This is a genomic window from Ensifer sp. Root954 (assembly GCF_001429005.1).
GTDB lineage: Bacteria > Pseudomonadota > Alphaproteobacteria > Rhizobiales > Rhizobiaceae > Ensifer > Ensifer adhaerens.
On the sequence record NZ_LMJM01000025.1, the window covers coordinates 111,445 to 225,232 of the forward strand.

Here is a 113,788-nt window from a genome sequence, read left to right on the forward strand (position 1 = left end):
CAACGGTGCGGCGATCACCGCTGAGCGGCTTGCCGGCTACCCCCATGTTTTCGTGCCCTATGCCCGCCCGGGCCTGCCGCTTGCAAGAGCAATCGCTGAGCGGATGCAGGACAACACGTCGGTTCTGATCCTCGGCAATCACGGCCTGGTCGTCGCCGCTGAAACCGTGGTCGACGCGGCGATCCTGCTCACCGACATTACCCGCCGCCTGACCGGCACGCGTCGGCAGGCGCTGGCCGCCGATCTCGCGTCGCTCGGTCGGCTTGCGGTCGACAGCGATTACCGGCTGCCGGAGGACATTGCCCTGCATTCGGTCGCCGCCGATCTCGACAGTTGCCGGCTTGCTGCCGGCGGCAGTCTCTATCCCGATCATGTCATCTTCCTCGGCAAGGGGGTGGCGGTGGCCGCGCCCGGCGAGACCGCGCTTTCGATCGAGACGAAGCGGCGTGCGACCGGCGACAGCCTGCCGCCCTTGCTGCTCTTCCCGGGCAAGGGCGTGCTCGTGCAGAAGGAGATTTCTGCCGGTGCCTTCGCCATGGCGCGGTGCCTTGCCGACGTGACAGCACGCATTCCGGCGGACGCACGGCTTCGCTACCTGACGGAGGCAGAGAATGCCGAGCTTCTCGGCTGGGACGCCGAGAAATACCGCCAGCAGCTCAACCGCGCCGGACAGGTGCTGCAATGAGCGGCGACAATCGCAAGCTGGTCGTCGGCATCGACCTTGGCACCTCTGGCGCCCGTGCGGTCGCGATGGTGGCGGACGGCACGGTCGTTGCATCGGGTGCAGCGAAGCTCTCGGTTTTTTCTGCGGATCACCGCGATCCAATCGGCTGGTGGAAGGCCGTGCAGGCGGCGCTCGAAGAAGCGCTTGGGGGTACCGACAGGCAGAAGGTCGTTGCACTTTCGATCGACGGTACATCGGGCACGATGCTGCCGGTCGATCATGCGGGCGCGCCGTTGGCAACGCCTATGATGTACAACGACCCGGTTGCCGACCGCGCACCGCTCGATGCGGTCTCTGCCCATGCGCCGCGCGAAAGTGCGGCCCATGGCGCCACATCCGGCCTTGCCAAGCTTCTCGCTTTCCAGACTGTGCCGGGCGTGTTCCGGGTGATCCATCAGGCCGATTGGCTGGCCGGGCATTTCACCGGGCTCTACGATGTCTCCGACGAGAACAATGCGCTGAAAACCGGCTACGATCCCGTATCGCGGTCCTGGCCCGATTGGATGGAAAAGACCGGCGCCCGCGTCGAACTGCTGCCGGATGTGCTGCCGGCCGGTGCGCCGGTCGCGACGATCTCGCCGGAAGCGGCCGAAGCCTTCGGGCTTTCAAGCGAGGTGGTGGTCGTTGCCGGCACCACGGACGGATGCGCCTCGTTTCTCGCCACTGGCGCCGATCGACCGGGCGACGGCGTCAGCGCGCTCGGCACGACGCTGACGGTGAAGATGCTGTCCGAGCGTCCGCTGTTTGCGCCGGAATACGGGCTCTACAGTCACCGCATCGGCGAGATGTGGCTCGCCGGCGGGGCGTCCAATACGGGCGGGGTGGTGCTGGCCGAGCATTTCTCGCCGGAGCGGATCGCTGCACTTTCGGCCGGGATCGATCCGGCCGTCGACACCGGGCTCGATTATTATCCGCTGGTGAAGCCCGGCGAGCGCTTCCCAATCGCCGATCCGGATTTCGCCCCGCGCATGAGCCCGCGGCCGGCCGATGACGCGACCTTCCTCAAGGCAATCTTCGAGGGCATCGCCGGCGTCGAGAGCCTCGCCTATCAGCGGCTGGCGTCGCTTGGCGGACCGGGGCTCCGATCGCTTCGCAGTGTCGGCGGCGGCGCCAAGAACGCGGTCTGGAGCGCGATCCGGGCGCGCAAGCTCGGCGTGCCGTTCCTGCCCGTCCTGTCCGAGGAGGCGGCGGCCGGCACGGCACGGCTGGCGCTGGCCGGTGCCAGAAAGGCTGGTGTGCTGTGACGTTTGCTCAAACGACTGCGATCGCGAGACTTGGCGAGATTGCCGATCGCTACGACGCCTTCCTGATCGATCAGTTCGGCGTGCTGCGCGATGGCCGCGGGCCCTATCCGGGTGCGGCCGAAACGCTGGTCAAGCTGAAGGATGCGGGAAAGCGCATCATCATCCTCTCGAATTCCGGCAAGCGCTCGGCGGAAAACGACCGTCGCCTCGTCGATCTCGGTTTCGTCGCGGGGAGCTGGGATTGGTTCCTGACCTCGGGCGAGGTCGCCTGGCAGATTCTCAGGCGGGAAGGCGAGGGTGCCGCCGGTAGGCGGCGCAAGTGCCTGCTGATCAGTCGCGACGGTGACCTCTCGCCGCTGACGGGGTTAGACCTCGAACGCACGACCAGTGGTGCCGATGCCGATTTCGTGCTGCTCGCCGCGAGCGAGGGCGATGTCCATCCGCTTTCCCACTACGAGGCGCTTTTGGCGCCGGCCGCCAGACGCGGCGTGCCCTGCCTCTGCACCAATCCGGACAAGGTGATGCTGACCAAGGAAGGTACCGCCTTCGGCGCCGGGCGTATCGCCGAGCTCTACGAAGAGCTTGGCGGCAGTGTGCGCTGGATCGGCAAGCCCTTTGCCGACATCTATGCAGCCGCGCTGGAATTCCTCGGCCATCCGAATCCGACGCGTGTCTGCGCGATCGGCGACAGCATCGAGCATGACATTGCCGGTGCCGCGAGCGCGGGACTTCACTCGATACTGGTGACGACGGGGATCCTGGAGCGCGCCTCGGACGCGGAGCGCCGCAAGCTCTTTGCCGAACACGGCGCCAACCCCGATTTCATCCTTCCGAAATTTCTCTGGTAGCCGGGAGTAAGGTCGTGGCCTTCACGCTGTCGCTCAACACCAATCCGCTGGTCAACCGCTTCGCCGAGCCTGACGACCTGATCGACACGATCGCCGAGCAGATCCGCATCGGCTACGTCCAGCTCACCCACGAGTTCGTCAATCCCGGCTGGCCGGCGGCAACGATCGCCAAGACCGTCAGGCAGTTTCGTCGGGCGCTCGACCGTACCGGCGTGAAGATCACCTCCGGCATGACCGGCCCCTATGGTCGGCTCAATCATTTCGGCCATCCGGACCCGGATGTCAGGCGCTACTATGTCGACTGGTTCAAGACCTTCGCCGATATCTCCGCCGAACTTGGCGCCTCGGGCATGGGCACGCAGTTCGCGATCTTCACGCTTCGCGATTACGACGACCCGTCGCGGCGCGAGGCGATGATGCGGATCGCCATCGATTGCTGGCGCGAAGTTGCCGAGCACGGCAAGGCGGCGGGGCTCTCCTATGTCTTCTGGGAGCCGATGTCGGTCGGGCGCGAGTTCGGCCACACGATCGAGGAATGCCGTGCGCTCGACCGGCGGCTCGCCGAAGCCCATTTGCCGATCCCGATGAAGATGATGGTCGATATCGACCACGGCGACGTCACCTCCGACAACCCCAACGACATCGATCCCTATGCCTGGGCGGCGGCGTTCCCTGCGCGCTCGCCGATCATCCACATCAAGCAATCCTCGATGAACAAGGGCGGTCATTGGCCGTTCACCGCCGCCTATAACCGCGACGGCCGCATCACGCCGGAGAAGCTGATCGGCGCGGTCAAGGCCGGTGGCGGCACCGACAACGAGATCTGCCTGGAGCTTTCCTTCCGCGAACGCGAGCCGACGGACCACAACGTCGTCGAGATGATCCGGGAGTCGGTCGAATTCTGGGAGCCGCATATCGATACGGGCTTCAATCGCACAGAAAAATCACACTGAAAGATCACAAAATCACGTTAGATAAATTGAAATATCACAAATAGGTGTTATCTTCTCACGGTGAGCGTGGTCGAGGCTGCGCGGGATCGGGACCGAGATGATGAAGCCGGAAGACAGGCGACAGGCGATCATGGATGTGCTGATGGAGGCCGGAACGGCCTCCGTCGAAGACCTCTCCTTGCGCTTCGGCGTCAGCAAGATGACAGTGCATCGCGACCTCGACGACCTCGAGCAAGCGGGCCTCTTGCGCAAGGTCCATGGCGGCGCCTCGATCCAGTCGAGCCCGCAATTCGAGAGCGATTTCCGCTACCGCGAAAAGATCGCCATCTCCGAAAAGCGGCGGATCGCCGAACATGCGGCGAGCCTGATCGAGCCGGGGCAGAGCATCCTCATCGACGACAGTTCGACCACCGGCGCGATCGCCGATTGCATCCGCGACATCCGGCCGCTGACGGTCATCACCAACAATCTCGGCGTGATCACCAGCCTCTCGGGTGCTGCGGGCATCACCGTCATCGCGCTCGGCGGCCAATACAACAAGAAGTTCAACGGCTTCTTCGGCATCGTCACCGACGAGGCGCTGCGGTCGCTGCGCGTCGATATCGCCTTTCTTTCCAGTTCTGCCATCGAAGGCACCACGGCCTTCCACCAGGACCAGGAGGTGGTGCAGGCCAAGCGCCTGATGGTGAAGGCGGCCAAGCGCAAATACCTCTTAGTGGACCACGACAAATTCGGGCGCTCTGCGCTCCATTTCCTGACCGGGCTCGATTCTTTCGACGCGGTGCTGACCGGCGCTGAAGTTTCGGCCGAACATGCTGCACCGCTCGAAGAGGCAGGCATCCGGCTGGTCAGGATCGACAATCTCAAGGAGAAAGCATGAGCAAGTCAGGCCTTTGGGTCGGCACCAGCTGGAAGATGAACAAGACGCTTGCCGAGGCGATGGTCTTTGCCGACGGCCTGGCGGCTGCCGACGCATCACGGGACGAGCGGATCCAGCGCTTTGTCATTCCGCCGTTCACGGCGGTGCGTGAGGTCAAGGCGCGACTTTCCGGCACCAGCGTCAAGGTCGGCGCGCAGAACATGCATTGGGACGATGCCGGCGCCTGGACCGGCGAGGTGTCGCCGCTGATGCTTGCGGATTGCAACCTCGATGTGGTCGAGCTCGGCCACAGCGAGCGGCGCGAGCATTTCGGCGAGACCGACCGCACCGTCGGCCTGAAGACGGCAGCCGCCGTGCGCCATGGTCTGGTGCCGCTGATCTGCATCGGCGAGACGCTTTCCGAGCGCGAAGCGGGCGAGGCGGATCAGGTGCTGAAGCGCCAGGTCGAAGGCGCGCTGGCACTTCTCGAAGGCGCGGCGAAGAAGGCGACGATCCTGCTGGCCTACGAGCCGGTCTGGGCGATCGGCGTCAACGGCATTCCGGCGACGGCTGACTATGCCGACGAGCGCCACAAGCGCATCGCAGAGGTGGCGGAAGCCGCCCTCGGCCGTCGCGTGCCGGTGCTCTACGGCGGCAGCGTCAACCCCGGGAATTGCGAAGAACTGATCACCCAGGCGCATATCGACGGCCTCTTCATCGGCCGCTCCGCCTGGGACGTCACTGGCTATCTCGACATTCTGCAGCGTGTCGCCAAGGCGATCTGAGCCCCCGGCCGTTGCAGCTCAAGAAGAAGGAAAGGAACAATCATGAAGATTGCAATCGGAGCCGACAGCGCCGGCAAGCCCCTGCTGGATGTCATTGCCGCCCATCTCGGTGGCCGCAGCGACGTGGAAGTCGTGGATCTCAGCCAGTCCGGCTTCTATGCGGACCTCGCACAGAACCTGGCGCAGCAGGTTGTCGAGGGCAAGCATGACCGCGGCATCCTGTTCTGCGGTACCGGAATCGGCGTATGCATCTCGGCCAACAAGGTGCCGGGCATCCGCGCGGCGCTGACGCACGACACCTATTCGGCCGAGCGGGCCGCCAAGTCGAACAACGCCCAGATCATCACCATGGGCGCCCGCGTCATCGGTCCGGAGCTTGCAAAGTCGATCGTCGACACCTGGCTCGCGTCCGAGTTCGACCCGAACGGCTCTTCGGCGGGCAATGTCGAGGCGATCAATCGCCTGGATGCCGCAAGAGCCGGTTGAGGAAAGGGGCGGGCGGCTTGCCGTCTGCATCCGGTTCCCGGTTCAAGGCCTACCTTATCTCGCGATGCCGTTGATCCTCCCTCAGGCATCGTGACGACACGCCCGGCAGCGATGCCGGGCGTTTTCATGTCCGGTCTCCCGCTTCGCCTTGACGAAGCTTCTGCAAATATTTGAATATTCTTGCGGATCGTCAATTGAAGGGCGTCGCCGCATGAGTGAAACCACCCCGACCGAGCCGCATCAAAGCGCGCACCACCATGTGGCGCGCATGAGCGGTCGCGACACGCATGAACATCACAGGACGGCGACGACGCTCGAACTCTTGTTCGACCTGACCTTCGTCATCGCCTTTAGCCTGGCGGCTTCGCAGCTTGCTCATTTCCTGGCCGAAGGGCACTTCTTTTCCGGCCTCTTCGGCTTCGCGCTTGCGACCTTCTCCATCTGCTGGGCCTGGATCAATTTCAGCTGGTTTGCCTCCGCCTACGACACGGACGACTGGGTATTCCGCATCGTCACCATGGTGCAGATGGTCGGCGTGCTGATCCTTGCGATCGGCCTGCCGCCAATGTTCGAATCGATCGACAAGGGTGAGCATCTCGACAACGGCATCATGGTGCTCGGCTATGTCGTCATGCGGGTGGCAATGCTCTTCCAATGGCTGCGCGCCAGCCGGCAGGACGCGGCCCGACGGGATGCCTGCATGGCCTATGTCAAAGCAATCAGCCTCGCCCAGCTTGGCTGGGTCGTTCTGATCTTCTTCGATTTCTCGCTGCTGGTGACCTTCGTCATGGTCGTGGGGCTGACGGCGATCGAGATGCTGGGCCCCTATGTCGCCGAGATGCGCTACGGCGGAACGCCCTGGCATGCCCATCACATCGCCGAGCGCTACGGGCTGCTCGCGATCATCGCGCTTGGGGAAGGGGTGGTCGGCACGGTCGCCTCAATCTCCGCCGTGGTCGAAGGGCAGGGCTGGAACCTCGATGTCGCGCTCGTCTGCCTCGCCGGTACGGGGCTCACCTTCGGCATGTGGTGGATCTATTTTCTGCTGCCGAGCGCCGAGATCCTGCACCGGCACCGTCAAAAACGCTCCTTCGTCTGGGGCTACGGCCACATGCCGATCTTCGCCTCGATCGTCGCGACTGGCGCCGGCCTGCATGTGGCGGCCTATTACATCGAGCACAAGGCGCATATCGGCTCGGTCGCAACGGTGCTGACCGTTGCGGTGCCCGTCGCGTGCTACATCGGGCTGCTCTATGCGATGTACGCCTATCTTATGCAGCAGGTGGAGCAGTTGCATCTCTGGCTGCTCGCGGGCACGGCAGTGGTGCTGGCCGCGTCAGTGGTCGCGGCCATGGCCGGGCTCGACATGGCCAAGTGCCTGATCATCCTGATGCTCGCGCCCGTCGTCACCATCGTCGGCTACGAGGTGGCGGGGCACCGGCACCGCGTGGCGGCACTGGATCGCAGCCTGCGCAAGAACGAGGCTGCGCATTGATTTTGCGAGTCGAAACAGCGCGTTGCCGGCTCAAGCTGGTGAGCCGATTCAGGTGGTTCAGAGGTTGATTCAAGCGCAGCGTTCGGCGCTGTTCGCCCCTGCCGCTGCCCCCTCACGCTAGCCTTCTCCCCGCAGGCGGGGAGAGGGAACGAGAACTGCCTCGGAGTTTGTGATGGACCCGGGTGGAAGGCCGTTCTCGGTAGCCCCGGGGAGAGAGTTTGCGCGACAAGGGTGCCGCTTGTGTCCTTCTCCCCGCCCGCGGGGAGAAGGTGGCCGGCAGGCCGGATGAGGGGCATTCCCCTCACCGGGCGGATGAGGGGCAAGCCTTCACCGGGCGGATGAGGGGCGAGCCAACCTCAACCGCATCTCGCCGATCAGGCGTTGACGAGCGCCAGCTTGGCGCGGGCATCGAGGATCTGGGCGCAGGCGTTGGCCGCCTCCGTACCCTTGGTAACGAAGTGCTCGCGGAAGAAGGCGATCAGCGGTTCGCTTTCCTGGAAATTGTGCGGCGTCAGTACGGCGGAAAGCACCGGCACATTGGTGTCGAGTTGCACGCGCATCATGCCGTCGAGCACGGTGCCGGCGACGAAATCGTGGCGGTAGATGCCGCCGTCGACGACGAAGGCGGTGCCGAGGATCGCGGCATAGCGGCCGGTCTTGGCCAGCGTCTGCGCATGCAGCGGGATTTCGAGCGCGCCGGGCACGTCGAAGATCTCGACGTCGGCTGCCGAGCCGCCAAGCTTCGTCCATTGCGTGACGAAGGCATCGACGCAGCGGTCGACGATATCGGCATGCCAGCGGGCACGAACGATCGCGATCTTGGCGGCGGGGTGGGAAAGAATGGTCATGGTCTCAAGCCTTTCAGGGTTTGGCGTTTTCCAATGATCCCGTCGGGCGAACATGCATGCGCGCGAGGTCCCGTCGCGGGGACCCACGTTGCTGCTTGCTCTCTTCCATCCGGACTGTGACCGTCGGCTCCGGAATCTGACCGGATCTGCTGACCCTCAGGGTGAAACCCTGAGGCGCTCGCGGGCTTCGGCCTTTCGGCCGCTACCGCCGGTGGGGAATTTCACCCCGCCCTGAGAACAACGCGACTATATAGCGCGACCGCGCGCGGTCAAACGCACGGTGCGACGAAAATGCCGGAAATCACGACAGATTTTTCCAGTGTTTGGAGCCATCGGAAGAAATCGTTCCGATGGCTTCCAATCCGCTTACTCGCGGATGACCAAGAGGTCCTTGGCGGCAAAGCGCAGTGTGACGTTGTCGCCGGAAACCGGCGGGGCCACACCCGGATTGTTGAACATGTCGAAGGAGATGACGTCGCCGCCGACGCGAAGGCGCGTGCGGATGACCGAGCCGAGGAAGCTCGTCGAGACGACCTCGCCGGCGAGCGACGTGTCGCCCGTGGCGCCCTCGGCGATCGAGCCCGCTTCGGGACGAAGCGCCAGCGATATGCTGTCGCCGCCCTTCATGCCGGCAATCGGATCCTTCAGCGCGATCTGCTGGTTGCCGATCGTGACGGCACCCGCGGCCGGGTCCGCGACCTTGCCTTCGATGATGCTGAGCGTGCCGACGAAGGAGGCGACGAAACGCGTTGACGGCGTGTTGTAGATCTCGAAGGGGGTGCCGATCTGGTCGGCGCGGCCGGCATTCATGACGACGATGCGATCGGAGATCGACAGCGCTTCTTCCTGGTCATGGGTCACGAACACGGTGGTGATGCCGAGCTGTTGCTGGATCTGCCGGATTTCCTCGCGCAGCGACACGCGGATCTTGGCGTCGAGCGCCGACAGCGGCTCGTCGAGCAGCAGCACCTGCGGCTTGACCGCAATGGCGCGGGCAAGCGCAACGCGCTGCTGCTGGCCGCCGGAGAGCTGGTAGGGGAAGCGGTCCGCCAGGTGCTCGAGCTTGATCAGCCCGAGCATCTGCTTCACCCTCGCGTCGATCTCCGACTTGTCTGTACCTGCGACCTTGAGGCCGAAGGCGACGTTGTCATGCACGTTCATGTTGGGAAACAGCGCATAGGCCTGGAACACCATGCCGATGTTGCGCTGGTTGGGCTTCAGCGAGTTCTGGTCGCGGCCGTTGATGACGATCTTGCCGCTGGTCGGGCTTTCGAAGCCGGCGATCATGCGCAGGACCGTGGTCTTGCCGCAGCCCGATGGTCCGAGGAACGAGACGAACTCGCCCTTTTCGATGTCCATGTTGAAATCGTGCACGACGTGAACCGGGCCGAAGGACTTCTTGATGCTGGTGAGTGACAGGAAACTCATGGGTGCGGTCCTCAGGCCTTAGGAGGCGCGCTTTTTTGAAAGCGCGAGACGAGCTGGATGAGGCCGAGGCAGCCCCAGGTGATGCCGAATGCAATGACGGCGAGTGCGGCCGGTTCATAGGCGCGGTTGGCGCCCAGGAGCTGCATGTAGGGGCCGAAAGCCGGGCGGTTGAGCAAGGCCGCCATGGTGAACTCGCCGATGACGATGGCAAAGGTCAGGAAGGCGCCCGAGAGCACGGCGACGAGCACGTTCGGCAGAATGATCTTGGCAAGGATCGTCGTCCATCCGGCGCCGAGGCTTTGGGCGGCCTCGGTCAAGGTGGCGACGTCGATGGTGCGAAGGCCCGTGTCGACTGCGCGGTACATGTAGGGTAGCGCAAGCGTCGCATAGCCGAACATCAGGAGGATGTTGGTGCCGGTGAGCGAGCCCGTCAACGGCAGCCAGCTCGAGGTGTTGTAGAGCCGGATGTACCCGAAGACGATGACGATCGCTGGGATGACCAGCGGCAGCAGCGTGATGAACTCGATGACGGGGCGCAGCCGCGGCAGCTTGAGGCGGACCCAGTAGGCTGTCGGCACGACGAGCAGAACACCGAAGAGGATGGTGAACAAGGCCTGCAGCACCGAGTAGGTGAAGGTCTCCTGGAAACGCGGGTCGGCGAAGACCTTCTGGTAAGCGTCGAAGGAGTATTCGCCGCGGCGCATCTTCAAGGAGAAGTTGGTCATGCCGATGAGCGGCAGGGTGAAATAGAGGAGGCCGAAAACGAGGGCTCCCCAGGCCCAGATCTTCTTCATTTCAGCCACCTTTCGCTGCGGCTGCGCAGCCAGATGTAGATCGCGTTGGCGATACCGGTGACGACGATCATGCCGAAGGCGAGCGCGTAGCCGAGATGCGGGTTGCCGAGCACGTCGCCGCGGATCTGGGCAAAGAGCAGGATCGGCACGATCGAGAGCGACGAGCCGGTGAGTGCGATCGCGGTCGCAACGGCGCCGAAGGCATTGGCGAAAAGCAGCGCCAGCGTGCCGAGCAGCGACGGAAGCAGGATCGGGAAGGCGACCATGCGCCAGTACTGCAGGCCGGTGGCGCCGAGGATCTCGGCGGCCTCGCGCCATTCGCGCTTCAGGCCGTCGAGTGCCGGCGTGATGATCAGGATCATCAGCGGGATCTGGAAGAACAGATAGGTGACCGTCAGCCCCCAGAAGGACAGCAGGTTGAAGCCGAGCATCCGGAGGTCGAGCCCGAAGTTCGAGCGCAGGAAGACGGTGACGATGCCGACAGGTCCAAGCGTCGCGAGAAAGGCAAAGGCGAGCGGTACGCCGGCAAAGTTGGAGGCGACGCCGGAGAAGGTGAGGAGCGGTCCGCGGATCCCCTTCGGCAAGCCGCCGAAGACGATGGCGGACGCCATGGCAAAGCCGATCAGGCAGCCGAGAAGCGCCGAGGCGATGCTGATCTTGATGGAGATCCAGTAGGCAGCCAGAATCGAGGGCGTGAACAGGCCGCGGATGTTGTCGAGCGTGAAGCTGCCATCGGGCGTCTGAAACGCGCCGACCACGATCTTCATCGTCGGCAAAAGCAGGAACAGCGTCACGAAGGCGGCAAAGGGAAGAATGCCCAGCCAGTGAAGCGGTAGGCGACGCGCCGGCGGGCTGGCGTCGGGTTTAGCAGATGACATTCCGTTCGCGCCCCTGAAGCCGCGTTTTCCACGCGGGCGTTATCGATTGTTGCAAGCAAGAAGCGGGAAACCGACGAAGCCGCGCACGGCTCCCAGATCTCGCTCCAAGGACTTGAATTTCTTACGAATAACCTATGCGCCCCGACCGGAAAACCGGTCGGGGCGACATGTCTGTGGAAAGGCTTACTGAACGTTCGCGCCGACGACGGAATCCCAGCCGCCGGTGACGGCAGCCTTGTTGGCGTCGACTTCTTCGAGCGTCGGGAAGTAGGCCTTCTCGTAAGCGGCTGCCGGCGGCAGGGCGTCGATCAGCTCCTGCGGAACCTTGCCGGCCTTGACCATGGCGTTGAAGCGGGTCGGGTGGCAGAAGCCCTTGAGCCAGCCGAGCTGACCTTCGTCGGAGTAGAGGTGCTCCATCCACAGCTTCGCTGCGTTCGGGTGCGGCGCGTAGGCGGAGATGCCCTGAACGTAGACGCCGGCGAGAACGCCGCTGGCCGGAACGACGACTTCGGTCGGCGGGTTGCCGTTGAGGGTCTTCGCCCAGCCGAGAGCGTTGTAGTCCCAGGCAACGACGATCGGGGTCGAGCCCTGGGCGAGCGTGCCCGACTTGCCGATAACCGGAACGAAGTTGCCGGCCTTGTTCAGTTCGGCGAAGTAGCCGAGACCAGCTTCACCGGCTTCCTTGCCGGACTTTGCACCCTTGGCGAGGCCAGCGGCGAGAACGCCGAGGATCGCCTGGTTCGAGGCGCGCGGGTCACCGGCGAGAGCAACCTGGCCGGCATATTCCGGCTTCAGCAGATCAGCCCAGTCCTTCGGTGCGTTCTGGACGAGGTCCTTGTTCACGAGGAAGGACATGACGCCGTAGTAGTCGCCGTACCAGTAGCCTTCGGCGTCCTTGACGCTGTCCGGGATCTCGTCCCAGGTGGAGACCTTGTAGGGCTGCAGCAGGCCTTCGGCCTTCATCTGCGGGCCGAAGGCGAGACCGACGTCGACGACGTCAGGAGCCTGCGGGCCCTTGTTGTCTTTGTTGGCCTTGACGGCTTCGACTTCGTCGGCCGAGCCTGCGTCCGGGTTCAGTTCGTTGACCTGGATTTCCGGATACTTGGCCTTGAAGGAAGCGATGACGTCGCCGTAGCCGCACCAGTCGTGGGGCAGGGCGACGGTCGTCAGCATGCCTTCCTTCTTGGCGGCTTCGATGAGCTCGGCGCTCGGTTCGGCAGCGGCGATTGCCGTCGTCGCCAGGAAAATGGCGGTGGAGAGCGAAAGCAGGCGTTGGGTTTTTGAAATCACTGGAGTTCTCCTTATGGGTTTAGTCAAATTCGTGGGGTTTCAGTCGATTTCGGCGAAGCTGTTAAAGAGATGCGATGAAAGTAATGTGACAGGGGTTTATCCGTTCGCGCCGCGTATGTCGTTGGAAGAACATTTCTTTTTTGGCTTCGGCGGGCCACTGTCGCATAACTGCATGAAATCCTGTGAACGTGTCGGCGAATTCTCCTAGACCGGTTTGCGAAAGATGCGGGTGGAATCGAACAGGCCCTCGAGCGTCTTCATCCGATCCCGGGTTTCGTCCCAGTTCGAACTCTGAACGGCCTCGATCAGGGCCTCGATCAAGAACAGGATGACGACGGAGCTGTCCCAGGCGGACGGCACCTCGATCTGCGAGCGAAACACCCTTGAGGCGGACTTGGCGACCGGCGAACTCCAGCGATCGGTAAAAAGGATGATCTCCACACCCCGCTCGCGGGCGGATTTGGCAAGCGTCACCATCTCCTGCTCGTAGCGGCGGATGTCGAAGAGAATCAGCACGTCGCCCTGGCGCATGTCGAGCACATAGTGCGGCCAGGCGCTGGCATTGGTGGCGATTTCGGTGACCCCCGGCCGAATGACCTGAAGGTGGGTGAAGAGATAATCGGCGAGCGAGCGGGTGATGCGGCCGCCGAGCAGATAGATGCTGCGCTTGCGGTCGGCGATCAGCGCGGCCGCCTCGTCGAATTCCTGCGGCTCGATCTGGGTCAGAGTCTCGCGTAGATTGCTGGTGATCGCGTCGGCAAAGCGGTTGAGCGTGTGGGTGCCGGGTGCATTGGCAGCCCAGCGGTCGTGCTTGGTGATCGGATTGGAAATCGTCGCTTCCAATTCCTGATGCAGCCTTGCCTGGAAATCCGGAAAACCGCGGAAACCGAGCTTCTGCACCATGCGGGCGACCGTCGGTGTCGAAACGCCGGCGTTCTCGGCAACCGTGGTGATCGAACCGAGTCCCGAAACGGGATAATTGTCGAGAAGCGTCTCTGCCAATTGCTTCTCCGCGCGGGTCAGCACGGTGAAGTGGGCGTTGATCACATCCGACACGGTGGTGGACGTCGCCTTGCTGCTCAAATTGTCTCCCCTGAACCGATCTTAAGCCGGTTTGTGACAGATTAAACATCGCTGTCACAATTGGAGTCAATCGCAATTTTGAAGAGATCGTTTCAGATTTTGATTGACATGCGTCATCCTCTGAAGAATTCTTTTCATTAACGAACGTCTAACGGGGCAAGAGGGGATGCCGGTGTTGACGCGACTTTTGACCGAAGCAGATGGCGATCCGGTTGCGATCGAGAACGCCGCAGGCAAGGGCGATATTGTGCTCGTCTGCGAGCATGCCTCGCGCCTCGTTCCCGAACGCCTGGGCACGCTTGGCCTCAGCGAACAGGCGCTCGAAAGTCATATTGCCTGGGACCCGGGTGCGCTTGCGGTTGCCAAGCTGCTCGCAACAAAGCTCGACGGGTCCCTGATCTACCAGCGCTTCTCCCGCCTTGCCTATGACTGCAACCGCCCGCCGGAAGCGGACGCGGCGATGCCTGCTGTCAGCGAGGTCTACGAGATCCCGGGAAACCGGACGATGTCGGCCGACGAGCGCCAGGCGCGGGTCGACGAGATCTATCGGCCGTTCCACGATGCCGTCGCCCGGTTCGTATCCGACCGCAAGGCCGCGGGACGCCCGCCTGTTCTCGTGACGATGCACAGTTTCACGCCCGTCTATTTCGGCAAGCCGCGCGCCGTCGAAGTCGGCGTTCTTCACGATGCCGACAGCCGGCTTGCCGACCATATGCTCGCGACCGCCACCAAGGGGCAGGTTGCCTACGACATCCGGCGCAACGAGCCCTATGGGCCGGCCGACGGCGTTACCCATAGCCTGATCGAATATGGCGTCCACAACGGGCTGCCGAATGTGATGATCGAGATCCGCAACGATCTCATTCGCAATGACATCGGCCAAAGGGTCATGGCCGATTACCTGGAAGGGCTGCTGCGCAAAGGCGCTGCGGCTGTTTCAGCACAATAAAAGACCCTGGGGAGCGGCGTTGCCGCGGTCCTGTTCCGGCCAGCCGGGGCAGGTGGTTGATGGGACCCTGCCGCAATGGGGCGGTGTGGTCTGAAGAAATCAGGGGAAGAAAAATGTCGGACTACAGTGATTCAGACAAAAAGCAGGACATGAGCGTCCTGCACTCGATGGGCTATGCCCAGGAGCTCGAGCGGCGCATGAGCCAGTTCTCGAACTTCGCGGTGTCGTTCTCGATCATCTGCATTCTTTCGGGCGGCATCAACTCGCTCGCCCAGGCGACCGCCGGCGCGGGGGGCGCCGCGATCGGCATCGGTTGGCCGCTTGGCTGCTTCATCTCCTTGGTTTTCGCCGTTGCCATGGCACAGATCAGCTCGGCCTATCCGACTGCGGGTGGCCTCTATCACTGGGGTTCGATCCTCGGCAACCGCTTCACCGGCTGGCTGACAGCATGGTTCAACCTGCTCGGTCTCGTCACCGTTCTCGGTGCGATCAACGTCGGCACCTATTATTTCTTCATGGGTTCCTTCGGCACGCCCTATTTCGGCCTCGCCGATACGACTCTGACGCGCATCGTCTTCCTCGCCATCATCACCGGCGGGCAGGCGCTGGTAAACCACATGGGCATCGGGCTGACAGCCAAGCTCACCGACTTTTCGGGCTACCTGATCTTCGCGACATCGATCCTGCTGGCGCTCGTGTGCCTGGTCGCAGCCGACAGCTACGACATCGCCCGTCTCTTCACCTTCTCCAACTACTCCGGTGAAGCCGGCGGCAACGTGTGGCCTCAGACCTCGGGCACCTGGGTGTTCCTGCTCGGCCTGCTCCTGCCGATCTACACGATCACCGGCTATGACGCTTCGGCGCACACCTCCGAAGAGACGGTCAAAGCCGCCCATTCGGTGCCGCGTGGCATGGTCTCGTCGGTGCTCTGGTCGGCGCTTTTCGGCTACATCATGCTGTGCTCGTTCGTGCTGATGATCCCGAACATGGACGAAGCCGCCAAGCAGGGCTGGAACGTGTTCTTCTGGGCGATGGATGCGCAGGTGCACCCAATCATCAAGGACATCCTCTATCTCGCCATCCTCGTCAGCCAGTGGCTGTGCGGCCTGGCAACGGTGACCTCGGTGTCGCGCATGATCTTCGCGTTTTCGCGTGACGGCGGCCTGCCGGCCTCCAAGGCGCTTGCCAAGGTGAGCCCGACCTACCGCACGCCGGTTGCCGCGATCTGGATCGGCTCGATCCTGTCGGTCCTGTTCGTCTGGGGCTCGTCGCTGGTCTCGATCGGCGAGACGCCGGTCTACACCATCGTCGTTTCGTGCACGGTCATCTTCCTGTTCTTCTCCTTCGCGATCCCGATCACCCTCGGCCTCTTCGCCTGGGGAACCTCGAAGTGGGACAAGATGGGTCCGTGGAACCTCGGTGAGAGCATGTTCAAGCTGTTCGCGGTGCTCTCGATCATCGCCATGGTGCTGATCTTCATCCTCGGCGTGCAGCCGCCGAACGACTGGGCGCTCTACATCACCGTGGGCTTCCTGGTGCTGACCGGCGCTGTCTGGTTCGGCTTCGAGAGCCGCCGCTTCCGCGGCCCGCCGATCGGTGACGAAGTGGCACGCCGTCAGGCAGAGATCGCCGCTGCAGAGAAGGCCGTCGGCCAGATCTGATCAACGACAAAAGGGCGGAAGCGCGACCGCGACTTCCGCCTTTTCTTTGGGGCCGGACGAAATCGAAAACAATGTGCGCGGCTTCCGGCCCGCACTCCGCGCCAGACAATTCGAGCTGATCACGTTCACGCGGCCAAAAAATATCGTGACCTCAAGGGAACGGCCGCGTGACAAAACATGGGATGGAAGTTGATGAGCTATACGTTTGACGAGTTGAAGGAAGACGTCGCCGCCGGCCGCATCGATACGGTGCTCGCCTGCCAGGTCGACATGCAAGGCCGGCTGATGGGCAAGCGGTTCCACGCGCAGTTCTTCGTCGATGGCGCCTGGAAGGAAACGCATAGCTGCAACTACCTGCTGGCGACCGACATGGAGATGGAGACCGTTCCCGGCTACAAGGCGACAAGCTGGGAAAAGGGCTACGGCGACTATACGATGAAGCCGGACCTTTCGACGCTTCGCCGCATCCCCTGGCTCGAAGGCACGGCGCTGGTTCTCTGCGACATGCTCGACCATCACACCCATGAGGAAGTGCCGCATTCGCCGCGGGCGATCCTGAAGAAGCAGGTGGCGCGTCTCGAGAAGATGGGCCTCAAGGCCTATATGGCGAGCGAGCTCGAATTCTTCCTCTTCGACCAGTCCTATGACGACGCCCGCCAATCCGGCTATCGCGATCTGCAGCTCGTCAGCGGCTACAACGAGGACTACCACATCTTCCAGACGACCAAGGAAGAGGACGTGATGCGGGCGATCCGCAACGGTCTCCAGGGTGCAGACATTCCGGTCGAGAATTCCAAGGGTGAGGCGTCGGCCGGCCAGGAAGAGATCAACGTACGCTATGCCGACGCGCTGACGATGGCCGACCGGCATGCGATCATCAAGAACGGTTGCAAGGAAATCGCCTGGTCGCGCGGCAAGGCCATCACCTTCCTCGCCAAGTGGAACTATGCGGCCGCCGGTTCGTCCTCGCATATCCACCAGTCGCTCTGGAGCGCGGACGGCAAGTCGTCGAAGTTCTACGACGAGAGCGGCAAATACGGCATGTCCGAGATGATGCGCCATTACGTGGCCGGGCTTCTCACCCATGCGAGCGAGATCACCTATTTCCTCGCCCCCTACATCAACTCCTACAAGCGCTTCATGGCCGGTACCTTCGCGCCGACCAAGGCGGTCTGGAGCAAGGACAATCGCACGGCCGGCTATCGTCTCTGCGGCGAAGACACCAAGGCGATCCGTATCGAATGCCGCGTCGGCGGCTCCGATCTCAATCCCTATCTCGCTTTCGCCGCTTTGATCGCGGCGGGCATTTCCGGTATCGAAAACAAGATGGAACTGGAAGCGCCCTTCGTTGGCGATGCCTATGGCGGCAAGGACGTGCGCGAGATCCCGCGCACGCTTCGCGATGCGACGGCCGCGCTGACGGAGTCGAAGATGCTGCGCGCCGCCTTCGGCGACGAGGTCATCGAGCACTATGCGCGGGCAGGGCGCTGGGAGCAGGAAGAATATGATCGCCGCGTCACCGACTGGGAGGTCGCACGCGGTTTCGAACGGGCCTGACCCGCGACATAATCATTCACAAGGATGGCCGTTCCTGACCGGAGCGGCCATCGCATCATTCGCAATGAAAGCAGGAAGACGATCATGAGCATGATCAAGTGCATTTCGCCGGTGAACGGCGAGGTCTACGCAGAACGCCCGGCGATGCCGCTGGACATGGCGAACCAGGTGGTTTCCCGCGCCCGCCAGGCGCAGAAGGCCTGGGCGCGCCGTCCGCTCGACGAGCGCGTCAATCTGGTTCTGGCCGGTGTCGCGCGCCTCAACGAGATGGTTGACGAAGTGGTGCCGGAGCTTGCCTGGCAGATGGGCCGGCCGGTGCGCTATGGCGGCGAATTCAAGGGTTTCAACGAGCGCTCGAACTATGTCGCGACCATCGCCGCCGATGCACTGAAGCCGCTGGTGATCGAGGAGAGCGACCGCTTCGAGCGCCGCATCGCCCGCGAGCCGCACGGTGTCGTCTTCGTCGTGGCGCCCTGGAATTACCCGTACATGACCGCGATCAACACGGTCGCGCCGGCGCTGATGGCCGGCAACACGGTCATCATCAAACATGCGAGCCAGACGATCCTCGTCGGCGAGCGCATGGTGCGCGCCTTCGTCGAGGCCGGCGTTCCCGCCGACGTCTTCCAGAACATCTTCCTCGACCATGAAACAACCGCGGCGCTGATTGCGGCCAGGAGCTTCGACTTCGTCAACTTCACCGGTTCGGTCGAAGGCGGGCGTTCGATCGAACGGGCGGCGGCCGGTACCTTTACCGGTCTCGGTCTCGAACTCGGCGGCAAGGATCCGGGCTACGTCATGGAAGACGCGGATCTCGACGCCGCCGTCGACACGCTGATGGACGGCGCCACCTACAATTCCGGCCAGTGCTGCTGCGGCATCGAGCGCATCTACGTGCACGAAAAGCTCTACGACGCCTTCGTCGAGAAGTCGGTCGCCTGGGTTTCCAACTACAAGCTCGGCAATCCGCTCGATCCGGAAACGACGCTGGGGCCGATGGCCAACAAGCGTTTTGCTGCCACCGTGCGCGAGCAGATCGCCGACGCCGTTGCCAAGGGCGCCAAGGCTCTGATCGACCCGAAGCTTTTCCCTGCCGACGACGGCGGCGCCTATCTCGCGCCGCAGATCCTCGTAAATGTCGACCACTCCATGGCCTTCATGCGCGAAGAGACCTTCGGCCCTGCCGTCGGCATCATGAAGGTGAAGAGCGACAGCCAGGCGATCGAGTTGATGAACGATAGCCAGTATGGCCTTACCGCATCGCTCTGGACCAGGGATGCCGAGCGTGCCGCGCGCATCGGCGCCGACATCGAGACTGGCACGGTGTTCATGAACCGCGCCGACTATCTCGACCCGGCGCTCTGCTGGACCGGCGTCAAGGAAACCGGCCGCGGCGGCTCGCTTTCGGTCATCGGCTTCCAGAACCTCACCCGTCCGAAATCCTATCATCTGAAGAAAGTCACCGCATGACCATCACCGCCAACTGGAGCTATCCGACGTCCATCAAGTTCGGTGCCGGCCGGATCAAGGAGCTTGCCGACCATTGCAAGGCGGTCGGCATGAAGAAGCCGCTGCTGATTACCGATCGGGGCCTCGCGCCGATGGCGATTACGCAAAATGCGCTCGATATCCTCGAGGCCGCCGGCCTCGGCCGCGCGATCTTTGCCGACGTCGATCCGAACCCGAACGACATCAATCTCGCCGCGGGCGTGAAGGCGTTCAAGGATGGAGGCCATGACGGCGTCGTCGCGTTCGGCGGCGGCTCTGGCCTCGACCTCGGCAAGTGCGTCGCCTTCATGGCCGGGCAGAGCCGCCCCGTCTGGGACTTCGAGGATATCGGTGACTGGTGGACGCGGGCGAGCGTCGAAGGCATTGCACCGATCATTGCAGTGCCCACCACCGCCGGCACCGGCTCTGAAGTCGGCCGCGCCAGCGTCATCACCAATTCGGCAAGCCATGTGAAAAAGGTGATCTTCCATCCGAAGTTCCTACCGGCAGTCACGATCTGCGACCCGGAACTGACGGTCGGCATGCCCAAGGTGATCACGGCGGGCACCGGCATGGACGCCTTTGCCCATTGCCTGGAAGCCTATTCCTCGCCCTTCTATCATCCGATGTCTGCGGGCATTGCGCTTGAAGGCATGCGGCTGGTGAAGGAATACCTGCCGCGCGCCTACAAGGACGGCACCGACATCGAGGCGCGCGCCAACATGATGAGTGCGGCCGCCATGGGTGCCGTCGCGTTCCAGAAGGGCCTTGGCGCCATCCACTCGCTGTCGCATCCGGTGGGCGCGATCTACAACACCCACCACGGCATGACCAATGCGGTCGTGATGCCGCCGGTGCTGCGTTTCAACCGTCCGGCGATCGAGGACAGAATAGTGCGCGCTGCCGCCTATCTCGGCATTTCCGGTGGCTTCGACGGCTTCTACGACTACGTGCTGAAGTTGCGCGAGGAACTCGGCGTTCCGGACAAGCTCGCAGCCCTCGGCGTTGGCACCGACCGGATCGACGAAATGTCGGAGATGGCGATCGTCGACCCGACGGCCGGCGGCAACCCGGTCGAGTTGACGCTCGACGCCGCGAAGAAGCTCTTCCGCGAGTGCATCTGACCAATTCCCGACGCCTTTGCCCCCAGGCGAAGGCGTCGGCCTATCGGTTTAGTTAGCCCAAAAATACCACTTGCCATTGCGGCGGATCTGTCACCTAATCGTCATCGAACTGTCACGTTTCGGGCTCGCGGAGCGTTTTCTTTACGCTTTGTTTACCGCGGTCTGGAACGCTTGCATTAGGGTGTGCGTATGTATCGGCCCGCGAAAAGCCGGGCCTGCGTTGAGTTAGGGTCGACCGATGGCGATTGTATCCCTCGCGAATGCGAAGGGGGGAGCCGGCAAGACAACGGCAGCCTTGCTGCTTGCCTGCGAATTCGCCCGGCGCGGCGATCGCGTTGCGGTTCTTGATTGCGATCCACTCGCCTGCATGACCGACTGGTTCCGCCACGGCCGCAACGATGGCAATCTCTTCGTTCTCTCAGGTGTCGCGACAACCACGCTCAGCGATCATCTCCGGCGGCTGCGCGGTCAGGTCGAGCATGTGATCATCGATCTCTCCGGGGCGGCCGACGTGCTGGTGGCGCTGGCGATCGGTCTTTCGGACCTGACGCTGATCCCGGTGCAGGGCTGTGTGATGGATGCGCGCGGCGCCATCCAGGTGCTGGACCTGATCCGCCACATCGAGAACAACGCGCGCGCCAACATCAACCACGCGGTTCTGCTGACCCGGGTCAACCCGATCGTGACGACGCGGGCGATGCGCCGGGTCAAGCTGCTGCTTTCGGAGAACCGGATCCGGCTCGTCGATACCCCGCTGGTGGAGCGTACGGCCTTCCGCGAACTCTTTGAGCGGGGCGACACGCTTTCCTCTCTCGACCCCGCGAAGGTCAGCAACCTTGCCAAGGCGCAGGCCAACGCCCAGGCGTTTGCGAATGACGTGCTGACCCTGCTCAGCCCGACAGGCGAGGCGGTGCGGCACGGGCCGTTCTCGTCGATGTGCTATCGATCACAGCACGTGAGCGAACCGGCAGTTTTGCCGGTCTGAGGCCAGAACTCCAGCATTTTCATCACCATAGCAGTGTCGCTGGCACGCAGCCTTAAGGCCGACTGTCAGGTTTGACGTGCCGGCGTTACCGTTTCGTTAACCAAATTCTGTAAGGTTTCGTTAAGAAGCGAACCACCGGCTGTGGCCGTCCGGTTCAGCGCGATACAGGCATAGAATGGGGAATATCATGGCGGTCATCACTTTCGCCAATGCAAAGGGTGGTGCGGGCAAGACGACCGCGGCGCTGATCCTGTCGACGGAACTGGCGCGGCAGGGGCACCGGGTGGTCGTCCTCGACGCTGATCCGCAGCGCTGGATCACCAGCTGGGCGGAGGCTTCCGGCCATATCGCCAACCTCACCGTCATTTCGCACATCACGCCCGGCTCGCTCGAATGTCATATCCGCGAGGCGAAGGACGAAGCGGATTATATCGTCATCGATCTCGCGGGCGCCAAGGACCAGATCGTAGCACTTGCACTTGCCATCTCTGACCAGGTGCTGATCCCGGTGCAGGGCTGCGCCATGGATGCCAAGGGTGCGGCGCAAATTCTTGAGCTGATCCGCCAGATCCAGGACCGTTCGGGTCTGCGCATCAACCATTCTGTGGTGCTCACCCGCGTCAATTCGCTGGTCACCACGCGTGCGCTGCAGACGATCAAGGCGATGCTCGCCGAGCGCGGCGTCTCGGTTCTCGACACGCCGATCGTCGAGCGCGCCGCCTATCGCGAGATCTTCGATTTTGGCGGCACGCTGCAGACGATGGATCCGAACCGCGTCAGCAATCTCGACAAGGCGCGCGAAAACGCAGCAGCCCTCGCAAAGGAAGTGCAGGCGCTGATGCCGGTCAAGACGCGCCGCTCCTGGGCTGCGCGCATGCCGTCCTGGGCTTCGCGAAACGCCGCCTGATCCTTCGCCGTTCCACCGTTTATTGCGTATCAACCGGAATTGATATTCGTCAGTTCCGGTTGAGTTGTATTTCAGGCCTCGCGAAATAGCTGTTTCGCGTAAGGCTTCCTTTACCCTGCGCTTCTATCAGTGGCCTAGGACACAGCTTGCCCCTGCGACCGACTGAACAGGGCAACCAGCCGCCATGATTGCGGCCATGATCTCAGACGCTGCAGCGCCCCAGATCCTGTCTCCATGATCCAGAAATGAGCATGCAGGGAAGTTCGCGCATGAAAACGGAACACGCCGCTGCCGGCACGCAAGACGTTGCCGGTCGTCTGAATTTCATGGCGCTCGATGACGCCGCCAAGACGAGCCTGAAGGCGCTGAAGCCGATCCTCGAGAAGGAACTTAAACCCGCGCTCGACAAGTTCTACGTCAAGGTCAAGACGACGCCCGAGACCAAGCGCTTCTTCTCCTCCGACGCTCATATCGACCGCGCCAAGGGCGCCCAGGTCGGCCACTGGGCCAATATCGTCGATGCCAATTTCAACCAGGATTACAGCGCCAAGGTTCGCACCATCGGCCTGGTGCACGCCCGCATCGGGCTCGAGCCGCGCTGGTACATCGGCGGCTACGCGCTGATCGCCGAGCATCTGATCACCGAAATCGTCAAGGCGCACTGGCCGAAGGCCGGCCTGTTCTCGCGCAAGGGGACTTCGGCCGAGGACATGGGCGCGATGCTGTCGAGCCTGATCAAGGGCGTCTTCCTCGACATGGATCTGTCGATCTCCGTCTACATGGACGCCTCCGACGTCACCAAGCAACGTGCGGTGCAGGAAGAAGTGCTGGCTGCCGAACGCGCGCTGATCAGCAAGACCTTCGGCGCGGCGCTGAAGAAGATCGCCGATGGCGACTTGACGGCACGCATCGGTGCGGACCTGCCGGTTGCCTATCAGGAGCTTGGCGAAAATTTCAACCACGCGATCGGCGAGCTTGCACGCGCCATCGGCGGCATCGAGGCCGGCGCCAGCCAGATCCATACGAGCGCCAAGGAGATTGCGGCGGCTGCCGACGATCTGGCCCGGCGCACGGAACGGCAGGCGGCCAACCTTGAAGAGACGGCCGCTGCCGTCGAGCAGGTGACGCGCACGGTCAAGCAGACGGCCGAAGGCGCCAACCAGGCGAATTCGACCGTGATTGCCGCCCGCGCCAATGCCGAACAGAGCGGCGAGATCGTCAGCCACGCGATCGAGGTGATGCAGGAGATCCAGACGTCTTCCGCCAGCATCGCGCGGATCGTCGACGTCATCGACGAGATCGCCTTCCAGACCAACCTCCTGGCGCTGAACGCCGGCATCGAAGCGGCCCGCGCCGGCGAGGCGGGCAGGGGCTTTGCGGTCGTCGCCTCCGAAGTCCGGGCGCTGGCCCAGCGTTGCGCCGAAGCGGCCAAGGACATCCAGGGCCTGATCGCCAAGTCGCGCGGCCAGGTGGACGACGGCGTCAATTCGGTCAATCAGGTGGCGCAGTCGCTGCAGCAGATCGTCGCCCAGGTCGTCGAAGTCAGCTCCGTCTTCGGCGCCATCCGCGCCAGCACCGCCGAACAGGCAACCGGCCTGCAGGAGGTCAACACCGCCATCACCCAGATGGACCAGATCACGCAGCAGAACGCCGCCATGGTCGAGCAAGCGAACGCCGCAAGCCAGGCATTGACGGGAGAGGCCGAGCACATCGCCACGCGTCTGCGGGCGTTCCGCACGTCGGGTCAGGTGCAGGTCAGCGCCGGCTCGGGTTACCGCGCAGCGGCGTAATCGCGCCTTCCGTTCGAGAGACAACGCCTCGGGTCAGGGATGATCCGAGGCGTTTTTGTTTTGCTGATCGAGGCGCGGTGAAGTTGGGGGCAGCTTCACCGCGCGGCCAGGGACTTTCTACGCCGGAAGCGATCGATGGTGGCTTTCGCTCTTTGTCCCGATGGAATTAAGATGTCCGCGCGCTCTGCCCCGCCCGGACACCTGAAGTCGATCACGCCGCCCGTTGAACTAACGACGAGCCGCCTTCACCTGCGTGCAGCCCGCTCTGAACACGCAGCGTCCGTGTTTACGGAATACACCGGCAACAGCATGGCAGCACGATTTTTGCCGCGCGGCGCTCATCCCGCACAATCCAGCACCGAGGCGGTCATCCATGCGTGGGGAGAAAGCAACTGGGCGGATGGTGACCGCTTCATCTGGAGCATCATCGACCGCAGCGACCAGCGGCCGATTGGCCTCTTCCTCATGTTTGTGGATGGGGACGGCGCGGAAATTCACTATGGCATCGGTCCGGCCTATTGGGGACGGGGCTGGCGACGGAAGCCGGTCTTGCGATTATGCATTGGGTCAAGCAGCAGTCACCCCTATCCGAGGTTCATACCATATGCGCGGCAGCACATGAGAGCAGCTGCCGTGTTCTCGAAAAGATTGGCCTGGTGCGTGGCCAGTTCCTGCCTGACGCCTTGTTGCTGAAGGCCACCGGAGAAAGGATCGACGGTTGGTCATATCGCTGGAGACGCTCCGAGTGAGGGCAAAGGCAGCGCGAACTTGCCGCCGCAGTTCGCGGCGCGCTCACTTGGCTTGAAAGCCAAGGTCGCAGCTGAAAAACGAACCGGGTCGAATGCGGATTTCACGCCGTTAGCGCGAAGCACAGAGCCGCTCGCTGACGGGACCGGCAAGTCCGGCGACTAAGCGGGAACGTAGACAAGCCGCACCACGTCCTCGCCGATCCGATCATGAGCGATCAGGCGGAGCCGCGGGCGGGGGCCGGCGAAATAGGGGTTGCCGTGACCAAGGACGACCGGGTGCAGGTAGATCCGGTACTCGTCGATCAAGCCCAGTTCGGTGAGGCTGTGCGCGAGGACGGGGCCCGCCACTTCGATCTCGCCGTCGTGCTCGGCCTTCAGCATGCGCACGGCGCCCGCAAGATCACCGTCGACGAGCCGGGCATTGGGGCCGACGGACGCCGAGGAGCGCGAGACGACCCATTTCGGCTGCTTCCGCCACGCGGCTGCGAAGGCCTGTCTGTCCGCATCCCATTCCGGATGCTCGTCGTCCCAGTAGCGCATGATCTCATAGATCCGGCGACCGTACAGGCTGCCCGTCTGCTGTTCGGCCTCCTTGATGAAATGGCGGAAGAGCGTGGGACTTGGCGCAAACTCCATGTGGTCGACGTAGCCGTCCAGCGACTGGTTCATTCCGAACACGAGCTTAGCCATGGCCAGTTCCTTGTCTCGAATGGCCCGTTCGCACGGGTCTGCTTGCGACGTGCAATCGGTCAACGCTAAGCCGACTGATTTCAAATCGCAAGCGGTTTTTGGGCTTTGCCATCGACGGTCTCTACCGTGCACGGGCCACCGATGGTCGCTGCTGCGCTATTGCGAATTGGCCGCTGTCGGCCGTCTGCGTTTCGTCACGGCCTTTTCAAGGTGCTGATCGTACCAGTGGTCGGGGAATTTTATGTCCCACATCAGGTGGCGCAAGTCTCCGGCGTCGATATCTCGGTATCCCAGTTCCTCCAGCCGAAGCAGAAGCAACATATGATCGGTGATGACGATCAGCCGGGCGTGGTTGCCGACCTGAAGCAGCGCCGGGCGCAATGCCGCATGGGATTTGAAGCCGAACGACGCGGCGATTGCCTCGTCCAGGTGGGATGACTTGATGTGCGGGTAACGATCCCGGAGGGACTTCTTCAGGGCGGCGATATTGGACGGCGAGAACCTGACCTGCGGGTGCAGCATGAGACGATCCGATGCTCCTGGTCGAAGTCTGCCGATTACGCTTCGACGTTGATGAACATGGTCGTCGAGTAAAGTTCCGCGGCCCTTCAACCCGGCAGCAGGTTTGGAGGGGCACCCGCGGCGGACGCTACACCTCAGGGTTTCAACATTCAAGATAGGTCAGCATGGGCCGGCGCAGTCCGGCTGGCGCGCATTTCACCCCGTGGCGAAACCGCATGGCATGGTCGCGAACCGAAATGAACGGTCCGCACCGTGCGCTACCTCAGAACCGACGGTCGATGAAGTGCTTGGCCTGGGCGCCTGCGTGGTAGAAGGCGGACTTCACGCCGCGCCAGGTGTCCGGGGTCACGGGCGTTTCGGCGAGCGGGATCGCCGAGGTTTCGCCGGTGACGTGGCTGGCGAGTGCGCGGCCGAAGACGGTGCCCGGCGCGATGCCGCGGCCGTTGTAGCCGCTGACGGAAACGACGTTGGGGGCGAGCGTGTGCATGGCCGGCAGGTTGTTGGTGGTCATGCCGATGCGGCCGTCCCACCAGTACTCAAACCGGAAATTGCCGATGAAGGGGAAGAGCTTGCGCAGCGAGCGGGCGGCAAAGGCGCGGTGCGTGCCTTCAGCGATCGCGTCGAGCCGGCCGATCGAGCCGAAGATCAGCCGGTTCTGCTGGTCCATGCGGAAGGAGGTCATGACGAGGCCGGTGTCCCAGGTGCCCTGGCGCTCCGGCAGGATGCGCTTGGCGACGGCGTCCGGCAGCGGATTGGTGGCGAACTGGAAATAGGGCAGGATCGTCAGTTCCTGCGTATGGGCCTGCCAGGGGCTCTCGGCGAAGAGGCCGCCATAGGCATTGGTGGCGAGGATCACCTGTTTCGCGCGGACCGTGTTGTTGCCGGCCTTCAGTACCCAGCTGTCGCCCTGGTGCTCCGCACCGGTCAGCGGCGTGTCGGTGTAGATCTCGGCACCGGCGGCAAGGGCAGCGCGGGCGAGCCCGCGGGCATAGGCGAGCGGCTGGATGGTGCCGGCGCGGCGGTCGAGCAGGGCGCCGGAAAAACCTTCAGCGCCGGTGAGCGCGTGCGCCCGCTCGGCCGAAAGCGCCTCGACCGGCGCGCCGCGCTTCTGCCACTGCGCTTCGCGGTCCTTGATCTCGGTGACGCCCTCGCTGCCGACGGCCATGTGCAGCGTACCGTTGCGCACCGCCTCGCAAGGCATCCCGTGTTTTTCCACGAGCGCATAGACCATCGAAGGGCCGTCGCCGAGTTCGGTCAGCAGCCGGTTGCCGGCCTCGGGGCCGAGCGTCGAGATCAGGTCGTCGGGCTTCACCCACATGCCGGCATTGACGAGGCCGACATTGCGGCCGGAGCCGCCAAAGCCGATCATCTTGGCTTCGATGACCGTTGCCTTCACGCCTTTTTCGGCCAGGTGCAGCGCTGCCGAGAGGCCGGTAAAGCCGCCGCCTATGATCGCCACATCGGTCGTCAGGTCCTGGCTGAGCGGCCTGGTCTCAGGGGCGGCCGGTGCCGTCGCATGCCAGAGGTTGGGCAGGGTGCGCTCCGTCGCCATTCAGGCCATCCTTCAAGTGCGGCCGCAGGTCGGCCATTGTCGTTGAGATATCCGGTGATAGCCGATTGCCGGAAAAATTCTCATGACAATGTTTCATGAAGTCATGATGGACGGGGAGAGCGGCGGAAGGGCTTTTGCACCCGGCGCTCGAAAAAAAACCGCAGCTGGGTCGTCGGCAGCTGCGGTCTTCGTAAATGGATAGGTCTGAAACGATTTAGCCGACGGGTCGGCGCAAAGAAATTTAAAAAAGAGTGCCTCGTCGTGGATGGTCGGCCAGGCAACTCCATCATCTATGCTGCAGGCGCGAAGTCACTCACCCAATTGGGGGAAGCCTCAAGAAAAATGCCAAAAAAACAACGGTTCGGTTAACGGGCGGCCGGCTTCGCTCAGTCGACGAACTCGACCGTGACGCCCGTGCTCACCATCTTGGCAAGCTCAGTCGCGTCCCAGTTGGTCAGGCGCACGCAGCCATGGCTCTGGGTCTTGCCGATCTTCGAGGGTTCCGGCGTGCCGTGAATGCCGTAGGTGGGCTTTGAGAGCGCGATCCAGACCGTGCCAACGGGACCGTTCGGGCCCGGCTGCAGGGTCAAAATCTTGTCGTTGTTGCCCTGCTTGAAGTTGATCTTCGGATTGTATGTGTAGCCCGGATTGAGCGCGATGCGCTCGACATTGACCGTGCCTGACGGAGACGGCGTATCGGACGAGCCGATCGTTGCCGGATAGGCGGCAATCAGCTTGCCGGCGTCGTCATAGGCGAGCACCTGCTTGCGCGCCTTGTCGGCGAGGATGCGGGCGACCTTGCCGGTCTTGTTGGCACCGGGGTTGATCACCTTGATGATCGTGCCTGGAATGGTGAAATCGACGCCCGGGTTCAACTCGCGCAGATAGGCCTCGTCCATGTGGAACTTCTCGCCGAGCATTTCCGTCGTCGAGGTGAAGGACATGTGCGGCAGCATCGCTTTGTGCGCGTAATCCTCGGGGATCGACGCGACATAGGGGCCGGCGGCGTCGGCGGCCGTGATCGTGTAGCTGGTGATCGGCATGCCGCCGTTCATCCGCAGCCGCTCGAGAATGTCGTCGGTGTTGTTGGGATCGAGCGTTTCGCCGGTCGACTGCTGAAAGGCTTCGATCGCCTTGGTGACGTTCGAGCCCATCTTGCCGTCGATCACGCCCGGCGAAAAACCTTCGCGGTCGAGGAAGACCTGAAGTGCTGTGATCTCGGCGCGCGACTTCGACTTGACCGAGATCGCGGGCGGCATCGATTGGCGCATTGGGTTGCCGTCGTTCGGATCGACGGAAGCCTCCTGGGTGCCGTCGATCAGGCCGGGCAGGCTGTTTGGCAGTTCGTTGCCGTCGGTCGACGGCGGAACGACGTCGCGGTAGTCGGGAACGGATCCGGTGACGTCGCCGGGCTCGGAATAGCCGTAGCCGCGCTCGGTTTCCCGGTAGCGTCGGTTGGAATAGATATCCACGTCACCCTGACGGCGATAGCCGCCGTAATCGCCCTGGCGGTTGCCGCCGTAGTCGCGTTGGCGGCCGCGATTATTGGGCACCACGGTTGCGACCACATTGCCCCAGCTGTCGATCAGAAGCGTGCGGCCACGGCTGTCGCGCATGGTCTGCACTTCGTCGGAGCGGGGTACATAATCGAGGATTTCGCCGTCGGGCGTGACCAGCATGACATCGTCGCCATAGCGATTGTAGCCGCGATAGTCCTGCGCGAAGGCGGCCGTCAGATCCACGGCAAGAAAGCCGACTGCGGCGAGGAGCGAGAGGCCTGTGCGGGTCGCTGACGTCACGAGAGAACCTGTTTTCATTGTGGTGAATGTGGCGCGATACATTTCGATTTCGACGTTAATGTGAAAAAAATGAATTCATCATGAACAAGCAGTTAAATTCTATCTAGGCGGCGCAATCCCGGGCTTCAACCGGTGAAATGCGTCTCTCCTCAGCTATCATCTCTTTGTGATTGCAGTGATTCTGCGGCCGATTTGAGGAGGAGAACATGCTGAAGACGCTCGAAGAACCACAGGATTTTCAAGAGAATCATGTGCTGTTCGACCGGCTCTCCGCGCTCGATATCGCCGCCTTCGTCGTCGACGGTATCGACCTGTCGCCGGGTGCTGCGATCCCGTCGGATGGGGACCCGAGGATCGACCGGGCGCTGGCCGGTTTTCTCTTTACCTGCGGTCCAGACCATATCCGCCATCCCGAGGCGATCGAAGGTGGCGCGGAAGGCGCATGCTATCCGCTGCACGGGTCACTGGCCGGAACAGCCGTCAGCCACGCGGAGATGGCGAGCGACGGGGCCGAGTGCACGGCGACGATCGAGGTGGCGCTCGCCGATGGCGGGCGGGCGCGGGTCGAGCGGCGCTGGCGGATCGATGCCGCGCGGCACGAAGTGGTGCTCGAAGATCGCGTCGTCAATTCCGGCGGCACCGCCTTTCCGCCTGTCATGATGTATCACCTCAACATTGGCGGCCGGTTGCTCGGGGACGAGACCCGCATCGTCAGCGCTTCGCTTGCAGGCGGGGAGAGCGCCTGGTGCTTCGGCACCGGCGAGAGCGCACATTTCTGCCTGCCGGCGGCCATCGGTTCCGATGGCTGGTCGGAGGTCACGCTTGCGGATCTCGCGGGGCTCGGCGGCCGAAATCTGAAAGTGCGGTTCCGGGCCGATACTTTGCCCTTCCTGCAGATGTGGCGCTGCCAGCGCGGCGAGGCCAACGTGATCAGCATCGAGCCGGTATCGCACCGGATCGCCAAACGGCCGGAGTTGGCTGCGGCCGGGGAACTGACACCGCTTCAGCCGGGCGAGGCGCGCAGCTACGCCATCGCCTTTTCGGTCGTCTGATCCTGCGCCTTGACGATGCGGCTTTTGAATTGACGGGAGATAAGGCTGCGCCTACATCAGAGGCCGGGAAATTTGCCTCAAGGAAGACGACCATGGACATCCGCCAGATCAACGACGAATACTCGGTTACCGGCCAGATCGCGGTCGAGGACCTCGACCAGATCAAGGCGCTCGGCTTCAAGTCCATCGTCTGCCACCGCCCGGACTTCGAGGCGCCGGACCAGCCGACCTTTGATTCCATCGCCGCCCGTGCCGAAGAACTCGGCATCGAAGCCAAGCACATTCCCGTCGGCCCGATGGGCGTGACCGCCGATGCCGTGAAGAGCATGGTCGACGCGCTCGACGAGTTCCAGCGGCCGATGCTCGGCTATTGCCGTTCCGGCGCGCGCTCGACGGCCGTCTACCAGCAGACCCAGCATATCCGCGGCTGAGCCACGCAAAATCCAAACTCTCGCGCTCGGCCGCATCGTTCCATCTGACAGTGGAGGACCGGCATGGCCGAAGCGCATCTCATTTCGCGGGAGCAATGGGCGGATGAGCCCGACGCCTGGAAGGGCGAATTCGAGGGCGGCGCCTATGGCGCAGGCCTTTCGGTGATCTTCGTTTCCACCGACGAGATCGGGTACGGGCCGAAATTGCACCGCCATCCCTATCCGGAAACCTTCATCGTCCGCGTCGGCCGCGCCCGCTTCACCGTCGGCGACCGCATCATCGATGCCGAGGCCGGTCAGATCGTCGTGGCGCCGGCCAATGTGCCGCACAAGTTCGAGAACCTCGGGCCGGGGCGCCTGGAGACGACCGATCTGCATGAGGCCGGTGCGTTTTCGACGGAATGGCTGGAGTAAGCGGCTGGACGTATCTCGCAGGCAGTTAGCGGGCGTGATCGTTCCCCGCGCCGCCGAGGCGGCGCTGCTGGATTCGGTGGCCGATCGGCGTTCAATTGGCGCACGACGCCCTGGGAAGCGTCGCTTCGCCCGCACGCTGGCAGGCACAGAAGCGCGGGCGCGTGGGAAGAAGGCCCCCGTCGCAAATGCTCCAGCGCCCTCATTCCTGTGCTTGTCACAGGAATCCAGCCACGGCGCGTCTGCGCCGTGATTGAACCCTTTCTTGAACAAAGCCTGCTCAGCCTGCCCTGATCTCGCTCAGTGTGCGCGTCGGGGTGATCGCTTCGGGATCGAGCTTGATCTCGATGATCGACGGCTTGCCGCTGGCGCGCGCCCTGAGGAAGGCGTCGGCAAACTCTTCCGTCTTCTCGACCGTCTCGCCGTGGCCGCCATAGGCGCGGGCAAGGGCTGCAAAATCCGGGTTGGTGAGATCGGTGGCGCTGACGCGACCGGGATAGTCGCGCTCCTGGTGCATGCGGATCGTGCCGTAGATACCGTTGTTGACGACGACGGTGATGATCGGCAGGCGGTAGCGCACGGCGGTTGCGAATTCCTGGCCGTGCATCAGGAAGCAGCCATCGCCGGCAAAGCAGATGACTTCGCGATCCGGATGCAGCTGCTTGGCGGCGACCGCCGCCGGCAGGCCGTAACCCATTGAGCCCGAAGCCGGGGCTGCCTGGGTGGCGTAGCGGCGGAAGCGGTGGAAGCGATGCACCCAGGTGGCGTAGTTGCCGGCGCCGTTGGTGAAGATCGTATCCTCCGGCACGTTCGCCTCGATCCAGTTCATGATCGGGCCCATCTGCACCGCGCCCGGGCCGGTTTCCGGCGGGGTCGACCACTTGAGATAGGCGGCGTGCATGGTCTCGGTGCGTGCGGACCAGCTCGGTTCGCTCGGCGGTGCAAGGCTTTCGAGCGCGGCGACGAAGTCGCGCGGGCTGGCGGCAATCGCCAACTCCGGACGGTAGACGCGGCCGAGCTCGGAACTGTCAGGATGCACATGGACCAGCGTCTGGCGCGGGTAGGGGCTATCCATCAACGTATAGCCGGACGAGGGCATTTCCGAGAAGCGGCCGCCGATAAGCAGGATGAGATCCGCTTCCTTGACCTCTTTTGCCAGAGCGGGGTTGATGCCGATGCCGACGTCGCCGGCGTACATCGGGTGCAGGTGATCAAACAGCATCTGGCGACGGAAGGAGCACCCGACCGGCAGCTTCCAGCGTTCAGCGAAGCGCTGGAATTCAGCAACGCTTTCCGCTGTCCAGCGAGTGCCGCCGAGGACGGCGATCGGGCGCTTGGCGTTGCTCAGCATTTCGCCGAGCCGCTTCATCTGCGCCGGACCTGGATGACCCTCGACCGGCTGGTAGGGTTTGGCGGCGGGTGCCTCGGCGCTGCGGGTCAGCATGTCCTCGGGGAGCGTCAGCACGACAGGGCCGGGGCGGCCGGACGTGGCGACCGCGAAGGCGCGGGTGACGAATTCCGGAATGCGGGCGGGATCGTCGATCTCGCCCACCCATTTGGCGACCTCGGTGAAGGCGCGGCGGTATTCGATCTCCTGGAAGGCCTCGCGCTCGCGCGCTTCGCTCTGAACCTGGCCGATGAAGAGGATCATCGGGATCGAATCCTGCTTGGCGACATGGAGGCCGGCGGAAGCGTTGGTCGCGCCAGGGCCGCGGGTCACCATGCAGATGCCGGGCTCGCCGGTCAGCCGCCCCCAGGCATCCGCCATCATCGCGGCCCCGCCTTCCTGGCGGCAGACGAGCACGTCGATGTCGGTGTCGTAGAGCGCGTCGAGCACGGCGAGATAGCTTTCCCCCGGCACGCAGGCGATGCGCTTCACCCCGTTGGCGACGAGCGCGTCAACGATGAGCTGACCTCCAGTTTTCATGATATTCCTCCCGATGGTCTTTCTTTTGTTTTCAGATGGCTTTGTTGTCAGATGGCTGGCGACACCGGAGCGACGCTCGTGTCCTTGTGCACGCGGCGCTCGCGCCAGATGATGTAGAGGCCGGAGCCGATGATGATGGCGATGCCGAGCCACTTCAGCGCGTCGGGCAGGTCGCCGAAGACGAGCCAGCCGAAGATCGTGGCCGAAACGATTTCGAGATACTGCAGCGGCGCCAGCACCGAGGCCGGGGCGGCGCGATAGGCATAGACGCCGAGCACGCCTGAAATGGTGGCGGTGACGCCGACGCCGAGCAGGTAATACCAGGTGTACCCTTCTGGCCAGACCGGATCGAAGATGCCGGAACCGGTGCCTTCGCCGAAATAAAGCAGCACGAGACAGAAGAGCGCGCCCCAGACGCCGGCGTGAAACTGCATCGACCAGGGGTCCTCATTTTGCGCGACCATGCGGGTGACGAGCAGAAACACGGCAAGACCGAAGGCGGCCACAACAGGCAGAAGGGCGATCCAGCCGACCTCCTGCATGCTCGGCTGGATGACGAGCAGCGCGCCGAAGAAGCCGACACCGCAGGCGGTGTAGCGCCGCCAGCCGATCGTCTCCTTCAGGAAGATGCTGCCGAGGATCGTGAGGATGATCGGCTCGACGAAGAAGATCGCGATCGCGTCGGCGACTTCCATGACCTTCAGCGTGGTAATGAAGGAGAGCATGGTCACGACCAGCAGACCGCCCCGCAATGCGTGCAGCCCGGTCTTCTTCCAGGTGAGATCAAACAGGCTGCCGCGGACAAGCACGATCGGCAGGATGAAGACGACCTGCAGCAGAAAGCGCACGGCGGTGATTTCGGCCGAGGGAACGGTGGCGATCGCGAGCTTGGCGAAGATGTCGATCAGCGGCGACAGAAGCACCGAGATCACCATCAGCGTCAGCCCGAAGGAGATGCGGTTGTGGTCGGCGGCGATCTTGGGAAGCGACATGTCGGCCATGATATTTCCGGTCAGCGCCGCCCTGCGACGGCGCGCAGGCACCAGGCGGCAAAGTCGGCCGTCGCCTCGTCCCGGCCGAGTTCGTTCAGTGTTTCGTGGCGCATGCCGTCATAGACGGTGACGCTAACGTCGCTGAGACCGGCGGCTTTCATCTTCGTGCCAAGCCAGCGGACGGCGTTGCCCATCTCGGTCGACGGGTCAGCGCTGCCGCCGACGAGATGAATGGGCAGGTTTTTCCGGAGCCGCGCCAGCCGGTCGGGCCGGGCGCCATCGAAGGACAGGCGGAAAAGATCGAGCCAGAGCGAGACCGTCGCATCGAAGCCGCAGAGCGGGTCGGCGGCATATTTGGCGACCTCGGCATCGTCGCGCGACAGCCAGTCGAGATCGGTCTTGCGATCCTTGATGGCGCCGCCCCACATGCCGAAGGTGAGCTTGGTCAGAAGCGGGCTCGGCACGTCAGACCCTTTGAGCGCCTTTTCGATCTTCAGGATCACCTGTCCGCCACGGCCGGCAAGGCCCGGCCGGAAGTTGGAGTTCCAGACGGCAAGCGCATCGTAGAGGCCGGGATCGGTTTCGGCGGCATTGAGCGCGATCAGTCCACCCATGGAATGGCCGAAGAGGATGACCGGCAAGCCCGGATGGGCGGTGGTCGCAATCTCCCGCACTGCCCGGATGTCCGCGAATATCTTGTCGAGGCCGTCGCGGCTTGCGAACATCCCAAGCTGGGCGTCAGGCGCCCGCGTCGCGCCGTGGCCGCGATGATCGTGGGCATAGACATGGAAGCCGTGACCGGCCATCGCCTCGGCAAAGCGGGCATATCGGCCGGAATGCTCGGCAAGGCCATGGCTGACGAGAAGGATGCCGCGGGCTTCTGTGGTTGCCGGAAAATGCCGCCAGCTCAAGCTGGCACCGGTCGGGCTCTGATGCGTCTTCACCTGCCCGAACATCTCTACTCCCGGAAGCAATCGACAGACCTTTGAGATTTCAAATCGATTTGCGTGGCAAAGGCAATCGCCGCTTGTTGATCGTTGCGCATGAGGTCACAAGCGATTTGACGGTGCATTACATTAGGGGTTGCAATTTTCCCGTTTTGGGCGATATTTGTTCCCGTTTTGTTTTTGCGGGAGGATATCATGGTCCGTTTTTGTAAAGCGATATCAGGTTCTGTGGCGGGCATCCTGGCAGCGCTGACGCTGTTGCTTGCGTCCGGCGCCTTTGCAGCCGGTGAAGACGCATCCAAGGGTGCTCCGCCGGCAAGTTCAACCAGCCGCACCGACTATGTGCTGGCGGTCAGTTGGCAGCCCGGTTTCTGCGAGACGCGGCCGCAACGCAAGGAATGCGAGAGCCAGACGGCGGAACGCTTCGATGCCACCAACCTCTCGCTGCATGGCCTGTGGCCGCTGCGCAAGAGCTATTGCGGGGTCGCGGCAGAAGCGCGGGCAACCGACCGCAAGGGCAGCTGGCTGGAGCTGCCGAAGCTTGCCATGGCCGACGACACCGCGGCGCGGCTGCTTATCGCCATGCCCGGCGTGCAATCCGGTCTCGACCGGCACCAGTGGCTGCGAAGCGGCACCTGCCAGAGCGGCTCGGTCGACGACTATTTCTCGGTGCAGCTGCGCATGCTGGAAGAGCTCAACCGCTCGGCGGTCGGGGCACTTTTCCGCCAGCGTGTCGGTGCGGAACTCGATGAGGCGGCGATCAAGCAGGCCTTCGACCAGAGTTTTGGCGCTGGAGCCGGCGACCGGGTGCGCATGCGCTGCCAGACCGTGCAAGGCCGCAGCATCATCACCGGGCTGACGATCGGGCTCACGGGCGATGTTATGAAGGCTGCGAGCCTCGGGCCGCTGATCCAGGCCGCAGGCACGACCGAGTTCAAGTGCGCCAAGGGTATCGCCGATACTGCCGGTCGCGGGTAGGGTGTTTCGCCCGGTCGGCCATGTCAGCGCCTTATGGTGCGGCCTTGACTGCGCGGGCTTAGGCGCCTTCCGGGAAAGCCTGCCGGGCGTTCCGATGGCGATGTTCGTTTTGGGATAGGGCGGGGGCGGATGCCTTTGATCATTGCCCCCTTCCTATAATTCGCCTACATAGCGGGCAAATTTCCTTATCCCTGCGGAGCATTCCCTCATGGCACGTCAGTTCATCTATCATATGGCCGGACTTAATAAGTCCTACGGCGCGAAGAAGGTTCTTGAGAACGTTCATCTGTCGTTCTACCCGGATGCCAAGATCGGTATCCTCGGCCCGAACGGCGCCGGTAAGTCGACGGTTCTGCGCATCATGGCCGGCCTCGACAAGGAATTCACCGGCGAGGCCTGGGTGGCCGAAGGTGCGACCGTCGGATACCTGCCGCAGGAGCCGCAGCTCGATCCGACGAAGACGGTGCTTGAAAACGCCATGGAAGGCGTCGCCAAGAAGAAGGCGATCGTCGACCGCTACAACGAACTGATGATGAACTATTCCGACGAGACGGCGGAAGAGGGCGCCAAGCTCCAGGATATCATCGACAGCCAGAACCTCTGGGATCTGGAAAGTCAGGTCGAAATGGCCATGGAAGCGCTGCGCTGCCCGCCGGGCGACGCGGAAGTCACCAACCTGTCGGGCGGTGAAAAGCGTCGTGTCGCGCTCTGCAAGCTGCTGCTCTCGCAGCCGGACCTGCTGCTCCTCGACGAACCGACCAACCACCTCGACGCCGAGACGATCGCCTGGCTCGAAAAGCACCTGCGCGAGTATCCGGGCGCCGTGCTGATGATCACCCACGACCGTTACTTCCTCGACAACGTCACCGGCTGGATCCTCGAGCTCGACCGCGGCCGCAGCATTCCCTACGAGGGCAACTACTCGGCCTACCTGGTTGCGAAGGCCAAGCGCATGCAGCAGGAAGGTCGCGAAGAGGCGTCCCGCCAGAAGGCGATCGCTCGCGAACAGGAATGGATCGCATCCAGCCCCAAGGCTCGTCAGGCCAAGTCCAAGGCGCGTATCCGCTCCTATGACGAACTGGTCAACGCGGCGGAAAACCAGCGTCCCGGCGACGCGCAGATCATCATCCCGGTCGGCGAACGTCTCGGCCAGGTGGTCATCGAGATGGAAGGCGTCACCAAGGGCTATGGCGATCGCCTGCTGATCGACGGCCTGTCGCTGAAGCTGCCGCCGGGCGGCATCGTCGGCATCATCGGCCCGAACGGCGCCGGTAAGACGACGCTCTTCCGCATGATCACCGGCCAGGAACAGCCCGACAGCGGCTCGATCCGCATCGGTGATACCGTGCACCTCGGCTATGTCGACCAGAGCCGCGACGCGCTCGACGGCAACAAGACCGTCTGGGAAGAAATCTCCGGCGGTGCTGAAGTCATCAAGCTCGGCAAGCACGAGATGAACTCGCGCGCCTATTGCTCGACCTTCAACTTCAAGGGCGGCGACCAGCAGCAGAAGGTCGGCAACCTCTCGGGCGGTCAGCGCAACCGCGTTCACCTCGCCAAGATGCTGAAGAACGGCGGCAACGTGCTGCTGCTCGACGAACCGACCAACGACCTCGACACCGAGACGCTGGCAGCGCTCGAAATCGCGCTCGAAAACTTCGCCGGTTGCGCCGTTATCATCAGCCACGACCGCATGTTCCTCGACCGCCTGGCAACGCACATCCTCGCTTTTGAAGGCGACAGCCAGGTCGAGTGGTTCGAAGGCAACTTCGAAGACTACGAGAAGGACAAGATCCGCCGCCTCGGCCCGGACTCGGTCAACCCGAAGCGCGTCACCTACAAGCGCCTGACGCGCTGATTTCAGCCGCCGCCATATCGCGGCGCTGGACCTTGCTGCGTCCGTTGAAGCGGGCGCTGCAACATTTGTTCTAGGAACGGGCGAGGCGCAGGCTTCGCCCGTTTTCCTTTGTCTCCTGACCTGAGGCGAAGACCAGCTGTCGCTCGGTTGCGCGCCAGGGTCTGTTCGTCGCTTGGCCCGCGCGGGGGATGAACGTGCGGGACGCTCCAAGGGTCGGCGTAACGATCAGCTCTGCGGTTGCCGTCCCGATGGCGGGCGCGAACGGGCGTTTGCAGGTTTGTCTATCGCTGCGGCGAGATGGGCTGTCGGATGACGCGTACCTGGGGCGGCACAGACGCGGATAGTGTGGCGTCCCAACACCGGGAAGGGCGCCGGGTTTGTCACGGTTGGGTGGGGCTGCCCTCATTCCGGTCGTGAAGTCGGCCTACTAGCGGGACCTTCGCAGGTCTACTGACGTGCCGCCCGAGACATCGTTTGTGGCGCATGGCGTCCATACACAAGCCTCTGTTCCGCCGGCGGCATTGTTTGGCCTCTCCGCGCAAATCCGCTTGCGTCACCACCGCAAATCACATAAACATATCTTTATGTGTTGATGGGGATCGCTATGGCTCTGCAGAGAGAACTGGGTCTGGATGCGTTGGTGGACGTGCTGAAGGCGGCGGGCGAGCCGACCCGCATGCGTCTCGTCGCGCTTCTCGCCGCCGGCGATCTGACCGTCACCGATCTTACCGAAATTCTCGGTCAATCGCAGCCACGCATTTCCAGGCATCTGAAGCTGCTGGCGGAGGTCGAGCTGATCGACCGCTACCAGGAGGGCGCCTGGGCCTATTTCCGCCTCCGTCAGGACGGTGCCCGGGTCGGGCTCGTGCGGGCGATGCTGGCTTCCGCCTCCGCCGACGACGCGGTGTTGGCGCGTGATGCAGCCCGGCTCACCACCTTGAAGAAGGCGCGCTCGGAGAAGGCGCAGGCCTATTTCAGCCGCAACGCCGCCGGCTGGGACGAGCTTCGCCGCCTGCATGTCAGCGAGCGTGACGTCGAGGCGAAGCTGCGCGAAATGGTGGGCGACGAGCCGGTCGAAAGCTTGCTCGATCTCGGCACCGGCACAGGCCGCATCCTGCAGCTGTTCGAGGGCCTCTATCGGCGCGGTATCGGCGTCGACGCCAGCCGCGACATGCTTGCGGTGGCGCGCTCCAATCTCGATCGCGCCGGCATCACCAAGGCGTCGATCCGCCATGGGGACATCTTCAACCTGCCGCTCGACGGCCAGGCCTTCGACCTCGTCACCATTCACCAGGTGCTGCATTTCCTCGAAGAGCCGGAAGCCGCGATCGCGGAAGCCGCGCGCATGCTGATGCCGGGTGGACGGCTGGTCATCATCGACTTCGCGCCGCACGGGCTTGAGCATCTGCGCGACGAGCACGCCCATGCGCGCCTCGGCTTCTCGCACCAGGCGATGGCCGATTGGCTGGCGAAGGCTGGCCTTGTGCTCGAGAAGACCACGGATCTTTCGCCTGAGGGGGCGAATGATGGAAAATTGACGGTGACGATCTGGCTCGCGCGTGATCGGCGGGCCATGAACGAGAATGAAACGCCGCGGCCGCGTGTCCAGGCGGGGGGAGTATAATAATGACGGCACAGACGCTTTACCCGGCCGAACGCGGCAATCTCCGGCTCTCCTTCGAATATTTCCCGCCCAAGACCGACGAGATGGAAGCGCAGCTCTTCCAGACGGCAGACGACCTTTCGGTCTTCGGTCCGGCCTTCATCACCGTCACCTACGGCGCCGGCGGCTCGACCAAGGCGCGTTCGCTGACGACGGTCAGGCGCTTGATCGCGGAAAGCGGCTTTGCCAATACCGCCGCGCACCTGACCTGCGTCGGCGCGCCGAAGGCGGAGGTCGATGCGGTGATCGACGAATATCTCAGCTTCGGCGTCCGCCACTTCGTGGCGCTGCGCGGCGATCCCCAGGGCGGCATCGGCAGCACTTACCAGCCGCATCCCGAGGGTTACGCCAGCAGCACCGACCTCGTGCGGGCGATCCGTGCGCGCGGGGACGACATCGAGATTTCCGTCTCCTCCTATCCGGAGAAGCACCCGGAAAGCCCTGACGTCGCCGCTGACATCGACATGCTGAAGCGCAAGGTCGATGCGGGCGCAACCCGGGCCCTGACCCAATTCTTCTTCGACAACAATGATTTCGAGCGCTACCTCGAACGAGTGCGGCGCGCTGGCGTCAACATCCCGATCGTGCCGGGCATCCTGCCGATCAACAATCTGGCGCAGGTGCAGAAATTCGCTGGCCTCTGTGGCGCCACCGTGCCGGAGGCGATCGTCACGCGGCTCGTGCATCTCGAGGACCAGCCGGTCGAGCGCTTCAAGGAGGCGACCCACATCGCCGCCGAGCAGATCGTCGATCTCGCCCGGCGCGGCGTACGCGATTTCCATATCTATTCGATGAACCGCACGCCGCTGGTGACAGCCGTGCTGGATCTCGTCGGTTTCGAGCGGGCCTCTGTGGAAGCGGTGGGCGCGATCGATGCACCGCGGATGGTGGCGGCCGGCGCGGCCGCCTGACCTTCGCTCGCACCTTGCGACGGGCAAGGTGCGCTTCGCCATGTTGAACTTCCGAATGGCTGCGAACGCGCCGCGTGTCCTGGCAGACAGAGGTCGCCGCCGCGCTTTGGTATGGCTCCATGCCTTTTGGGGTCTCTTCGGCTGCGGTCGCAGCAAGCGTCCCGATCGCTACAGCATCCACCAAAAAGGAAAGCGCCCGAAGATCGATCTTCAGGCGCTTTCTCGTTTGTCGCAGCGTCTAGACCTTATGCTCTCTTGGCGGTCTAACTGGCTTGGTGCTGCAAAATGGTTTCCCGGAAATTTAAGTCCCTATTCGGTTTGGACTCTCAGCGGCCGCTCCTCAGATGAAGAGCATCGTGGCCACGAATACGAACGCTGCACTGATCATGATGACATTCAGCGAATGTGTAAGGCCCATGGAAGACCCTCCCTGCGTTAACGCGTTAAAACATAGGGCGAAATCACGACACGTTAAAGGGAAACTTGTGCTGCAGTGCGAAATGCGTGAGCCGGCGCTGCCTTATTCACAGGCCTATAGTTCTGATTTTATTTAAGTTTCCAGGCTGCCACATTTTTTTCACAATCGCTTCAGCAAGGTTAATATAAACGTTTGTTACCGTGCGTGAGTGGCCCGGAGCGGGACGAAAATCGGCCGTCGATTCCCCCGCAAACCATGTCTTTTTCACGCGGTGCGAAGCACTCAAGGTGTGTGGGCTTTTCCTGTAACCGACCACGATCAGACGTCAGGCGACCCGCCTGAAACGCAGGATTCGACCGTCGAGCACGGCAAGGCCAAGGGCGATCAGCACCATGCCGGCAAAATCGGCCGCCTGCAGCGTCTCGCCGAGAAAGAGGTAGCCGAGCAGGATCGCGCTTGGCGGCACCAGCAGGGTGACCAGTGAGGCATTGGTGGCGCCGGCCGCGCGCATGATGCGGAAAAAAAGGATGTAGGCATAGGCCGTCGAAACCAGCGCCAGGCCGAGGATCGACAGGATCACCTCGACGGGCGGCATCGGCAGCAGCCAGGGCGTGTCGGTAAAGGCGGCCACCGGCAGCGCGATCAGCGTCGAGGCGGTCAGCTGGCCTGCGGCCGTCACGGGAGGCGCGAGATCGCGGAAGCGTTTGCCGTAGGTCGCCGCAAAACCATAGCTGATGGCGGCAAGCACCGGCAGCAGCAGCGCCCAGAGCGGCACGCTGCTTGTGGTGCCGAAGAGACCGGCAACGGCGCTCGGCCCGATCAGGACGACGGTGCCGGCGAGCCCGAGCAGACAGCCGGCGATCTTGGCGGAACTCAGCTTCTCGTCCTCGGTCGCCATGTTGGCGATGATCACGGTCCAGACCGGGGTCGTGGCGTTGAGGATCGCCGCCAGTCCGGCGCCGATGTGGGTTTGTCCAAGGAAGATGAAGGCGTGTGGAATGGCGTTGTTGATCAGCCCCATCAGCGCGAATTCGCGCCAGCGGCCGGCAAGCGCCTCGTACATGCCGAAGCGGCCGCGGATGTAGATATGCAGCGCCAGGGCTGCCAGGCCCAAACGCAGGAACACCAGCGTGAAGGGCGGCACATGGGCGACGGCAACGCGGGCGAAGAAGAACGATCCGCCCCAGATCAGGCCGAGCAGGGCAAGCAGCGCCCAGGTCCCGGCGCTCATCTGATTGCCATCGACGGTGCTTCGCGCATTCATGGTGATGCCTATCCGTGCTGATTGCGTGGTGGCGTCAGTCTCCCTCCGCCGGGTGGACGCCATGGCGCAAGCGCCTGGTTACCGCTCCCGGATCGGTTGTGCTCCGACACAGGATACATAACCCGGCACGCCCGGCGGAACCACCCGGTTCTTGCGGCGATGATGAGGGCGGCATGCGTGGGGGCGAGCCGGTGGGCTCTCATCAACCGGGATCCGGTCGGCCGTTGTGGCATGAAAAAACCCCGGAGATCGATCCGATCTCCGGGGTCATGGTTTTGAAACGGCGGTTCGGGCTTAAAGCGCGTTCAGGAGTTCGAGCGTCGCCCAGCCGTCGGCCGGACGGCCGAGGCGGAGCTGCTCCTTCTGGAGTGCCGCGCGGGTGCCGGAGCCGAGGATGCCGTCGATCTTGCCGACATCGTGGCCGAGCGTCTGCAGCTTGCTCTGCAGTGCCTTCATGCCGGTGTCGTCGAGGCCCGGTTCCGGATTGCCGCCTTCATAGGTCGGCGCGCCGCCGAGACGGGTCGCGAAATAGGCGGCAGACGTTGTGTAGATGAACGACTGGTTCCATTCGAGATAGACGTTGAAGTTGGGGTAGGTGAGGAAGGCCACGCCCTTGCGGCCCTGCGGCAGCACCAGCGAGGCTTCGAGGTTGCCGAAGGCGGTGTCGCCGTTGCGCGGCTTGACGCCGAGCGCGAACCAGTCGCTGGCCTTCATGCCCGGCTGCAGGCCGGTCTTTTCCCAGGGGAGTTGCTCGGGAACGCTGACTTCCTGGATTACCGGCTGGCCAGCCTTGTAGCCGAGGCTCTGGATGAACTTGGCGGCGGTCAGGATCGCGTCGGGCGAGCTCTTCTTCAGGTTGACGTGGCCGTCGCCGTCGCCATCGACGCCATAGGCGATGATGTCTTCCGGCAGCATCTGCACCTGGCCGATCTCGCCGGCCCAGGCGCCTGTCGTCGTCGCCGGGTCGAGGTCGCCGTGCTGGACCATCTCGATCGCCGCGATCAGCTGCGGGCGGAACATCTCTGGACGGCGGCAGTCGTGGGACAGCGTCACCAGCGCGTCGCGGGTGTTGAAGTCGCCCTGGACGGCGCCGAAGTCGGTCTCCATCGCCCAGAAGGCGGTGATGACCGGGGCCGGCACGCCGAATTCGTTCTCTGCGCGAGCAAAGACGTCAGCATATTCCTTCATCTTCTGCTGGCCGATATCGAGGCGCGACTTGCTGACGGTGCGTTTGGAGAATTCGGTGAAGGTCTGCTTGAAGACGCCCTGGGTGCGGTCGCGGCTGAGCACCTTTTCATTGATGGCGGCACCGGCGAGCGCCCGGTCAGCGACATCGGCCGGAACGCCCTTGGCGACCGCTTCGGCCTTCACGCCCTGAAGGAAGGTTGCGAGATCGCCACCGCAGGCAACGGCCGGGGATGCCGTCTTCGCGCCTGTCGAGGCTGCGGTCTGGGCGGCGGCGGCCGAGGCGGTCAGCGCCAGAAGAGCGACGGAGGCAAGCGCGCGCCGGGCTGTGCGGGTCATCATGAAATTCCTTTCTTTGCCGTGGGGCGCCTTGCACCACCACGGGCAATCAAATCGCTGCGAAATCTGTCGTTGCTCTCTCAGAGCATTATGACCGAAAGAAGAAAATGGGTCTTCCTGCCGCACCTGTCGGCAGGAATGTCAGTTCTGCTTCGGCTGCGAGACCGCGGCGACCCAGTTCTTCCAGTTTTTCGCCGAGCCGGCGAAGACATTGATATCGGTGGCGCCGTCGATGCCGGGGATGACCCCGGTGCTGGTATATTGCCAGAACGCCCAGCGGCGCTCGACGTAGACCTCACCCGGATGCTTGGCGACCGAGCGCACCCAGAAGTGATGTTCCTTGAACTGGTCGACGAGATTGTCGCGGTGGAAGTCGACCGAGGTGTAGATGATCGGGCGCTTGCCGTAATGGGCTTCGAGCCGGTCCATGAAGCGCTTCATCTCGACGCGCACTTCGTCCGGCGTCGGGCGATGGCGGCAGGTCTTCGATTCGCCGTTCCACTCGACGTCGAGAACCGGCGGCAGATAGACTGCGCTCTTCGGCACGTTGGCGATGAACCAATCGGCCTGGTCGTCGGCGGTCGAGCAGAAATAGTAGAAGTGATAGGGCGCATAAGGGATGCCGGCGGCCCGTGCCTTCTGCCAGTATTCGGGAAAGCGGGTATCGACCCGGTCCTTGCCTTCCGTCGCCTTGATGAAGGCGAAGGAGACGCCCGAGTTCTTCACCTTCATCCAGTCGATATCGCCATTCCATTTCGAAACGTCGATGCCGTGGATATTGTGGTGCTGCGGGGTCCGGTCGCCGAAGTTCTGCGGGTCCGTATCGTGGAAGCGCGGCGGGATCGATGCCGTCTGCATCAGGTCATAGTCCGTCGACGAGCAGCCGGAAAGAAGGGTGGCAAGCGGCAAGAGAGCCAGGAGAAGCCGGCGCATGATTTTCCTGTCTAGAGACGATCGATGATCCTGCCTCACACGATGGCTTCCTGTCGGTGATTTCCCCAGTGAGGCGTGAACCCCATTTTCACCATATCATCGTAAAAATTAAGTTAGCTCAAGCGGGAATTGCGGACGGCAGAAAAGCGCAAAAGCGCCGAAAACCAGGCGGTTTCGGCGCTTGCCGGAATGGCTGCCCTCAGGCGGGATGCAAAACCTTTGTGTAAACCGCCTGCCGTTCAGGCGGCGATCGCCACGGAAGGGCGGTGATAGACGGCGAGCCAGGCATAGCCGCGGCCGATCGTGCGCCGCTCGAGATCGGCACCATTTTCGCGGGCTTTCTCGCGTAACACGTCGAACAGCCGCTCGCGCGGCGTCACGTGGAAGCGGTTGAGCCAGCCGTGCAGCGCCCGGCGGAAGCTCGTCGGCAGGCGTTCCTGCTGGCCGAAATCGGCAATGTGCAGCGAGCCGCCCGGATTAAGCGCTGCGATCGCCGCGTCGATCGCCTTCTGCCAGTCGGGGATCATCGACAGCGAGTAGGAGATGACGATGTGATCGAAACCCCTTTCGCCGAAGATCGCCGGATCGAAGTCCGTTGCGTCGGCGACATGCAGCGTGGCGCGCCTGTTGCCGCCACGGTTGAGCTTCGCGCCGGCCGAGGTCAACATTTCCTGGGATATGTCGAGCCCGAACAGGCGGGCCGACGGGAAACAGCGGCCGATCAGCGCCAGATTGCGGCCGGTGCCGCAGCCGACCTCAAGCACCGAGGCACCGGAGGCCGGGTTCATGTCGCGGATCAGCGTGTCGCGGCCGAAGAGGTAGTACTTCCGCGTGAGATCGTAGAAGTGCCGCTGATAGCGGTACATGTGGTCCATGCGCCGCGCGTGGGAGATCCCGGCCTGTTGCACGTCTCAGCCCTTCCTGCGGTAGATGTGGAAGCCGCCATAGATGGCGGAGCGGTCTTCGGCGCCGAGCCGTAGCGAGGTTTCGGCATCGTAGTGCCACTGGTCGAGCAGGGCCGGGGAGACACGGCCGGGCAGGATGCTGTCTTCCGCCGCGGTGCGGAAGATCACCACTGCGCCCTCATCCGCCGTGCGGGTGATCTCGGTCCAGAGGTCGTTCAGCTGCTGGTCGGTCATCCAGTCCTGCGCGTCGAGCAGGATATAGCGGTCGACCGAGCCGGCGGATTTGCCGGCGAGAAGCTCGGTGAAGCTTGCGTGATGCACCTCGACGCGCTCGGCATTGTTGCGGATCGCCTCATAGGCGCCGGCGTCGAGATAGGGCGGCAGGTCGCCTTCATGCGGCAGCGGGTAGCGGCGGCCGAAGGCCTGCCAGGCGAAGTAGTTTTCGCGCAGCGGGAAGTGACAGGTGAGCTTCTCCAGGCGATGGCGCAGAACGGCGGCGAGCGACTTTTCGGCACTCAGGCTTGCGAGCTCGTCGAACTGCTGCGGCGGAATGCCGAGGCCGAAGAGCGAGCTCTTGCGCCCGGTGATCCAGCGGATGACGGGACGATCGAAGAGCGGTGCCAGGCGCTCGTCGAAGAACTGTCGCTGTTCACGCATGGAGCGCGCCTGGACGAAGTCCTCCGGATTGACGCCGTGCAGGCGGGCAAGCAGGTGGCTGGCTGCAATGAAGCGGCCGAGCAGACCGGTGCGGTAGATATTGCGGCCAAAGACGCCGATACGCCGGCGACCGGTCATGTCGCGGCCGGTCCAGTAGCTGCGCGTCGCTGTATCAAGCTTCGGCGCGAGGAAAAGATCGAAAGCCTGGACGTTGGTCGTCGTGCCCTGGATCGCCAGGAAGCGCGTGACATCCTTGTGGCTCGGCAGATGGCGGAAGGCTGCGAGCTTCAGGCGGTTGAGCGCGATATGGTGCGGGTTGAGGTCGACGACGTCTATTTTCCGTGGGCCGGCCGACAGATAGGTGAGCATGTTGCAGCCGCCGGAGCCGATGGTGACGATCCGGCTTTCCGGGGTCAGTTGCATCGCCTCCATGTCGACGATCGGATCTTCCCAGATCTGCGGATAGACGAGGCCCGAAAAGAGCAGGCCGAACAGACGTTCCGAGAAGCCTGCGAGGGAGAGGGTCTTGTGCTGGAGCAGGGCGTTTTTCAGCTTCGGATTTTTTCTGCCAAAGCCAACGTCGGAAGCGATTTCATTCATCTCAGACGGTCATCCAGTTGAAACTTAGGCGCTTCTAAAGTGACTCGGCTACACTTTGATGACGGGCTTTCTCACAGGGCCGGGGCGGTCTCCGGAACGTAAATCTACAATTTTTCACCCATAAGAATTCATTAAACCCTGACGTGCTAGCACCGCCTTACATACGGGGGGCGTCGACATGATGTTAGGTACGTTTCTGCCGAAGCCCGAGCAGCGATTTGCGGCTGCCGGCGCGGCATTGGGGGCTCTGGTTTCTGTGGCGTGGCTTGCCAGCGGAACCGCTCTTCCCGACCAGATGGCGCCGCATTGGGACGTCCCTGCCGTTATGGCGGCCGGCGCCATGCCTTTCATCCTCGGCGGCTCCTTCTATCGCTGGCGCTACTCGCGCCGGCTTGAGCTGGAGCTGCGTGCCGCGCGGCGCGCCGAGCGTCGCCTGCGCAACGAAGTCCATCGCGACAAGCTGACTGGGCTTGCAAACCGCGCTGCGCTCGAGGCCGATATCAGCCAGGCACTCAGCGCAGAAGGTGCCGCGTTTGCGCGCAACGCCTTGCTTCTTCTCGATCTCGATCGCTTCAAGGTGATCAACGACACGCTGGGACATGACGCCGGCGACCGGTTGCTGGCTCTGTTCGGCGCCCGGCTCAGGCGTGCCTTTGCCGGCGAGGCGACGGTCTACCGCCTCGGCGGCGACGAGTTCGTGCTTGCGGCCGCGTGCGCGCCGTCTCAAGCCGATGCGGAAATGCTCGCAACGCGGGTGGAAAAGCTGTTCGAAGCGCCGTTCGATCTCGGGGAAACGCGCATCGCTTCCGGCTGCAGCATCGGCATAGCCTTCATCGAGCGGTCGGACAAATCGACATCCGACGTGTTGAAAAGGGCGGACTTGGCGCTTTACGAAGCCAAGGCGATCAGCGGCAACAGTCATGCCTTCCACTCGGAAACCCTGAGTCATGCCGTGCGGCAGCGGGCGGAAGCCGAGCGCGATCTTACGCGCGGTTTCGAGGCAGAGGAGTTCTTTCTCGCATTCCTGCCGATCCTCGGCATCGAAAGCGGCTCCATCGGTGGGTTCCAGGCGCTGCTGCGCTGGCGGCATCCGCATCTCGGCGTCATCGGCGCGGAAACGTTCGAGCCGCCGGAGCAGAGCGCGACTACGCTGGCGCTTGCCGCCTGGGCTCTTCAGTCCGCCTGCAGGCAGGCGGCCGGCTGGTCTTTCCCGAAAGGGCTGACGATTGCACCCTTCGTCTCGCAACTGCGCGACCGCGATTTCGTCACGCAGGTGGAGCGGTGCCTTTCGGATGCCGGCCTTTCGCCGGAACGCCTGACGATCGAGGTCGCCGAGGGCGTCTCGACCGACGATCTTGTCATCGTCACCGAAAACTTGCGGGGGCTGCGCGCGCTGGGCGTTCGCGTCGCGCTTGGCGGCGGCTCCGCTTCGTCGCTGCCCCTGAACCAGATCTCCGACGTGCAGCCCGACCAGGTGACCGTCGATCTCGCCGCCGTGCGGGCCGCACATGGCAGCGAACGCAGCGTGGCGTTGCTCGCCTGCCTGATCAAGACCGGACAGGTGCTGCGGCTTTCGATCGCCGTCAGCGGTGTCGAGAAGGAGAGCGAGGCGGATTGCGCGCGGGCCTGTGGCGCTGCCGAGATCCGCGGTCCCTGGGTTTCGCCTGTTATGGCCGACGTGTCGGTGCTCGTCGGCGACGGCGAAGCGGGAGAGGCGCGCCTCTCTGCGAGTGCGTGAGCGAGAGCTCGAAGCGCTGCACTTTTTTCGACTGCTTGTGCGTTTTTCCAATATGAAAAGTTGAGGCGGCCGGGCTTTCCCTTGCAGCAAAATGCTGGTTCTCTTTGCGCATCAGGCCGGAGGATCGCATGGGACGTTTGTTGAAGATTTCGGGTGCCGTGCTGGCGCTCATCGTCGTCGGTCTGTTCGGTTGGCTTGCGCTGGCGCCGCCGGAACTGCTGAAGGTCGGCGACGGCTATGCGGCGAAAATCGTCTGTTCCAACGTCTTCATCGCCGAGCGCGATGCCCAGGCTGTGCTCGCCGACGACGTGCAGGCCCCCGGCCATCCCTTGCTCAAGCTGGTGCGCGTCGGTGTCGACAAAGAGAAACAGCTGGTGACGGCGCGCATCCTCGGTTTTGCCGCACCCGGTTACGCGGCCTATCGTCCGGGTGCCGGCTGCGCCAGCCTGCCGGACGGCGATGCCGCGGCTCTGGCACCGATCGAAACGAAAACCGCCGCTTCAGCGCCCGTGCCGGGTGTGGCCTGGCCCGAAGGCGAGGGGGCCGTGATCGAGCCGTCCTTGCAGAAGCTCGTCGAGGACGCTGACCTCGCCGGGCCGGGCATGCGGGCGATCGCCGTGATCCACGACGGCCAACTGGTGGCGGAAACCTATGGCCAGGGTTTCGACCGTTCGACGCCGTTGCTCGGCTGGTCGATGACCAAGTCGGTGACGGCGGCGCTGATTGGCCTCAGGATTGCAGAAGGGCGCATGGACGTGTCGCAGGGCGACCTGCTGCCGGAATGGGCCGGGGACGAGCGGGCGGGCATCACGCTTGCGGACCTGATGGGGATGCAGAGCGGGCTTGCCTTTAACGAGAATTATGGCGCCGTCACCGACGTGACGCGCATGCTCTATCTGGAAAGGGACATGGCGGGTTTTGCCGCGACGCGGACGTTGGGTGCAAAGCCCGGCACAAACTTCAGCTATTCCAGCGGCACCAGCACGCTGCTGTCGCGGATCTGGATGCGCACCTTCGACGATCCGGCGACAGCGCTTGCCTTTCCCTATGACGCTTTGTTTGCGCCGCTCGGCATGACAAGCGCCGTCCTGGAGACGGACGAGAGCGGCACCTTCGTCGGTTCCTCCTACATGTATGCGACGACGCAGGACTGGGCGCGGTTCGCGCAGCTCCTGCTGCAGGACGGTGTCTGGAAGGGGAGGGCGATGCTGCCGAAGGACTATGTCGCCTTCATGCGCACGCCGACCAAGGCATCGGGCGGCAAATACGGCCAGGGCCAGGTATGGCTGGAGGAAAACGGCGCGCGGGCGGGAACGGGCAGTTTCCCGGCGGATGCCTTCTGGATGCTCGGGCATGACGGCCAGGCGATCATGCTGGTGCCTTCGCTGAAGCTGGCGGTCGTGCGGCTGGGGCTTACGCCTTCGCGGCTCGGCTATGACGTGCAGACACTCAACGCCAAAATAATAGAGGCGCTCGATTGAGCGCCTCGTAAGGATATTCCAGAGCCGTCGAGAAGCAGCTTCGCTTCGGGCCAGCCGGGTGGCCGGCTTACTTCATGCCGAGCTCTTCGAGCAGGCCCTTGCGCTTGGCGTGATAGTAATAGCCGCTGGCATAGAGCTTTACTGCGCTGTCATGCTGGTTGTCGGCCACCATCCAGGCGCCGTGCAGATACTTGGTCGCGTATTTGAGGTTGGTTTCGGCGTCGAACAGACCTTCCGCCGGACCGTCATAGCCGAGACCCTTGGCGGTGTTGTAGCGGATCTGCATCAGGCCGTAATTGCCCTTGCTGTAGGCGCGCGGATTGTAATTGCTCTCGCGCTTGACGACGCGGTGCACCAGTTCCACGGGAATGCCGTTGAGATCGGCATAGTACTTGATCATCTTGTCGAGTTCGGGACGCGAGCTCGTCGGCGTCTTGGTGAATTTCATCGAATCCGGAATGACGTTGGCGACTGCGGCCACCGTCGAGCCGATGACGCCGGTCTTCGGGCGCTCGGTCGGAACGATCATGCGGTTGGCGACCAGCGTTTCGAGGCCGACCGGTTCGCCGGTGTCGAAGTCCGATTCCATCGCGGCTGCAACTGCGAGCGTCGAGACCGGCAGATCCTGGACGCGGGCCGTCTTGGTTGCCGTCGGCGAGAGGGCAGCGGATGCCACCTGAGTGGAGTCGGCGGGCGAGGGGGCTTCCGCAGCGGCAATCGCCGCGCTGGCGCCGGTCTGCGTCGTCGGGGCAACCATGGCAAGCGCCATGGTGTCGCCCGGCTTGGCCGCGGGGACCGCGACCAGTGCGGGTGCTGCTTCCGCACCCTGTGCCAGATCGGTCGCGACCGGATAGGTGGCGGCGACCCCAGCGGTCTGAGCCGTCAAGGCCGCGCTCGTTGCGGTAGCGGCGCCGTCGGGCGTCGGCAGTGCATAGGCGGTCATTTCTGTGCCGGGCTTTGCGAGGGGCGTAACCGTCTGCACGGCCGTGAGGTCTGCCAGCGACGTGTGCTCTACCGTTGAGCATCCCGAGACGATGGTCGCCGACAACAAAGCTGCCACGCCAAACGTCTGTTTGGAAAGGGAAATACGGTAATTCGCCATTCTGTCACTTTCGTGCTTCTGGGCCCCGTAGCCCCTGCAAATCAGCGGTTGCCAGCCGCCAAGCGTGAATCTCCATTAACCTATGAGGCTGGCGGCGGCAAGCGTGGGGTCGAATTTCAGGCCGTGGCCCGCTTCATCGTGGCCGTCAAAAGCCCGGCGCCGATCAGCATGGAGCCGCCGGCGCGGTTGACGATCCGCCGCACATTCGGCTTGGAAATCGTGCTGCGGGCGGCGGTCGCAAGGGCTGCATAGAGGCTGGCATTGAGGATCGCGAGCGTGAGGAACGTCAGCTCGAAAATCGCCATCTGGGTAAAGAGCGGCTGGCTGAGATCGAGGAACTGCGGCAGGAAGGCGACGAAGAAGACGATGCTCTTCGGGTTCAGCGCAGTCACCGCATAGGTATGAAAGAAGATGCGAAGCGGGCGTTCCGTCGACGTGGTTTCGAGGTCGACGTCACCGCCGGCGGCCACCGGCGCGCGCCAGAGCTTGATGCCGAGCCAGATAAGATAGGCAGCGCCCACCCATTTCAAGACGGTGAAGATGGCGGCAGAGGTGGCAAGCAGGGCGCCGAGGCCGAGCATGGAGGCGGTCATGGCGGTGAAATCGCCGAGCGCCACGCCGGCGACCGTCGCGCCCGCGGTCTTGCGGCCATGGCCGAGCGCGTAGGAAATGACGAGGAGAATGGTGGGGCCGGGGATGGCGAGCAGCACGGCCGAGGCCGCGGCAAAGGCAAACCAGTGTTCGAACGACATGAAAAAGCTCCGCGCTAAAGGTGGTGTTCGGCAATCAATTCGCCGAGCCAGCCACGGAAACGCGGAGCCGTCAACGTCTAATCAAGCGTTGTCGGCGGGTGGCATATCCACCCGCCGGCAAGTGTCGGTCAGTGCTTCTGGGCCTTCCACTTCTGGCCGATGACATCCATCACCTCGCCGAACCACCTGGTGGAGGTATCGAACTGCTTGCCGCCCTTGATGCGCGGGAATTCGATGGTGCGCAGCTTGCCGCCCTGGTCTTCGTCGTGACCGGTGACGCCCGAGACCTTGTTGAGGGCGCTTTCGACGGCAAGGTCGACCATGCCCTGGATCAGGCGCAGGTCGTCGCCGTTGGCCGGGGCCGAGCGGGCGTAGTAGCCAGATTTCTGCACCATCGAGCGTTCGGCGCCGAGAAGGGCTGCGAACTGCTTGGAGAACCAGTTGCCGACATTGATCGTGTCGATCTTCACGTGGCCGAAGGCATCGCGCTTGATGGTCTCGCCGGCTGCTTCCCGCTCGGCGACGATGGCGTCGAGGCAGGCGCCTTCACTGACGAACAGCGTCACGAAGCCGGTGCGGTCCATAACCTTGCGCAGGCGATCGGCTTCGCCCTGCAGGTCGAACTTCATCTCCGGCAGATAGAGGCCGTCGATGTTCTTCATCTGGCGGTTCATCATGAAGCCGTCGACGAATTCCTTGTCGTCGGTCATCTGGATATAGGAGCGGGCGGTGGCTGCCGTCAGCCAGCCGCTATGGCGGCCCATGACTTCATGGACGACGAGCGTGCGCGGGGCGGCACTCTGTTCGTTGCTGACATTGTCGAAGAAGCGGGCGCCGTATTCGGCAGCCGTCCAGGCGCCGAGCGTCTGGCGGATCGGAACGACGTCGTTGTCGACGGTCTTCGGCAGGCCGACCACGGTCAGGTCGTAGCCGTTGGCGTCGAGATAGGCGGCAAGGTCGGCAGCGGTCGTGTTGGTGTCGTCGCCGCCGATGGTGTGCAGGATCGAAATGCCGTCCTTGGCAAGGCGCTCGGCTGCGACACGCAGCGGGTTTTCGCCTTCCTTGACCAGGCCGCGCTTGACGCAGTCGGCGGCGTTGGTGAGCTTGACGCGGCTGTTGCCGATCGGCGAGCCGCCATGGCGATGCAGGATATGGGCCTTTTCGCGCATGTCGCGCGTAATTTCGATCTGGTCTCCAAGGAGTACGCCCTGGTAGCCCGAGCGATACGCGACCAGCTCATATTCGGGTGCTACGTCCGTATAGCGCTCGATCAGTCCTCCAACGGCCGATGACAGACAGGGCGCGAGCCCGCCGGCCGTCAGCATTGCGACTTTTTTCTTGGCCATGTTTCCTCCTCGGGACTTTGGCATGCGATGGGTGCGGCCTCCATAGCGCAAATCAGATGGAATTTAAATGACGGGCCTGTGGATGTTGTGTCGAGGCCGCGCGAGAACGGCTGCTGGGCGCCGTCGGAAACGCGGGGCGGGCTCGGTGTCGCGCCGATTGTCGCAGCCGGAGGAGCGCAATCGGGCGGCGCGGCCTTCGCGGCCGGTGCATTTGGCGTGTTTTTCGGCATAAATTCGCCGCTTCGGATCGCTAGGTTGTTCCCAAGGGAACAGCTTTCCGTCTACCAGCTGTCGCAAGTTCCAATCGATGGATTGACAATAGTGAGGTGCCATCACAAGTTCGTCATCCTCGTGGTTCGGACCATCCCACCGCTTGCAATTTGCCACCACACAAGTCCATGCTATACGCTGGAGAGACAGGGATTCTCGCATGTCATTCTGGGACAGCCTCCTCAAAATCGTTACCGCCACCGGCAATGCGCTTGCCGGTGTGGTCGAGGCCGTGCGTACCCTGTTTGAGGGCGACCCGGAGACACGGCGCAAGGTTGCCTTCTCCGTCGCGATGATCGCGCTTTCGGCCAAGATGGCCAAGGCCGACGGCATCGTCAGCGAGGCCGAGGTCGCTGCCTTCCGCGACATCTTCCAGTTCCCGCCCGACCAGGCGCAGAACGTCGCGCGTCTCTATAATCTCGCGCGCCAGGACGTCGCCGGCTACGAGGCCTATGCCGAGAAGATGGCGTCGCTGTGTTCGTCCTGCGAAGAAAACTGCCCGATCCTCGAGGATATCGTCGACGGCCTGTTCCACATCGCCAAGTCCGACGGTGCAGTTCATGAGCGCGAACTGGCGTTCCTGGTGCGGGTCGCCGAGATCTTCGGCATGGACGAGGCGCATTTCGAGCTCATCATGGCCCGCCATGTGCACGGAGACGGTCGCGACCCCTATCAGGTGCTCGGCGTTTCGCGTAAGGATGATTTCGCCGACATCCGCAAGCGCTACCGTGTGCTGGTTTCCGAAAACCACCCGGATATGCTGGTGGCGCGCGGCGTACCGCAAGAATTCCACGCGATCGCCAATGATCGCATGGCGGCGCTGAACGCCGCCTATGAGGCGATCGAGAAAGAACGCCGAGCTGCATGACTTCGAAATACTGCGACTATCCGGGGGCTCGCTTCATGCCGTCGCCCAATTTTGGCGACCGCGCCGACAGGCGGGCACCGGATATGATCGTGCTGCACTACACCGGCATGGCGACGGGCGCTTCGGCGCTCGAATGGCTGTGTCGCGAAGAGAGCCAGGTTTCCAGCCATTATTTCGTTCATGAGGACGGACGCGTCGACCAGCTCGTGCCTGAGACGCTGCGTGCCTGGCACGCGGGCAAGAGCTACTGGAAGGGCGAGACCGACATCAACTCCTGTTCGATCGGTATCGAGATCGCCAACCCGGGCCACCCCGGCGGGTTGCCGGATTTCCCGAAGAAGCAGATCGATGCGGTCGTCGAATTGTGTCGGGACTGTGGCCAGCGGTGGTCGATCGCCCCGGAAAGGGTGCTGGCGCACAGCGATATCGCCCCCATTCGCAAGGTTGATCCGGGAGAAAAATTTCCCTGGCATGTTCTTCACCGCGAAGGGGTCGGGCACTGGGTCGAGCCGGCTCCGATCGGCGGCGGGCGCTTCTTTCAGCGCGGCGACCGCGGTCAGCCGGTAGAGGCCATCCAGTCGATGCTGTCGCTCTATGGCTACGGCATTGAAGTGACTGGTGATTTCTGCGAAAAAACCGAGGGCGCCATCGCCGCGTTCCAAAGGCATTTCCGGCAACAGAGGGTAGACGGCATCGCCGACATCTCAACCCTCGATACGCTCCATCGCCTGCTTTCCGGGCTGCCGCAATTTGTCGCCTGACGCGGAAGAATTTTTCGTTTCGAAGCCTGTTTTCCGGATGTTCGTGGCATGTTTTTTTAGCTTTGCCACATGTTTACCATGATGCGCCGTTCATTTCCCGCTCATTGAAACTGCAGGAACTTCGGGGCGCAACGCTCACGTCCTGTGAATGAAACGATCGGGACGTGAGGCTCGAAGCGGGGTGCGCTTCGGTCCAATCCCCAGACCGGAGAATTCAAACTACATGAGAATATCGTCTGTTGCTGCGGTGGCGGCATGCCTTGGCATGTTCTTCGCCGGGATGGGTACGTCGTATGCGGGGAATGTCGACAAGACCATCAAGACCTCTTCCATCCCGACCGTCACCCGGACCACAGGCTTCCCGAAACCGGACCTTCCGCAGAACGTTCAGTATACGGCCCTGATCAAGAGCTATGCGAAGCAGTACGGCGTTCCCGTCGATCTGGCGCATGCGGTCGTCAAGGTCGAAAGCAACTTCAATCCGAAGGCACGCGGCAGCGCCGGCGAGATCGGCCTGATGCAGATCAAGCCCGCCACGGCGCGCATGATGGGCTATTCGGGCTCCTCCAAGGGTCTCTACGACCCGGAAACCAACATCAAGTTCGGCATGAAGTATCTCGCCATGGCGCATGAACTTTCGGGCGGCACCACCTGCGGCACGATCCTCAAGTACAATGCCGGCCATGGCGCCAAGCGCATGAACCCGGTTTCCAAGCGCTATTGCGGCAAGGTCCAGGACATCATCGACTAGAACGCCGTGGGTTCCAGCGAACGCACGAGGGGCGCCTTGGCATCCCTATTCTAGAGCATCTGGCCGCCTCGGTGTTTCCACCTGAGGGCGGAATGCTCTAGTGCCTGACAGGCGTGGGTGATCCATTTGCCCACGCGACGAGAGAGCATCGTCCGCCGGCCACGCGGCAATGGCGGATGCTCCAGCCGGACAGGTCTCGCGTTCCGGCGCCAATTAAATCCTTGAGTGGTGGTGCCCTAAGAGCACCGATATGCTACCTCCTTCCGTGTCAGTAGAGCGGGGATGAGCATGTCGGAAAGCTTTGATTTCATTGTCGTCGGCAAGGGCATGATGGGCGCTGCGGCTGCCCGGCACCTGGCGCTCTCGGGTGCTGGCGTCGCGCTCGTCGGTCCTGACGAGCCGACCGACTGGGCCAGTCATTCCGGCGTCTTTTCCAGCCACTACGACAATGCCCGCATCACCCGCACGATCGACGACGACCCCGTCTGGGCGCGTCTCGCCCGTCGCTCGATCGAGCGCTACGACGAGATCGAACGCGAAAGCGGCATCCGGTTTTATCACGAGGTCGGCTGCCTGATGGCGGGGCCAGCGCCGGGCTCGAGCTACGACTATATCGAGCAGGTGGAAAAGGCGCGGGATGCGCTCGGCGTCGAAGCGCCGCTCTATGACAGCGAAGCGCTGTCGCGGCGCTTTCCCTGGTTCCGTTTTCCCGAGGGCACGGCCGGCGTTTATGAGCGCCTTGGCGCCGGCTACATCAATCCACGCGCGCTCGTTGCGGCGCAGGTCATCTGTGCCGAGAAGGCCGGCGCACGGATCGTGCGCGACGAGGTCGGCGCCGTCTCCGAAGCGGACGATCGCGTTGTCGTCACGACGGTCTCGGGCATGCGCCTGGAAGCGGGCCGGGTCATCGTTGCGGCCGGCGGATTTTCCCTGTCCGACAAACTGCTGCCGCGGCCGATCGACTTGACGGTCAAGGCTCGCACGGTGCTGTTCGCGGAGGTGGCGGCGAGCGAGCTGCCTGACTTCGAGGGCATGCCCTCGCTGATCGGTGCAGCGCCCGAGCAGGAGAAGAGCTACTACCTGCTGCCGCCGGTCGGCTATGCCGACGGCAGGACCTATATCAAGATCGGCGGCGATCCGACCGACAGGATCCTGAGTGACGAGCCGGCGATACGGCACTGGTTCCGCGGGCCGGGCGGCGCCGCGGCGGCCGAGCATCTGCGTCGGCTGCTGGCCGAGGTGATGCCTGACTTCCGGCCGGTCTCCACCCACTTTTCACCCTGTGTCACCTCGTTCACCCGCGACGGGCTGCCCTATATCGGCTTTGCCGAGGGCGACCGCATCGCCGTCGTCACCGGCGGCAACGGCCAGGCGGCAAAAAGCTCCGACGAGATAGGCAGGCTCGGCGCTGTCCTTGTGCAAAATGGCCGGATCGATGAGCCCGAATACGACGCCGACTTCGCGGTCGCCTTTCGCTAGGTGCGGCGGCATCCACCCGGTCTCGACCGATCTGCCCTGTTGGCAGCTTGAAAAACACTGCCGTTTTTTCTGGCGCCGGGCGGGGGCTTGCGTTAAGGAGCGCCTGCCAGTTGGCCGGGCAGCCGCTCTCCGCAAGTGCCGAAAGGCCGCGGGGGGAGGAAAGTCCGGGCTCCACGGAAGCACGGTGCCGGATAACGTCCGGCGAGGGTGACCTCAGGGAAAGTGCCACAGAAAGCAAACCGCTCCGCTTGCGGAGTAAGGGTGAAAGGGTGGGGTAAGAGCCCACCGCGGACATGGCGACATGGACGGCACGGCAAACCCCACCGGGAGCAAGACCGAATAGGGATGACGCGGACGCGCAAGCGCCCAGCCTGTTTCCGGGCCAGTCATCCGGGTGGGTTGCAAGAGGCTGCGTGCAAACGTAGTCCCAGATGAATGGCTGCCACGTTCCGTTGCCTTCGGGTGACGGGGCCATACAGAACCCGGCTTACAGGCCAACTGGCGATTTTCTCTCTCTCTCTCTCTCTCTCTCTCTCTCAATGCGGGCCGAACGGTTCAGCGCGTGCGGATCGCGCCTTGCAAATCGGGCTGATCCGCATGCCATTTTTGCGGCCGGCAGCGGTGCGGGTTTAGGCGGTTTTGTCGTTGCCGCCGTGGATTCTTCTCTTGCGATGGCTCGCAAGGGCCTCTGCATAACGGTGTGTCTGCGCTTTTTCTCACATTCTGATTTTTCAACGATTTGAAGCCGTTCGACCGTCGCATTCCCGTACGGTGGGGGTCTCTTCGTAACCCTTCGTTAAACTTAACAACCTATCAATATTTGATCAGCCCGACGGCTGTTTGTGATCCATTCCCATTGACGCCCATATGGTCCCATGATATCCCATAATGGCACTGCGCAGGGGCTGCTTCGCGGCCCAATATCGCAAGATTCCAATGCCTTCCGGCTTCGGAGGGTGGTCGGACATTCCGCTGTTCGGCGGGGCGGTCTTGCGTGCGGAGTGACGTGTTCTCGCGGGTCGATGATCGTGGCCCGTCAGTCTTGGGCGGCCGTTTCGCGTTATGAACCGCTTCTTGTCACATGCCACCAATCGGATCGATGCGAAGGGGCGGGTCTCTGTTCCCTCGGCGTTTCGCTCCGTGCTGTCGGATGGGGGCGTTCGGGAGCTATACTGTTTTCAGGATTTCGTCTTTCCGGCGATCAGCGTCGGCGGGCCGGAGCTCCTGGATCGGTTCGAGAGGCAGATGGCGGCCGAGGATCCATTTTCTCCGGAAGCCAACGAGATGTCGCTGCTGGTTCACGGGGGTGGCGTCTTTGTGAAGCTCGATCCGGAAGGCCGGTTGATGATGACGGATTTTATCCGCGACTTCACCGGCATCTCGACCGACGTGATGTTCGTCGGGCGGGGCGATTATTTTCAGCTCTGGGAGCCGCAGGCCTTTCAAAAGGCGCAGGCGGCGGCCCGGGAAGGGCGCAAGTCACGGGGGTTGCGTCCAGAATAGAATGGAGAGAGGGAATGGTGACGGATCAAGGCGGAGGTGTTTCTGAAGCCGAAGGCGGACCGGTTCGTCACATTCCCGTTCTCTTGCCCGAGGTGCTTGCGGCTCTGGAGCCTGCGCCCGGCAAGGTCATCCTCGATGGCACCTTCGGTGCTGGTGGCTACAGCTCCGCAATCCTCAAGGCCGGTGCCGACGTGATCGCGCTCGATCGCGACCCGACGGCGATTGCCGCAGGGCAGGCGCAGGTCGCCGAGTGGGGCGGCCGGCTGAAGCTCGTTCATGCACAGTTCTCCGATCTTGCCGCCCATGCGCCCGAAGGCGGGCTCGATGGCGTCGTGCTCGATATCGGCGTTTCCTCCATGCAGATCGACGAGGCCGAGCGCGGCTTCTCCTTCCAGAAGAAGGGGCCGCTCGACATGCGCATGTCGGCTTCGGGCGTTTCGGCGGCCGATGTCGTCAATCGCGCCAAGGTCTCTGATCTCATCCGCATCTTCGGCTTTCTCGGTGAAGAGAAGCAGGCCGGCCGCATCGCGCGTGCGATCGAGAAGCGCCGGGCCGAGCAGCCCTTCGAAACGACCCGCGATCTTGCCGGCCTGATCGAGGTGGTGACGCCGCGCAAGGCCAAGGACAAGATCCATCCCGCCACCCGCGTCTTCCAGGCGCTGCGCATCTTCGTCAACGACGAGCTCGGCGAACTGGCAGAGGCGCTGTTTGCGGCCGAGCGAGCGCTGAAGCCCGGCGGCCGTCTTGTCGTCGTCACCTTCCATTCGCTCGAAGACCGCATCGTCAAGGCCTTCTTCCAGGACCGCTCCGGCAAGGCCAGCGGCTCGCGTCACCTGCCGATGGTGTCCGCGCGCGCCGCAACCTTCACGCCAGTTGGCAAGCCTATGGTGGCAGCCAGCGAGGAAGAAGCGTCCCTCAATCCGCGCGCCCGCTCTGCCAAGCTTCGCGCCGGTATCCGCACGCAAGCTGCGTCGCCGGGAAACGATCTGTCCATTTTCAATCTGCCGGAACTGGCAAGCCTTGCACGGCTGGGGGGCTGACAAGACATGCTTCGAACGTTCGATATCGTTCTGATCGTCGTCATGACGGCCGCGGCCACGGTGACCTATACGATCAAGCACCGCGCCGAAAACAAGCTTGAGGAAGTCCGCAAGCTCGACGTGGCGATCAAGCTCGAGGAAGACACGATCGATCTGCTTCGGGCCGACTGGGCGCTTCTGACCCAACCGAACCGCCTGGAGCGCCTCGTCGGTGCCTTCGGAGCCGACCTGCAACTCGTGCCGACCCCCTCGACACAGCTCGCCCAGCCGCAGGAACTGCCGATGCTGAAGGCCGATCTGCCCGTGCCCGAGGACAAGTCGGCCAAGGATGGCATCGCTGCCATCATCGAAAAGACCGATAAGATCGCAACTGGCTCGGTGGCGCGCTGATGTCGTTTCTCTCCCGCATCATGGTGTTGAAAAGCAAGGCGCACTTCTCGGCGGGCGGCAACAACCGACCGGCTGAAAGCGGCGTAAACGTCACCTTCCAGGGGACGCGCAAGAAGACCACGAACCAGGCGAAGAACCGCGTCGCCATCGTGATCGCCAGCTTCGGCATCGTCTATGCCGTCATCGGCGGCCGCCTGGTGCAATACGGCATGGCGGCACCCGAAACCGTTTCCAGCATCGGCCGGGCCGACAACCTGATGGCGTCGCGCCCCGACATTCTCGACCGCAACGGCGAGATCCTCGCGACCGACATCCGCACCGTCTCGCTCTATGCCGAGCCGCACAAGATCGTCGATGCCGACGAAGCGGTCGAGCGGCTGTCGACGGTGCTGCCCGACATCAACGCCCGCGAAATCTACAACAAGCTGAAGTCGAAATCGCGCTTCCAGTGGCTGCGCCGGCAGCTGACCCCGAAGCAGCAGTCGGAGATCCTGGCGCTCGGCATTCCCGGCGTCGGCTTCCGCCCGGAAAAGCGCCGCTTCTATCCCGGCGGCCACACCGCCGCACACATCCTGGGCCACGTCAACATCGACAACCGCGGCGTTGCCGGCATGGAGCGATACATCGACAGCCAGGGGCTGGCCGACCTTGCCGCGATCGGCATGACCAGCGACGCCAAGCTCGAGCCGGTGAAGCTTTCGATCGACGTGCGCGTGCAGAACATCGTGCGCGACGTCATCGACGCCGGCATGAAGAACTACCAGGCGCTCGCTGCCGGCGCCGTCGTGCTCGACGTGCATACCGGCGAAGTGCTGGCAATGGCGTCCGTTCCCGACTACGACCCGAACAAACCGGCCGAAGGGGCGGAAGAGGGCTGGATGAACCGCATGTCGAACGGCACGTTCGAAATGGGCTCCACCTTCAAGACCTTCACCATCGCCATGGGCCTCGATTCCGGCAAGGTGACGCTCAACGACAGCTTTGACGCCTCGGCGCCGATCCGTATCGGCGGCTTCACCATCAAGGACTTCCACGGCAAGCGCCGCGTGCTGACTGTTCCGGAAATCTTCCAGTATTCGTCGAACATCGGCACCGCGAAGATTGCCGATCTCGTCGGCATTCCCGGCCACAAGGAATTCCTGACGCGCCTCGGCCTGCTTTCGAAGCTGCCGACCGAACTGCCGGAAGTGAAATCCCCGACGCAGCCGCGCGAATGGAAGAAGATCAACTCGGTCACCATCTCCTTCGGTCACGGCGTCTCGACGACGCCGCTGCAGACGGCTGTCGCGGGTGCTGCACTCGTAAACGGCGGGAAGCTGATCGAACCGACCTTCCTGCCGCGCACCGAGGAGCAGGCCAACGCAGTCGCCACACCGGTGGTCAAGAAGAGCACCAGCGACGACATGCGCTTCCTGCTTCGCTGGAACGGCATTGCAGGCTCCGGCAAGCGCGCACTGGTGCCGGGCTTCAACGTCGGCGGCAAGACCGGCACGGCCGACAAGGTGGTCAACGGCCGCTATGCCAGCGACCAGAACTTCAACGCCTTCCTCGCGGCCTTCCCGATCGACAACCCGAAATACATCGTGCTGACCTTCATCGACGCGCCGAAGACCGGCGAGGGTGGCGGGCGCACCGCAGGCTCGAACGCGGCTCCCATGGTTCGCGACATCATCAGCCGCTCTGCGCCGCTGCTCGGTGTCGAACCAAAGTTTGGAGAAGACGGTTCTGCCTTGCTTGTGTCTTATTAGACATGAAATGAGAAAGCGGACGATTCGCGATTCTTGCGGATCGAAATCGATGCGAGACGTGCGTTCATGAAGATCAAAGACCTGGCGGGATCGAGCTTCCCGGAACTTTCGGCGCAACTGAGCGGCGCTGCCGCCGATATCGACGTTGCCGGACTGACGGCCGATAGCCGGCAGGTTCAGCCAGGGGATCTCTTCGTCGCCGTTTCCGGCAGCAAGGCCAATGGCAGCGTCTATGTCGCCGATGCCCTGAAGCGCGGCGCGGTCGCCGTCGTCACCGAAGCTGGCTCGGACGTCGACACTTCGGCAGCGCCGGTCCTGAAGCTTTCCGAACCTCGCGCCTTTCTCGCCCGCGCTGCCGCTGCCTTCTATGGCCGCCAGCCGGAAACCATGGTCGCCGTCACCGGCACCGCCGGCAAGACCTCGGTCGCCTCCTTCACCCGCCAGGTCTGGGCGCATTCCGGCCTTGCAGCCGCGATGATCGGCACGACCGGCGTCGTCGCACCCGGGCGTAACGATTACGGCTCGCTGACGACGCCCGATCCGGTGTCGCTGCACAAGCTGCTCGCCGAACTTGCCGATGCCGGCGTCACCCATGCGGCGATGGAGGCCTCCAGCCACGGCCTCGACCAGAGCCGGCTCGACGGCGTGCGCCTGTCGGCTGCCGCCTTCACCAATCTCGGCCGCGATCACATGGACTACCACCCGACGGTGGAGCACTACATGGCCTCCAAGATGCGGCTGTTCGAGGCGCTGTTGCCGAAGGGCGCGCCCGCGGTGATTTTTGCCGACGACCAGTGGTCGGACCAGGCCATCGCCGCTGCCCGCAAGGCCAAGCTCGACGTGCGGACGGTCGGCCGCAAGGGCGATTACATTTCGCTGAAGCGGGTCGAGCACTTCCGCCACAAGCAGTCGGCCGAAGTGCATGTCGGCGACGACATCTTCGAGATCCACATTCCGCTTGCCGGCGACTTCCAGGTGGCCAATGCGCTCGTGGCGGCCGGCCTTGCCATGTCCACCGGCATCAGCGCCAAGGCGGCCTTCTCCGCGCTTGAAAAGCTGCAGGGGGCCTCCGGTCGTCTTGAACTGGTCGGCCAGACCAGGGACGGCGCGCTCGCCTATGTCGATTACGCCCACAAGCCGGATGCGCTGGAAAACGTGCTCGCCTCGGTGCGGCCGTTCACGACCGGCCGCGTCGTCGTGGTGTTCGGCTGCGGCGGCGACCGCGACAAGGGTAAGCGCCCGATCATGGGCGAGATCGCCACCCGGCTTGCCGACGTGACGATCGTGACCGACGACAATCCGCGCTCGGAAGTGCCCGATGTGATCCGCGCCGAAATCATGGCGGCGGCCAGGGGCGCCATCGAAATCGGCGACCGCGCCACGGCGATCCGCACGGCGGTCGGCATGCTGAAGACCGGCGACACGCTGATCGTCGCCGGCAAGGGGCACGAGGAGGGGCAGACGATCGGCTCCGTCACGTTGCCCTTCTCGGATCACGCGGAGGTCCGCAAGGCATTGGGAGGCTTGTGATTTGAACTGGCTCTGGACAAGCAGCGATCTCCTGGCCGCCATGAATGGCCGGCCGGTCGGCAATCTGCCTGAAGGCATCTCGGGGATCTCCATCGACAGCCGCTCGATCGGCAAGGGCGAAGCCTTCTTCGCGATCAAGGGTGATCGCGTGGATGGCCACGACTATGCGGGTATCGCGCTCGCCAATGGCGCCGCGGTGCTGGTCGTCAGCGAAGGCAAGCTGCCGGCGCTCGGACGGCTGAATGCGCCGATGATCGTCGTCGACGACGTGCTCGAAGCGATGATCCGGCTCGGCTGTGCGGCGCGTGACCGCAGCGCCGCCAAGATCATCGCCGTCACCGGTTCGGTCGGCAAGACGACCACCAAGGAGATGCTGCGCCACGTGCTTCAGCCGCAGGGCCGCGTACATGCGTCGGTCGCCTCCTTCAACAATCACTGGGGTGTGCCGCTGACGCTTGCACGCATGCCCGAGGCAACCGATTTCGGCGTCTTCGAAATCGGCATGAACCATCCGGGCGAGATCCGGCCGCTGACCGCCATGGTGCGCCCGCATGTGGCCATCGTCACCAGCATCGCTGCCGCCCATCTTGGCAATTTCGAGAGCCTCGACCAGATCGCCGAAGCCAAGGCCGAGATCTTCGAAGGCGTCGTCAATGGCGGCCACGCGCTGATCATTCACGACAGCCCGCAGTACAAGCTGCTTGAAGACGCCGCGGCAGCGGCCGGCGTCAGCCACATCCATTCCTTCGGCGCCAACCCGAAGGCCGAATTCCGGCTGGTTGAATTCAGCGGCGGTGCGGAGGGTTCCATTCTCTGGGCCGGCATCGGCGGTCGCACGTTGGAAGTCGCGATCGGTGCTCCCGGGCGCCACATCGCCGAGAATGCCGTTGCGGTTCTCGCAGCGGTGAAGCTTGCTGGCGGCGATCTCGACTATGCGGCTTCGGCGCTCGCAACCATGCAGGCCGAAACGGGCAGGGGCCGGCGCCACACGCTTTCGATCGGCGGCGGTACGCTGAAGCTGATCGACGAGAGTTACAACGCCAATCCGAGCTCGATGCGGGCGGCAATTTCGCTGCTGCGCGACAGCGAGCCGCCGGTCGGCGGTCGTCGTGTCGCCGTGCTCGGCGACATGCTCGAAATGGGCGAACACGCGGCCGAGGTGCATGCGGCCCTTGCCCGTCCGCTCATCGAAGCCGGTATTACCGATGTCTGGCTCGCCGGACCGCTGATGGCGCACCTGCGCGACGCGCTTCCGCCCGAAGTTTCGGTGATCTATCGCGAGAGCGTTGAGGACCTCAAAGCCTATGCGCTGGCCGCTGTCGCGCCGGGCGACGTTGTCATGGTCAAGTCGTCCAAGGGGACCGGCTGCGCCAAGATCGTGCAGGCGCTGATCGAGAGCTATCCGGAGACGCAAGCCGAGGAATACGGGGCCGAGGGAACCGAAGCCGAGGGGTAGCCGGCGTAATAAAAGCCGGCGGAACCGCCCATGATGGCGCGGTGGATACAGTTTGAGGTTAGGCGGCGCGCCCTAACACTTTCGCATGCAAGCGCGTATCGTTTTTCAGATGATTCTGTTGGACGTGTTTCGAAATACTACGGCGCCGCGTCTCCCGGGGCGGGAAAGCTTCGCTGTAACACTTTAAACTGCTGCATCATTGTGCAGGAAACCTTTGGGGAAAGGTCCCTTATGCTCATTTGGCTTGTGGAACTGGCGGACCACTTTCAGTTTTTCAATCTTTTTCGCTACATCACGTTCCGCACCGGCGCGGCGCTCTTCACGTCGGCCATGATCGTCTTCCTCTTCGGGCCCGCGATGATCGCCTCGCTGCGCATCCGCCAGGGCAAGGGCCAGCCGATCCGCGCCGACGGGCCGCAGACGCATTTCAAGAAGGCCGGCACGCCGACCATGGGCGGCCTGATGATCCTGGCCGGCATCGTCGTCTCGTCGCTGCTCTGGGCCGATCTGTCGAGCGTCTACGTCGTCTCGACGCTGCTCGTCACGCTCGGCTTCGGCGCCATTGGCTTCTACGATGATTACCTCAAGGTTACGAAGCAGTCGGACAAGGGCTTTTCCGGCAAGGCACGCCTCGGCATCGAATTCGTGATCGCGGCGATCGCCGTGTTCTTCATGATGCAGGCCTCGCTTTCGGGCGGTCCGTCCGGCTCCACTTTCGGCTCCTCCGTCACTTTCCCCTTCTTCAAGGACCTGATCGTCAATCTCGGCTATTTCTTCGTGCTGTTCGGTGGCTTCGTCATCGTCGGCGCCGGCAATGCCGTGAACCTGACCGACGGTCTCGACGGTCTTGCGATCGTGCCTGTGATGATCGCCGCTGCCGCCTTCGGCCTGATTGCCTATCTCGCTGGTAACGCCGTCTTCGCCAACTATCTGCAGATCCATTTCGTGCCCGGCACGGGCGAGCTTGCCGTCATCCTCGGCGCTGTCATCGGCGCCGGCCTCGGCTTCCTCTGGTTCAACGCGCCGCCGGCCGCCATCTTCATGGGCGACACCGGGTCGCTGGCGCTTGGCGGCCTGATTGGCACCGTAGCCGTTGCCGTCAAGCACGAGATCGTCATGATCATCATCGGCGGCCTCTTCGTCATGGAGACGCTGTCGGTCATCATCCAGGTCTTCTGGTTCAAGCGCACCGGCCGCCGCGTCTTCCTGATGGCGCCGATCCACCACCACTTCGAAAAGAAGGGCTGGACCGAGAGCCAGGTCGTGATCCGATTCTGGATCATCGCCGTCATCCTGGCGATGGTTGGCCTCTCCACCCTCAAGCTGCGGTGAGCGGACGATGATCCCGGTCACTTCCTTCAAGGGCAGGAAAGTCGCTCTCTTCGGTCTCGGCGGTTCGGGCCTTGCGACCGCGCAGGCGCTCGTCGCCGGTGGTGCCCAGGTTACCGCATGGGACGACAACCCGGATAGCGTCGCCAAGGCTTCGGCCGCAGGCGTGCCGACGGCGGACCTGCGCACCGTCGACTGGGCGGCCTTTGCCGCCTTCGTGCTTTCGCCCGGCGTGCCGCTTACGCATCCCAAGCCGCACTGGACCGTGGATCTTGCCCATGCGGTTGGTGTCGAGATCATCGGCGACGTCGAACTTTTCGTGCGCGAACGCCGGGCGCATGCGCCCGATTGCCCCTTCATCGCGATAACCGGCACCAACGGCAAATCGACGACGACGGCGCTGATCGCACATATCCTCAAAGAAAGCGGCCGAGACACGCAGCTCGGCGGCAATATCGGCACCGCGGTGCTGACGCTTGATCCTCCGAAGGCCGGGCGCTTCTACGTGGTCGAGTGCTCGTCCTACCAGATCGATCTGGCGCCGACGCTGAACCCGACGGCAGGCATTCTGCTCAACCTGACACCCGATCATCTCGATCGCCACGGCACGATGCAGCATTACGCCGACATCAAGGAACGGCTGGTCGCCGGTAGCGGCACGGCAATCGTCGGTGTCGACGACAGTTTCTCGGCGCTGATCGCCGATCGCGTCGAGCGCGCCGGCACCAGGACCGTGCGGATCTCCCGTCGCCATGTGCTGGCAAGCGGCCTCTATGCCGAGGGCCCGCGCATCCTGAAGGCTGAAGGTGGCACTTCCGGCCTGTTCGTCGATCTCGACGGCATCCAGACGCTGCGCGGCGGTCACAACGCCCAGAACGCAGCCGCCGCCATCGCGGCCTGCCTTGCGGTCGGCGTCAGCGCGGCGGAAATCCACGCTGGCCTGAAGAGCTTCCCCGGTCTCAAGCACCGCATGCAGCCGGTCGGCCGCAAGGGCTCTGTCGTCTTCGTCAATGACAGCAAGGCGACCAATGCGGATGCGGCGGCACCGGCGCTTTCGAGCTATGACCGCATCTACTGGATCGCCGGCGGTCTGCCGAAGGAAGGGGGCATCACGACGCTTGCACCCTTCTTCCCGAAGATCGCCAAGGCGTATCTGATCGGCGAGGCCGCGCCGGCTTTCGCCGCGACGCTCGGCGAAGCCGTACCCTATGAGATCTCGGGCACGCTGGAGCAGGCGGTAGCGCATGCCGCGGCCGATGCCGGCAGGGACGAGACGGGCGGCTCGGCGGTGATGCTTTCACCGGCTTGCGCAAGCTTCGACCAGTATAAGAACTTCGAGGTACGCGGTGATGCCTTCGTCGGACATGTGCGCGCGATCGAAGGCGTGACGATGCTGATTTGATCCCTCGGCCGGCGCGCATGCGTGCCGGTCGATGCGGAAGGTGGTGCGGGATTTCGGACGTGGGCGCGGTGGGCGCCGGAGAAGGGGACTGACAAGATGGTAAGCCGAGCCGAACGTGGCCCCGTGGCCGACTGGTTCTGGACGATCGACAGGTTCTTTCTGGCGACCTTCATCCTGTTGATGGGCGTCGGCTTCATGCTGTCCTTCGCCGCAAGCCCTGCCGTCGCCGAGCGCATCGGCCTCGACAGCTTCCACTTCGTCCGGCGCCACGCACTCTTCCTTCTGCCGTCGCTGGTGGTGATGGTGGGGATTTCCTTCCTCTCGCCGCGCCAGGTCCGGCGCGCGGCGATTCTGCTTCTTGCCGGTTCGCTCGGCATGATGGTGCTGGTACTCTTCATCGGCGAAGAGGTGAAGGGCTCGATGCGCTGGATTTCGCTCGGTGGGATTTCGATCCAGCCGTCGGAGTTCATGAAACCGGCCTTCGTCGTCGTCTGTGCCTGGCTGTTTTCCGAACATGCGCGCCAGCCGGAAATCCCCGGTAATCTCTTTGCCATCCTGCTCTTCGGCATCGTCGCGGCCCTGCTGGTCGCCCAGCCCGACCTCGGCCAGACGATCCTGACCACCGCCGTCTGGGGCGGCATGTTCTTCATGGCCGGCATGCCCTGGCTCTGGATCATCCTGCTCGGCGGTGCGGCCCTCGGCGGCTTCTTCGTCGCCTATACGTTGCTGCCGCACGTGGCCGCGCGTATCGACAAGTTCCTGACGGGCGAAGGCGACACCTTCCAGATGGATACCGCCCGCGAGGCGATCATCCGCGGCGACTGGTTCGGCCGGGGCCCGGGCGAAGGCATCGTCAAGCGCATCATCCCGGACAGCCATACCGACTTCGTCTTTTCCGTTGCCGCCGAGGAATTCGGCATCGTCTTCTGCATGGTCATCGTGCTGATCTTCGCCTTCCTGGTGATGCGCGGCCTCAACCATGCCTTCCGCGAACGCAACGACTTCAACCGGTTCGCCGTTGCCGGCCTGGTGCTTCAGATCGGCATCCAGTCGATGATCAACATCGGCGTGAACCTCGAACTGCTTCCGGCCAAGGGCATGACCCTGCCGCTGATCTCCTATGGTGGCTCGTCCATGGTGGCGATCTGCGTCACTGCCGGCTTCATCCTGGCCTTGACCCGTCACCGCCCGGAGAAGCGCGCCGTGGAGCGCAGCCTGTTTCGGTCCGGCATTGGCGTGCCGGCGGAGTAAAATATGACTAAAGGCATCATCCTGCTTGCCGCCGGCGGTACCGGCGGCCATCTCTTTCCGGCAGAAGCGCTGGCCCACGAGCTGAAGGCCATGGGCTATTCGGTGCATCTGGTCACCGATAGCCGCGCCGAACGTTATGCCGGCAAGTTCCCGGCCGACGAGGTTCATGTCGTGCCTTCGGCGACAATCGGCTCGAAGAACCCGGTCAGCGTCGTCAAATCGCTCTGGACGCTGTGGAGCGGCATGCGCGCGGCGCGAAAGCTGATTGCCCGGCTGAAGCCCAAGGCCGTCGTCGGCTTCGGTGGCTACCCGACCGTGCCGCCGCTCTTGGCGGCAACCGGCATGGGTGTGCCGTCGATCATCCACGAGCAGAACGCGGTCATGGGACGCGCCAACAAGGCGCTGGCCTCGCGCGTCAAGGCGATCGCCGGTGGCTTCCTTCCGGAGGGCACGGGCGCCTTTGCCGCGAAAACCGTGACGACGGGCAACCCTGTTCGCCCGGCGGTGCTAGCCGCCGCCAACACGCCCTATGCGTCGGCTGTCGGCGACGCGCCATTCCATCTCGTCGTCTTCGGCGGCAGCCAGGGCGCACAGTATTTTTCCAAGGCAGTACCGCAGGCGATCTGCCGTCTCGACGACGAGGTTCGCCAGCGATTCAAGGTCACGCAGCAGGCCCGGCCGGAAGACAGGGACGGCGTGATCGCCACCTATGAGAAGCTCGGTGTGCCCGCCGAGGTCTCGCCGTTCTTCACCGATATGGCCGAGCGCATCGCCGGCGCTCAGCTCGTCATTTGCCGCTCCGGCGCCTCGACGGTATCGGAGCTTGCGGTCATCGGCCGGCCGGCGATCCTCGTGCCCTATCCCTATGCGCTCGATCACGACCAGGCGGCCAATGCAGCCGCCCTTGCCGCCAAGGGTGGCGCACGCGTGATCGCGCAGGCCGAACTCACCGCCGACCGTCTCGCCGGCATCCTCAATGATGCGATCGGCAAGCCGCAATCGCTCGCGGAGATGGCGGCAAATGCCCGGGAAACCGGCAAGCCGGACGCAGCAAGCTTGCTTGCATCCCTCGTAGAGGCTATTGCCAGCGGTTTGACAGTCGAGAAATTCAGGGAAACACGCTCATGAAAATGCCGAAAACCATCGGGCTGGTCCATTTCATCGGTATCGGCGGCATCGGCATGAGCGGCATCGCCGAGGTGCTGCACAATCTCGGACACAAGGTCCAGGGTTCCGACCAGTCCGACAGTGCCAATGTGCAGCGCCTGCGCGCCAAGGGCATCGAGGTCTTCGTCGGCCACAAGGCGGAAAACCTCGGCGAAGCAGAGGTGATCGTCGTTTCGACCGCGATCAAGAAGGACAATCCGGAACTGATCGCCGCGCGCGAGAAGTTCCTGCCGGTGGTGCGCCGCGCCGAGATGCTGGCCGAGCTCATGCGCTTCCGCAATGCGATCGCGATCGGCGGCACGCATGGCAAGACGACCACGACCTCGATGGTCGCAGCGCTGCTCGAGGCCGGCGGGCTCGACCCGACCGTCATCAACGGCGGCATCATCAATGCCTATGGCACCAACGCCCGAATGGGCGAGGGCGAGTGGATGGTGGTTGAGGCCGACGAATCCGACGGCACGTTCCTGAAGCTGCCGGCTGACGTTGCCATCGTTACCAATATCGACCCGGAACATCTCGACCACTACGGCAATTTCGATGCCGTTCGCGCCGCGTTCCGCCAGTTCGTCGAGAACGTGCCCTTCTACGGTTTCGGCGTGCTCTGCCTCGACCATCCGGAAGTGCAGACCATGGTCGGCAAGATCGAGGACCGCAAGGTCGTGACCTACGGCGAGAACCCGCAGGCCGACGTGCGCTTCCACAACATCCGCATGGACGGCGCCACCTCCGTCTTCGACATCGAGATCCGCCGCCGGCGCACCGGCCAGGTGATCCCGATGAAGGACCTGCGCTTGCCGATGCCCGGCCGCCACAACGTGTCCAATGCGACCGCGGCGATCGCCGTTGCGCAGCGCCTCGGCGTCAGCCCGGAAGCGATCGCCAAGGGGCTTGCCTCCTTCAGCGGCGTCAAGCGCCGCTTCACGCTGACCGGCGAGACGAACGGCGTGCGCGTCTATGACGACTACGGCCACCATCCGGTCGAGATCAAGGCGGTGCTGCGCGCCGCGCGCGAGGCCTGCCAGGGCCGAATCATCGCCGTGCACCAGCCGCACCGCTACTCGCGCCTTTCGAGCCTGTTTGAAGATTTTTCGGCCTGCTTCAACGATGCCGACACGATCCTGATCGCGCCTGTCTATGCGGCCGGCGAAGACCTCATTCCGGGCGCAACGGCCGAGGAACTGGTCGATCGCATCAAGGCGGGTGGCCATCGCGACGCCCGTTACGTCTCCGGTCCGGAGGCAATCGCGCCGGTTGTCAGCAAGATTGCACAGCCCGGCGATTTTGTGGTTCTCTTGGGGGCTGGCAGCATCACCTACTGGGCGGCTGCCCTGCCTAAGGAACTCGCGGATATTTCAGGAAATTGAGCATGAAACAGGTCAACGGTCAGAAACTACTGGAATCGCTCGGAAGTGGCGTCAGCGCTGTGCGCGGCCGTATCACGCCGGATGCGCCGATGGATCGTGTCACCTGGTTCCGCGCCGGCGGTCTTGCCGAGCTGATGTTCCAGCCGCACGACACCGACGATCTCATCACCTTCCTGAAGCTGGTCCCGGCTGAAGTGCCGGTCATGGTTGTCGGCGTCGGCTCGAACCTGCTGGTGCGCGACGGCGGCATTCCCGGCGTCGTCATCCGGCTGTCGGCCAAGGGTTTTGGCGATCTGGAACTGGTCGGCGAAAACCGCATCAAGGCCGGCGCGATCTGCCCGGACAAGAACATCGCCGCCATGGCGCTCGATCACGGCATCGGCGGCTTCTACTTCTACTACGGCATTCCCGGCTCGCTCGGCGGCGCGCTGCGCATGAACGCCGGCGCCAATGGTGCCGAGACCCGCGAGCGGGTCGTCGAGGTGCACGCGGTCGACCGTCAGGGCAACCAGCATGTGCTGTCGAATGCCGACATGGGCTATGCCTACCGCCATTCGGCGGCGGCGAAGGACCTCATCTTCACCCACGCGGTGTTCGAAGGCTACGCCGAGGACAAGAACAAGATCCGCACCGACATGGATGCCGTGCGCCAGCATCGCGAAACGGTGCAGCCGATCCGCGAAAAGACCGGTGGCTCGACCTTCAAGAACCCGGAGGGCCACTCGGCCTGGAAGCTGATCGACGAGGCCGGCTGCCGCGGCATGATGATCGGCAGCGCGCAGATGTCGCCGCTGCACTGCAACTTCATGATCAACACCGGCCAGGCGACCGGCTACGAGCTCGAATATCTCGGCGAAACCGTGCGCCAGCGCGTGCTCGAACATTCCGGCGTCCGGCTCGAATGGGAGATCAAGCGCATCGGCAACTTCATGCCGGGCTACGAGATCAAGGAGTTCCTCGGCCGCGGCATCGCGTAAGGCTCGGTTGCGAGACGTGATCTGAAAGGCCGTGGCGGAAGCGCTGCGGCCTCTTGTTTTTCCGGCGGGTGGCAAGCGGCTGCCAGCGCCTTTGCAGAGTGCCGGGTCGCCTATTCAATCACGGTCGAGGAGAAAGCTCGAGTGCGTTGCTTGCAAAGACTGTCGTATGCGAGGTTGCTCGCCGTTTCAGCCCTATTGGCCAATCTTGCGTTCTTTGCGCCCGTCAAGGCTATGGATGAGGTGCGTCTGCAAGCTGCCGTCGCCTCGCTCGGTGACGGTGCTGACGCCCAGCGTCTCGAAGCCAGGGTTGCCGATCTCGTAAAATCAGGCGACCAGATCGAGCTTGCGAAGCTGGCCGAAAAGATCCGGATGAAAGACGGCGATTTCCTCGACATTCTGGCAAAGTTCTATGAGCAGCCGGAGCAGGCGAACGCGACGCCCGGTTGGCAGCAGATCGCACTCTCAATGGGGCCGTGCCACTACGCCAACGCTGCCATCCGCATCGTCGCGATGACGATCGCGAACGGCACTCACCCAGCCATCCGAAACGGCGTTGTCATGATCGACGGCACGGAGGTCGACAATATTTTCGCGGAATCGATGCATCGCTGCGAGTTGATTGCGCGTCTTCCCAAGTCCACGCGGCAGGTCGGCTCTAGCTGCGCCATGACCGGCGACTGCGCCGACGATCCGGACCTCATGGAGTGAACCGAGCCACCCGCGCTTTGCTGGCGCCGGGCCATTGCCTGCTGCGATCGTCATCGGTTTGGCTTCGGAGGCTTCGCAAACAGCACCCGCTAAGCGAAAGGGCCGCTGCGTTGCCGCTGCGGCCCTTCTTCGTTGTGATCGGCCGCGCTAGGCGCGGCCAGTCGTGATCAGGCCGAAACCTCGTCTTCCGTCGACAGCACCAGGCACAGAAGCGTGATGGCGGCGGCGGCCAGCAGGTAGTAGCCGACGTAATCGAGGCTGTAGTTGGTGGCGAGCCAGGTGGCGATGTACGGCGCCAGCGACGCGCCGAAGATGCCGGCGAGGTTGAAGGTCATGGACGCGCCGGTGTAGCGCACCGAGGTCGGGAAGGGGGCTGCCAGCGCTGCGCCGATCGGGCCGTAGGTGAGGCCCATGAGGCCGAGGCCGATGATCGAGAACAGGAAGGCGCCGCCAAGGCCGCCGGCAAGAAGCGGGGCCATGAACAGGCCGAAGACGCCGATGCCGATGGTGGTGATGATCAAGATCAGGCGACGGCCGTAGCGGTCCGAGAGGATACCGGCAACCGGGATCATCAGGCCGAAGAAGACGACGCCGGTCATCTGCACAACCAGGAACTGCTCACGCGAATAGCCGAGCTTCGCCGTGCCCCAGGAGAGCGAGAAGACGGTCATCAGGTAGAACAGCACGAAGGTCGCAAGCGCCACGAAAGTGCCGAGCACCAGGCTGCGCTTGTGGAAACGGAAGATCTCGGCGATCGGCACCTGCACGCGCTCGTGCTTGTCGACGGCCTTCTGGAACTCTGGCGTTTCGGTGATCTTCAGGCGGACATAAAGGCCGACGGCGACGAGCAGGATGCTGGCGATGAACGGCACGCGCCAGCCCCAGGCGAGGAAGGCTTCGTTGCTCATCACTTCGCCGAGGATCAGGAAGGTGCCGGCCGACAGGATGAAGCCGATCGGCGCGCCGAGCTGCGGGAACATGGCGTACCAGCTGCGCTTGCCCTCAGGCGCATTCTCGGTGGCAAGCAGCACTGCGCCACCCCATTCGCCGCCAAGGCCGAGACCCTGGCCGAAACGGCAAAGTGCGAGCAGCAGCGGAGCTGCGACGCCGATCGTGGCATAGGTCGGCAGAAGGCCGATGACGACCGTGGAGATGCCCATGGTCATCAGCGCCGCCACCAGCGTCGCCTTGCGGCCGACCTTGTCGCCGAAATGGCCGAAGATCACGGCCCCGAAGGGGCGGGCGAAAAAAGCGATCGAGAAGGTCGCGAAGGATTGCAGCATTGCCGAGGTCGGGTCCGAGCCCGGGAAGAACAGGTGCGGGAACACCAGAACGGCGGCGGTGGCGTAAACGTAGAAGTCGAAGAATTCGATGGTCGTGCCGACGAGGCTCGCGAACAGCACCCGGGCAGGGGAGTTCACTGCCGCGTGCTTTGACGCATTGTCCTTCGGCGACAGGGAGGTTGTCGCGTCTGTCATTATCATTGTTCCTATGGATGTAAGACCGTCTTGGGAGGCGGGTGCGGGCGTCTTAACGCAAGTTTCGACATGACGAAACCCTGATATCGTAAGAAGTGCGAACGATATCGGCGTCATACGCATCAATATTCTGTCGGCGCTCCGCCCTGGGGTCGCGGCGCGGGACGGCCTTTTCGCTTGCGCCTCAACTGCTTTGCCGTAGGCAGATTTTCACGTTTTGCGGGAGCTTCGCTTGGCTGGACAACCCGGATTGACGAGAATCAAATTGTGGCAAACTCTCGACGGCGAAGCGATCGGCTTCGTTTTTCAGGAGCGAATGCATGTTCAAAAGGCTTTCTGCGGAATTTCTCGGTACATTCTGGCTCGTTTTCGGCGGTTGCGGCAGCGCCGTGCTGGCGGCTGCCCTTCCTGAGGTCGGTATTGGTTATCTCGGCGTCTCCTTTGCTTTTGGTCTGACGGTGCTGACCATGGCCTATGCGGTCGGCGGCATTTCCGGCGGGCATTTCAATCCGGCCGTCTCGGTGGGGTTGCTGGTTGCGGGCAAGTTCCCCGCGCACAAACTTGTCGGCTATGTCATCGCCCAGGTGCTGGGTGCCATCGCCGCGGCGGCGGTTATCTATCTGATCGCCAGCGGCAAGGGGGATTTCCAGCTCGGTGGCTTCGCTGCCAACGGTTACGGCGCGCATTCGCCGGGCGGCTACTCGCTGACGGCGGCGCTGGTTGCCGAGGTGGTGCTGACCGCCTTCTTCCTGTTCATCATTCTCGGCTCCACCCATGGCCGAGTGCCCGCGGGCTTTGCGCCGATCGCCATCGGCCTGGCGCTGACCTTGATCCATCTGGTCTCGATCCCGGTGACGAACACGTCGGTCAATCCGGCCCGCTCGACGGGGCAGGCGCTCTTCGTCGGCGATTGGGCGATCGCGCAATTGTGGCTGTTCTGGGTGGCGCCGATCGTCGGCGCGGTGATCGCCGGCATCGTCTGGAAGATCGTCGGTGATGACGACTGATCCAATTCGGATGCCGTCACGCATAGACCCGCCGCCCTGGATGCGGCGGGTTTTTTCATTTTTTCTTCTGTTTATGCATTAGATTCAAGATTACTCCGCAACCCTTTGATCTCTCGCTAAAATGCCTTGTTCCACATGCGCTTGCGCCTGCAGGCGGCGTTTCATTTCCTGACCGGGGTTAACGAAAGTAAACGGTTCGTTAACCTTAATGACGTTCTAGTGACCCCAATGGCGCAGCTGACTCGCGAGGGCGGGAGCCAGCCAGACGCAAGGAAACCTTGCGATAGTGGCGTATTGTCTGGGGGTTTGAATGAACGGCAAGCATGTGGCTGTCCTGATGGGCGGATTTTCTTCGGAGCGACCGGTTAGCCTGTCGTCCGGGGCTGCCTGTGCGGATGCCCTGGAGGCTGCCGGCTATCGCGTCACCCGGATCGACGTCGATCGCAATGTCGCAGAGACGCTGGCCGCGCTGCGACCCGACGTTGCCTTCAACGCCCTTCATGGACCGTTCGGCGAGGACGGCACGATCCAGGGCATCCTCGAATATCTTGAGATCCCCTACACCCATTCCGGCGTACTTGCCTCGGCGCTCGCCATGGACAAGGCGCAGGCCAAGCACGTTGCGGCTGCTTCGGGCATTCCAGTTGCCGATGCGCAGGTCATGGATCGCCATGCCTTTGGTCCGAAGCACCCGATGAAGCCGCCTTACGTGGTCAAGCCGGTTTCCGAAGGCTCCAGCTTCGGTGTCGTCATCGTCAAGGAAGATCAGTCGCATCCGCCGCAGGTGGTGACATCGAGCGAATGGCGTTACGGCGACCGAATCATGGTCGAGCGTTATGTCGCCGGCCGCGAACTGACCTGTGGTGTCATGGGCGACAAGGCGCTCGGCGTCACCGAAATCATCCCGCAGGGCCATGCCTTCTACGATTATGATTCCAAATACGTAAAAGGTGGTTCGCGTCACGTCATTCCGGCACAGATTTCACCAAATATTTACCAAAAAATACAAACACTCGCTCTGAAGGCGCATCAGGCAATCGGTTGCCGGGGCGTCAGCCGATCCGACTTTCGTTTCGATGACAGTTCCTCCGCCGAGGGCGAGCTGATCTGGCTGGAGATCAACACCCAGCCCGGCATGACACCGACCTCCCTGGTGCCCGAGATGGCCGCGCATGCCGGCTACAGCTTCGGTGAGTTTTTGAGTTGGATGGTGGAGGACGCGTCGTGTTTGCGTTGAGGGGCAAAAGGGGCAAGAGGGTTCGTCACCTCGATGGCGCCGCCGCCGTCGATGTGGATGGCGCGCGCGTACTGCCGCGTCCGCTTCGTCGCGTTGTGCGCTTCTTCGTCAGCCTCGGCGCTGGCCGCATCCGCTTTCCCGCCTATACCGGCACGCTGTCGGCGATCGCCTTTTTCGCCGCCACCGGCTTTTACGGCATGTCGCTCGGCGGCCATACGCAGAATTTCGCGCAGGCCTCGACCACGGCCGCAGGCTTCGCGATCGAAGACGTCAAGGTTTCCGGCAACGACCAGACCTCGGAAATCGACATTCTCCAGCAGCTCGGCCTCGACGGCACGACGTCGCTGGTGGCGCTCGATATCGCCGAGGCGCGCAAGCTGATTGCGGAAATGCCCTGGGTGCAGGGCGTCACCGTTCGCAAGATCTATCCCGGTACGATCGAGGTTAGCCTCACCGAGCGCAAGGCCTTCGGCATCTGGCAGCACGGTTCGGATCTTTCGCTGATCGAGCGCAGCGGCAGCGTGATCGCGCCCTTGCGCGACAACAAGTTCGCCGCTCTGCCGCTCTTCGTCGGCCGTGACGCCGAAACGGCGGCTGCCGATTTCTACGACGAGTTTTCCCGCTGGCCGGAGATCCGCTCGCGCGTGAAGGCCTTCGTGCGCGTGGCCGGCCGCCGCTGGGACCTGCGCCTCGACAGCGGCATCGTCGTCAAGCTGCCGGAGCACGACGTCGCCCGGGCGATGAAGGTGCTCTCCGACATGGAAAGCCAGCACCAGCTCCTCGAGCGCGATATCGCTGCCGTGGATCTGAGGCTCGAAGACAGAACAACAGTTCAGTTGACGCCGGACGCAGTGACCCGGCGCGAAGTTGCCTTGAAGGCGAGGGACAAGATGCTGAAGGCGCAGGAGACCGAAAAGAAGAAAGAAGGCCGCATATGAGTCTATTCGGTTCCTCCAGCTTTGGCCTGCCGCGCCTGAAGCCGCTTTCCTCGAAGCGGTCTCATGTCGTCTCGGTGCTGGATATCGGTTCGACCAAGGTGGTCTGCATGATCGGCCGGCTGACGCCGCGCGCCGAAAGCCAGATCCTGCCCAACCGTACGCATAGCGTCGAAATCATCGGCATCGGCCACCAGAAGTCCCGCGGCGTCAAGAACGGCGTCGTCGCCGACCTTGATGCGGTCGAGAGCGTCGTCCGGCTCGCCGTCGATGCGGCCGAGCGCATGGCCGGCCTCACCATAGACAGCCTGATTGTCAACGTTTCGGCCGGCCGGCTGCAGAGCGACGTCTATACCGCGACGATCGATCTCGGTGGCCAGGAAGTCGACGCCAATGATCTGCGCAAGGTTCTCTCCGCCGCCGGCCAGCAGTCGCTGCGCTCCGACCGCGCCATCCTGCACTCGCTGCCGACGGGCTTCTCGCTCGACGGCGAGCGCGGCATCCGCGATCCGCTCGCCATGTTCGGCGACGTTCTCGGCGTCGACATGCATGTGCTGACGGCCGAACGGGCAGCGCTCAAGAACCTCGAACTCTGCGTCAACCGCGCCCACCTTTCGGTCGAGGGCATGGTGGCGACCCCCTATGCCAGCGGTCTTGCCGCTCTGGTCGACGACGAGGTCGAGCTCGGCTGTGCGGCGATCGACATGGGTGGCGGCACGACGACGATCTCGGTCTTTGCCGAAGGCAAGCTGGTTCACGCTGACGCTGTCAGCCTCGGCGGCCATCACGTGACGACGGATCTGGCGCGCGGTCTTTCGACCCGCATCGAGGATGCCGAACGGCTGAAGGTCGTGCACGGGTCGGCTCTGCCTAACAGCGCCGACGAACGCGACATCGTATCGGTGCCGCCGATCGGCGAGGACGACCGCGATCAGCCGACGCATGTGCCGCGCGCACTTGTGTCGCGCATCGTGCGCGCCCGCATCGAAGAGACGCTGGAACTCATCCGCGATCGCATCCAGCGCTCGGGCTTCAGCCCGATCGTCGGCAAGCGAATCGTTCTGACGGGCGGCGCCAGCCAGCTGACCGGCCTGCCGGAAGCGGCTCGCCGCATCCTCGCCCGCAATGTTCGCATTGGCCGTCCGCTCGGAGTTTCCGGGCTGCCGGCCGCTGCCAAGGGCCCGGCCTTCTCCACGGCGGTCGGCCTGATGATCTATCCGCAGGTCGCCGACCTCGAGACCCATGCCTCCCACGGCGGCATGTTCTCGGCGCTCGGCGCCGGCAACGGCCGCATCGCCCGCATGGGCCAGTGGCTGAAAGAGAGCTTTTGAGTGACGGCCGGCTCCGACAGGGACGGGGCCGGGTGAAGACAAACTAGGACTTTGAAAGATTTGGCCGGCTCGGCAAGGCGGCCAGAAACCAGAAGGAACGGGACTATGACTATCAACTTGCAGAAGCCGGATATCACGGAGCTGAAGCCCCGCATCACCGTCTTTGGTGTAGGTGGCGGCGGCGGCAATGCTGTCAACAACATGATCACCGCAGGCCTCCAGGGCGTCGATTTCGTCGTCGCCAACACGGATGCCCAGGCACTCACCATGACCAAGGCCGAGCGCATCATCCAGATGGGCGTCGCCGTCACCGAAGGTCTCGGCGCCGGTTCGCAGCCGGAAGTCGGCCGTGCGGCCGCCGAAGAGTGCATCGATGAGATCATCGATCACCTCAACGGCACCCACATGTGCTTCGTCACCGCCGGCATGGGCGGCGGCACCGGCACCGGTGCAGCCCCGATCGTCGCACAGGCCGCCCGCAACAAGGGCATCCTGACGGTCGGCGTCGTCACCAAGCCGTTCCATTTCGAAGGCGCGCGCCGCATGCGGCTCGCCGACCAGGGCATCGCCGAACTGCAGAAGTCGGTCGACACCCTGATCGTCATCCCGAACCAGAACCTCTTCCGCATCGCCAACGACCGCACGACCTTTGCGGACGCGTTTGCTATGGCCGACCAGGTTCTCTATTCGGGCGTTGCCTGCATCACCGACCTCATGGTCAAGGAAGGCCTCATCAACCTCGACTTCGCCGACGTCCGCTCGGTGATGCGCGAAATGGGCCGCGCCATGATGGGCACCGGCGAAGCTTCGGGCGAAGGCCGCGCACTGGCCGCCGCCGAAGCCGCGATCGCCAACCCGCTGCTCGACGAAACCTCGATGAAGGGCGCCCAGGGCCTCCTGATCTCGATCACCGGCGGCCGCGACCTCACCCTGTTCGAACTCGACGAAGCGGCTACCCGTATTCGCGAAGAAGTCGACCCGGATGCCAACATCATCCTCGGCGCGACGTTCGACGAAGACCTCGAAGGCCTCATCCGCGTCTCGGTCGTTGCCACCGGCATCGACCGCACGGCCGCGGAGGTGGCGGGTCGTTCCGCCGACTTTCGTCCGGTAGCAGCAAAGCCGGTCGTCCGCCCGTCCGCCGCCGTTCCGGCCCAGCAGCCGCAGCCGGTTGCCCAGCACCAGCCGGCCCCGGTTCACCAGCCGGTGATGCAGCAGCCGGTCGCCCAGCCGGTTCAGCAGCCGATGCAGCAGCAGGCAACCGCCGACCAGATCGCAGCCGCCATCCGCGAAGCCGAAATGGAGCGCGAGCTCGACATCGCGACCCGGGCTGCCCAAGTGCAGGCCCAGGCCCCGGTTCAGCAGCCGATGCACGACGACAACTTTCGTCCCCAGAGCAAGCTCTTCGCCGGTGCTGCACCGGTAGAGGCCGCTCCGGTCATGCGCCAGCCGCAGCCGCAGATGCAGCCGGTTCAGCCCCAGCCGCAGCCGATCATGCGCCAGGAGCCCGTCGCTCCGGTCATGCGCCAGCAGCCGGAACAGGTTCGCATGCCGAAGGTCGAAGACTTTCCGCCGGTCGTAAAGGCAGAGATGGACCGCCGCGCACAGCCGGCTGCCCCGATGCAGGAAGAGCGCGGCCCGATGGGCCTGCTCAACCGCATCACCAGCTCGCTCGGCCTGCGTGACCGCGAACAGACCCCGGCAGCCGCCGACATGACGGCTTCCGCCCCGACCGCTGCTTCCCAGCAGCGCCGGCCGCTCTCGCCGGAAGCGAGCCTCTATGCGCCGCGCCGCGGCCAGCTTGACGATCACGGTCGCGCTTCGCCGCAGGCGCGCCCGCAAGAAGATGATCAGCTCGAAATCCCGGCGTTCCTGCGCCGTCAATCGAACTGATTGGAAGGCCCGTTCCTTCACCTTGCCGAATGCCCGGGCAACTGCCCGGGCATTTTTGCATTTTGTTCATTATTTCAGGTGTTTGATTCGATGTTACGGACCGTCGCAAATGCGTAACAAAGCGAAACGAACAGTGATTTGGAATGGTGCCTCCAAACTCCTATTTTCAGACTCGGAATTGGGGACGCATGCGATTCGATCAAGCGCTGTCTGTTCGAAACGCAGAGGACCGGTCGTTGAGCCGGGACTCTCGGGCATCTTTCTTGTGCCCTGAAGATCGTTGCGTCCACCAGCAGGTTTTGGCCATTGGCCACAGGTATTGAAAGTGACGAGAATGGGAATCGAATTGCTCGGGTTTCAGACGACGATTGCAAGCCCGGTAGCGCTCAAGGGAATTGGCGTTCACTCCGGTGCGGAAGTGTCGATCACCTTCCATCCGGCCGAAGCCGATGCGGGCATCGTTTTCCAGCGCGTTCTCTCCAACGGCCGGGTCAGCGAATACAAGGCGGTTTCCTCGCAGGTCGGCAACACCGATCTCTGCACCGTTCTCGGGATGTCGCCGGCGACTTCGATCGCCACGATCGAGCATGTGATGGCGGCGATCTACGCGCTTGGCCTCGACAACCTCACGGTCGAAGTGCACGGCGCCGAAATGCCGATCATGGACGGCAGCTCCGAACCCTTCATCGACGCGATCGAGCAGGTGGGCGTTCGCGCCCTTGCGGTCAAGCGTCGCTACATCCGCATCGTCAAGCCGGTGCGCATCGAATCGGGTGCCTCCTGGTCGGAGTTCACGCCCTATGACGGCATGCGCTTCGAGGTCGAGATCGATTTCGATTGCCCGCTGATCGGCCGCCAGGCCTGGAAGGGCGACATGACGCCTTCGGTCTTCAAGCGCGAGCTGTCGCGTGCCCGCACCTTCGGCTTCATGCGCGATGTCGAACGCCTCTGGGCGGCTGGCTTTGCGCTCGGCTCCTCGCTCGAAAACTCCGTCGTCATTTCCGACGACAACACGGTGATCAACGTCGAGGGCCTGCGCTACACCGACGAATTCGTGCGCCACAAGACGCTCGATGCGGTTGGCGACCTCTCGCTCGCCGGCGCGCCGTTCATCGGCTGCTACCGCTCGTACCGCGGCGGCCACAAGATGAACGCCAACGCGCTGAAGGCACTTCTCAGCGACCCGACGGCCTACGAAGTCGTCGAAACGGCAACCCCGCGCCAGCGTACCCGCGCGCGCGATATGGTTGCAGTGGCAGCTCCGGGCTTCGCGCCCTGGTCCGCATAACAAGAAAAGTCATCATCTCCTCCAGTCGCCGGCCGAAAGGCCGGCATTTTCATGATAGAGCTGCCACAAATTTGCATGAATCACCGATCATGACGTTGCGGTCTCAAGGTAACTTGCTCTAAAAGCGCATGTCTGGCGGGGTCCATGCCCGCAGAATGGAACGGGAATATCCGATGGTTCTTGCAGTTTCTGTGGATTTGAAAAAGTCAGCGCGCGTCGCCGCCGTCATTGTCGCGGCCGTTGCCGGCAGCGCCCTGATTACCGCCTGCCAGAACGATCCCGATATCGACATCACCAAGCTGACGGCCGAAACCGATCCGCCGGAAGTGCTCTACAATCAGGGCCTCGCCAACCTCAATGCCGGCAAGACGACGGAGGCGGCGCGCAAGTTCGAAGCGCTCGACCGCCAGCATCCGTTCTCGGAATATGCCCGCAAGGCGCTGGTCATGAACGCCTTCGTTTCTTACCGTAACGGTCAGTACCAGGAGGCGATCAACGCCACCGGCCGCTACCTCAATCTTTATCCGCAGTCGGAAGACGCGGCCTATGCGCAGTACATCCAGGGTCTCGCCTATACCAAGCAGATCCCGGCGGTGACGCAGGACCAGAAGCCGGCCTTCAAGGCGATCGAAGCCATGCAGGCGGTCGTAGACCGCTACCCGGACTCCGAATATGTCGACGACGCCAAGTCGAAGATCCGCTTTGCCCGCGACCAGCTGGCCGGCAAGGAGATGCAGGTCGGCCGCTACTATCTCGAGCGCAAGGAATACCTTGCCGCCGTGTCGCGTTTCCGCGTCGTCGTCGAGCAGTATCCGAACACCAACCAGGTTGAAGAAGCGCTGGCGCGCCTGACGGAAGCCTATTTCGCGATGGGCGTGACTCAGGAGGCGCAGACCGCTGCCGCCGTTCTCGGTCACAACTACCCGGACAGCCAGTGGTACAACGATAGCTTCAAGCTGCTGCAGTCGGGTGGCCTTGAGCCGCGTGAAAGCGGCAACTCCTGGATTTCGCGCGCCGCCAAGAAACTAGTCGGCGCCTGATATCTATCGGCGCCCTTCAAGGAAGATATAACCCCGGATGCTTGCCCAGCTTTCGATCCGCGATATCGTCCTGATTGAACGGCTCGATCTCAATTTCGACGCCGGGCTCTCGGTGCTGACCGGTGAAACCGGGGCCGGCAAGTCCATCCTTCTCGACAGCCTGTCGCTCGCCCTTGGCGGGCGCGGCGATGGCTCGCTCGTTCGCCACGGTTCCGACAAGGGGCAGGTGACGGCGGTCTTCGACGTGCCGATGGGGCATTCGGCGCGGCTGATGCTCAGGGAAAACGGCATCGACGACGACGGCGACCTGATCTTTCGTCGCGTGCAGTCGGCCGACGGCCGCACCAAGGCCTATGTCAACGACCAGCCGATCAGCGTCCAGCTGATGCGCCAGCTTGGCCAGACGCTGGTCGAAATTCACGGACAGCACGACGACCGCGCGCTCGTCGATATCGACGCGCACCGCACGCTTCTCGACGCCTTCGGTGGCACCGCCGAAGAAGCGGCGCATGTGAGCGAACTCTATCGCGCCTGGAAGGATGCCGAGCGCGGCCTGAAGAAGCACCGCGAGCGGGTCGAGGCGGCCGCGCGCGAGGCGGACTACCTTCGGTCTTCGGTCGAAGAACTGGAGAAGCTCAGCCCCCGCGACGGCGAAGAGGACGAGCTTGCCGAGAACCGGGCGCGGATGATGAAGGCCGAGCGCATCGCCGGCGACATCAACGAGGCCTCGGAGTTCCTGAACGGCAACGCTTCGCCGGTTCCGCTGATCGCCTCACTCGTGCGCCGTCTCGAGCGCAAGAGCCAGGAGGCGCCGGGCCTGCTCGAAGAAACGGTCGAGTTGCTCGACGGTGCGCTCAACCAGCTTTCGGACGCGCAGATGTCGGTCGAGCGGGCGTTGCGCAACACGGAGTTCGATCCGAAGGAACTGGAGCGGGTGGAGGAGCGGCTGTTCGCGCTGCGCGCCGCCAGCCGCAAATATTCGGTTCCGGTCACGGAACTGCCGGCACTCGCCGTTCGCATGATTTCCGATCTCGCCGATCTCGATGCCGGCGAGGAAAAGCTGAAGCAGCTCGATGCACAAGTCGGCGTGGCGCGGGTGGCGTTCGACGCTTCGGCGCGCTCGCTCTCCGAAAAGCGTCGCCATACCGCGACCGCGCTTTCCGACGCTGTCATGGCCGAACTGCCGGCGTTAAAGCTCGAGCGGGCACGCTTCATGGTCGAGGTGCAAAGCGATCCGTCGCTGCCGACGGTCGACGGTATCGACCTCGTCGAGTTCCACGTCCAGACCAACCCCGGCACGCGGCCGGGCCCGATCATGAAGGTGGCTTCCGGCGGCGAACTTTCGCGCTTCCTGCTGGCGTTGAAGGTGGCGCTTGCCGATCGCGGCTCGGCGCCGACGCTCGTCTTCGATGAAATCGACACCGGTGTCGGCGGTGCGGTGGCCGATGCCATTGGCCAGCGGCTGAAGCGCCTTTCGGCAACGGTGCAGGTGCTCTCCGTCACCCACGCGCCGCAGGTCGCAGCCCGTGCGGCAACGCATCTTCTGATCTCCAAGGGTCCTTCGACCGAGAAGGCCGAGATGATTTCCACCCGTGTCGCCCGCATGGACGACAAGGCGCGCACCGAGGAAATCGCCCGCATGCTTGCCGGCGCCTCGATCACCGAAGAGGCGAGGGCGGCTGCCGCTCGCCTGCTTTCCGGCAACGGCTAGATCATCCTGGCGCCAAGTGGAAACATTGGCGGCTGAAGGATGCGATGTCCTCAGAGTGTTCATCTGAACCCACGGCCTTGGGCTTCCTAAGCCTTTTGGTTGAATTGTTGCGCCGCTGCACCCGTGTTCTATTTCCTCTGCGGTTGGGGCACTTCGGGCATGTGGGAGAAACTCGAGCATAGACTGGAGATCCGGTTTGCGCAGATGCGTGCGCATCCGGAACTGATCCTGCTCATCGCGCTTGCCTATGCCGGCCTTATCCTGACGATAAAGGAAGCGAACCAGGAACTGGGCGGCTTCGGGGTGTTCGCGTGCGTTGCGATCGCCGTGACTGCAGCAACTCTCGTCGCAAGGCTGCGACACGCCTCGCAGGTCGGGATGGCGGAGGAGGAGGCCGATGCTCAGCCGCCGAACGCGGACGAAGTCACGCCGTTGGCGCTTGTCGCGCCCTGTGCGCACGGGGACCGTTCCTATCTTGTCCGCGTCCCGGCGCCGACGGCGGTTGCCTATGAGGTGGTCCGCAAGGCACAGGATGTGTTTCGCAGCGGCGCGATCGATCCCGAAGAGGATATGAGAGCGTTCCATTCCGACCCCTACAGCCTGATCTGCCTGCAGGACCTCGACGGCAACATCTTCGGCTTCATCGACTACTACGCTTTCGAGAAGAACCACTTCAAACTGTTCCTGCAGGGGCACTATGCCTTTGGCAACCTGCTGGCGAGCGGGCTGCTTGCCCATCCGCAGGCGCGAAAGGCGAAGGTCGTCTATCTCGCGACCATCCTCAATATGAGCTTCCTGCTCGATTCCATGCGCGCCGAGCGCCGCAGGCAGAACGGCATTCTCGTCTGGGCGACGGTTTCGGCGATCCTCGAACACCACACGTTCCCGCCCGACGGCATCGACATCTACAGCATCGGCTGGGACAAGGGCGGGGCCGCGATCCTGAAGATGTTCGGCCTGCAGCCGGTGAGCCGGGTGATGCGTGGCCAGGCGGAAGGCAAATGGATCTACTGCAAGCGTGGTGTCCAGAAAAAGGATCTCGAGGCTATCCGCTGCCGTTATCAGAGGCGCTATGAACGCTGGTGCGAACTGGATGTCAGGCCGCTTGTCGGGCTCGCGCCGGGGGCCGTCAATGCCACTGGCGCGTGAGCCGACGGCGCCGGACGGTCTTTTCTTTCCCATCAGTTGCTCTACAAAACGACTTCGAATCCGGAGTCGTCGCGCATGTCCCAAGAATTGAAACCCGTCGAGAATCTCAACGAAACGGAAGCGGCCGAAGAGCTTGCCTTTCTCGCGGCCGAGCTTGCGCGCCATGACGCGCTTTATCATGGCCAGGACGCGCCGGAGATTTCGGATGCGGACTATGACGCGCTGAAGCGGCGCAACGACGCGATCGAGCAGCGCTTTCCGGTACTCATCCGCGACGACAGCCCCTCGAAGAAGGTGGGTGCTGCACCCTCCGTCACCTTCCAGCCGGTTGTGCACGCCCGGCCGATGCTGTCGCTTGACAACACGTTTTCCGACGAGGACGCGCGCGATTTCGTCGCCTCGGTCTATCGTTTCCTCGGCCAACTGCCGGACAACTCCATCGCCTTTACCGCCGAACCGAAGATCGACGGGCTCTCCATGTCGCTGCGCTATGAGAACCGCCGGCTGGTGACGGCCGCGACCCGCGGCGACGGCACGACTGGCGAAAACGTCACCGCCAATATCCGCACCATCGGCATGATCCCGCAGACGCTGCCGGCAGGTGCGCCCGATGTCGTCGAGGTACGCGGCGAAATCTATATGGCGAAATCGGACTTTGCCGCGCTCAACGCCGAGATGGCGGCGCTCGGCAAGCCGCTCTATGTCAACCCCCGCAACACCGCTTCGGGCTCGCTGCGCCAGCTCGACGCCAAGGTGACGGCGAGCCGCAAGCTGCGTTTCTTTGCTTATGCCTGGGGCGAGATCTCGGAAATGCCGGCCGATACGCAGATGGGCATGGTCGAGGTGTTCAAGTCCTGGGGCTTCCCGGTTAACCCGCTGATGCAGCGGCTCTCCTCGGCCGACGCGCTGCTGGAGCATTACCACCACATCGAGCGCGAACGGCCGGATCTCGACTACGATATCGACGGCGTCGTCTACAAGGTCGACCGGCTCGACCTGCAGGCCCGCCTCGGCTTCCGTTCGCGCTCGCCGCGCTGGGCAACCGCGCACAAGTTTCCTGCCGAGCAGGCCTTCACCCGACTGACGGCGATCGACATCCAGGTCGGCCGTACCGGCGCGCTGACGCCGGTGGCACGCCTTGAGCCGATCACGGTCGGTGGCGTCGTCGTCACCAATGCGACGCTGCACAACGAGGATTACATCAAGGGTCTCGGCAATTCGGGCGAGCCGATCCGCGAGGGCCGCGACATCCGCATCGGCGACATGGTGATCGTCCAGCGCGCCGGAGACGTCATTCCACAGATCGTCGACGTGGTCATGGACGAGCGCAAGGCGGGGAGCGAGCCCTATCGCTTCCCGACCACATGCCCGGTCTGCGGCAGCCATGCGGTGCGCGACATCAACGAGAAGACCGGCAAGGTAGATGCGGTGCGCCGCTGCACCGGCGGTTTCGTCTGCCGCGCGCAGGCCGTCGAGCACCTGAAGCACTTCGTCTCGCGCAACGCCTACGACATCGAGGGCCTCGGTTCGAAGCAGATCGAGTTCTTCTTCGAAAGCGAAGACCCGACGCTGATGATCCGCACGGCGCCGGATATCTTCACGCTGGAGAAACGCCAGGAGGCGTCGTCGCTCACCAAGCTCGAAAACATCGACGGCTTCGGCCGCGTCAGCGTGCGCAAGCTTTACGACGCCATCAATACGCGCCGTTCGATCGCGCTGCAGCGTTTCATCTATGCGCTCGGCATTCGCCATGTGGGCGAGACGACGGCAAAGCTGCTGGCGCGTTCCTATGGCACCTACGAGCACTTCGGCGAGGCGATGCGCGACGCGTCGACGTTTACGGGCGACGCCTGGAATGAACTCAACAGCATCGACGGCATCGGCGAGGTGGTCGCCCGTGCCATCGTCGAGTTCTACAAGGAGCCGCGCAACCTCGAAGTCGTCACCCGGCTGTTGTCGGAGGTGACGCCGGAGGCAGCGGAAGCGCCGGTCGCGAGCGACAGCCCGGTCGCCGGCAAGACGGTCGTCTTCACCGGTTCGCTCGAAAAGATGACGCGCGATGAAGCCAAGGCCAAGGCCGAGAGCCTCGGCGCCAAGGTGGCAGGTTCCGTGTCGAAGAAGACCGACATCGTCGTTGCCGGACCGGGTGCCGGCTCCAAGCTCGACAAGGCCCGCGAACTCGGCGTCGCGACCATGGACGAGGACGAGTGGCTGGCGCTGATCGGCGGGTAATCCCCGCCGGTTGCATGCAATCGGCAGAGCGTCGTTACGCCTGCCTGCTGTCGTACTCTTCGGAGGCGGCTTTCAGGGCGGCAATATCGTCGGCGCAGATGAAACGGCGCAGCGCGTCGAACTTCGATCGTTCCCACTGGTAGATGCCGAGCGCAAGCAGCGTCTCGACATCGGTCGCGGGGAAACGCTGGCGCACGGGGCGGGCAGGGTTCCCCGCAACGATGGTGTAGGGCGCAACGTCCTTCGTCACGATGGCACCCGACGCGATGACGGCGCCTTCGCCGAGCGTCACACCCGGCATGATCATGGCGCGCATGCCGATCCAGGCGCCGTCGCCGATGACGGTGTCGCCCTTGCCGACATAGGCTTCGCCGATCACATCGAGGAAGGGATAGAGGATCACCCAATCGGTGCGATGGGTGTGGTTGCCGCCCATGAGGATCACCGCCTCGGCGCCAATCGCGACATAGTCGCCGATCAGCAGTTGATCGATTGGCCATTGCGGTTCCCAGGCCCTGAGGCTGTAGTCGTCGCCATAGAGGTAGCGAACGACACTTTCCTCGAAGGATCCGGTCCAGGCGTTGCTGTAGTAGCTGTTGCTGCCGCGCACGTGAATGTTCGGGTTGCGCACTGTCTCATGCAAGAGCTCGACCTTGGACCAATGCTTGGCTTCGACCTTCGTGGACATGGGGTTTCTCATTCTCAATGCTTGCAAGCGAAGCTGCGCGTCGCTCGCCATTCGTATCCCGTCCCAACTATCGGATTCACCGGTCGCTTTCTTCTCAAATCGGGCGCCGACCGGAAGCTTTGTCAGGCACTGCGATCATTCCATCACACAAAAACGCCCGCCGCTTTTGGCGGCAGGCGCAAAGTTCGGGGCACTGCGCGAGATCAGGAGGCCTGCTGCTGGGCGGCTTCCTGGTCCATCCACATGAATTCCCAGACGTGACCGTCGAGGTCCTGGAAGGAAATGCCGTACATGAAGCCGTAGTCGAGAGCCGGCTTCCAGGGCTTGGCGCCGGCAGCGAGCGCCTTGGCGAGCATGTCGTCGCATTCAGCGCGGCTGGACGCGGAAAGGGCGGTAATGACCTCGGTTCCTTTCCGGGCGTCGCTGATCTCGCCGGTGATGAAGTCGCGGAACTTCGGCTCGGTCAGAAGCATGACGAAAATATTGTCCGAGATCACCGTGCAGGCGGCGGTGTCGTCGGAGAACTGCTCGTTGAAGGTGAAGCCGAGGGCGGCGAAGAACGCGCGCGAGGCCTTCAGATCCTTGACCGGCAGGTTTACGAAAATCATGCGCATGAAATGCTCCTTGGAATGGATTTCGTGTTTTACGGATCTGATCACTTCGTTGTTTCGGCGAAACCACGAAGCGATCCAACTCTTTGATTGACGCAACTCCGGACGGAAAACTGCGTCGCACTTTTCCTGGAGTTGCCCTAAGGACGAATGCCGGTCGACGATCCCGACACCGGCTCAAAGATTTTTTGAGCCGGGCTGATGTGGGGTGCAACTACAGGTCTTCAAGCGGAGCGAGACCTGCTTCGATGCTGCAAATAGGATCGACGGTGCTAGCGGCTGCGAGCGGCCCCAAGGGCGCGCGCCGCTGCTCGATGTTATTGTCACTTCACGGTGCACACGCCGTTGGCGCCGCCCTTGCCGGTGTAGGACACGCTCGGCGAGCCGTCGGGATTGATGCTGAGCGAGATGGTGACGCCGGCGCCGTGCGCTTCGTAGTAGTTCTCGTTGAACACCTTGAGCTTGGCTTCTTTGCCGTTGATGTAGATCGGGCCGCCTTCGTCGGCATGGACCTCGATCTTGCCGGGGCAGGTGGCGTTGACCAGCGGGATTTTTGCTTCGGCCGCAGCGGCGAAGGCAAGCGTCGGGACGAGAACGCCGAGAAGGCGCAGGCAGGGTTTCATCTTGCTCTCCAGCGTGGGTTGCAGGTGGCATCGATCGCCAACCGTGACAGGCTGCCGGTGGAAGTCAAGCGCGGCTGAGCGTCACCAAGCTGTCATCAATCCGATTGTTTTTTTGCGCTGCACAAGATAGAGGATTGCAGCCGAATTTTATGCAAATGCCTTTTCGCGGAGCAGGTCGCGGCCATCTGCGAAGGCAGCGCGCCAGCATCCCAAAGGGCAGGGCGCCGGCGCGGATTGGAGGGTCCGGAGATGAAGACTTTCACCACCATCGCCGAGCTGCGTGCAGCGCTTGCCGAGCATAGACGCGCCGGCAAGACGGTCGGCTTCGTGCCGACCATGGGCTACCTGCATGTCGGCCATATGGAGCTGATGCGCCGGGCCCGCGAGGAAAACGACGTCGTCGTCGCCAGCATCTTCGTCAATCCGCTGCAGTTCGGCGCCAACGAGGATCTTTCCAAATATCCGCGCGATCTCGCCCGCGACCAGGCGATGCTCGAAGCGGGCGGCGTCAACTATCTCTTTGCCCCCGGTGTTGCCGACATGTATCCGCGACCGATGGAAACGGTGGTTGACGTGCCGACGCTTGGCAGCGAGCTCGAGGGCTCCGTGCGCCCCGGCCACTTTGCCGGTGTTGCCACCGTCGTCACCAAGCTCTTCAACATCGTTGGGCCCGATCGCGCCTATTTCGGCGAGAAGGATTTCCAGCAGCTGCAGATCATCCGCCGCATGGTGGACGATCTCGCCCAGCCGGTGACCGTGATCGGCGTGCCGACGGTGCGCGAGGCCGACGGGCTCGCCTGCTCGTCGCGCAATGTCTATCTGACGGCCGAAGAGCGGCGTGCCGCGGCGATCGTGCCGAAGGCGCTGGATGAGGCGCAGCACCTCGTCGCCTCCGGCGTCAGCGATGTCGCCGCACTCGAAAAGGCCGTGACCGAGTTTCTGGCGAGCGAGCCCTTGGCGAAGCCCGAGGTCGTAGCGGTGCGCGATCCCGAGACGCTGGAGACGATCGAAACGATCGGCGACCGGCCGGTGCTGCTTCTGCTCTTCGTCCGCTTCGGCACGACGAAGCTGCTCGACAATCGCGTGATCGCCCCGAAATCCGCATCATTTGCAAAGGTTGCCTGACATGAGCGTGCAGACCGCCAAGCGCCGGCTCAGCCCCGCCAACATCGAAGCGCTGAAGGGCGAGCGCCCGATCGTCAGCCTCACGGCCTATACGACGCCGATTGCGCGGCTGCTCGATCCGCATGTGGACTTTCTGCTGGTCGGCGATTCCGTCGGCATGGTGCTCTATGGCCTCGACACGACCGTCGGCGTGACGCTGGAAATGATGATCGCCCATGGCCAGGCGGTCATGCGCGGCTCGCAGCAGGCCTGCGTCGTCATCGACATGCCCTTCGGCTCCTACCAGGAATCGAAGGAGCAGGCGTTCCGCAGTGCGGCGCGTATCCTCAAGGAAACCGGCTGCAGCGCAGTGAAGCTCGAGGGCGGGGCGGAGATGGCCGAGACGGTCGAGTTTCTCGTCAGCCGCGGCATTCCGGTGCTCGGCCATGTCGGCCTGATGCCGCAGCTCGTCAACACGACCGGCGGCTACCGCTCGGTTGGCCGCAACGACAAGGAAGTGGCAAAGATCCGCCGCGACGCCAAGGCGATCGACGATGCCGGAGCGTTTGGCATCGTCATCGAGGGCACGGTCGAGCCGGTGGCCCGCGAGCTCACGGCCGAGTTGCGCTCGCCGACGATCGGCATCGGCGCATCGCCTGCCTGCGACGGCCAGATCCTCGTCTCCGACGACATGCTCGGCCTCTTCAACGACTTCAAGCCGCGCTTCGTCAAGCATTTCGCCGAGTTGGCGCCGGCGATCTCGAAGGCGGCCGAGGAGTATGCGAACGAGGTGAAGGCGCGCACGTTCCCCGGCATCGAGCATACGTTCCAGGTCAAGAAGTAAGGGGCGGCTGGCCCGCGCCGGAGCTTATTCCAAGCGATAAAGCGCATCGTTTTCCTGATCGGTGCGCCTTTTGTTCAAGCCTCGTTCGCCGAGGCATCATAAAATTCAATCATTGTATCAGCGCATTTGAATTGTTGCCGGGGGCGCAAGCGCCTATCAGTCCGGCACCGGCCGCGTGGCGCGTCATCGCCTCGGCCGGCGGAGGTTTCCATGAAAAAAGATGAATTCTGGGAAGGGGTCCGCGGCGGCTTTCCCATCATGCTGGCAGCATCGCCCTTCGGTGCGCTGTTCGGGGCGCTTGCGGTCGACAATGGCTTCACCATTGCCGATGCGGTGTTCATGAGCGCGACCGTCTATGCCGGCGCCAGCCAGATGGTCGGCATCGAGCTCTTCGGCAACCACGTCCAGCCCTGGCTGGTGGTGCTCTCCGTCTTTGCGGTCAACTTCCGCCACGTGCTCTATTCGGCCTCGATTGCCAAATATGTCCGGCACTTCACCTTCGGGCAGAAGTTCCTCGCCTTCTTCCTGCTGGTCGATCCGCAATATGCCGAGACCGAAAAGCGTGGCGAGCGCGGCTTGCCGATCACCTTTGCCTGGTATCTCGGCTTCGGTCTCGTGATCTACATCCCGTGGATCATCAACACGCTGGTCGGCGCGATCTTCGGACAGATGATCGGTGACCCCAAGGCGATCGGCCTTGATGTCCTGCTGCCGGTCTATTTCATGGGTCTCGTCATGGGCTTCCGCAAGCGTGACCGGTTCCTGCCGATCGTCATCGTCTCGGGGCTTGCATCCGTCGCCGGCATGCATTTCGTCGGCTCACCATGGCATGTCAGCATCGGAGCACTAGCCGGCATCATTCTTGCCGCCTGTCTGCCGCCAAGCGAGCGGGCAGTGGCACCGACGGGTGTCGAGAAGGAGGCGTGAACATGGATCCGCAACACCTGAACCTCATCTACCTGATCATCGCGGCGGCCGTTGCGACCTTCCTGACGCGTGTCGGCGGCTATATCCTGATCACCCAGATGAAAGAGATCCCGCCGCGGCTGGAGGCGGCGCTCAACGCCGTTCCCGCAGCCGTTCTGACGACGCTGGTGGCGCCGGCCTTCGTCTATGGCGGGCTCGACGTGACGATTGCCATGTTCGTCGCCTTTGCCATCGCGCTTGGGCTGAATCTCTCAACACTGCGCATGCTCGTCATCGGCTGGGTGGTGGTCATGGTGATCCGGCATCTGGTGATGTAGGACGCCCGTCCGCGGTGGTGTGCGAAGCCGTGGACGGATGTGTTGCGCCGTTTCGATTGGCGGCGCGCGCATCCTGGACTATCATCTCTGCCGTTGCCGGAGAGGCAGGACATATCCCCCCTCGTTAGGTGGCGTACGACGTCACCGCAGCATGAAGCCTCCCGGCAGTGGAGGAGCGACCATGTTGACCAGGATCTCTATTGCCCTTTTGCTGGCGCTTGCGCCGGCAACGGCCTTTGCCAATCAATGCCCGACCATGATGAAGGCGATCGATGCGGCCATGCAGACCGCTTCCTTGTCCGATGCCGACATGGCCAAGGTCAAGGAATTGCGCACCAAGGGTGAGGCACAGCACCAGGCTGGCGACCACGCCGCCTCGGAGGCAACGCTTGGCGAAGCGAAGAAGCTTCTGGGCATCTGAACGAGAGACCAGGACGTCTGGAGCCAAGGTCTGGCGGGTGAGGGCGCAGCACGCTATCGGCTGCGCGACGGCTCGTTTTATGGGCTCCCGCGACAGCAGGAGCCCAGCAGAGAGCATGACTCAGCGTGACAGCGCTTCCGTTGCGGCCTTCAGCCAGGCGCGCGTCTCGTCGCTGGCCAGCAGCGGCATCAGCTTTTCGCGCGTCTCGGCGTGATAGGCGTTGAGCCAGGCGAGTTCCTCGTCGGTCAGAAGCGCCGGCAGCACCAGGCGGCGATCGATCGGGCAGTAGGTGATCGTGTCGAAGCCGAGCATCGGCAGGTCGCCGCCATCAACCATCGTTGCCGGCTGCACCACGATGAGGTTCTCGATGCGGATGCCGAAGGCGCCGGGGCGGTAGTAGCCGGGCTCGTTGGAAAGGATCATGCCGGCCAGCAGTTCCTGCGTCGAAAGACGGGCGATGCGCTGCGGGCCTTCATGCACCGAGAGATAGGAGCCGACGCCGTGGCCGGTGCCGTGGGCATAGTCGGCGCCCGCCTTCCAGAGCGCGATGCGCGCCAAGGGGTCGAGATCCACGCCGCGCGAGCCCTTGGGGAAGCGCGCCGTGCTTATCGCAATCATGCCCTTCAGCACCAGGGTGAAGAAGCGTTTCTGCTCTTCAGGCACGGCGCCGACGGCGACCGTGCGGGTGATGTCGGTGGTGCCGTTGATATACTGCGCGCCGGAATCGATCAGGAACATGGTGCCCGCTTCGATTGCCTGGTCGGTGGCCGTGGTGACGCGGTAGTGCATGATCGCCGCGTGCGCGCCGGCGCCGGAGATCGTGTCGAAGGAGATGTCCTTCAGCGGGTTCTGCATGCGCTCGCCGACGGTGGCGCGGGCAGCTTCCAGCTGGTTGGTGGCACCGATCTCGGTGACTGTGCCGGGCTGTTGGCTGTCGAGCCAGGCGAGGAACTCGACCATGGCCGCACCATCCTGCAGATGGGCGCGGCTCGAGCCTTCGATCTCGGCCGTGTTCTTCTGGGCGCGGGGCAGGCGGGCGGGATCGACCGCTTCGACGACCTTGCCGCCCTTGGCGCGGATCAGTTCGGAAATGGCGAAGGAGGCGAGATCGGGATCGATCATGACGGAGGCGCCGGCGGTGCCGAGAGCCCGCAGACGGTCGTCGAAGGTTGACGGTGCGACGATGTCGGCGATCTGGGTGAGGTAGGCCTCCTGCTCGATGCCGGTCTTGCGCTTGTCGAGGAAAAGTTCGGCGCGGCCGTCGGCATGGATGATGGCGCGGGCCAGCGGATGCGGCGTGTGAGGCACGTCGGACCCGCGGATGTTGAATGTCCAGGCGACGGAGGAGGGGTCGGTCAGCACGACGGCTTCGGCGCCCGTCTTGGAAAGGCCGGCTGCGATCGTCGCGATCTTGTCCTTGGCAAGCGTGCCCGCATGTTCGATCGGCTGAATCGTCACCTTGCCGAGCGGGGCAGCCGGACGGTTCGTCCAGATCCTGTCGAGCGGGTTGTGATCGAGGAAGACGAGCGAACCGCCGAGGGCGGCGAGCGCCTTTTCCAGCCGGCGCACTTCGGCGCCGGTGTGGACCCAGGGATCGATGCCGAGCTTGAAGCCCTTGGCTCCATGGTTTTCCAACCAGAGATGCGGCGGCTCGCCGATGAGGTCGCCGCCGGTAAAGACGGAGCCGTCGACCTGCTCCTTCAATTGCGTGACGTAGCGGCCATCGACGAAGACGACCGCTTCACGCCGCGTGATGAGGGCGACGCCGGCCGAGCCGGTAAAGCCGGTGAGCCAGGACAGGCGCTCGGAGGAGGCCGGCACATACTCGCCCTGGAACTCGTCGGCGCGCGGCACGAGAAAGCCGTCGATGCCGAGGGCTGCGAAGGACGCGCGCAGGGCTTCGGTGCGCTCCTTGCCGAACTGCGGCGTGGAGGTGACTTCAAATGACTGAAACATGAGGGAATTCCGGTAGATTGAGCGGCAAACCGCGGGAAAAGATGGGCTATGTTAGCGGAAATCGCCCTTGCCGGGAAAGAGGCGATATCCTGCAGGGTGGCCTGATCCCCGGCCCGCGCAACGCTGCGGTTGCACCCTGATAGGAGGGCAATTGCTCATTTACCATACATATGCGCTCAGCGCATGGCACCCATGCTCAGAAAACTCTTTCTCTATCGGAATAATAGTTTATAAGCCGCCTCAACGAACACGGACGAACATCCGGTGGTTCAAAAAGCTGCGGTTCCGAGAATAGTTGGTCACTCTGTTCTCCTCCTCCCTCAAGGGTGGTCAGCTTCGGAACGGTAGACGCCCGCTCGAGCACTCCTCCTCCTCAGGCTCGCGGGCATGGTTGGCCACAAGCCAACCAGCAGGCGATGCCTCTGGCATCGCCTTAGTTTCGAAAGGCCGCCCGTCATGATGGACGAGGCGGCCTTTTCGTTTTTCCCACTTTGCCTTGCGGCTGACGCGCCGCATTCGCGTGCGTGCGGCGGGGTGATTTAGCTGCACGTCATAATCCGATATTGTGGGAGACGTTCGATTTCCGAACGGGGTGCATCACCCGGAGGAGAGCTGGGAGCGTGGTCGAGAAGCCCATCCACCGTCGCTTGGTTGCGATCCTCGTTGCCGACGTGGTCGGCTACTCCCGCATGATGGAAGCCGACGAGGCCGGAACGTACGAAACGTTGAAGCAACGACGAAACCACGTGCTCGATCCCGTTGTTAAGGCGCACGGAGGACGCATCGTCAAATTGATGGGTGACGGTGTACTGGTTGAGTTCGCCAGCGCGGTGGACGCCGCTGAGGCGGCCATTGAACTCCAGCGAAAGATGAAGGAGGCGAATGCCGGCGTTTCCGAATCTCGCCAGATCTTGCTCCGCATCGGCATCAACATGGGCGATGTGATCGGCGAGGGCTCCGACATCTATGGCGAAGGCGTCAACATCGCCGCCCGGCTGGAGGCGTTGGCCGAGCCCGGTGGCCTCTGCATGTCGGAAAAGGTTCACAATGAGATTCAAGGCAAAATCCCCGTCGTGATGAAGGATCTGGGACTGGTGCAGCTCAAGAACATTGCGGCACCCGTCCGGACCTTCGGGATGGAAACGGCACGTCCGCTCGCGGGGGTGCCGCCTTCCCGCGGCAAGGAATTTACCACCATCGCGGTTCTTCCCTTCACAAACATGTCGGGTAATGCGGACCAGGACTACTTCGCCGACGGCATTACCGAGGACATGATCACCGAGTTGAGCCGATTCCGAAATCTCTCTGTCGTCGCCAGAAACACCACCTCGAGTTACAGGGGGCAATCGGTAAACGCGGCGAACGTGGGGCAAGAACTCGGCGCAGACTTCGTGCTTGAAGGCAGTGTCCGGCTGGCCGGCCAGCGCCTGCGCGCCTCGGTGCAATTGATCGAAGCACAGACCGGTGCACACGTCTTTGCCGAGCGGTTCGATCGCGAAATGGCCGACATCTTTGCGGTTCAGGATGAAATCGTGGAGGCGATCGTCGCGCGGCTGTTCTTCAATCTGCAAGAGGTTGCGGGTGTCGTTCGTGCCAGGAGCGCCAAGACGAACATCTCTGCCTATACATCGTGGCTGCGGGCAGGGGCCGCCTGGCGCAATGGAGACGAACCGGGTGCGCGCGAACACATGCAGCAGGCGATTGTCCTCGACCCGGCCTATGCGCCCGCACTCGCCTCGCTGGCGCTGCTTTATGCCTATTGGCGGTTCAGCGAGCCGAACGCGGCGACGGATGCCAAGCTTGAGGCCGAGTGCCAGGAGTTCGCAGCGCGAGCAATCGCTGCCGACAAGAACGATCCATTCGTGCTTTCCACCGTTGCCGCCTGCTTGCTGTTGGTCGGGAGAGTTGACGACGCCATGCGCTACTCGGGCATCGCGATCTCGATGAGCCCGCGCGATATCAACGGTCTCGTTGCCCGAGGCATGATCGTTTCCTATGCGGGGCTACACGAAGAAGGGTTGGCTCTTGTCGAACGGGGCTGCAAGTTCGAGCCGCTCCTGCCGCCGGCGTTCCTCTCCAGTCTGGGCGATTGCCACTATCTGGTGCGCCGGTTCGATGCGGCGCTGGCAGCCTACGGAAGCCTTATCGATCCGCCGATCTTCTTCAGGCTGAACCAGGCGGCGTGTCTGGCCCAGCTTGGCCGAGCCGAGGAGGCGGCAGCCATAATGCACGCAATGCCGCAAGCGTTTGACACGGAAGTCTATGCGCGAAACACGGCGAAGATGTGCGCCTTGCCTGAAGATGCGGAACTTTGGCTGAGTGGCTTCCGCAAAGCAGGAGCGCTTATCGCTCCGTCCTCCGGTCCGGCAAGGGGGTAGGCCGCGCACCTCGGTGTCGGCAGCTTCTCATTGAAGTCTGCCGTCGATGTGTCACCTCCGTGTGAAGCGCCTCACTTCTCCAGATGGATCGTTACCCAGCCGTTGCGCCAGATGGTGCGCACGTGGCGCAGGTGCTGGCCGTTGTAATGGGCGAGCACTTTCCAGCGCTGTTCGGCAAGGATGCCCGAGAGGATCACCGAGCCGCCAGGGGCAAGGTTGGCGACGAGTTGCGGCGCCATCTTCATCAAGGGGCGGGCAAGGATGTTGGCGATGATGAGGTCGAAGGGGCCGTTGGAGCTGAAGGCTGTCGAGTGAAAGCCAGGGGCGGTCGCAAAGGTCATGCCGGTGACGACGCCGTTGACCCGGGCGTTTTCCTCCGCCACGCGGGTGGCGATCGGGTCGATGTCGGTGGCGAGCACCGGTACATGCATCAGTTTCCAGGCGGCGATCGCCAGCACGCCGCTGCCGGTGCCGAGATCGAGCACGTTCTTCACGGTGCGGGTGCGGGCGACCGAGGCGAGCACTTCGAGGCAGCCGGCTGTGGTGCCGTGGTGGCCGGTGCCGAAGGCCTGGCCGGCATCGATCTCAATCGCGATCTCGCCGGTCTTGACCTTGTCGCGGTCATGCGAGCCGTGAACGACGAAGCGGCCGGCGCGAACCGGCGCCAGACCCTCAAGCGACTTGGCGATCCAGTCGATATCGGGCAGCACTTCGCGCTCGATCGGAAGATGGCCGAAGTCTTGCGTGAGCGCTTCAGTGAGGCGTTCGTTCACGCTCTCCTCGTCGACGGTCATCATGTAGATCGAGGCTTCCCAGATGTCGCGCTTCTCGTCGACCTCAGTCGTGCCGATGGCATAGTCTTCTTCGCCGAAGACCTCGCTCATGCGGTCGAGCACGGCTTCCGCCTGCTTTTCGGTGGTGGTGACGAAAAGTCTGATCTCGCTCAAGGGTCCGTCCTTCGGCTGGGAAATCCGCCGCCCGCATCAAACCGTGGAAGGGTGCGCCAAGCGTCGGCAATCGTGTGCTGTGCGCTATCACGATTGCCCCACAAAGGCAAAGCGCCGGACGGGGCCGGCGCTTGCATCTTCGCGGTCACGATCGAGGGCTCAGCCCTTGGTGAGGTTTTCCAGTTTCTTGACCGCGGTCTCCGGGTTCTCCTCGTAGGCGATCGTGCCGGAGAACTTGCCGTCGGCGTCAAGCAGGAAGACCGATGCGGTGTGGTCCATGGTGTACTCGCCATCAGGCTTGGCGGCATCGACCGGCACCTTCTTGGCGTAGACGCGGAAGCCCTTGACCATCTCCATGACCTTGTCGGCCGGGCCGGAAATGCCGGTGATGCGCTTGGAGACATTGGAGACGTACTGGCCGAGGATTTCCGGCGTGTCGCGCTCGGGGTCGACGGTGATGAAATAGGCCTGCAGCTTGTTGCCTTCAGGGTCGACCTTTAACAGCCAGCCGTTCATCTCGAACAGCGTCGTCGGGCAGACCTCGGGGCAATGGGTGAAGCCGAAGAAGAGCGCGGTCGGCTTGCCGATGAAGGCCTTCTCGGTGATTTCCTTGCCGTCCTGGGCAACCAGCGTGAAGGGCACGCCGAACGGGCCGGAGGCGGCCTGCTCTTTCGACTGGGTCATTTCATAGGTCAGCCAGCCCAGGATGCCCGCCATGACGACGACGGCGGCCCAGAGGACGATGCGGATGGTTTTCATGCGTGCTACCGATTTTGTTGGGGCCGAAGACGGCCGTGTCCGGTTGATAGGCCCTTGATACCGCCTTCACGGACTCCGCGCAAATGGGACAATTGCCGCAGGTTGTGGCAGCGGGGCGAGCATTTTGTCGGGCGGCTGCCACTCATCCCGCTGCCGCGACCTTCCGTCGTGACGGGGAGAAGGGACCGCACGGCTACCTCCCGCTCCGACAATGAGCCTCAGTGCGCCAACACCCACCGCAGAAGAACCGCACGGCGACGTTTCGCTCGCTCTCGTCCCTTCTTCCCGCAAGCAGGGAGAGGGTTAGGGTAAGGGTAAGGGGCAAAACTTAGAAGCGTGGCCGCGCTAAAAACACCAGGAAAGGCCGGACTGGGCGAGTGCCAGGAACATCTCGGCGCCGTTTTCCATCCAGCCGCGGAAGGCAAGCAGCAGCACGACGGCGATCGCGGCCGCAAGCGTTGCGACCAGAGGAAGGCGGATCGAGCGCTCGGTCTTCGTGTTCATGGCGTCATCATAACAGTTCGGGCGGCAAGGGGAAGCGGGCGCGCTGCCGGCGGACCGTGGGTCTGTCTGGGCCTGTCACGAGATCGGTGTCAAAACCGGCACCCGGCGTGCTGATGGATTGTGCGCTTAAATGCCGGGAAAACCGGCGCTTGCAGTAAATATGCGCGATCTCGAAAATAAGGCGTTTTCCCTGGGGATCGGCGAGGCGCCTTAGCGAATGTTTAAGGTCTGTTTGACAGTGTTTTTCCAGTGCGGGGGAGCGTTGTGCTCCGACATGACATGAGGTCATCCGGTTTGATCGAGCCCGGTTTTCCGCATCGATCCTAACGGAGGATCCGGCCCGCGCCGGGTCCGTGAGCATGGAATGTCTATGACCGCCGCATCTTCCCCATTGAAGCGCAATCTTTCCGTAAGCCAGCGGCTGGCAACGCTTGCCGGTGCCGCTTTCGTCGGGTTTGGCTCCGTGCTCGGGGTCGCCTGGTACGAGGGCCGGCAGGCGAACGATGCCCTGCAGGGCGCGCTCGCCGCGCAGAACGGGCTGACCACGGTCGACGAGGTCCGGCTTGCGACCACCAATCTCGTGCTCAATGCGATGGACAGCATCATCGACCGCGAGGAGGGCGCGATCCAGCCGGCGCGCGCCGCCAGCATCGCCGAGATCCTGAAACTGCTTGAGACGAAATCGAGCGATATCAAGGCGCTTGCCGGCCTCATTGGCGGCAGCGATGCGCTTTCGACCTTTGACGCCGATGTGGCGGAACTGCGCCAGGCGATCGGAACGGACCTGAAGGCACTGATCGAAGGCAAGGCTTCGGCTGACGACTTCGGCAAGATCGACGACGCGATCGACGGTGCCGGCGAACGGGTCGCCACGGCGCTCGCCGGCCTTTCCGAAGCGGCAACGACGCTGGTTCAGACGCGCGTTGCCGAGGCGCGCGCCACCTCCGACGAGGCGTTCCAGCTTCAGCTCGCCTCCGGCCTCATCGCCATGGCGACGCTGCTTTATCTGCTCTGGTTCCATGGCAGCACGCTCAGGCGCGGCATTCTCTCCCTGCGCGATGGCATGCAGCGGATCCAGAAGGGCGAACTTTCGACCAAGCTGGAAGCGCTCGACCGCGGCGATGAAATCGGCGCCATGGCGCGCTCCGTCGACCTCTTCCGCCTGTCGGCAATCGAAAAGCAATCTCTCGAACAGAGTGCTGCCCACAGCCGCCGCGAGATCGAGAAGGAACGCGAACAGCAGCAGCAGGAACGCGAGGAGGCGGTGCGCCGCATCCAGGCGGCGATCGACAATCTCGGCCGCGCGCTGACCCAGCTTGCCGAGGGTGACCTTGCCGTTGCCATCGACCGACCGTTCGACGGCAATCTCGACCAGCTCCGGCAGAACTTCAACCAGACGGTCGAGCGGCTGCGCGTGGTGCTTTCGAGCGTCAAGGACAATGCGCTTTCGATCGAATCCAACGGGCGGCAGATGCGCACGGCGGCCGACGACCTGGCGCGCCGCACCGAGCGGCAAGCCGCTTCGCTGGAGCAGACCTCGGCAGCCCTCGACGAAATCACCGTGACGGTCCGCACCGCGACCCAGCGCGCCGAAGAGGCGAGCCAGATGGTCGACCAGACCCGCACCAATGCCGAGGAGTCCGGCCGCATCGTCGGCCAGGCGATCGCCGCCATGGCCCGCATCGAGGGTGCCTCGAACGAAATCGGCAAGATCATCAACGTCATCGACGAGATCGCCTTCCAGACCAACCTTCTGGCGCTCAATGCCGGCGTCGAGGCGGCGCGCGCGGGCGAAGCCGGCAAGGGCTTTGCGGTCGTGGCGCAGGAAGTGCGCGAGCTGGCGCAGCGCGCCGCCGGTGCCGCCAAGGACATCAAGGCGCTCGTCAGCCGCTCCGGCAGCGAGGTCGGCACCGGTGTCAAGCTGGTGCAGGCGACCGGCGAGGCGCTCGGGCGGATCGGCACCGATGTCGCGCGCATCAACGAACTGATGACCGCGATCGTGATGGCGGCGCGCGAACAGTCGACGGGTCTCAACGAGATCAGCACGGCCGTCGGCCAACTCGACCAGATGACGCAGCAGAACGCCGCCATGGTCGAACAGACCAATGCCTCCAGCCACACGCTGGCGCAGGACGCCGAACGCCTGACGGACCTCGTCGGCCAGTTCCGCGAAGGGCACACGATGCAGCGCGCCATGCCGACGGCGGCGCCGGCGCCTGTGACGCCCGCGGCGAGGACCGCTGCGCCGGTGCAGACGAAAACACCTTCGGTTTCAGCCGTTCAGCGGCCGGCAGCCAAGGGCACCAGTGAAGCGGTGCCGCTGCGCAAGATCGGCGCTGCCAAAATGGCCTCGTTTCCAACTCCATCTCCCGCCAAGGCCCTGATGGGCAAGCTTGCGGGCGCATTCGGCAACAAACCGGGCTCGGTGCCGTCAACGACGGCCTCCGGTGAAAACTGGGAAGAATTCTGAACATGAGCAACGCAATCAAGCAGTCCGGCGCCTATCTCGAAATCGTGTCGTTCCACCTCGGCGACCAGGAATTCTGCATCGATATCATGGCGATCCGCGAAATCCGCGGCTGGGCGCCGGTAACGCCGATGCCGCATACGCCGCCCTACGTGCTCGGCCTCATCAACCTGCGCGGCGCGGTGATCCCGGTCATCGACATGGCGGCCCGCCTCGGCATGAAGATGACCGAGCCGTCCGAGCGCTCGGCGATCATCGTCACCGACATCGCCGGCAAGCTCGTTGGCCTCCTGGTCGAGCAGGTCTCGGACATGATGACGATCAAGAGCGAGGCGCTGCAGCCGGCGCCGGAGATCATCCCGGAAGCGCAGCGCGCCTTCTGCCGCGGCATCGTCGCTTTGGAAAAGACCATGGTCTGCTTCCTCAACCTCGATACCGTCATTGCCGACGAGCTGGCCCAGGCCGCCTGACGCAAGCTTGTTCCTTATCTGAGAAAGCCCCGGTGCATCGGCGCCGGGGCTTTCTTGCGTTTCGGCGTGTTTTCAGACCGTTTCCGCACGTACTGGAACGATACGGTCAAGTTAAACTTCGGCAATGAACTTCACGCTTGGGCGATGCCATTGTGACAAAACGTCAAGTGGCTGGGCGGGTTACTTGTACTACTTTACCGGTGTTGCCGGGTGCCCGAACGGAGGCCGGGTGCCTGGTCCCGTCAACAGGAGTTGAACCTATGACAATCTCTCTCAGGAAACTCGCCGCCGTGCTCTCCGTTACGATGGTCATCGCCGGACCGGCCCTGGCCGACAGCTATTACCAGGGCATCGACGTCAACAATCCTCCCGGAACGCAGAACACACACAAGATGATGACGCCAATGAAGCGGCCGAGCGCTTCGGTTGACACGATGTCGACGGGCAGCATCAACAGAATGTCGGCGCCGGCGCCGACGCCGGTCTACCGTGATCGCAACCCCTATGGTGGATACCAGGGCGGTGATGGCGACTACTACCAGGGCATCGTTCCGCCGACGGCCTACTAGATCACCCCGCGGTGAAGTGGAAACGTTGAAAGCGGAAATTCGATTTGGCATGAATGCGCCAGGGAGTTCACGTAGGTTTGTGTGAACGCACGGAACGTCAGGTGCTTACAAAAGCGGAACGGGTTGCTCCCAGACTTCTCCCTGTTTCGCACCGAAGAGGTTTCGGAAGCGCCCGCAAAGCGGCGGGCGCTTTCAACCTTTGACCGATCGCCTTGCACGCCGATGCCGGCGGCAGGGACCGCTCCTACTGCGGCTTGCCGTTCTGCCAATTGACCGTCTGGCCGTAGAGCGGAATGGTGGTGATCGACATCTTGGCAGAGCCATCCGTCAATTCGCGCGAATGCGCCAGATAGATCAGCGTATCGTTCCTTCGGTCGTAGATCCGTGTGACGAGCAGGTTCTTCCAGACGAGCGACAAGCCGGCGCGAAACACTTCCTCGCCTTCCTTGGAAAGATCGATGTCGCCGATTTCGATCGCGCCGGTCTGCCGGCAGGCGATCGAATTGTTCGACGGATCCTCGAACCAGTTGCCGTTCTTCAGCCGGTCGATGACGCTGCGGTCGAAATAGGTCACGTGGCAGGTCACACCCTTGATCTTCGGGTCGCTCACGGCATCGATCATGATGTCGTTGCCGAGCCAGTCGACCCCGACTTCGCCGACTGTTTCGGCGCGAGCGGGCAGGGCTGTGGCGGCTATGGCAAGGCCGGCAAAAAAGAGCGCACGAAGCGAACGCGACATGGATGTCCTCCTGCAGCGCCTGACGTCTCACGCAAGGTCGCCGTAGCATTTTGAATTGACGCATGTTTTTGCCGAGGCAATCCCCGGGAAGGCATGCGCTCGGGCAGCCAGGTTCACATAGGTTCGGGAATTGGCTTTACAAGGCGTGCCGGCTCAACCGGTGCCGCGAAGAAGCTGCGGCTCGAGGTTTCGGTGGTCGGCAGCGCGCATTTGCGCGGCGGCGGCGGCAAGCGCCCGTGCGCTGGCCTCGGGCTGGAAGCGGCCGGCGATGGTGCAGCGGTCGCGGCCGTCGGCTTTGGCGTCGTAGAGCGCCATGTCGGCGCGGATCATGATGTCGCTGATCGTATCGCCGGGCTCGGCCTCGGCAAGGCCAATGCTCACTGTCAGCCGGATCGGGCGGTCGAAGCGGCCGATCGGCGTATCGCGCACCGTGCGACCGATCTCCTCAGCCACCGCAAAGGCGGCATCTTCCGAGTGATTGGGCAGGACGATGCCGAACTCTTCGCCGCCGATGCGCCCGAGCGTGCCGCGCCCGCCGAGACAGGCGGCGACCGTGCCGGCGAAGTGGCCGAGCGCCGTGTCGCCGACCGCATGGCCGTAGCGGTCGTTGATCTGCTTGAAATAATCGAGATCGAGCAGCAGGAAGGTGACGGGTCTCTGGCGCGCAAAACCCACTGCCAGCGCCCGCTGTCCGAGGTCGAGCAGCGCGCGGCGCGACAGGGCGCCCGTCAACTCATCGCGGGCAATGGCGCTCTTGAGGTCGGCGATCACCCGGTTCTGGATCATCAGGATCACGCCGAGGAACAACACAGGCAGGTAGAAATATCTAAGCACGACGCAGGCGAAGTCCCAGCTGGCCGACGCAAGCGGGGTTTCGGCGGTCCCGTGGGCGATCGGCGAGAAAATCGTGACCGCGATCAGAGCGGAACAGCCGATGGCGGCGCAGCCGATGACGCAGAGGCGCTCGATCGGCCCGGGCGCTGCGCGCCGGTGCTGCGAACAGACGGCGATGATCAGCACGAAGGCGGCGGCGATGCCGACGGCCGACAGTGCGTGCAATGTCGCGCTGTGCGGGCCGAAGGCGGCAATCAGCACCACGACGGCCGAAATCGAGGCGGCAGCGACCAGCGGCGTCGACATCGGCCGGAGGACGCCGAGCGCCCGGTGAAAGCCCGAGAGCACGAAAAGACAGGCGCCAATGAGAAAGACGATGCCGATCAGCGACAACGGCCGCAGCGCCGGGATCTCGGACAGCATCAGAAACAGCGTTGCCGCCGCTGCGATGGCGCAGGCGGCTGCAAAATCCGTGCCCCCCTCGACCATGGAGGCCCGCAGGGAAATCAGCACCGGGAGCATCGCCAGAAGAGCGATGATCGATATGGCAGGGAGAAAGCTCATTTCGAAACGGCCTGTCGTGCTAAAATCAACAAAGGCGGCTTGCGTCTCAGCCAGATATGTGACGCCAATTGGTAGCGATGGCGCCTTAACGAAACCCGGCGAAATCCGTTGCAATTTTAGCGATTGGTCGGGATTGGCACGGTTGTTCACAGCGGCGCCCGATCAACCGTGGGGCGGCACGCCGGCAGGCGAAGAGGCGTGCATGAACGGTACCGCCCGCAGCCCCGGGGTGAGGCCCTTCGGGCGGCGCGATCCGAGCCTCGGGCCAGGCATGCGCGCGCCTTGTTTTCAGGGCCCGATACTCACGCAGCAGGACGAACCGGGAGAGGCGACATGTTCACGGCAACGTGGCTCTTCGAGGACAGGGCGGATGCCGGGCGCCAGCTGGCGCGCGCGGTCGAAGACGAGGGGCTTGACGATCCGCTCGTCATGGCGCTGCCGCGCGGAGGCGTTCCGGTCGCCTATGAAATCGCCGTCCATATTGCGGCGCCGCTGGAAATCCTGATCGTGCGCAAGATCGGCGCGCCTGGGCATGAGGAATTCGGTCTGGGCGGTCTGGTCGATGGCGAGGAGCCGGAACTGGTACTCAACCGTCGGGCGATCCGGCTGGTCCGTCCGCCGAAAGGCTATCTGGAGGCCGAAACGGAGCGCCAGCGCGCCGAGATCCTGCGCCGCCGCACGCTCTATTTCGGCGACCGCGCGCCGGCGTCGGCCCGGGGCCGTGATGTAATCCTCGTCGACGACGGTATCGCCACCGGCGGCACCGTGCGGGCGGCGATCAAGGCGCTGCGGCGAATGGGGGCGGGGCGCCTCGTGCTTGCCGTTCCGGTGGCGCCGAAAAGCGAACTTACCGAACTGCGCAGCCAGGTCGATCGCATCGTCTGCCTCGCCACGCCCTTCGCCTTCCGTGCCGTCGGCCTGTACTACCGCAATTTCGAGCAGACGGCAGACGAAGAGGTGCTGGCGCTGATGGAGAAGGCGCGGCTGCGCAACGAGCGCGATTGATCCATGTTCCGGGCAAGCCGGGCTCCGGTTGCCGCGATTTCCGCCAGGCATCCGATTAGTTGCGCGAGGCGGCCGAAACCGTCTTGCAAGCCTCCTTCTCCCGCGCCACATTCCCGGCGCGCGATGTTGCCGGGAGAGGGGCGCCAGAGGAGGCGCCCGGAGGAGATGTCATGGCCGCGAAACTGGAAATCGGAAAGACGCTTGAGGATTTCTGCCGGCCGGAGCGGATGGCGCTCATCGTCTACGACATGCAGGTGGGGATTACCAATCAGGTCAAGAACGGCCCGGCGGTGCTTTCCAAGGTGCTGAAGGTGCTGGACGCTGCGCGGGCCGGCGGGTTTCCGGTGATCTTTCTGCGGCATCTGTCGATGCCGAAGCCGCTGATGGGCGCCTTCCAGCTGCGCCAGGCAATGGGCTGGCAGCGCACCGATGATCCGGATGCTGTGCACCCCTGGTTCCTGCGCGGCACGCCGGGCTTCGAGCTGGTGCCGGAACTTGCCCCTCGCGAGGATGAGGCGATCCTCGACAAGATCACGTTTTCTGCCTTCGAGGGCACGCCGCTCGCCATGATCCTGCGCGACCTCGGGCTTACTTCCTTCGCCATCTGCGGTATCGCCACGGAAATCGGCATCGACCCGACCGTGCGTCATGCGACCGATCTCGGCCTGGTGCCCGTCGTCGTGCGCGACGCCTGCGGGGCAGGCCACCACGAGGCCGGCGAGCGCGCGATGGAAAACATCGCCTTCATGGGCGATGCGATCATGACCGACGTTCAGGCAATCACCGCCGCGATGACCAAACACTAGGGGCCGCAGTGCCGCTCCATCCAATCGATCACAGGACCGACAAATGACCGACAAGCTTCACATCCGCCCGATAACCCGGACCGACTACGAACAATGGCTACCGCTCTGGGACGGCTACAACGCCTTCTACGGCCGCTCCGGCGAAACCGCGCTGGACCCGGCGATCACCGCCATGACCTGGTCGCGCTTTTTCGACGCCTACGAGCCGGTGCATGCGCTGGTGGCGGAGAGCGAAGGGCGGCTGATCGGGCTCACGCATTATCTCTTCCACCGCAGCACGACGATGATCCAGCCGAACTGCTACCTGCAGGACCTCTTCACCAATGCGGAAGCCCGCGGCAAGGGCGTCGGACGAGCGCTGATTGAGGGCGTCTATGAGGCGGCACGTGCCGTCGGCGCGCCACGCGTCTACTGGATGACGCACGAGACCAACGAGACGGCGATGACACTTTACGACAAGGTGGCGGAGAAGTCGGGGTTTCTCGTTTATCGCAAGGCGGTCTGAGGGCTCTCCCTGCGGCTGCTTACGTCGCCGTGTGCGCGCGGATGCCAGGGACACATGCATCGGGATCCGGCATCCGCGTGGTCCAGATCTCGGTCGGGCCGAAGCCCTTGATGTCCTCGCGGCCAGAGCAAATGAACAGGAAAGACTCGCCTAGTCGCTGCCTGATTTCTGCGGTGGTGGTGATGCAGCCGGGCTTGCCGATCGCTTCCAGGCGCGCGGCAAGGTTCACGGGTGCACCCCAGATATCATAGGCGTATTTCGCTCGCCCAAGCACGCCAGCCGTTACCGATCCCGAGGCCATGCCAGCGCGCAGCTTGAGGACGACGCCATGGCGTTCGCCGATCTCGCGGGCCGCGGCGATGGCGCCGAAGCCGAACACTGCCGCCGCCTTCTCGGGCGTGGGGTGCCGGGCGGGCACGCCCGCCACCGCAAGATAGGCATCGCCGACGGTCTTGATCTTTTCGACACCGGTTGCTGCGGCCAGGCAATCGAACTCGCTGAAGAGCTCGTTGAGCAGGTTGACCGTCCGTTCCGGCCCCAGGCTGTTTGACAGGGCCACGAACTGGACGATGTCGATCAGGACAACAGTCGCATGCTCGAATTCGTCGATGATCGTTTCACGCTCGTTCCGCAGCAGGCGCGCCACGATCTCGTCCGGCATGATCGACGTCATCAGGCGGGCGAGCCGCCCCTGCGCCTCTCTCGCCATCTGGAAGGCATAGTAGATCGTTGCGAAGCACATGAGCGTGAGGGTGATGATCGACGACGAATGGAGGAGTTGCAGGAAACGGGTGTCGTCATAGACACCCGCCCGCGCCTGAGGAAACGCGATGGATGCGGCGATGACCGTGATTGCAGCCATGGCGCTGAGGACCGTCACCAGTGCGATGTTTTGAAACCCGAGGATCGCGAAGGCGACCGGCGTCACGCCGAGCAGCGTCAGCAGGACGCCGGAGTCCCGGCCGACATAGGAGGCGATCCAGACGAGGACCACCACGCAGATGCCGAATTCCCAAAGCCCTGACGCGACGCGGCCGAAGCGATGAAAAAGCGGAGTCATGGCTGCCGCGACGGCTAGCGCGAGATTGGCATAGACGAGGGGAATGAGGCTCGGCTCGCCATAGAGTGCGTAGATGAGGGCAAAGCTCGTGGTGGTGACGACGATCACACAGGCCGCGACATTCGCGACGAGGATGCCTTCACGGTCACCCTCCGCAGCATTTGCGGCGCCCAGCTCCAGCAGGCTGCGAACAGCGCTCGTCCAGGACATGTCTCCACCCACTTTGCGTCGAGGGAGATCGGTACATGGTTTCGTTCAAACGCGAGAATTGTGCCCGCAATATTATTGCACTTCGCCGGTTGGCGCCATGAGATCGATGGTTGTGCAGTCCATAGGGAGTGCACGTGAGGAGGGCTTCGACCTCCTCACGCCTTCTCCACAAATCCATCCAGCACCCGCTTCTGGCCGGCGCGGTCGAAGTCGATGGTGAGCTTGTTGCCTTCGATGGCGGCGATGTTGCCGTTGCCGAACTTCATGTGGAAGACGCGGTCGCCGACCGAGAAACGCGAGGGTTCGGTGGCCGTCGATTTCGCCACCAGCTCGCCGTCGATCGTGCGGCCGCGCGGGCCGCTTTCGCCGTAGCCGATGCGCTCGACCGCGTGGCCGGAGCGGGTGCCCCAGTTGTCTCGGGTGGCGTCGGAGCGGTGCTGCTGGGCGCGCTTCCAGCCGGGCGTGGAGTAGTTGTTCTGGAAGGGATCAGCCTTGTCGAAGCGCGACTGGCCGTAGCCGCCACGACCATAGCCGCCATAGGATTGTTCATTCTCGGCCACGTCCACATGGGCGAGCGGCAGCTCCTCGAGGAAGCGTGACGGCATGGTCGACTGCCAGAGGCCGTGGATGCGGCGGTTGGAGACGAACCAGATGTGGCAGCGATGCTTGGCGCGGGTGATGCCGACATAGGCGAGGCGCCGTTCTTCCTCAAGGCCGGAGCGGCCGCCCTCATCAAGCGCGCGCTGGTGCGGGAACAGGCCTTCCTCCCAGCCGGGCAGGAAGACGGTATCGAACTCCAGGCCCTTGGCCGAGTGCAGCGTCATGATCGAGACGGCATCGAGGTTCTCGTTCTGCTCGGCATCCATGACGAGAGCGACGTGTTCGAGGAAGCCGCGCAGGCTCTCGAAGGCTTCCATCGAGCGGATGAGTTCCTTCAGGTTTTCCAGCCGTCCGGGGGCTTCCGCCGTCTTGTCGTTCTGCCACATGGCCGTATAGCCGCTCTCGTCGAGGATCTGCTCGGCAAGCTCGGTGTGCACGGTCGTTTCAAGCAGGCTCTGCCAGCGGCGGAAATCGGTGACGACGTCGAACAGTGCCTTGCGCGCCTTCGGCTTCAGCTCGTCGGTCTCGATGATCTCGGAGGCCGCCGCCAGCATCGGGATGTCGCGGGCGCGGGCATAGTCGTGCAGCGTGCGCACGGTGGTGTCGCCAAGACCGCGCTTCGGCGTGTTGACGATGCGCTCGAAGGCCAGATCGTCGGCCGGCTGGCAGACGAGGCGGAAATAGGCCATGGCATCGCGGATTTCGAGGCGCTCGTAGAAGCGCGGGCCGCCGATGACGCGGTAGTTGAGGCCGAGCGTGACGAAGCGGTCTTCGAATTCGCGCATCTGGAACGAGGCGCGCACAAGGATCGCCATGTCGTTGAGCTTGTGGCTCTTGCGCTGCAACTGCTCGATCTCTTCGCCGACGGCGCGGGCTTCCTCTTCGGAATCCCAGGCGGCGTGCACCTGCACCTTCTCATCATCCGGATCGGTGCGGTCGGTAAAGAGCGTCTTGCCGAGGCGGCCCTCGTTGTGGGCGATCAGGTGACCGGCAGCGCCCAGAATGTGCTCGGTCGAGCGGTAGTTGCGCTCAAGCTTGATCACCTTGGCGCCCGGGAAATCCTTTTCGAAGCGCAGGATATTGTCCACTTCCGCGCCGCGCCAGCCATAGATCGACTGGTCGTCGTCGCCCACGCAGCAGACGTTCTGCGGTACGCCCTTGGGGCGCTGGGCAAGCAGCCGCAGCCACATGTACTGCGCCGTGTTGGTGTCCTGGTACTCGTCGACGAGAATGTAGCGGAACTTGTCGTGATAGTCCTTCAGCACATCCGCATGCATGCGGAAGATGCGGATCGGGTGCAAAAGAAGATCGCCGAAGTCGCAGGCGTTCAGCGTCAAGAGCCGGTTCTGGTAGGCAGCATAGAGTTCGCGGCCCTTGCCGTTGGCAAAGGCGCGGGCGTCTCCCTCGGGGATCTGGGCGGGATCGAGGCCCTTGTTCTTCCAGCCGTCGATCATGCCGGCAAACTGCTTGGCCGGCCAGCGCTTGTCGTCGATGCCTTCGGCCTGGATGAGCTGCTTGATCAGCCGCACCACGTCATCTGTGTCGAGAATGGTGAAATCGGAACGCAGGCCGACGAGCTCGGCGTGGCGGCGCAGCAGCTTGACGCCGATCGAGTGGAAGGTGCCGAGCCAGGGCATGCCTTCGACCGCATGGCCGACGAGCACGCCGATGCGCTCCTTCATCTCGCGTGCCGCCTTGTTGGTGAAGGTCACCGCCAGGATCTGCGAGGGAAAGGCGCGGTTGGTCGAAATGATATGGGCGATGCGGGTCGTCAGCACCCGGGTCTTGCCGGTGCCGGCGCCGGCAAGCACGAGCACGGGGCCATCGAGCGTCTCGACCGCTTCGGACTGTTCCGGGTTGAGGCCGGAGAGATAGTCCGGGCGCGGCTGGGCGCGATCGCGCGCCGCCATGGCGCGCGCGGCGATGCCGCCCGTTGCCGGAATACCTGCGGGGGCGGGCTGCTGCTTGCGCGGCGCCGGCTCCTCGTCGAAGAAGGGAATATCGTCGAAACCACTCATCATGCGGCTCAATGTAGTGATTCGGTGGGGAAAGGCCAGAAAGGATGTTCTTCTTTTATTCCGTTTTCTGCGCCAGCCGCACCAAGCCTGTGGAAAGACAGGCGATTTCGAGACCGCTTATTCTTGGTCGCGCGGACTAATCTTTTGTCTTGTCGAAGGCGGTATCCACAGGCACCTGCAGCGCCGTCGCCAACTGGTTGGTGCGGGCGGCAAGCGAGATTACCCTGAGCAGGTCCGCATGCTCGGCGTCGGTCATGCCTTTCGCCCTTGCCGCCGCCGTATGGGAATGGGCGCAGTAGCCGCAGCCATTGGTGACGGAGACGGCGATATAGAGCATCTCCTTGACCAGCGGATCGAGCGCCGAGGGCGTTGCCATCACCGTCTTCACGTCGCGCCAGGTCTGTTCCAGGAGCTCCGGATCGAAGGCGAGCCACAGCCACATATTGTTGATGAAGTCGGATTTTCGGGTGGTGCGAATGTCGTCGAACACGGCTTTGACACGCGGATCGGCTTCCGGGTTCTGAGGCGGGGATACGGTGCTCATGGGGCTCCTTCGCTGTTGTTCTCGGCGGTTGTGTGCGGGCCGGCCGGTCGCCTGAAGCGGTGACGATAGCCGACGTCGCGGCGATTGCCAGCGCTGCGTTTTGGGGAAGCCGTCGCCGATGCGTTCAGTTGGGGATTTCGCTGCAGGGCTGATTGTTCGTGCCGAAGGGCCCGGTCGTAAACAGCACGCCCTTGCTCGAGCCCTGATAGGCGTTGCCGTTCTGCGTGACGATGAAGACCCTGCGGCCGCAAAAGCCCGTCGGCTGCGCGGCAACCACGCGCGTCTGGCCACTGGCGTCAGTGACGGTCTTGGGGTTGCAGGCGCCATAGGGCGTGTCGGCCATGCGAACGGTTGCCGTCGAGCTGCGGCTGAGCGGCGCGGAACTGCCGGGTGGGTACGTCCCCGAAGCCGTGCCTGCAGCGGCCACGGTCGATTGCGTGATCTGAAAATCTGCCGTGCTGTCGTCGTAGCGGCACCGCTTGATGGCCCAGATCCAGACGGCAATGTCGCGCACACCGCTTTCGGGGTCCTCGGCCGAAGCTGCAATCGTCAGGGGCGCCAGATCGGGAACACTTCGGCGGCGGTTGCAGCAGCTGCTGTCGTTGAAGACCGGGTCGGGATTGCCATGGTCATCCAGGATGC

Annotated in this window: 99 protein-coding genes, 1 other RNA gene, 1 pseudogene and 1 riboswitch (2 of these 102 running past the window's edge); of the genes and pseudogenes, 66 read left to right on the plus strand and 35 right to left on the minus strand. The window is 63.5% G+C overall.

The features are described 5' to 3' along the window. The 8 genes from ASE71_RS19790 to ASE71_RS19825 all read left to right on the plus strand — a co-directional run. A protein-coding gene (locus ASE71_RS19790; protein ID WP_060515895.1) for a class II aldolase/adducin family protein crosses the window boundary here: on the plus strand, window positions 1-685 show its 3' portion. The gene continues 368 nt to the left of window position 1, outside the view; only the last 685 of its 1,053 coding nucleotides appear in the window; its start codon lies beyond the left edge, outside the window; it ends in the stop codon at window positions 683-685. Next, window positions 682-1,968, plus strand: coding sequence for an FGGY-family carbohydrate kinase (locus ASE71_RS19795; protein WP_060515896.1), 1,287 nt, complete (start codon window positions 682-684; stop codon window positions 1,966-1,968). The genes ASE71_RS19790 and ASE71_RS19795 overlap by 4 nt, the downstream gene beginning before the upstream one ends. Next, window positions 1,965-2,816 carry a TIGR01459 family HAD-type hydrolase gene (locus ASE71_RS19800; protein ID WP_244496811.1) on the plus strand — a complete coding sequence of 284 codons (852 nt, stop codon included), beginning with the start codon at window positions 1,965-1,967 and terminating at the stop codon, window positions 2,814-2,816. The genes ASE71_RS19795 and ASE71_RS19800 overlap by 4 nt, the downstream gene beginning before the upstream one ends. Before the next feature lie 14 nt (window positions 2,817-2,830). Next, entirely contained in the window at window positions 2,831-3,769 is a 939-nt protein-coding gene (locus tag ASE71_RS19805) for a sugar phosphate isomerase/epimerase family protein (RefSeq protein WP_060515897.1), read from the plus strand. A gap of 100 nt (window positions 3,770-3,869) precedes the next feature. Next, window positions 3,870-4,649 carry a DeoR/GlpR family DNA-binding transcription regulator gene (locus ASE71_RS19810; RefSeq protein ID WP_060516162.1) on the plus strand — a complete coding sequence of 260 codons (780 nt, stop codon included), beginning with the start codon at window positions 3,870-3,872 and terminating at the stop codon, window positions 4,647-4,649. Then, a complete protein-coding gene (locus ASE71_RS19815) occupies window positions 4,646-5,413 on the plus strand; it encodes a triose-phosphate isomerase (protein WP_060515898.1) in 768 nt (255 codons plus the stop codon). The genes ASE71_RS19810 and ASE71_RS19815 overlap by 4 nt, the downstream gene beginning before the upstream one ends. 42 nt (window positions 5,414-5,455) lie before the next feature. Beyond that, complete coding sequence (locus ASE71_RS19820) at window positions 5,456-5,899, plus strand: RpiB/LacA/LacB family sugar-phosphate isomerase (protein WP_034792218.1); 444 nt, start codon at window positions 5,456-5,458, stop codon at window positions 5,897-5,899. A gap of 211 nt (window positions 5,900-6,110) precedes the next feature. After that, entirely contained in the window at window positions 6,111-7,394 is a 1,284-nt protein-coding gene (locus tag ASE71_RS19825; protein ID WP_060515899.1) for a low temperature requirement protein A, read from the plus strand. 374 nt (window positions 7,395-7,768) lie between these two features. Here the strand turns inward: ASE71_RS19825 and ASE71_RS19830 are convergent, their stop codons facing one another. The 6 genes from ASE71_RS19830 to ASE71_RS19855 all read right to left on the minus strand — a co-directional run bounded on the left by ASE71_RS19830 (window position 7,769) and on the right by ASE71_RS19855 (window position 13,715). Further along, window positions 7,769-8,242, minus strand: a complete 474-nt coding sequence (locus tag ASE71_RS19830) for a 6,7-dimethyl-8-ribityllumazine synthase (RefSeq protein WP_060515900.1) — start codon at window positions 8,240-8,242, stop codon at window positions 7,769-7,771. Window positions 8,243-8,335: 93 nt separating this feature from the next. After that, window positions 8,336-8,485: riboswitch (FMN riboswitch) on the minus strand. Window positions 8,486-8,608: 123 nt separating this feature from the next. Further along, window positions 8,609-9,670, minus strand: coding sequence for an ABC transporter ATP-binding protein (locus ASE71_RS19835; protein ID WP_034792269.1), 1,062 nt, complete (start codon window positions 9,668-9,670; stop codon window positions 8,609-8,611). Between the two features lie 11 nt (window positions 9,671-9,681). Further along, a complete protein-coding gene (locus tag ASE71_RS19840) occupies window positions 9,682-10,464 on the minus strand; it encodes an ABC transporter permease (protein WP_034792271.1) in 783 nt (260 codons plus the stop codon). After that, window positions 10,461-11,342, minus strand: a complete 882-nt coding sequence (locus ASE71_RS19845; protein ID WP_034792273.1) for an ABC transporter permease — start codon at window positions 11,340-11,342, stop codon at window positions 10,461-10,463. The genes ASE71_RS19840 and ASE71_RS19845 overlap by 4 nt, the downstream gene beginning before the upstream one ends. Before the next feature lie 183 nt (window positions 11,343-11,525). Beyond that, the gene (locus ASE71_RS19850) at window positions 11,526-12,632 is read right to left on the minus strand and encodes an ABC transporter substrate-binding protein (protein ID WP_034792275.1); all 1,107 of its coding nucleotides are present in this window, start codon (window positions 12,630-12,632) and stop codon (window positions 11,526-11,528) included. A gap of 204 nt (window positions 12,633-12,836) precedes the next feature. After that, a complete protein-coding gene (locus ASE71_RS19855; protein WP_034792277.1) occupies window positions 12,837-13,715 on the minus strand; it encodes a MurR/RpiR family transcriptional regulator in 879 nt (292 codons plus the stop codon). Between the two features lie 175 nt (window positions 13,716-13,890). On the opposite strand from ASE71_RS19855, the gene ASE71_RS19860 reads away from it, so the two are divergent. The 9 genes and pseudogenes from ASE71_RS19860 to ASE71_RS19900 all read left to right on the plus strand — a co-directional run bounded on the left by ASE71_RS19860 (window position 13,891) and on the right by ASE71_RS19900 (window position 24,925). After that, complete coding sequence (locus tag ASE71_RS19860) at window positions 13,891-14,664, plus strand: N-formylglutamate amidohydrolase (RefSeq protein ID WP_082566243.1); 774 nt, start codon at window positions 13,891-13,893, stop codon at window positions 14,662-14,664. Window positions 14,665-14,777: 113 nt separating this feature from the next. Next, the gene (locus ASE71_RS19865; RefSeq protein ID WP_034792285.1) at window positions 14,778-16,325 is read left to right on the plus strand and encodes an amino acid permease; all 1,548 of its coding nucleotides are present in this window, start codon (window positions 14,778-14,780) and stop codon (window positions 16,323-16,325) included. Window positions 16,326-16,517: 192 nt separating this feature from the next. Continuing rightward, window positions 16,518-17,882, plus strand: coding sequence for a glutamine synthetase family protein (locus ASE71_RS19870; RefSeq protein ID WP_034792288.1), 1,365 nt, complete (start codon window positions 16,518-16,520; stop codon window positions 17,880-17,882). An 84-nt stretch (window positions 17,883-17,966) separates the two neighbouring features. After that, window positions 17,967-19,352 (plus strand): aldehyde dehydrogenase family protein, encoded by a 1,386-nt coding sequence (locus ASE71_RS19875; RefSeq protein ID WP_060516163.1) that lies wholly within the window; start codon window positions 17,967-17,969, stop codon window positions 19,350-19,352. After that, window positions 19,349-20,494: an iron-containing alcohol dehydrogenase gene (locus tag ASE71_RS19880; protein WP_060515901.1), complete on the plus strand. Its 1,146-nt coding sequence runs from the start codon at window positions 19,349-19,351 to the stop codon at window positions 20,492-20,494. The genes ASE71_RS19875 and ASE71_RS19880 overlap by 4 nt, the downstream gene beginning before the upstream one ends. Window positions 20,495-20,732: 238 nt before the next feature. Further along, a complete protein-coding gene (locus ASE71_RS19885) occupies window positions 20,733-21,479 on the plus strand; it encodes a ParA family protein (protein WP_063891130.1) in 747 nt (248 codons plus the stop codon). Between the two features lie 187 nt (window positions 21,480-21,666). Further along, window positions 21,667-22,386, plus strand: a complete 720-nt coding sequence (locus ASE71_RS19890) for a ParA family protein (RefSeq protein ID WP_034792347.1) — start codon at window positions 21,667-21,669, stop codon at window positions 22,384-22,386. 269 nt (window positions 22,387-22,655) lie between these two features. Beyond that, entirely contained in the window at window positions 22,656-24,176 is a 1,521-nt protein-coding gene (locus ASE71_RS19895; protein WP_060634962.1) for a globin-coupled sensor protein, read from the plus strand. Window positions 24,177-24,347: 171 nt separating this feature from the next. Beyond that, a pseudogene (locus ASE71_RS19900) lies at window positions 24,348-24,925 on the plus strand (GNAT family N-acetyltransferase). Window positions 24,926-25,084: 159 nt separating this feature from the next. On the opposite strand, the gene ASE71_RS19905 reads toward ASE71_RS19900, so the two are convergent. The 4 genes from ASE71_RS19905 to ASE71_RS19920 all read right to left on the minus strand — a co-directional run bounded on the left by ASE71_RS19905 (window position 25,085) and on the right by ASE71_RS19920 (window position 29,530). Then, the gene (locus ASE71_RS19905; protein WP_060515903.1) at window positions 25,085-25,615 is read right to left on the minus strand and encodes a dihydrofolate reductase family protein; all 531 of its coding nucleotides are present in this window, start codon (window positions 25,613-25,615) and stop codon (window positions 25,085-25,087) included. 156 nt (window positions 25,616-25,771) lie between these two features. Then, on the minus strand, window positions 25,772-26,137 hold the full coding sequence (locus ASE71_RS19910) for a hypothetical protein (RefSeq protein WP_060515904.1): 366 nt from the start codon (window positions 26,135-26,137) through the stop codon (window positions 25,772-25,774). A 262-nt stretch (window positions 26,138-26,399) separates the two neighbouring features. After that, window positions 26,400-27,689: an NAD(P)/FAD-dependent oxidoreductase gene (locus ASE71_RS19915; RefSeq protein ID WP_034792353.1), complete on the minus strand. Its 1,290-nt coding sequence runs from the start codon at window positions 27,687-27,689 to the stop codon at window positions 26,400-26,402. Between the two features lie 386 nt (window positions 27,690-28,075). Then, window positions 28,076-29,530, minus strand: coding sequence for a L,D-transpeptidase family protein (locus tag ASE71_RS19920; protein WP_034792355.1), 1,455 nt, complete (start codon window positions 29,528-29,530; stop codon window positions 28,076-28,078). A 164-nt stretch (window positions 29,531-29,694) separates the two neighbouring features. Between ASE71_RS19920 and ASE71_RS19925 the strand changes: the two genes are divergently transcribed. From ASE71_RS19925 to ASE71_RS19935, 3 genes are all read left to right on the plus strand, one after another. Then, complete coding sequence (locus tag ASE71_RS19925; protein WP_060515905.1) at window positions 29,695-30,540, plus strand: DUF4432 family protein; 846 nt, start codon at window positions 29,695-29,697, stop codon at window positions 30,538-30,540. 92 nt (window positions 30,541-30,632) lie between these two features. Beyond that, on the plus strand, window positions 30,633-30,971 hold the full coding sequence (locus ASE71_RS19930) for a TIGR01244 family sulfur transferase (protein WP_060515906.1): 339 nt from the start codon (window positions 30,633-30,635) through the stop codon (window positions 30,969-30,971). Window positions 30,972-31,034: 63 nt separating this feature from the next. Then, window positions 31,035-31,385, plus strand: coding sequence for a cupin domain-containing protein (locus tag ASE71_RS19935; protein ID WP_060515907.1), 351 nt, complete (start codon window positions 31,035-31,037; stop codon window positions 31,383-31,385). 277 nt (window positions 31,386-31,662) lie between these two features. Here the strand turns inward: ASE71_RS19935 and ASE71_RS19940 are convergent, their stop codons facing one another. Genes ASE71_RS19940 through ASE71_RS19950 form a run of 3 tightly spaced genes read right to left on the minus strand, consistent with a single transcriptional unit; the run spans window position 31,663 to window position 35,257 of the window. Continuing rightward, complete coding sequence (locus ASE71_RS19940) at window positions 31,663-33,309, minus strand: thiamine pyrophosphate-binding protein (RefSeq protein ID WP_060515908.1); 1,647 nt, start codon at window positions 33,307-33,309, stop codon at window positions 31,663-31,665. Between the two features lie 47 nt (window positions 33,310-33,356). Further along, the gene (locus ASE71_RS19945; protein ID WP_060515909.1) at window positions 33,357-34,310 is read right to left on the minus strand and encodes a DMT family transporter; all 954 of its coding nucleotides are present in this window, start codon (window positions 34,308-34,310) and stop codon (window positions 33,357-33,359) included. A gap of 11 nt (window positions 34,311-34,321) precedes the next feature. Further along, window positions 34,322-35,257, minus strand: a complete 936-nt coding sequence (locus ASE71_RS19950; protein WP_060515910.1) for an alpha/beta fold hydrolase — start codon at window positions 35,255-35,257, stop codon at window positions 34,322-34,324. A 186-nt stretch (window positions 35,258-35,443) separates the two neighbouring features. On the opposite strand from ASE71_RS19950, the gene ASE71_RS19955 reads away from it, so the two are divergent. The 4 genes from ASE71_RS19955 to metF all read left to right on the plus strand — a co-directional run bounded on the left by ASE71_RS19955 (window position 35,444) and on the right by metF (window position 40,658). Beyond that, a complete protein-coding gene (locus ASE71_RS19955; protein WP_060515912.1) occupies window positions 35,444-36,226 on the plus strand; it encodes a ribonuclease T2 in 783 nt (260 codons plus the stop codon). Window positions 36,227-36,434: 208 nt separating this feature from the next. Beyond that, entirely contained in the window at window positions 36,435-38,084 is a 1,650-nt protein-coding gene (ettA, locus tag ASE71_RS19960; RefSeq protein ID WP_034792366.1) for an energy-dependent translational throttle protein EttA, read from the plus strand. A 604-nt stretch (window positions 38,085-38,688) separates the two neighbouring features. After that, on the plus strand, window positions 38,689-39,708 hold the full coding sequence (locus ASE71_RS19965) for an ArsR/SmtB family transcription factor (protein ID WP_060515913.1): 1,020 nt from the start codon (window positions 38,689-38,691) through the stop codon (window positions 39,706-39,708). Between the two features lie 2 nt (window positions 39,709-39,710). After that, on the plus strand, window positions 39,711-40,658 hold the full coding sequence (metF, locus tag ASE71_RS19970; protein ID WP_060515914.1) for a methylenetetrahydrofolate reductase [NAD(P)H]: 948 nt from the start codon (window positions 39,711-39,713) through the stop codon (window positions 40,656-40,658). Between the two features lie 743 nt (window positions 40,659-41,401). Here metF and ASE71_RS19975 read toward each other — a convergent pair. The 5 genes from ASE71_RS19975 to ASE71_RS19995 all read right to left on the minus strand — a co-directional run bounded on the left by ASE71_RS19975 (window position 41,402) and on the right by ASE71_RS19995 (window position 46,959). Continuing rightward, window positions 41,402-42,340, minus strand: coding sequence for a DMT family transporter (locus ASE71_RS19975; protein ID WP_060515915.1), 939 nt, complete (start codon window positions 42,338-42,340; stop codon window positions 41,402-41,404). A 294-nt stretch (window positions 42,341-42,634) separates the two neighbouring features. Beyond that, a complete protein-coding gene (locus tag ASE71_RS19980) occupies window positions 42,635-43,864 on the minus strand; it encodes a lytic murein transglycosylase (RefSeq protein ID WP_060516164.1) in 1,230 nt (409 codons plus the stop codon). 141 nt (window positions 43,865-44,005) lie between these two features. Beyond that, window positions 44,006-44,797 carry a GH25 family lysozyme gene (locus ASE71_RS19985; protein ID WP_034792376.1) on the minus strand — a complete coding sequence of 264 codons (792 nt, stop codon included), beginning with the start codon at window positions 44,795-44,797 and terminating at the stop codon, window positions 44,006-44,008. 239 nt (window positions 44,798-45,036) lie between these two features. Next, complete coding sequence (locus ASE71_RS19990) at window positions 45,037-45,672, minus strand: class I SAM-dependent methyltransferase (RefSeq protein ID WP_060515916.1); 636 nt, start codon at window positions 45,670-45,672, stop codon at window positions 45,037-45,039. A gap of 36 nt (window positions 45,673-45,708) precedes the next feature. After that, entirely contained in the window at window positions 45,709-46,959 is a 1,251-nt protein-coding gene (locus ASE71_RS19995; RefSeq protein WP_060515917.1) for a DUF3419 family protein, read from the minus strand. 178 nt (window positions 46,960-47,137) lie between these two features. On the opposite strand from ASE71_RS19995, the gene ASE71_RS20000 reads away from it, so the two are divergent. After that, window positions 47,138-48,697, plus strand: coding sequence for an EAL domain-containing protein (locus tag ASE71_RS20000; protein WP_082566227.1), 1,560 nt, complete (start codon window positions 47,138-47,140; stop codon window positions 48,695-48,697). A gap of 128 nt (window positions 48,698-48,825) precedes the next feature. Beyond that, window positions 48,826-50,178 (plus strand): serine hydrolase domain-containing protein, encoded by a 1,353-nt coding sequence (locus tag ASE71_RS20005; RefSeq protein WP_060515919.1) that lies wholly within the window; start codon window positions 48,826-48,828, stop codon window positions 50,176-50,178. Between the two features lie 67 nt (window positions 50,179-50,245). Here ASE71_RS20005 and ASE71_RS20010 read toward each other — a convergent pair whose 3' ends face one another. The 3 genes from ASE71_RS20010 to ASE71_RS20020 all read right to left on the minus strand — a co-directional run bounded on the left by ASE71_RS20010 (window position 50,246) and on the right by ASE71_RS20020 (window position 53,378). After that, window positions 50,246-51,280 carry a lytic transglycosylase domain-containing protein gene (locus ASE71_RS20010; RefSeq protein WP_060515920.1) on the minus strand — a complete coding sequence of 345 codons (1,035 nt, stop codon included), beginning with the start codon at window positions 51,278-51,280 and terminating at the stop codon, window positions 50,246-50,248. Between the two features lie 116 nt (window positions 51,281-51,396). Further along, complete coding sequence (locus ASE71_RS20015) at window positions 51,397-52,032, minus strand: LysE family translocator (RefSeq protein ID WP_060515921.1); 636 nt, start codon at window positions 52,030-52,032, stop codon at window positions 51,397-51,399. Between the two features lie 128 nt (window positions 52,033-52,160). Further along, complete coding sequence (locus ASE71_RS20020) at window positions 52,161-53,378, minus strand: pyrophosphate--fructose-6-phosphate 1-phosphotransferase (RefSeq protein WP_060515922.1); 1,218 nt, start codon at window positions 53,376-53,378, stop codon at window positions 52,161-52,163. A gap of 430 nt (window positions 53,379-53,808) precedes the next feature. Here ASE71_RS20020 and ASE71_RS20025 point away from each other — a divergent pair, with 430 nt between their 5' ends. The 18 genes from ASE71_RS20025 to ASE71_RS20110 all read left to right on the plus strand — a co-directional run bounded on the left by ASE71_RS20025 (window position 53,809) and on the right by ASE71_RS20110 (window position 73,375). Next, a complete protein-coding gene (locus ASE71_RS20025) occupies window positions 53,809-54,516 on the plus strand; it encodes a J domain-containing protein (RefSeq protein ID WP_034792391.1) in 708 nt (235 codons plus the stop codon). Next, window positions 54,513-55,277 (plus strand): N-acetylmuramoyl-L-alanine amidase, encoded by a 765-nt coding sequence (locus ASE71_RS20030; RefSeq protein ID WP_060515923.1) that lies wholly within the window; start codon window positions 54,513-54,515, stop codon window positions 55,275-55,277. Before ASE71_RS20025 ends, ASE71_RS20030 begins: the two co-directional genes overlap by 4 nt. A gap of 223 nt (window positions 55,278-55,500) precedes the next feature. After that, window positions 55,501-56,028 (plus strand): lytic transglycosylase domain-containing protein, encoded by a 528-nt coding sequence (locus ASE71_RS20035; RefSeq protein ID WP_034792405.1) that lies wholly within the window; start codon window positions 55,501-55,503, stop codon window positions 56,026-56,028. Window positions 56,029-56,316: 288 nt separating this feature from the next. After that, window positions 56,317-57,507 carry an NAD(P)/FAD-dependent oxidoreductase gene (locus ASE71_RS20040; RefSeq protein WP_060516165.1) on the plus strand — a complete coding sequence of 397 codons (1,191 nt, stop codon included), beginning with the start codon at window positions 56,317-56,319 and terminating at the stop codon, window positions 57,505-57,507. Window positions 57,508-57,613: 106 nt separating this feature from the next. Further along, window positions 57,614-58,013, plus strand: an RNA gene (rnpB, locus tag ASE71_RS20045) — RNase P RNA component class A. A gap of 556 nt (window positions 58,014-58,569) precedes the next feature. Further along, complete coding sequence (gene mraZ / locus ASE71_RS20050) at window positions 58,570-59,010, plus strand: division/cell wall cluster transcriptional repressor MraZ (protein ID WP_060515924.1); 441 nt, start codon at window positions 58,570-58,572, stop codon at window positions 59,008-59,010. 14 nt (window positions 59,011-59,024) lie between these two features. Beyond that, the gene (gene rsmH, locus ASE71_RS20055) at window positions 59,025-60,050 is read left to right on the plus strand and encodes a 16S rRNA (cytosine(1402)-N(4))-methyltransferase RsmH (RefSeq protein WP_060515925.1); all 1,026 of its coding nucleotides are present in this window, start codon (window positions 59,025-59,027) and stop codon (window positions 60,048-60,050) included. A gap of 6 nt (window positions 60,051-60,056) precedes the next feature. Beyond that, the gene (locus ASE71_RS20060; RefSeq protein WP_034792423.1) at window positions 60,057-60,440 is read left to right on the plus strand and encodes a hypothetical protein; all 384 of its coding nucleotides are present in this window, start codon (window positions 60,057-60,059) and stop codon (window positions 60,438-60,440) included. Continuing rightward, a complete protein-coding gene (locus ASE71_RS20065; protein ID WP_060515926.1) occupies window positions 60,440-62,188 on the plus strand; it encodes a peptidoglycan D,D-transpeptidase FtsI family protein in 1,749 nt (582 codons plus the stop codon). The genes ASE71_RS20060 and ASE71_RS20065 overlap by 1 nt, the downstream gene beginning before the upstream one ends. A 66-nt stretch (window positions 62,189-62,254) precedes the next feature. Next, window positions 62,255-63,718, plus strand: a complete 1,464-nt coding sequence (locus tag ASE71_RS20070) for a UDP-N-acetylmuramoyl-L-alanyl-D-glutamate--2,6-diaminopimelate ligase (RefSeq protein WP_060516166.1) — start codon at window positions 62,255-62,257, stop codon at window positions 63,716-63,718. A gap of 1 nt (window position 63,719) precedes the next feature. Next, window positions 63,720-65,174, plus strand: a complete 1,455-nt coding sequence (locus tag ASE71_RS20075; protein WP_034792439.1) for a UDP-N-acetylmuramoylalanyl-D-glutamyl-2,6-diaminopimelate--D-alanyl-D-alanine ligase — start codon at window positions 63,720-63,722, stop codon at window positions 65,172-65,174. A gap of 231 nt (window positions 65,175-65,405) precedes the next feature. After that, a complete protein-coding gene (gene mraY, locus ASE71_RS20080) occupies window positions 65,406-66,506 on the plus strand; it encodes a phospho-N-acetylmuramoyl-pentapeptide-transferase (protein WP_034792441.1) in 1,101 nt (366 codons plus the stop codon). A 7-nt stretch (window positions 66,507-66,513) separates the two neighbouring features. Continuing rightward, the gene (gene murD, locus ASE71_RS20085) at window positions 66,514-67,905 is read left to right on the plus strand and encodes a UDP-N-acetylmuramoyl-L-alanine--D-glutamate ligase (RefSeq protein ID WP_060515927.1); all 1,392 of its coding nucleotides are present in this window, start codon (window positions 66,514-66,516) and stop codon (window positions 67,903-67,905) included. A gap of 96 nt (window positions 67,906-68,001) precedes the next feature. Next, window positions 68,002-69,156 (plus strand): putative lipid II flippase FtsW, encoded by a 1,155-nt coding sequence (gene ftsW, locus ASE71_RS20090; protein ID WP_034792447.1) that lies wholly within the window; start codon window positions 68,002-68,004, stop codon window positions 69,154-69,156. 3 nt (window positions 69,157-69,159) lie between these two features. After that, window positions 69,160-70,284 carry an undecaprenyldiphospho-muramoylpentapeptide beta-N-acetylglucosaminyltransferase gene (gene murG, locus ASE71_RS20095; RefSeq protein ID WP_060515928.1) on the plus strand — a complete coding sequence of 375 codons (1,125 nt, stop codon included), beginning with the start codon at window positions 69,160-69,162 and terminating at the stop codon, window positions 70,282-70,284. Further along, window positions 70,281-71,690 (plus strand): UDP-N-acetylmuramate--L-alanine ligase, encoded by a 1,410-nt coding sequence (murC, locus tag ASE71_RS20100; protein WP_060515929.1) that lies wholly within the window; start codon window positions 70,281-70,283, stop codon window positions 71,688-71,690. Before murG ends, murC begins: the two co-directional genes overlap by 4 nt. A 2-nt stretch (window positions 71,691-71,692) precedes the next feature. Beyond that, window positions 71,693-72,667, plus strand: coding sequence for a UDP-N-acetylmuramate dehydrogenase (gene murB / locus ASE71_RS20105; RefSeq protein ID WP_034792458.1), 975 nt, complete (start codon window positions 71,693-71,695; stop codon window positions 72,665-72,667). A 150-nt stretch (window positions 72,668-72,817) separates the two neighbouring features. Beyond that, the gene (locus tag ASE71_RS20110) at window positions 72,818-73,375 is read left to right on the plus strand and encodes a hypothetical protein (RefSeq protein WP_156400683.1); all 558 of its coding nucleotides are present in this window, start codon (window positions 72,818-72,820) and stop codon (window positions 73,373-73,375) included. Between the two features lie 167 nt (window positions 73,376-73,542). On the opposite strand, the gene ASE71_RS20115 is transcribed toward ASE71_RS20110, so the two are convergent. Then, window positions 73,543-74,853: an MFS transporter gene (locus tag ASE71_RS20115; RefSeq protein ID WP_060515931.1), complete on the minus strand. Its 1,311-nt coding sequence runs from the start codon at window positions 74,851-74,853 to the stop codon at window positions 73,543-73,545. 320 nt (window positions 74,854-75,173) lie between these two features. On the opposite strand from ASE71_RS20115, the gene aqpZ reads away from it, so the two are divergent. The 10 genes from aqpZ (at window position 75,174) to ligA (ending at window position 88,676) form a co-directional block, all read left to right on the plus strand. Further along, window positions 75,174-75,860, plus strand: coding sequence for an aquaporin Z (aqpZ, locus tag ASE71_RS20120; protein ID WP_060515932.1), 687 nt, complete (start codon window positions 75,174-75,176; stop codon window positions 75,858-75,860). Window positions 75,861-76,170: 310 nt separating this feature from the next. Beyond that, a complete protein-coding gene (locus ASE71_RS20125) occupies window positions 76,171-77,097 on the plus strand; it encodes a D-alanine--D-alanine ligase (RefSeq protein ID WP_034792494.1) in 927 nt (308 codons plus the stop codon). Then, entirely contained in the window at window positions 77,085-78,035 is a 951-nt protein-coding gene (ftsQ, locus tag ASE71_RS20130) for a cell division protein FtsQ (protein ID WP_060515933.1), read from the plus strand. The genes ASE71_RS20125 and ftsQ overlap by 13 nt, the downstream gene beginning before the upstream one ends. Continuing rightward, window positions 78,032-79,363, plus strand: a complete 1,332-nt coding sequence (gene ftsA, locus ASE71_RS20135; RefSeq protein ID WP_034792498.1) for a cell division protein FtsA — start codon at window positions 78,032-78,034, stop codon at window positions 79,361-79,363. The genes ftsQ and ftsA overlap by 4 nt, the downstream gene beginning before the upstream one ends. A gap of 105 nt (window positions 79,364-79,468) precedes the next feature. Continuing rightward, on the plus strand, window positions 79,469-81,256 hold the full coding sequence (gene ftsZ / locus ASE71_RS20140; RefSeq protein WP_034792500.1) for a cell division protein FtsZ: 1,788 nt from the start codon (window positions 79,469-79,471) through the stop codon (window positions 81,254-81,256). A gap of 334 nt (window positions 81,257-81,590) precedes the next feature. Next, complete coding sequence (lpxC, locus tag ASE71_RS20145; protein ID WP_060515934.1) at window positions 81,591-82,544, plus strand: UDP-3-O-acyl-N-acetylglucosamine deacetylase; 954 nt, start codon at window positions 81,591-81,593, stop codon at window positions 82,542-82,544. A 173-nt stretch (window positions 82,545-82,717) separates the two neighbouring features. Then, window positions 82,718-83,584 (plus strand): outer membrane protein assembly factor BamD, encoded by an 867-nt coding sequence (locus tag ASE71_RS20150; protein ID WP_034792504.1) that lies wholly within the window; start codon window positions 82,718-82,720, stop codon window positions 83,582-83,584. 37 nt (window positions 83,585-83,621) lie between these two features. Next, complete coding sequence (gene recN, locus ASE71_RS20155; protein WP_060515935.1) at window positions 83,622-85,295, plus strand: DNA repair protein RecN; 1,674 nt, start codon at window positions 83,622-83,624, stop codon at window positions 85,293-85,295. Window positions 85,296-85,454: 159 nt separating this feature from the next. Beyond that, window positions 85,455-86,444 (plus strand): hypothetical protein, encoded by a 990-nt coding sequence (locus ASE71_RS20160; protein ID WP_060539180.1) that lies wholly within the window; start codon window positions 85,455-85,457, stop codon window positions 86,442-86,444. A gap of 75 nt (window positions 86,445-86,519) precedes the next feature. After that, window positions 86,520-88,676: an NAD-dependent DNA ligase LigA gene (ligA, locus tag ASE71_RS20165; RefSeq protein WP_060516167.1), complete on the plus strand. Its 2,157-nt coding sequence runs from the start codon at window positions 86,520-86,522 to the stop codon at window positions 88,674-88,676. 34 nt (window positions 88,677-88,710) lie between these two features. Here ligA and ASE71_RS20170 read toward each other — a convergent pair whose 3' ends face one another. From ASE71_RS20170 to ASE71_RS20180, 3 genes are all read right to left on the minus strand, one after another. Then, the gene (locus tag ASE71_RS20170) at window positions 88,711-89,364 is read right to left on the minus strand and encodes a CatB-related O-acetyltransferase (protein WP_060515937.1); all 654 of its coding nucleotides are present in this window, start codon (window positions 89,362-89,364) and stop codon (window positions 88,711-88,713) included. Window positions 89,365-89,567: 203 nt separating this feature from the next. Then, entirely contained in the window at window positions 89,568-89,978 is a 411-nt protein-coding gene (locus tag ASE71_RS20175; RefSeq protein ID WP_060515938.1) for a VOC family protein, read from the minus strand. Window positions 89,979-90,298: 320 nt separating this feature from the next. Beyond that, a complete protein-coding gene (locus ASE71_RS20180; protein WP_060515939.1) occupies window positions 90,299-90,598 on the minus strand; it encodes a hypothetical protein in 300 nt (99 codons plus the stop codon). A gap of 249 nt (window positions 90,599-90,847) precedes the next feature. Here ASE71_RS20180 and panC point away from each other — a divergent pair, with 249 nt between their 5' ends. The 5 genes from panC (at window position 90,848) to ASE71_RS20205 (ending at window position 94,211) form a co-directional block, all read left to right on the plus strand. Then, window positions 90,848-91,723 carry a pantoate--beta-alanine ligase gene (gene panC / locus ASE71_RS20185; RefSeq protein WP_060515940.1) on the plus strand — a complete coding sequence of 292 codons (876 nt, stop codon included), beginning with the start codon at window positions 90,848-90,850 and terminating at the stop codon, window positions 91,721-91,723. Between the two features lies 1 nt (window position 91,724). After that, window positions 91,725-92,546, plus strand: coding sequence for a 3-methyl-2-oxobutanoate hydroxymethyltransferase (gene panB, locus ASE71_RS20190; RefSeq protein WP_060515941.1), 822 nt, complete (start codon window positions 91,725-91,727; stop codon window positions 92,544-92,546). 210 nt (window positions 92,547-92,756) lie between these two features. After that, a complete protein-coding gene (locus tag ASE71_RS20195; protein WP_034792518.1) occupies window positions 92,757-93,473 on the plus strand; it encodes an AzlC family ABC transporter permease in 717 nt (238 codons plus the stop codon). A gap of 2 nt (window positions 93,474-93,475) precedes the next feature. Beyond that, entirely contained in the window at window positions 93,476-93,790 is a 315-nt protein-coding gene (locus ASE71_RS20200; protein ID WP_034792520.1) for an AzlD family protein, read from the plus strand. 181 nt (window positions 93,791-93,971) lie between these two features. Continuing rightward, complete coding sequence (locus tag ASE71_RS20205; RefSeq protein WP_034792522.1) at window positions 93,972-94,211, plus strand: hypothetical protein; 240 nt, start codon at window positions 93,972-93,974, stop codon at window positions 94,209-94,211. Between the two features lie 120 nt (window positions 94,212-94,331). Here the strand turns inward: ASE71_RS20205 and ASE71_RS20210 are convergent, their stop codons facing one another. Further along, window positions 94,332-96,167, minus strand: a complete 1,836-nt coding sequence (locus tag ASE71_RS20210; RefSeq protein WP_060515942.1) for an aminopeptidase P family protein — start codon at window positions 96,165-96,167, stop codon at window positions 94,332-94,334. A 620-nt stretch (window positions 96,168-96,787) separates the two neighbouring features. Here ASE71_RS20210 and ASE71_RS20215 point away from each other — a divergent pair. Further along, entirely contained in the window at window positions 96,788-98,545 is a 1,758-nt protein-coding gene (locus ASE71_RS20215) for an adenylate/guanylate cyclase domain-containing protein (protein ID WP_060515943.1), read from the plus strand. Between the two features lie 71 nt (window positions 98,546-98,616). Here the strand turns inward: ASE71_RS20215 and ASE71_RS20220 are convergent, their stop codons facing one another. From ASE71_RS20220 to ASE71_RS36495, 3 genes are all read right to left on the minus strand, one after another. After that, window positions 98,617-99,492 (minus strand): 50S ribosomal protein L11 methyltransferase, encoded by an 876-nt coding sequence (locus ASE71_RS20220; protein WP_060515944.1) that lies wholly within the window; start codon window positions 99,490-99,492, stop codon window positions 98,617-98,619. Window positions 99,493-99,651: 159 nt separating this feature from the next. After that, complete coding sequence (locus ASE71_RS20225) at window positions 99,652-100,251, minus strand: SCO family protein (protein ID WP_060515945.1); 600 nt, start codon at window positions 100,249-100,251, stop codon at window positions 99,652-99,654. 345 nt (window positions 100,252-100,596) lie between these two features. Beyond that, window positions 100,597-100,755, minus strand: a complete 159-nt coding sequence (locus tag ASE71_RS36495) for a hypothetical protein (protein ID WP_034792531.1) — start codon at window positions 100,753-100,755, stop codon at window positions 100,597-100,599. 370 nt (window positions 100,756-101,125) lie between these two features. Here ASE71_RS36495 and ASE71_RS20230 point away from each other — a divergent pair, with 370 nt between their 5' ends. The 3 genes from ASE71_RS20230 (at window position 101,126) to ASE71_RS20240 (ending at window position 104,261) form a co-directional block, all read left to right on the plus strand. Continuing rightward, a complete protein-coding gene (locus ASE71_RS20230) occupies window positions 101,126-103,225 on the plus strand; it encodes a methyl-accepting chemotaxis protein (protein ID WP_060516168.1) in 2,100 nt (699 codons plus the stop codon). Window positions 103,226-103,227: 2 nt separating this feature from the next. Beyond that, a complete protein-coding gene (locus ASE71_RS20235) occupies window positions 103,228-103,692 on the plus strand; it encodes a chemotaxis protein CheW (protein WP_034792537.1) in 465 nt (154 codons plus the stop codon). Window positions 103,693-103,952: 260 nt separating this feature from the next. Next, on the plus strand, window positions 103,953-104,261 hold the full coding sequence (locus ASE71_RS20240; protein WP_034792540.1) for a hypothetical protein: 309 nt from the start codon (window positions 103,953-103,955) through the stop codon (window positions 104,259-104,261). Window positions 104,262-104,505: 244 nt separating this feature from the next. On the opposite strand, the gene ASE71_RS20245 is transcribed toward ASE71_RS20240, so the two are convergent. Both ASE71_RS20245 and ASE71_RS20250 read right to left on the minus strand, forming a co-directional pair. Then, on the minus strand, window positions 104,506-105,000 hold the full coding sequence (locus ASE71_RS20245) for a CreA family protein (RefSeq protein WP_060515946.1): 495 nt from the start codon (window positions 104,998-105,000) through the stop codon (window positions 104,506-104,508). Between the two features lie 153 nt (window positions 105,001-105,153). Next, the gene (locus tag ASE71_RS20250; protein ID WP_060515947.1) at window positions 105,154-106,398 is read right to left on the minus strand and encodes a sensor domain-containing diguanylate cyclase; all 1,245 of its coding nucleotides are present in this window, start codon (window positions 106,396-106,398) and stop codon (window positions 105,154-105,156) included. A 333-nt stretch (window positions 106,399-106,731) separates the two neighbouring features. Here ASE71_RS20250 and ASE71_RS20255 point away from each other — a divergent pair, with 333 nt between their 5' ends. The 3 genes from ASE71_RS20255 to ASE71_RS20265 all read left to right on the plus strand — a co-directional run bounded on the left by ASE71_RS20255 (window position 106,732) and on the right by ASE71_RS20265 (window position 108,714). Next, window positions 106,732-107,403 (plus strand): phosphoribosyltransferase, encoded by a 672-nt coding sequence (locus ASE71_RS20255; RefSeq protein WP_060515948.1) that lies wholly within the window; start codon window positions 106,732-106,734, stop codon window positions 107,401-107,403. 170 nt (window positions 107,404-107,573) lie between these two features. Beyond that, window positions 107,574-108,209, plus strand: coding sequence for a cysteine hydrolase family protein (locus ASE71_RS20260; RefSeq protein ID WP_060515949.1), 636 nt, complete (start codon window positions 107,574-107,576; stop codon window positions 108,207-108,209). A 43-nt stretch (window positions 108,210-108,252) separates the two neighbouring features. After that, a complete protein-coding gene (locus ASE71_RS20265) occupies window positions 108,253-108,714 on the plus strand; it encodes a GNAT family N-acetyltransferase (RefSeq protein WP_060515950.1) in 462 nt (153 codons plus the stop codon). Between the two features lie 19 nt (window positions 108,715-108,733). On the opposite strand, the gene ASE71_RS20270 is transcribed toward ASE71_RS20265, so the two are convergent. The 4 genes from ASE71_RS20270 to ASE71_RS20285 form a co-directional block, all read right to left on the minus strand. Beyond that, window positions 108,734-109,984, minus strand: coding sequence for an adenylate/guanylate cyclase domain-containing protein (locus ASE71_RS20270; RefSeq protein ID WP_060515951.1), 1,251 nt, complete (start codon window positions 109,982-109,984; stop codon window positions 108,734-108,736). Window positions 109,985-110,139: 155 nt separating this feature from the next. Continuing rightward, the gene (locus ASE71_RS20275; protein ID WP_060516169.1) at window positions 110,140-112,605 is read right to left on the minus strand and encodes an ATP-dependent helicase; all 2,466 of its coding nucleotides are present in this window, start codon (window positions 112,603-112,605) and stop codon (window positions 110,140-110,142) included. Between the two features lie 133 nt (window positions 112,606-112,738). Next, complete coding sequence (locus ASE71_RS20280; protein ID WP_060515952.1) at window positions 112,739-113,146, minus strand: carboxymuconolactone decarboxylase family protein; 408 nt, start codon at window positions 113,144-113,146, stop codon at window positions 112,739-112,741. A gap of 124 nt (window positions 113,147-113,270) precedes the next feature. After that, window positions 113,271-113,788 carry the 3' portion of a hypothetical protein gene (locus ASE71_RS20285; RefSeq protein ID WP_060515953.1) on the minus strand. The gene runs 127 nt beyond the window's last position, so only the last 518 of its 645 coding nucleotides appear in the window; its start codon lies off the right edge, out of view; its stop codon occupies window positions 113,271-113,273.

What these genes read in the sequence shown, in the direction of transcription:
- ASE71_RS36495 (WP_034792531.1), bottom strand. Translation starts at nt 100,755, where the DNA reads ATGAACACGAAGACCGAGCGCTCGATCCGCCTTCCTCTGGTCGCAACG.
- ASE71_RS19830 (WP_060515900.1), bottom strand. Translation starts at nt 8,242, where the DNA reads ATGACCATTCTTTCCCACCCCGCCGCCAAGATCGCGATCGTTCGTGCC.
- ASE71_RS19910 (WP_060515904.1), bottom strand. Translation starts at nt 26,137, where the DNA reads ATGCTGCACCCGCAGGTCAGGTTCTCGCCGTCCAATATCGCCGCCCTG.
- ASE71_RS20235 (WP_034792537.1), top strand. Translation starts at nt 103,228, where the DNA reads ATGAGCAACGCAATCAAGCAGTCCGGCGCCTATCTCGAAATCGTGTCG.
- ASE71_RS19890 (WP_034792347.1), top strand. Translation starts at nt 21,667, where the DNA reads ATGGCGGTCATCACTTTCGCCAATGCAAAGGGTGGTGCGGGCAAGACG.
- murC (WP_060515929.1), top strand. Translation starts at nt 70,281, where the DNA reads ATGAAAATGCCGAAAACCATCGGGCTGGTCCATTTCATCGGTATCGGC.
- ASE71_RS20200 (WP_034792520.1), top strand. Translation starts at nt 93,476, where the DNA reads ATGGATCCGCAACACCTGAACCTCATCTACCTGATCATCGCGGCGGCC.
- ASE71_RS20015 (WP_060515921.1), bottom strand. Translation starts at nt 52,032, where the DNA reads ATGTCGTTCGAACACTGGTTTGCCTTTGCCGCGGCCTCGGCCGTGCTG.
- ASE71_RS19795 (WP_060515896.1), top strand. Translation starts at nt 682, where the DNA reads ATGAGCGGCGACAATCGCAAGCTGGTCGTCGGCATCGACCTTGGCACC.
- ASE71_RS19940 (WP_060515908.1), bottom strand. Translation starts at nt 33,309, where the DNA reads ATGAAAACTGGAGGTCAGCTCATCGTTGACGCGCTCGTCGCCAACGGG.
- murG (WP_060515928.1), top strand. Translation starts at nt 69,160, where the DNA reads ATGACTAAAGGCATCATCCTGCTTGCCGCCGGCGGTACCGGCGGCCAT.
- ASE71_RS19935 (WP_060515907.1), top strand. Translation starts at nt 31,035, where the DNA reads ATGGCCGAAGCGCATCTCATTTCGCGGGAGCAATGGGCGGATGAGCCC.
- ASE71_RS19820 (WP_034792218.1), top strand. Translation starts at nt 5,456, where the DNA reads ATGAAGATTGCAATCGGAGCCGACAGCGCCGGCAAGCCCCTGCTGGAT.
- ASE71_RS19925 (WP_060515905.1), top strand. Translation starts at nt 29,695, where the DNA reads ATGCTGAAGACGCTCGAAGAACCACAGGATTTTCAAGAGAATCATGTG.
- ASE71_RS19840 (WP_034792271.1), bottom strand. Translation starts at nt 10,464, where the DNA reads ATGAAGAAGATCTGGGCCTGGGGAGCCCTCGTTTTCGGCCTCCTCTAT.
- ASE71_RS19980 (WP_060516164.1), bottom strand. Translation starts at nt 43,864, where the DNA reads ATGACCCGCACAGCCCGGCGCGCGCTTGCCTCCGTCGCTCTTCTGGCG.
- ASE71_RS20065 (WP_060515926.1), top strand. Translation starts at nt 60,440, where the DNA reads ATGTCGTTTCTCTCCCGCATCATGGTGTTGAAAAGCAAGGCGCACTTC.
- aqpZ (WP_060515932.1), top strand. Translation starts at nt 75,174, where the DNA reads ATGTTCAAAAGGCTTTCTGCGGAATTTCTCGGTACATTCTGGCTCGTT.
- panC (WP_060515940.1), top strand. Translation starts at nt 90,848, where the DNA reads ATGAAGACTTTCACCACCATCGCCGAGCTGCGTGCAGCGCTTGCCGAG.
- ligA (WP_060516167.1), top strand. Translation starts at nt 86,520, where the DNA reads ATGTCCCAAGAATTGAAACCCGTCGAGAATCTCAACGAAACGGAAGCG.
- ASE71_RS20170 (WP_060515937.1), bottom strand. Translation starts at nt 89,364, where the DNA reads ATGTCCACGAAGGTCGAAGCCAAGCATTGGTCCAAGGTCGAGCTCTTG.
- ASE71_RS20270 (WP_060515951.1), bottom strand. Translation starts at nt 109,984, where the DNA reads ATGTCCTGGACGAGCGCTGTTCGCAGCCTGCTGGAGCTGGGCGCCGCA.
- ftsW (WP_034792447.1), top strand. Translation starts at nt 68,002, where the DNA reads ATGGTAAGCCGAGCCGAACGTGGCCCCGTGGCCGACTGGTTCTGGACG.
- ASE71_RS20030 (WP_060515923.1), top strand. Translation starts at nt 54,513, where the DNA reads ATGACTTCGAAATACTGCGACTATCCGGGGGCTCGCTTCATGCCGTCG.
- ASE71_RS20275 (WP_060516169.1), bottom strand. Translation starts at nt 112,605, where the DNA reads ATGATGAGTGGTTTCGACGATATTCCCTTCTTCGACGAGGAGCCGGCG.
- lpxC (WP_060515934.1), top strand. Translation starts at nt 81,591, where the DNA reads ATGGGAATCGAATTGCTCGGGTTTCAGACGACGATTGCAAGCCCGGTA.
- ASE71_RS19955 (WP_060515912.1), top strand. Translation starts at nt 35,444, where the DNA reads ATGGTCCGTTTTTGTAAAGCGATATCAGGTTCTGTGGCGGGCATCCTG.
- ASE71_RS19965 (WP_060515913.1), top strand. Translation starts at nt 38,689, where the DNA reads ATGGCTCTGCAGAGAGAACTGGGTCTGGATGCGTTGGTGGACGTGCTG.
- ASE71_RS20265 (WP_060515950.1), top strand. Translation starts at nt 108,253, where the DNA reads ATGACCGACAAGCTTCACATCCGCCCGATAACCCGGACCGACTACGAA.
- ASE71_RS20260 (WP_060515949.1), top strand. Translation starts at nt 107,574, where the DNA reads ATGGCCGCGAAACTGGAAATCGGAAAGACGCTTGAGGATTTCTGCCGG.
- rsmH (WP_060515925.1), top strand. Translation starts at nt 59,025, where the DNA reads ATGGTGACGGATCAAGGCGGAGGTGTTTCTGAAGCCGAAGGCGGACCG.
- ASE71_RS19835 (WP_034792269.1), bottom strand. Translation starts at nt 9,670, where the DNA reads ATGAGTTTCCTGTCACTCACCAGCATCAAGAAGTCCTTCGGCCCGGTT.
- ASE71_RS20020 (WP_060515922.1), bottom strand. Translation starts at nt 53,378, where the DNA reads ATGGCCAAGAAAAAAGTCGCAATGCTGACGGCCGGCGGGCTCGCGCCC.
- ASE71_RS19810 (WP_060516162.1), top strand. Translation starts at nt 3,870, where the DNA reads ATGAAGCCGGAAGACAGGCGACAGGCGATCATGGATGTGCTGATGGAG.
- ASE71_RS20115 (WP_060515931.1), bottom strand. Translation starts at nt 74,853, where the DNA reads ATGACAGACGCGACAACCTCCCTGTCGCCGAAGGACAATGCGTCAAAG.
- ASE71_RS19990 (WP_060515916.1), bottom strand. Translation starts at nt 45,672, where the DNA reads ATGGACCACATGTACCGCTATCAGCGGCACTTCTACGATCTCACGCGG.
- ASE71_RS19895 (WP_060634962.1), top strand. Translation starts at nt 22,656, where the DNA reads ATGAAAACGGAACACGCCGCTGCCGGCACGCAAGACGTTGCCGGTCGT.
- ASE71_RS20035 (WP_034792405.1), top strand. Translation starts at nt 55,501, where the DNA reads ATGAGAATATCGTCTGTTGCTGCGGTGGCGGCATGCCTTGGCATGTTC.
- ASE71_RS19845 (WP_034792273.1), bottom strand. Translation starts at nt 11,342, where the DNA reads ATGTCATCTGCTAAACCCGACGCCAGCCCGCCGGCGCGTCGCCTACCG.
- ASE71_RS20195 (WP_034792518.1), top strand. Translation starts at nt 92,757, where the DNA reads ATGAAAAAAGATGAATTCTGGGAAGGGGTCCGCGGCGGCTTTCCCATC.
- metF (WP_060515914.1), top strand. Translation starts at nt 39,711, where the DNA reads ATGACGGCACAGACGCTTTACCCGGCCGAACGCGGCAATCTCCGGCTC.
- ASE71_RS20240 (WP_034792540.1), top strand. Translation starts at nt 103,953, where the DNA reads ATGACAATCTCTCTCAGGAAACTCGCCGCCGTGCTCTCCGTTACGATG.
- ASE71_RS20000 (WP_082566227.1), top strand. Translation starts at nt 47,138, where the DNA reads ATGATGTTAGGTACGTTTCTGCCGAAGCCCGAGCAGCGATTTGCGGCT.
- murB (WP_034792458.1), top strand. Translation starts at nt 71,693, where the DNA reads ATGAAACAGGTCAACGGTCAGAAACTACTGGAATCGCTCGGAAGTGGC.
- ASE71_RS20280 (WP_060515952.1), bottom strand. Translation starts at nt 113,146, where the DNA reads ATGAGCACCGTATCCCCGCCTCAGAACCCGGAAGCCGATCCGCGTGTC.
- panB (WP_060515941.1), top strand. Translation starts at nt 91,725, where the DNA reads ATGAGCGTGCAGACCGCCAAGCGCCGGCTCAGCCCCGCCAACATCGAA.
- ASE71_RS20225 (WP_060515945.1), bottom strand. Translation starts at nt 100,251, where the DNA reads ATGAAAACCATCCGCATCGTCCTCTGGGCCGCCGTCGTCGTCATGGCG.
- ASE71_RS19950 (WP_060515910.1), bottom strand. Translation starts at nt 35,257, where the DNA reads ATGTTCGGGCAGGTGAAGACGCATCAGAGCCCGACCGGTGCCAGCTTG.
- mraY (WP_034792441.1), top strand. Translation starts at nt 65,406, where the DNA reads ATGCTCATTTGGCTTGTGGAACTGGCGGACCACTTTCAGTTTTTCAAT.
- ASE71_RS20230 (WP_060516168.1), top strand. Translation starts at nt 101,126, where the DNA reads ATGACCGCCGCATCTTCCCCATTGAAGCGCAATCTTTCCGTAAGCCAG.
- ASE71_RS20150 (WP_034792504.1), top strand. Translation starts at nt 82,718, where the DNA reads ATGGTTCTTGCAGTTTCTGTGGATTTGAAAAAGTCAGCGCGCGTCGCC.
- mraZ (WP_060515924.1), top strand. Translation starts at nt 58,570, where the DNA reads ATGAACCGCTTCTTGTCACATGCCACCAATCGGATCGATGCGAAGGGG.
- ASE71_RS19885 (WP_063891130.1), top strand. Translation starts at nt 20,733, where the DNA reads ATGGCGATTGTATCCCTCGCGAATGCGAAGGGGGGAGCCGGCAAGACA.
- ASE71_RS20160 (WP_060539180.1), top strand. Translation starts at nt 85,455, where the DNA reads ATGTGGGAGAAACTCGAGCATAGACTGGAGATCCGGTTTGCGCAGATG.
- ASE71_RS19975 (WP_060515915.1), bottom strand. Translation starts at nt 42,340, where the DNA reads ATGAATGCGCGAAGCACCGTCGATGGCAATCAGATGAGCGCCGGGACC.
- ASE71_RS20040 (WP_060516165.1), top strand. Translation starts at nt 56,317, where the DNA reads ATGTCGGAAAGCTTTGATTTCATTGTCGTCGGCAAGGGCATGATGGGC.
- recN (WP_060515935.1), top strand. Translation starts at nt 83,622, where the DNA reads ATGCTTGCCCAGCTTTCGATCCGCGATATCGTCCTGATTGAACGGCTC.
- ASE71_RS20175 (WP_060515938.1), bottom strand. Translation starts at nt 89,978, where the DNA reads ATGCGCATGATTTTCGTAAACCTGCCGGTCAAGGATCTGAAGGCCTCG.
- ASE71_RS19985 (WP_034792376.1), bottom strand. Translation starts at nt 44,797, where the DNA reads ATGCGCCGGCTTCTCCTGGCTCTCTTGCCGCTTGCCACCCTTCTTTCC.
- ASE71_RS20125 (WP_034792494.1), top strand. Translation starts at nt 76,171, where the DNA reads ATGAACGGCAAGCATGTGGCTGTCCTGATGGGCGGATTTTCTTCGGAG.
- ASE71_RS20010 (WP_060515920.1), bottom strand. Translation starts at nt 51,280, where the DNA reads ATGGCGAATTACCGTATTTCCCTTTCCAAACAGACGTTTGGCGTGGCA.
- ASE71_RS20205 (WP_034792522.1), top strand. Translation starts at nt 93,972, where the DNA reads ATGTTGACCAGGATCTCTATTGCCCTTTTGCTGGCGCTTGCGCCGGCA.
- ASE71_RS20255 (WP_060515948.1), top strand. Translation starts at nt 106,732, where the DNA reads ATGTTCACGGCAACGTGGCTCTTCGAGGACAGGGCGGATGCCGGGCGC.
- ASE71_RS20025 (WP_034792391.1), top strand. Translation starts at nt 53,809, where the DNA reads ATGTCATTCTGGGACAGCCTCCTCAAAATCGTTACCGCCACCGGCAAT.
- ASE71_RS20210 (WP_060515942.1), bottom strand. Translation starts at nt 96,167, where the DNA reads ATGTTTCAGTCATTTGAAGTCACCTCCACGCCGCAGTTCGGCAAGGAG.
- ASE71_RS19930 (WP_060515906.1), top strand. Translation starts at nt 30,633, where the DNA reads ATGGACATCCGCCAGATCAACGACGAATACTCGGTTACCGGCCAGATC.
- ASE71_RS19865 (WP_034792285.1), top strand. Translation starts at nt 14,778, where the DNA reads ATGTCGGACTACAGTGATTCAGACAAAAAGCAGGACATGAGCGTCCTG.
- ASE71_RS19995 (WP_060515917.1), bottom strand. Translation starts at nt 46,959, where the DNA reads ATGAATGAAATCGCTTCCGACGTTGGCTTTGGCAGAAAAAATCCGAAG.
- ASE71_RS19915 (WP_034792353.1), bottom strand. Translation starts at nt 27,689, where the DNA reads ATGGCGACGGAGCGCACCCTGCCCAACCTCTGGCATGCGACGGCACCG.
- ASE71_RS19825 (WP_060515899.1), top strand. Translation starts at nt 6,111, where the DNA reads ATGAGTGAAACCACCCCGACCGAGCCGCATCAAAGCGCGCACCACCAT.
- ftsZ (WP_034792500.1), top strand. Translation starts at nt 79,469, where the DNA reads ATGACTATCAACTTGCAGAAGCCGGATATCACGGAGCTGAAGCCCCGC.
- ASE71_RS20005 (WP_060515919.1), top strand. Translation starts at nt 48,826, where the DNA reads ATGGGACGTTTGTTGAAGATTTCGGGTGCCGTGCTGGCGCTCATCGTC.
- ASE71_RS20070 (WP_060516166.1), top strand. Translation starts at nt 62,255, where the DNA reads ATGAAGATCAAAGACCTGGCGGGATCGAGCTTCCCGGAACTTTCGGCG.
- ASE71_RS19920 (WP_034792355.1), bottom strand. Translation starts at nt 29,530, where the DNA reads ATGTATCGCGCCACATTCACCACAATGAAAACAGGTTCTCTCGTGACG.
- ASE71_RS19880 (WP_060515901.1), top strand. Translation starts at nt 19,349, where the DNA reads ATGACCATCACCGCCAACTGGAGCTATCCGACGTCCATCAAGTTCGGT.
- ASE71_RS20250 (WP_060515947.1), bottom strand. Translation starts at nt 106,398, where the DNA reads ATGAGCTTTCTCCCTGCCATATCGATCATCGCTCTTCTGGCGATGCTC.
- ASE71_RS20060 (WP_034792423.1), top strand. Translation starts at nt 60,057, where the DNA reads ATGCTTCGAACGTTCGATATCGTTCTGATCGTCGTCATGACGGCCGCG.
- murD (WP_060515927.1), top strand. Translation starts at nt 66,514, where the DNA reads ATGATCCCGGTCACTTCCTTCAAGGGCAGGAAAGTCGCTCTCTTCGGT.
- ASE71_RS19875 (WP_060516163.1), top strand. Translation starts at nt 17,967, where the DNA reads ATGAGCATGATCAAGTGCATTTCGCCGGTGAACGGCGAGGTCTACGCA.
- ettA (WP_034792366.1), top strand. Translation starts at nt 36,435, where the DNA reads ATGGCACGTCAGTTCATCTATCATATGGCCGGACTTAATAAGTCCTAC.
- ASE71_RS20245 (WP_060515946.1), bottom strand. Translation starts at nt 105,000, where the DNA reads ATGTCGCGTTCGCTTCGTGCGCTCTTTTTTGCCGGCCTTGCCATAGCC.
- ASE71_RS19870 (WP_034792288.1), top strand. Translation starts at nt 16,518, where the DNA reads ATGAGCTATACGTTTGACGAGTTGAAGGAAGACGTCGCCGCCGGCCGC.
- ASE71_RS19905 (WP_060515903.1), bottom strand. Translation starts at nt 25,615, where the DNA reads ATGGCTAAGCTCGTGTTCGGAATGAACCAGTCGCTGGACGGCTACGTC.
- ftsA (WP_034792498.1), top strand. Translation starts at nt 78,032, where the DNA reads ATGAGTCTATTCGGTTCCTCCAGCTTTGGCCTGCCGCGCCTGAAGCCG.
- ASE71_RS19815 (WP_060515898.1), top strand. Translation starts at nt 4,646, where the DNA reads ATGAGCAAGTCAGGCCTTTGGGTCGGCACCAGCTGGAAGATGAACAAG.
- ASE71_RS20180 (WP_060515939.1), bottom strand. Translation starts at nt 90,598, where the DNA reads ATGAAACCCTGCCTGCGCCTTCTCGGCGTTCTCGTCCCGACGCTTGCC.
- ASE71_RS19945 (WP_060515909.1), bottom strand. Translation starts at nt 34,310, where the DNA reads ATGGCCGACATGTCGCTTCCCAAGATCGCCGCCGACCACAACCGCATC.